Source organism: Pseudomonas sp. LPB0260, from assembly GCF_013388395.1.
Genome location: NZ_CP058247.1, coordinates 967477 through 1081338 on the forward strand (window position 1 = coordinate 967477; position 113862 = coordinate 1081338).

Below are 113862 nucleotides of genomic sequence, written 5' to 3' on the forward strand. Positions count from 1 at the left end.
AGGCGCCCTGGGCCCACTGGCCGGTGCGGATGACGTTGACCACCTCGTTACCCAGGGCGGCGTCTTCGAGCATCATCAGATACACGTCGAACAGCGCGCGCTCTTCCGGGCGCAGCTGGCTGGCCATCTTGCTCGAGAGGTTGCGCATGTCCGCGCGCACCCCTTCCAGGGCGGTATTGAACAGCGCCAGTTCGGCGTCTATGTCATCGATGGCCTTGTCCGGCACCACCTCCAGGTCAGCCGGCGGCAGCACCACCACCGCGGTGCCGACCGCGGCGCCGGGCGACCCGGGCACGCCGATGAACTTGGCTTCCTGGATGCCCTTGCCCTGGCGACCCAGGCCGCGAATCGAGCCGGTCGCCTCGGCGTGGGCGATGACCCCGGCGAGCTGCGCGCTCATGGTCACCAGGAAGGCCTCTTCGCCCTCGTCGAACTGGCGACGCTCCTTCTGCTGGATCACCAGCACGCCCATCACCCGCCGGTGGTGGATGATCGGGGCGCCGAGGAAGGAGGCGAAACGCTCCTCGCCGGTCTCGGCGAAGTAGCGGTAGCGCGGATGGGCGGCGGCGTCCTCGAGGTTCAGCGGCTCCTCGCGGGTGCCGACCAGGCCGACCAGGCCCTCGCTGGGCGACATGCTGACCTTGCCGATGGAACGCTTGTTGAGGCCTTCGGTGGCCATCAGGACGAAGCGGTTGGTTTCCGGGTCGAGCAGGTAGACCGAGCAGACCTGGCTGCCCATGGCCTCCCTGACGCGCTGCACGATGATGCCCAACGCCGCCTTGAGGTCCTTGGCGGCATTAACTTCCTGGACGATCTTGCGCAGCGTATTGAGCATGGCTCGGCTCTAGTCAGTGTCAGTCCCGCGCCAACAGGCGCGGAGCGAGTTCCTTGAGGGCGCGACGGTAGACTTCGCGCTTGAATGTGACCACCTGGCCCAATGGATACCAGTAACTGACCCAGCGCCAGCCATCGAACTCCGGCTTGCCGGTCAGGTCCATGCGCACCTTGTTCTCGTCCGACTGCAGGCGCAGCAGGAACCATTTCTGTTTCTGGCCGATACACAGCGGCTGGCTGTGGGTGCGGACCAGACGTTGAGGCAGACGATACCGCAACCAGCCACGGGTGCAGGCGAGAATTTTCACATCCTCCTGCTCCAGGCCGACTTCCTCGTTCAATTCACGAAACAGCGCTTCTTCCGGCGACTCATGGTCGTTGATCCCGCCTTGCGGGAACTGCCAGGCGTCCTGGTTTATCCGACGCGCCCAGAGCACCTGGCCGACATCATTGGTCAAGATGATGCCGACATTAGGGCGAAAACCATCAGGGTCGATCACGGCGCACAACCTCGTAAACGCATGTTTCGGCATTGTTCCACAAAGCCCGCGGCAGCGGCAACGCGGCCGTCCGCTAAGTAGGAATGCCCCGGAAAAGCCGCTATTCTGGCGCCCCTCGGCTTCTGCAATAAAAGGTGATCCGCGTGCGCTTGGCCCTCTTCGACCTCGATAACACCCTGCTCGGCGGCGACAGCGACCACGCCTGGGGCGACTACCTGTGCGAGCGCGGCATCCTCGACGGCGTGGCCTACAAGGCGCGCAACGACGCCTTCTACGAGGATTACCTGGCCGGTCGCCTGGACATTCGCGACTACCTGAACTTCAGCCTGGAGATACTCGGGCGCAGCGAAATGGCCCAGCTCGAACAGTGGCACCGCGAGTTCATGCGCGACTGCATCGAACCGATCATCCTGGCCAAGGGCGAAGCCCTGCTGGAAGAGCACCGCGCCGCCGGCGACAAGCTGCTGATCATCACCGCCACCAACCGCTTCGTCACCGCGCCGATCGCCGCACGCCTGGGCGTCGACACCCTGCTGGCCACCGAATGCGAGATGGCCGACGGCCGCTACACCGGCCGCACCACCGACGTGCCCTGCTTCAAGGAGGGCAAGGTCACCCGCCTCAACCGCTGGCTCGCCGAAACCGGCCTGAGCCTGGACGACAGCTGCTTCTACAGCGACTCGATGAACGACCTGCCGCTGCTCGAGCGGGTGACCCGGCCGGTGGCGGTCGACCCCGATGCCAAGCTGCGCGCCGAAGCGCAGAGCCGCGGCTGGCCGATCATCTCGCTACGCTAGACGTCGCCCCGCGCCAACGAAAACGCCGCCCGGATGGGCGGCGTTCTGGTTTCTCCACGGCCCTCAGGCCGGCTTGGCGCCCATCAGCCCGAGGATCAGCAACAGCACCAGCAGGATCAGCCCGGCATAGCCGGCGGTGAAGCGCATCAACCGCGCAGGCGCCGGCGTCTCGCCCAGGGCCTGCCAGGCAGTCAGACGCCCGCTCAGCAACAGGCCGCCGATCACCAGCAAGGCGAACAGCAGGCTACTGGCCAGCAACCAGGTCTGCCCCAGCGGCCAGCCCGCCAGATCGACCAGCCACCAGCCGCTGACCGGCAGACTCAGGGCCAGCAGGCCGAGCAGCGGCAGGCTGATCGAGCGGGTGCGCGCCAGCTTGCGCTGCAGCACCTGGGCATCGCCGCCGCGCGCCGCCTTCCACAGCATCAGCACGTGGGCCAGCACACCCAGCAGCAGCAGGATGCCAGGCAGGCTGTGGGCCAGTTTCAGCAGTTGATAGTGTTCCATTCAGCCTTCCTGCCGGCGCACCGGCTCATCCGAGAAACAGCTTGTAGGCCGGATTGTCGCTCTCGTCCCAGTAGGGGTAGCCGATCTCGTCCAGCGCCGCCGGCACCAGGTGGCGCTCGGCCTGGGGCACCTGCAGGCCGGCGACCACCCGGCCGTCGGCCGCGCCGTGGTTGCGGTAGTGGAACATCGAGATGTTCCAGCGCCCACCGAGGCGCTGCAGGAAGTTGAACAGCGCCCCCGGCCGCTCGGGAAACTCGAAACGCAGCACCACCTCGTCGCTGACCCGCGCGGCATGGCCGCCGACCATGTGGCGGATGTGCAGCTTGGCCAGTTCGTTGTCGGTCAGGTCGACCACCGGGAAGCCCTGCTCGCGCAGGCTCGCCACCAGCGCCGCGCGCGGGTCGGTCTCCGGGTGGGTCTGCACGCCGACGAAGATGTGCGCCTCCCTGTCGGTGTGGTAGCGGTAGTTGAACTCGGTGATCTGGCGCTTGCCGATCGCCTCGCAGAAGGCCTTGAAGCTGCCCGGCTGCTCGGGAATGGTCACAGCAATGATCGCCTCGCGCTTCTCGCCCAACTCGGCGCGCTCGGCGACGTGCCGCAGGCGGTCGAAGTTGACGTTGGCCCCCGAATCGATGCCCACCAGCACCTGGTCGCGGCAGCCCTCGCGTTCGACATAGCGCTTGATCCCGGCCACGGCCAGGGCGCCGGCCGGCTCGGTGATCGAGCGGGTGTCGTCGTAGATGTCCTTGATCGCCGCGCAGATCTCGTCGGTGCTGACGGTGATCACCTCGTCGACGTGGTCCTTGCAGATGGCGAAGGTGTGCTCGCCGATCTGCGCCACCGCCACGCCGTCGGCGAACAGCCCGACCTGCGGCAGCACCACGCGCTCGCCGGCGGCCATGGCGGCCTGCAGGCAATTGGAGTCGTCCGGCTCGACGCCGATGATCCTGACCTCGGGGCGCAGGTATTTGACGTAGGCGGCGATGCCGGCGATCAGCCCGCCGCCGCCCACCGGGACGAAGATGGCATCCAGCTGGCCCGGGTGCTGGCGGAGGATCTCCATGGCCACCGTGCCCTGGCCGGCGATGGTGTGCGGATCGTCGTAGGGGTGGATATAGATGTAGCCCTTCTCCTCCACCAGCTTGAGCGAATAGGCCAGCGCCTCGGGGAAGCTGTCGCCGTGCAGCACCACCTTGCCGCCACGCGAGCGCACGCCGTTGACCTTGATTTCCGGGGTGGTCTTGGGCATCACGATGGTCGCCTTGACCCCCAGCACCTTGGCCGCCAGGGCTAGGCCCTGGGCGTGGTTGCCGGCCGAGGCGGTGACCACGCCGCGGGCCTGCTCCTCGGCCGACAGCTGGGCCAGCTTGTTGTAGGCGCCGCGAATCTTGAAGGAGAACACCGGCTGCAGGTCTTCGCGCTTGAGCAGAATCTGGTTGCCCAGACGCTCGGAGAGCTGGTTGGCGGCTTGCAGGGGGGTTTCCACCGCGACGTCGTAGACGCGCGAGGTGAGGATCTTCTTGACGTACTGTTCGAGCATGGCGATATCGCAGGCGGTTGCGCTAGGGGACCCCGGAGTCTACCCCAGGCCCGCGCCGAGCGACCATACGAATGGCGGGGTTTTGCCGGCGCAAACGGCTATAATTCGCGCCTCCCGACTTCAATCAGGCGCAGAAACCGCGATGACCCAGGATCAACTGAAACAGGCAGTCGCCCAGGCCGCCGTCGACTTCATCCTCCCCAAGCTCGACGCCAAGAGCGTCGTCGGGGTCGGCACCGGCTCCACCGCCAACTGCTTCATCGACGCCCTGGCCAAGCACCGGATGGAGTTCGATGGCGCCGTGGCCAGCTCGGAAGCCACCGCCGCGCGCCTCAAGGGCCACGGCATCCCGGTGTACGAGCTGAACGCGGTCAGCGACCTGGAGTTCTACGTCGACGGCGCAGACGAGAGCGACGAGCACCTCAACCTGATCAAGGGCGGCGGCGCCGCGCTGACCCGCGAGAAGATCGTCGCGGCGGTGGCCAAGACCTTCATCTGCATCGCCGACGCCAGCAAGCTGGTACCGGTGCTCGGCGCCTTCCCACTGCCGGTGGAGGTGATCCCCATGGCGCGCAGCCACGTCGCCCGCCAACTGGTCAAGCTGGGTGGCGACCCGGTGTACCGCGAAGGGGTGGTGACCGACAACGGCAACCAGATCCTCGACGTGCACAACCTGTCGATCGTCAACCCGAGCGAGCTGGAAGCGCAGATCAACAACATCGTCGGCGTGGTCACCAATGGCCTGTTCGCCGCGCGCCCGGCCGACCTGCTGTTGCTGGGCACTGCCGAAGGGGTCAAGCGCCTCACCCGCTGAACGCTGTCGCCGAGCGCTGACTGAGCGGCGGGCTAGGTTTTCGCCCCACGCTTGAACACGTACAGCAGGTTCGGCTCGCCGACTATGTAGATATTGCCGTCCGCGTCCATGGTCACGCCTTCGGCCTGCTCGATACCCTCGAGCAAGCCGTTGCGCCCGCCGGTCAGGCTGATGAAGCTGACCGGCTCGCCGCCCTCATCCAGCTCCAGCAACAACCGCGATTCGTCGGAGAGCACCAGGGAGTGGCCGGTGCGCGCGTCGTGGGTCAGGGAGGAAATGTCGCGCACGAAGAGGTTGCCCATCGGCAGGGGCTGCAGGGTGCCGGACACGCCGTCCTCGCCGGGAAACGGCAAGCTGAACAGGCCCAGCGGACCGCGCTCCTTGCCGAGCAGCACGCGCTGCTGGCGCGCGTCCCAGGCGATACCCTCGAAGCCCTTGTTGCCGGCGTCGGCGAAACCCAGGTCGAAGGCCGGGTAATCGCGCGCATCGATGCTCTGCGCATCATCGGCCAGATGGAAGCTGGTCAGGGTGCGGCGGCGCTCGTCGATGATCGCCAGGCGCCCGTCCGCCACCAGCTCCACGCCCTCCGGATCGGCGAAGCCCTCGAGACGGATGCGCCGCAACACCTCGCCATCCAGCGACAGCTCGACCAGCTGCGGATGCTTGCCGGTGACGGTGAACAGGGTGTCGCGGCCCGGGTGATAGGTCAGCCCGGAGGTCTCGTCGTCCTCCAGGCCGGCCAGCGGCTTGCCGCGCAGGACCGCCCGGTAGTCGGGCAACCAGATGCTCGCCTGGCGCTCGACCAGGCTGAAGCCCTGCTCCTTGATCCAGAAATAGCCGCGTTTGTGCCATTGCAGGTAGTCGAGCGCCAGCGCCAGCAGCAGGAGCAGCGACAACAGCGCCAGCCGACGCGGGCGCAGCAGGGGGGACGGCAATACAGGCATCGGGCACTGCTCGGGAAAAGAACTCCCGTCAGACTAACGTCCCGGCATTAAGGTTCGATTGCCGCGACGAAAGGCGCCCGGGGGCGCCCCGATAGGGCCAGGCGCCTTACAGCGCGCGACTGTTGAAGCGCGAGTGGCCGACCAGTTCCAGCACCAGTTCGTCACCCTTGTGCAAGGGACCGACACCGACCGGCGTGCCGGTGAGGATGACATCCCCCGGCTGCAGGCTGAAGTGACCGCAGATGTGCTGGATCAGCGGCAGAATGGGGTTGAGCATGTCGCGGCTGTTGCCGTCCTGGCGGACCTCGCCATTGATGCTCAGACGGATGCCGATGTCCTCCAGCGCCTCGATGGCATCACCCGGCACGAACGGCGCCAGCACGCAGGCGCCATCGAAGGACTTGGCGATTTCCCAGGGATAGCCCTTTTCCTTCAGCTGGGCCTGCACTTCGCGCAGGGTCAGGTCCAGGCCCGGGGCAAAACCGGAAATCGCGTCGCGCACCTCTTCCGCATCGGGGCAACGCGACAGCGGCTTGCCGATCAGTACGGCGATCTCCGCCTCGTAATGCACCGCGCCACGGTCCTCGGGAATGCTGAAGCCGTCATCCAGCGGCACCACGCAGCTGCCGGGTTTGATGAACAACAGCGGCTCGGTCGGCACCGGGTTGTTCAGTTCCCGCGCATGCTCGGCGTAGTTGCGGCCGATGCACACCACCTTGCCCATGGGAAAGTGGATATGGGTGCCGTCGACATACTGGTGCTGGTAGCTCATGGGGACTCCTTGCGGCTAATGGTGGAAAACGCTGCGCGGTTTTCCACCCTACAAAGCTGGGTCTGTTCAATGCTCGATCACCCATGCTGGCCTGGCCGACATGGGCTGTCACTGCTACCAAAGGCGCAGGCGCGCCGGTCAGAGCGGGAAGATCTTGCCCGGGTTCATGATGCCGTTCGGGTCGAACACCGCCTTGATCGCCTTCATGTAGCCGATCTCCGCCGCGGAGCGGCTGTAGCCCAGGTAGTCGCGCTTGGTCATGCCGACGCCGTGTTCGGCACTGATCGAGCCGTTGTACTTCTGCACCACCTCGAACACCCACTTGTTCACCGTCGCGCACTTGGCGAAGAACTCGTCCTTGCTCAGCGCGTCCGGCTTGAGGATGTTCAGGTGCAGGTTGCCGTCGCCGATATGGCCGTACCAGAGCACCTCGAAGTCCGGGTAGTTGCTGTTGACCAGGTTGTCGATGTCGGCGAGGAAGGCCGGCACCTTCGACACGGTGACCGAGATGTCGTTCTTGTACGGAGTGAAGTGCGAGATGGTCTCGGAGATGTATTCGCGCAGCTTCCACAGGTTCTGCAGCTGCTGGTCGCTCTGGCTCATCACCCCGTCGAGCACCCAGCCCTGCTCGACGCAGTGCTCGAAGGTGGCCAGGGCCGCCTCGGCCACCTGCTCGGTGGTCGCCTCGAACTCCAGCAGGGCATAGAAAGGCGTGCGGGTCTCGAAGGGGGCCGGCACGTCGCCGCGGTCGAGGATCTTGTCCAGGCAGCGGTCGGAGAAGAACTCGAAGGCGGTCAGGTCGAGCTTGCCCTGGAAGGCATGCAGCACCGGCATGATCGAGTCGAAGTCGGGGGTGCCGAGGACCATCGCGGTGAGGTTCTGCGGCGCACGGTCCAGGCGCATGGTGGCCTCGACGACGAAACCGAGGGTGCCCTCGGCGCCGATGAACAGCTGGCGCAGGTCGTAGCCGGTGGCGTTCTTGATCAGGTCCTTGTTCAGCTCCAGCAGCTCGCCGGTGCCGGTAACGACCTTCAGGCCGGCCACCCAGTTACGGGTCATGCCGTAGCGAATCACCTTGATACCGCCGGCATTGGTGCCGATATTGCCGCCAATCTGGCTGGAACCTGCGGACGCGAAGTCCACCGGGTAGTACAGCCCCTTGTCTTCGGCGAAGTCCTGCAGCTGCTGGGTGATCACCCCCGGCTGGCAGACCACGGTGCGGTCGAATTCGTTGAACTCGACAATCTGGTTCATGTAGTCGAAGGCCACCACCACCTCGCCGCTGGCCGCCACTGCGGCGGCGGACAGCCCGGTGCGACCGCCGGACGGCACCAGGGCGACCTTGTGCTGGTTGGCCCAGCGCACGATGGCCTGGACCTGCTCGACGCTCTTGGGGAAGACGATGGCAGCGGGATTGGGCGCGAAGTGCTTGGTCCAGTCCTTGCCGTAGGTGGCGAGTGAATCGGCATCGGTGAGCACCTTGCCGGGCTCGACCAGGGTCTTAAGTTCTTCGATCAGGGCAGCTGTGGTCATCAAGTGAACTCTCAAACGATTCATGGTCGCCCTGAGAACCATTCAGGTCGCAACCAAGCATGGAAAAAGGAGATCATGCTAGCATACGCACCCCGCGAATCGCGCCCCCCAGGCCCTTGCGCGGGCGCGATCAGCAACGCCGCTGACGCTTCCCTGACACTATTTGTGGGACAACAGGTACTCCGATGAGCAAGACCTCTCTCGACAAGAGCAAGATCAAGTTCCTTCTCCTCGAAGGCGTCCACCAGAATGCCGTGGACACCTTGAAGGCCGCCGGCTACACCAACATCGAGTACCTCAAGGGCGCCCTGTCAGGCGACGAGCTGAAAGAGAAGATCGCCGAAGCCCACTTCATCGGCATCCGCTCGCGCACCCAGCTGACCGCCGAAGTGTTCGACTGCGCCAAGAAGCTGGTGGCCGTCGGCTGCTTCTGCATCGGCACCAACCAGGTCGACCTGGACGCCGCCCGCGAGCGCGGCATCGCGGTGTTCAACGCCCCCTACTCGAACACCCGCTCGGTGGCCGAACTGGTCCTGGCGCAGGCCATCCTGCTGCTGCGCGGCATCCCCGAGAAGAACGCCTCCTGCCACCGCGGCGGCTGGATCAAGAGCGCGGCCAACTCCTTCGAGATCCGCGGCAAGAAGCTCGGCATCATCGGCTACGGTTCGATCGGCACCCAGCTCTCGGTGCTGGCCGAGGCCATGGGCATGCAGGTGTTCTTCTACGACGTGGTGACCAAGCTGCCACTGGGCAACGCCACGCAGATCGGCAACCTCTACGAACTGCTGGGCATGTGCGACATCGTCTCGCTGCACGTGCCGGAACTGGCCTCCACCCAGTGGATGATCGGCGAGAAGGAAATCCGCGCCATGAAGAAGGGCGGCATCCTGATCAACGCCGCCCGTGGCACCGTGGTCGAGCTGGACAAGCTGGCCGAGGCGATCAAGGACGAGCACCTGATCGGCGCGGCCATCGACGTCTTCCCGGTCGAGCCCAAGTCCAACGACGAGGAGTTCGAGAGCCCGCTGCGCGGCCTGGACCGGGTGATCCTGACCCCGCACATCGGCGGCTCCACCGCCGAGGCACAGGCCAACATCGGCCTGGAAGTGGCGGAGAAGCTGGTCAAGTACAGCGACAACGGCACCTCGGTGTCCTCGGTCAACTTCCCCGAGGTGGCCCTGCCGTCGCACCCGGGCAAGCACCGCCTGCTGCACATCCACGCCAACGTGCCGGGCGTCATGAGCGAGATCAACAAGGTGTTCGCCGACAACGGCATCAACATCTCCGGTCAGTTCCTGCAGACCAATGACAAGGTCGGCTACGTGGTGATCGACGTCGACGCCGAGTACTCCGACCTGGCCCTGGAAAAGCTCCAGCACGTGCACGGCACCATCCGCAGCCGCGTGCTGTTCTAGCCCGCCGGGCAACGAAGAAGGGAGGCCATAGGCCTCCCTTTTTTCATTCCGCCGCGAATCCCGCCTCAACGCTTTCCAGCGCGCGCAGCGCCGCCTCGGCTTCGGCCAGCTCCTCCTCGCTGAACACCTGCACCCCGGCCCGGCGCAACAGCGCCGCCGTGACCCCTTCGCCGGCGACCTTGCGGCCGCTGAAGCTGCCGTCGTAGTTCTCGCGGTTGCCGCAGGACGGGCTGCGTGCCTTGAGCACCGCCAGGCGGATCTGCTGGCGCTCGACCAGTGCCAGCGCCTGCTGCGCGCCGGCGAGGAAGGCGGCACTGAAGTCCTCGCCGTCCACACTGCGCACCGGCAGCAGGCCGTCGAGCACCTGGGCGCCCTGGCCACCGGGGATTTCCGCCGGCGGCCGCGGCGTCGGCAAGCCACCGGCCACCTCGGGGCACAGGCCCACCACGCGCCCCTCGGCCTGCCAGCGCTCGAGCAGCCCGATGGGGCCGTGGGCGCCGCCGTCGTAGCGCACCGGATGGCCGAGCAGGCAACGGCTGACCAGAACCTTCTGCATATTCTCTCCTCTGCCGCGCCTCGGCGCAGCGCTCATGGCTGCAATGGGTCGGCGCCGCGACGGCGGAACCAGCCGGTCAGCGACAGCCGCTCGCGGGTGGTCGGCAGCACCTCATGGAGCATCTCCGCCGATAGAAATGCCACCAGGCTGCCGGCCTGGGGGGCGATATCGCGCGTCGAGCCGTCGGCCAGATACAGGCGCAAGGCGCCGCCATGCTCGGGCTGCCAGTCCGGGTTGAGGTAGAGCACCACCGACACCGCACGGCGGTCGTCGTCGCGAAAGCGGTCCAGGTGCTTCTGGTAGAAGGCGCCCGGCGGGTACAGCGCGAAGTGGCTCTCGTAGTCCTCGAGGCCGAGGAAGAGCCCGCGGTTGAGCGTCAGGCGCAACTCGTCGAGCAGCGCCAGGTAGCGATCGCAGGCCGCCGACTGGCCGGGGTCCAGCCACTCGATGCGGTCGCCGCGAATGCCTTCGCGGACCTCCTGGGCCTTGCCGACGCCGGCGGGGGTCAAGGCGCCCCGGGCCGCGCGCCTGCGGCACTCTTCGGCCAACTCGAGGGTCAGAGCATTAGGCGCGAACAGCGGCTGCAACGACCAGCCCTGTTCGGCTAGGTCGTCGACGATGTTCGATAGGGGCAGGTCTTGGGCGTCGGTCGGCATGCCGGCGATTCTACAGCGTGGCAAGGCCGCGCGCCTCGACAAGCTTCGACTGGCCATTGAAAATAGCCGCCCGCTACACAGGAGTCTGTATGCGCGCCCTTTGCGTTGTCTTGTTGTTGATCTTCAGCCTGCCCAGCCTGGCCGACGTGCACCTGCAGCTGTACCAGGCCGCCGGCTGGCCGCAGCAGCGCGCGCACTTCAACGACGCCCTGCGCGCCGCCCAGGAACGCTACCGCCGCAGCCTGCCGCCGGCGGTCTACCAGGCCCTGGTGGAGAACAGCAACCGTCGCTTCGACCCGCGGGCCATTGACCAGCGCGCGCAATACAGCCTGCGCCAGCAGCTGACCGATCCGGCGCCGGCCCTGCAGTTCTTCCAGTCGCCGCTGGGTCGCAAGATAGTCGCCGCCGAACTGCTCGCCACCAGCCGCGAGCAGCTGGCGCTGCACGTCGACGGCCTGCCGCGCAGCGAGGCCAGCGCCACCCGGCGCCTGCTGATCCGCCACCTGGCCCAGGCCCTGCCGGCCGAAGAGGCGGGCGCCGAGATCAGCCTGGCCCTGGCCGGCGTCGCCGCCGACAGCCTCAGCCAGATGCTGCCCGGCCTGCTCGGCGGCGGTGCGGCCCAGACCCTGCTCGATACCCAGCGTCAGCACCTGATCGAGCAGATTGGTGCCGACCTCGACAACACCCTGCTGCACGTCTACCGCGAGCTGTCCGATCCGGAGCTGGAGGAGTTCGTCAGTTTCGCCCAGTCTCCTGCGGGCCAGGCCTACTACCGCGCCGCCCTGACGGCGATCCGCTCCGGCCTGGCCGTGGGCCAGAGCAGCGCCGAGCTGGAGCCGGCGCCCCAGGGCATCTGAGCCTCAGGCCAGGCGCTCGCGGAGAAAGTCGAAATAGCGCTGGCGCAGCGCCGGCACCTCATTGGCCAGGTGATGGCGCGCCTCGGGCAGGCGCAGAATCTGCGGCGTGGCGAACTTGTCCTGCAGCACCTCGAGGTTGTGCTGCCAGTCCACCGTCATGTCCGCCTCGCCCTGGATGATCAGCGGGCTGTGGGCGCTGCGCGGCGCCGCCTCGATGCGCGGCACCCAGTCGCGCAGGGCGGCGAACCAGGCCGTCGGCAGGTTGCGCGGCTGCAGGGGGTCACGGTTCTGCACGAAGTCGATGAACGCGGGATCGCTGGAGTTCTCGCTGAAGCGCCGGGGTATCGCCTTGACGAAGGGGCTGAGCAGGCGATAGCTGAGCTGCGACCAGGTCCAGGCCCGCGGCCGCACCAGCGGCGCCAGGAGGATGCTCTGGCCGATCTCCGGCCGTGGCGCGCCGTTGAGCAGGTAGTCCAGCAGGATCGCGCCACCGGTGCTCTGCCCGCACAGGTGCCAGGGCTGCGGCAGGTCCAGCAGCGCCGCCTCCTCGAGCAAGCCGTGCAACACCTGCTGGTACTCGGCGAAGTCATCGATGCTGGCCCGGGCGCCGCTGGACAGGCCGTGCCCCGGCAGGTCGCAGGCGAGCACCGCGAAGTTCATCTGCAGCGCCCAGTCGACCACGTGACGGTACAGCCCCATATGGTCGTAGTAGCCGTGCACCAGCAGCAGGGTCGCCTGCGGCTCGGGGGGCGCCCAGAGGTGCGCAGCGATCTGGTAGCCGGCGACGGAGAAGCCGCCCAGACGACAGTCCAGACGCGCGTGGCGCTGCGCCAGATCGATGCCATAGAAGCTCCGATAGGCCTGCACCGCCGGCAACTCCAGCGTCGCCGCGGCCAGGGGGCGCAGCAAGGGACGCAGGTGCTCGGGATCGAAACGCTCTGGCATAAGGCTTTCCGTGGACTGGGTGGGACATTGCGCAGGGCGCCATTGTGCCGCAGGCGCGCTCAGATGTTCAGCTGCAACGCGCGACATGGCAAGCTAGGCGCCCCTTCCGCGACCGCCATGCCATGTCCCGCCCCAGCCGCAAGACCCTGCTCGCCTGCCTGCTCACGCTGCTGCTGGTCGCCGCCCTGGCGCTGGCCCTTCGCTGGTTCGAGGAACGCTACCTGCGCCCCTTCGACGAGCGCGCGGCGCTGTTCTCCGGCGCCGAACTGCGCCTGCCGGACAGCCTGGCCGGCCCCGGGCCGATTCGCCTGGTGCACTTCTGGGACCCCGCCTGCCCCTGCAATGTCGGCAATCAGCAGCACCTGAGCGAACTGATCGCCGAGTTCGCCCCGCGCGGCGTGGCCTTCTACGCGGTGCAGAAGCCCGGCAGCCAGGGCCGCCTGACGGCCGGCCCGGGCGACCTGCAGGCACTGACGACCCTGCCCGGCGCCGCAGGGATACCCGCCAGCCCGGCCGTGGCCATCTGGGACACCCACGGCCAGCTGGCCTATTTCGGCCCCTACAGCGAAGGCCTCACCTGCAACTCGAGCAACAGCTTCATCGAACCGATCCTCGAAGCCCTGGCGGCAGGCCGGACGGTCGACGCCAGCAACACCCTGGCGCTGGGTTGCTTCTGCGACTGGGCGGAAACCGCCGCGCCGTGATCGCGGCAGAACAGCCGCCACCCGCCTAAAATCCACAGCACAAAAAAGGGGCCACCTGAGTGACCCCTTTTCAATGCGCCCAACCCGGCTCGATCAGACCACCGCAGGCTGCTGCGACGGGTCGCGGCGGCTGTCCGGACCGCGCTGCTGGCTGGCGCCGGTGGTTTCGTCCATGGCCTGCTGGATGGCGCGCTTGCGCCGCTCCTCGGCCCGGCGGGTGAGGAACCAGACCAGGAAGGTGACCAGCGACACCGCCAGCAGGATCAGGCTGGCCACGGCGTTGATCTCCGGCTTCACGCCCAGGCGCACGGCGGAGAAGATCTCCATCGGCAGGGTGGTGGAGCCGGGACCGGAGACGAAGCTGGCCAGCACCAGGTCGTCCAGCGACAGGGCGAAGGACATCATGCCGCCGGCCGCCAGGGACGGCGCGATCATCGGGATGGTGATCAGGAAGAACACCTTCCACGGCCGCGCCCCCAGGTCCATGGCCGCCTCCTCGATGGACAGGTCCAGCTCGCGCAGGCGCGAGGACACCACCACCGAGACGTAGGCGGTGCAGAAGGTGGTGTGGGCGATCCAGATGGTCAGCAGGCCGCGCTCGGCCGGCCAGCCGATCAGCTGGGCCATGGCCACGAACAGCAGCAGCAGCGACAGACCGGTGATCACCTCGGGCATCACCAGCGGCGCGGTGACCAGGCCACCGAACATGGTGCGCCCCTTGAAGCGGGTCACCCGGGTCAGCACGAAGGCCGCCAGGGTGCCCAGCGCCACCGCGGCGATCGCCGTGTACAGGGCGATCTCCAGGGAACGCAGCACCGCGCTCATCAGCTGGGTGTTGTCGAGCAGGCCGACGTACCACTTCACCGACCAGCCGCCCCACACCGTGACCAGGCGCGAACCGTTGAACGAGTAGATCACCAGAATGACCATCGGCAGGTAGATGAACACCAGCCCGGCCCACAGCATCAGGGTGGAGAAACTTACGCGCTTCATGCCCTGCCCTCCATTTCCTTCGCCTGGTTACGGTTGAACAGGATGATCGGGATGATCAGGATCAGCAGCATCACCACCGCCAGGGCGGAGGCCACCGGCCAGTCGCGGTTGTTGAAGAACTCCTGCCACAGCACCTTGCCGATCATCAGGGTCTCCGGGCCGCCGAGCAGCTCGGGGATGACGAACTCGCCGACCACCGGGATGAACACCAGCATGCAGCCGGCGATGATGCCGTTCTTCGACAGCGGCACGGTGATCTTCCAGAAGCTGTTGAAGTTGCTCGAACCCAGGTCGGCCGCCGCTTCCAGCAGGCTCTGGTCGTGCTTGACCAGGTTGGCGTAGAGCGGCAGGACCATGAACGGCAGGTAGGAGTAGACGATGCCGATGTACACCGCGACGTTGGTGTTGAGGATGCGCAGCGGCTCGTCGACCAGGCCCAGGCTCAGCAGCAGGCTGTTGAGCAGGCCGTTGCTGCTGAGGATGCCCATCCAGGCGTAGACGCGGATCAGGATCGCCGTCCAGGTCGGCATCATGATCAGCAGCAGGAACACCGTCTGCATCTCCCTCGGCGCGCGGGCGATGGCATAGGCCATCGGGTAGCCGATCAGCAGGCACAGCAGGGTGCTGATCAGGGCGATCTTCAGCGAGCCTAGGTAGGCCGACACGTACAGGTCGTCCTCGCTGAGAAAGATGTAGTTGCCCAGGTTGATCACCAGCGACAGCTGGTTGTCGGCCCAGGTGTAGATATCGGTATAGGGCGGGATGGCCAGTTCGGCTTCGGCAAAGCTGATCTTCAGCACGATGATGAAGGGCAGCAGGAAGAACATGAACAGCCAGACGAACGGCACACCGATGACGAAGTGGCGGCCCTTGGGCAGCCGGCGGCTAATGCTTCGGGAAATGTTCATGAGCGCAGCGCCACCCCGCTGTCGTCCTCCCACCAGACGAAGACCTCGTCGTCCCAGGTCGGCCGCGCATTACGCCGTTCGGCGTTGGCGACGAAGGACTGGACGATCTTGCCGCTCGGCAGCTCGACGTGGAACACCGAATGACCGCCCAGGTAGGCGATGTCGTGCACCTTGCCGCGCGACCAGTTGTGCTCGCCGCTCGGCTGCTCGGTGGTGACCAGCAGCTTCTCCGGGCGGATCGCGTAGGTGATGCTCTTGTCCTGCACCGAGGTGCTGACGCCGTGGCCGACGAAGATGTTGCGCTCCAGGTCCGGGCTGTCGATCAGCGCGTGGCCTTCCATGTCCTCGACCACCTGGCCGTCGAACAGGTTGACGTTGCCAATGAACTCGCAGACCAGGCGACTGGTCGGGGTCTCATAGATGTCCACCGGGCTGCCGATCTGGGCGATCCAGCCCAGGTGCATGATGGCGATGCGCTGGGCCATGGTCATGGCCTCTTCCTGGTCGTGGGTGACCATCACGCAGGTCACGCCGACCCGCTCGATGATCTCCACCAGCTCCAGCTGCATCTGCGAGCGCAGCTTCTTGTCCAGCGCGCCCATGGGTTCGTCGAGCAGCAGCAGCTTGGGCCGCTTGGCCAGGGAACGGGCCAGGGCCACGCGCTGGCGCTGGCCGCCGGAGAGCTGGTGCGGCTTGCGCTTGGCGTACTGGGTCATCTGCACCAGCTTGAGCATTTCCTCGACCCGGGCGTCGATCTCGGCCTTGGGAATGCGGTCCTGCTTGAGGCCGAAGGCGATGTTCTCGGCCACGCTCATGTGCGGAAACAGGGCGTAGGACTGGAACATCATGTTGATCGGCCGCTCGTAGGGCGGCATGTCGGTGATGTCCTCGCCATCGAGGAAGATGCGCCCGTCGGTGGGCCGCTCGAAGCCGGCGAGCATGCGCAGCAGGGTCGACTTGCCCGAACCGGAGCCGCCGAGCAGGGCGAAGATCTCGCCCTTGTGGATGGTCAGCGAGACGTCGTCGACGGCGACCGTCTCGTCGAACTTCTTGGTGACCCGCTCGATCTTGACCAGCACCTCTTTGGGCTCTTGATCGCCCTCGAGGATCTTCTTGTAGGCACTCGAAGCAACTGCCATTACCAAAACTCCCGGAAAATAGCGCCCAACCCCTGCGGCCGGACGAGCGAATTTACTGGCCTGACTTGACCCTGTTCCAGCTGCGGGTCATCAGCCTTTGCACCTTGCTCGGCAACTCCGCCGAGATAAACAACCTGTCCAAAACCGCTTGCGGCGGGTACACCCGCTCGTCGTCACGCACCGCTGGATCCATCAGCTCGGAGGCCTTGGGATTGGGGTTGGCGTAGCCGACGTAGTCGCTGACCCCGGCGATCACCGCCGGCTCCAGCAGGAAATTGATAAAGGCGTGGGCCTCCCTGACGTTGCCGGCGTCGGCGGGGATGGCCAGCATGTCGAACCACAGGTTCGCCCCCTCCTGGGGGATCGCGTAGCGGATCTCCACGCCCTGGCCGGCCTCTTCGGCACGGGCGGCCGCCTGCAGCATGTCGCCGGAGTAGCCGGCGGCCACGCAGATGTTGCCGTTGGCCAGGTCGCCGATGTACTTGGAGGAGTGGAAATAGGTGACGTAGGGGCGCACCTCGAGCAGCTTGGCCTCGGCCTTGGCGTAGTCCTCGGCACGGCTGCTGTTGGGGTCCAGCCCCAGGTAGTTGAGCACCGCCGGGATCATCTCGTCGGCCGAGTCGAGGAAGCTCACCCCGCAACTGGCCAGCTTCCGCATGTTCTGCGGCTCGAACAGCACCGCCCAGGAGTCGATGCGCTCGACGCCGAGGGCCGCCTTGACCTTCTCGGCGTTGTAGCCGATGCCGTTGGTGCCCCACAGGTAGGGCACGGCGTACTGGTTGCCCGGATCGTTCTTCTGCAGCTGTTTGAGCAGCGCAGGATCGAGGTTGTCCCAGTTGGGCAGCAGACTGCGGTCGAGCTTCTGGAAGGCGCCGGCCTTGATCTGCTTGCCGAGGAAATGGTTGGAAGGCACCACCAGGTCATAGCCGGAACGGCCGGCCAGCAGCTTGCCTTCGAGGGTTTCGTTGGAGTCGAAGACGTCGTAGACCGGCTTGATCCCGCTGGCCCGCTCGAAGTCGGCGAGCGTGGTTTCGCCGATGTAGTCGCTCCAGTTGTAGATGTGCAGGGTCCCGGCCGCCTGAGCCAGGCTCGCCGCGACGAGGCCCAGGGCGCTGACGAGCAGAGCCTTGGCGAAGCAGATGCGCATGCGTGTGTCCTCTTTCTTCATCGGCCCGCCCGCGAAAAGGCCGGCACTTTATCGGAAAAGACCGTTGCTGTTGAGCCACCTAACGCTAGGCGATGGCGATGACCCGGCGACGCCAGGCAACAGACAGCCGGGCGCCGTAAAACGCACCGCCGACAGCCCCGGCAAGCAGGCCGGGCAGAAGAGTGGGATCACGCATACAAGCTTCCTTTTTTGTTGTTAGCGCTTCTGGCGGGTCGCCCCGCCAGAAGCCGGTTGGCTTGGTGTCGCTTAGCGGCCGGACTTGACCTTGGTCCAGCTGCGGGTCATGGCACGCTGCACCTTCGGGCTCAGCTCGGTGAAGGTGTAGAGCTTCTTCGAGGCTTCCTCGGTCGGGTAGATGCCCGGGTTGTTGCGGATTTCCTCGGAGACCAGCGGCGTGGCGGCGGCGTTGCCGTTCGGGTAGGCCACGTAGTCGGAGATCGGCGCGATCACTTCCGGGGTGAGGATGTAGTTGAGGAAGGTGTAGGCCGCCTCGGTGTTCTTGGCGTCGGCCGGGATGGCCATCATGTCGAAGAAGGTGGCGGCGCCTTCCTTGGGAATGGCGTAGGCGACCGGTACGTTGTTCTTCGCTTCCTCGGCGCGGGCCTGGGCCTGGAACACGTCGCCGGACCAGCCGACCGCGACGCAGATGTTGCCGTTGGCCAGGTCGGAGATGTACTTGGAGGAGTGGAAGTAGGTGACATGCGGACGCACCTGCAGCAACAGCTCCTCGGCCGCCTTCACGTCCGCCGGGCTCTGGGCGATCGGGTTCTTGCCCAGGTAGTGCAGCGCCGCGGCATAGATCTCTTCAGGCGCATCGAGCATGGCGACGCCGCAGGACTTGAGCTTCTCCATGTTCTCCGGCTTGAACACCGCGCCCCAGGAATCGATCTTGTCCACGCCCAGGGCGGCCTTGACCTTCTCCGGGTTGTAGCCGATGCCGGTGGTGCCCCACAGGTAGGGGAAGGCGTACTGGTTGCCCGGGTCGGCGGCTTCCAGGGCCTTCATCAGGTCGGCGTTGAGGTTCTTCCAGTTCGGCAGCTTGGACTTGTCCAGCGGCTGGAACACCCCGGCCTTGATCTGCTTGGCGAGGAACTGGTTGGACGGCACCACCACGTCGTAGCCCGAACCGCCGGAGAGCAGCTTGGCTTCCAGGGTCTCGTTGCTGTCGAAGACGTCGTAGACCACCTTGATGCCGGTTTCCTTCTGGAAGTTGTCCAGGGTGTCCTCGGCGATGTAGTCCGACCAGTTGTAGACGTGCAGCACTTTGTCCTCGGCCTGAGCGGCACCGGCTACGGCGCCGGCCAGGGACAGCGCGAGAAGGGTTTTGCCGAATTTGTTCATGCGTACAGCTCCTGTTGTCGTAGAAGTATTCCGGTGGGCGGCGCAGCCTCACTGCGACACCTACCGGTGAGCCTGGCCAACGCGCGGACGCAGTCTGGCAAGGTCATGGCACTTTTTACAACTTTCAGGCCTAAGGGTCCGAAAGCGCTTACGTCACTCACTTCAGTTAAGTACTGCCTTGGCCGTCAGGTCGAGGCACAGACGGGCCTTGTCCACCAGCTCGTCGATCTCCGCCTTGCTGATCACCAGCGGCGGCGAAATGATCATGGTGTCGCCCACGGCGCGCATGACCAGGCCGTTGTCGAAGCAGTGACCGCGGCAGATCATGCCCACGCCCACCTCGCCCGGGAAGCGCGCGCGGGTCGCCTTGTCCTGCACCAGCTCGATGGCACCGAGCAGGCCGACGCCGCGCACCTCGCCCACCAGCGGGTGGTCGGCCAGTTCACGCAGGCGTTTCTGCAAATAGGGTGCCGTCTCTTCCCTGACCCGCTCGACGATTTTCTCCTCGCGCAGGATGCGGATGTTCGCCAGGGCCACGGCGGCCCCCACCGGATGCCCGGAGTAGGTGAAGCCGTGGTTGAAATCGCCGCCCTGGTTGAGCACTTCGACGATCTCGTCGCGCACGATCAGGCCGCCCATCGGCACGTAGCCGGAGGTCAGGCCCTTGGCGATGGTCATCATGTCCGGTGCATTGCCGTAGTAGTCACTGCCGAACCACTCGCCGGTGCGGCCGAAGCCACAGATGACCTCGTCGGCGACGAACAGGATGTCGTACTTGGCGAGGATCTCGCGGACCTTCGGCCAGTAGCTGTCCGGCGGCACAATCACCCCGCCGGCGCCCTGGATCGGCTCGGCGATGAAGGCGGCGACGTTGTCTTCGCCGACTTCGAGAATCTTCTTCTCCAGCTGCTCGGCGGCCCAGACGCCGAACTCGTCGGGGCTCATGTCGCCGCCTTCGCCGAACCAGTAGGGCTGCGGGATGTGCACGATGCCGGGAATCGGCAGGTCGCCCTGCTCATGCATGTACTTCATGCCGCCGAGGCTGGCGCCGGCCACGGTGGAGCCGTGGTAACCGTTCTCCCGGGCGATGATCACCTTCTTGTTCGGCCGGCCCTTGATCGCCCAGTAGTGGCGGACCATGCGCAGCATGGTGTCGTTGCCTTCGGAACCGGAACCGGTGAAGAACACATGGTTCATCCCCGCCGGGGCGATCTCGGCGATGGTCTTGGCCAGCTCCAGCACCGGCGGGTGGGCGGTCATGAAGAAGGTGTTGTAGAACGGCAGCTCGCGCATCTGCGCCGCGGCCGCCTCGACCAGCTCTTCGCGACCGTAGCCCAGCGCTACGCACCACAGGCCGGCCATGCCGTCGAGGATCTTGTTGCCCTCGCTGTCCCACAGGTACACGCCTTCGGCCTTGGTGATGATGCGCGGGCCGACCTCCGCCAGCTGCTTGAAGTCGCTGAACGGCGCCAGGTGATGCTCGCGGCTCATGGCCTGCCATTCGCGGGTTTTCGGGTTGCTCACGGGTTTGCTCATACACACCTCAAATTCATGCATTGATCGGGGGCCGGATGCATCCGAGGCCGGCCCCCACTCACTCAGACCGACAGCAGCAGGAACTCGCGCTCCCAGGAGCTGATCACCCGCTTGAAGTTCTCGTGTTCGGCGCGCTTGACCGCGACGTAGCCGCTGACGAACTTGCTGCCCAGGTACTGTTCCACGGTCTTGCAGGTCTCCATGCGCTCCAGCGCCGCCTCCAGGGTCAGCGGCAGGCGCAGGTTGCGCCGCTCGTAGCCACGCCCGACCACCGGGGCGCTCGGCTCGATGCCCTCGACCATGCCGATGTAGCCGCACAGCAGGCTGGCGGCCAGGGCCAGGTAGGGGTTGGCGTCGGCGCCGGGCAGGCGGTTCTCCACGCGCCGGTTCTGCGGGCTGGAGTCCGGCACGCGCAGGCCCACCGTGCGGTTCTCCTCGCCCCACTCGACGTTCACCGGCGCCGAGGTATCGGGCAGGAAGCGGCGGAACGAATTGACGTTCGGCGCGAACAGCGGCAGCAGCTCGGGGATGAACTTCTGCAGGCCGCCGATGTGATGGAGGAACAGCTCGCTCATCGAGCCGTCTTCGTTGGAGAAGACGTTGCGCCCGGTTTCCCGGTCGACAATGCTCTGGTGCAGGTGCATGGCGCTGCCCGGCTCGTCGGTGATCGGCTTGGCCATGAAGGTGGCCGCCACGTCATGCTTGAGCGCCGCCTCGCGCATCGTGCGCTTGAACACCAGGATCTGGTCGGCCAGGGCCAGGGCGTCGCCGTGACGGAAGTTGATCTCCATCTGCGCCGGACCTTCCTCGTGGATCAGGGTGTCGAGGTCCAGGCCCTGCAGTTCGCACCAGTCGTACATGTCCTCGAACAGCGGGTCGAATTCGTTGGCGGCGTCGATGGAGAACGACTGCCGGCCGGTTTCCGGGCGGCCGGAACGGCCCAGCGGCGCCTGCAGCGGGAAGTCCGGGTCCTCGCAGCGCTTGGTCAGGTAGAACTCCATTTCCGGCGCGACGATCGGCCGCCAGCCCTTGTCGGCATAGAGTTTGAGCACCTTCTTCAGCAGGTTGCGCGGCGACAGCTCGATCGGGTTGCCCTGCTTGTCATAGGTGTCGTGGATCACCTGGGCGGTCGGCTCGATGGCCCAGGGCACCAGGAATACCGCGTTCTCGTCCGGGCGGCAGACCATGTCGATGTCGGCCGGGTCGAGCAGCTCGTAATAGACCTCGTCCTCGACGTAGTCGCCGGTGACGGTCTGCAGCAGCACACTCTCGGGGAGGCGCATGCCCTTCTCGTCGAGGAACTTGTTGGTCGGCGAGATCTTGCCACGGGCAATGCCGGTAAGATCGCTGACCAGGCATTCAACTTCGGTGATTTTGCGTTCTTTCAGCCAGCTCGAAAGCTGGTCCAATTTGGTGCTCATAGAGACCTCAGGGTTGGAAAGAGCCGAATCCTTTATAGCCGGCTCAGCGTTGCCCCGCCCTCTTCCTGCAAGCCTCACCAAAGGCCTGGAAGATGGCGAGATAATTCGGGTTGGATACTACCTGCCACTCGGGGTGCCATTGCACCCCGAGGGCGAAGCTCGGCGCCCCCTCGACGGAGAAGGCTTCGATCAACCCGTCGGGCGCCAGGGCCTCTACGCGAAGGCCAGGCGCCAGACGCTCAACGCCCTGGCCATGAATGGAATTGACTTCTATCTCCGCCGGCAAGCCGAGGCCGGCGAGCACCCCGCCCGGCTGCACCTGCAGGGCATGGCTCGGCGCATACTGCACCTCGAGCGGCTGCTCCTGCGGCTCGCGGTGGTCGAGCATGCCGGCGACCTCGTGCACCTTCTGGTGCAGGCTGCCGCCGAAGGCCACGTTCATTTCCTGGAAACCGCGGCAGATGCCCAGCACGGGGATGCCGGCATCGACCGCCTGGCGGATCAACGGCAAGGTGGTCTGGTCCCGCGCCGGATCGTGCTGGGTGCCGGCGCTGCTCGGCGGGCCACTATAATGCTGGGGCTCGACGTTCGACGGCGAGCCGGTGAACAGCAGGCCGTGCAGATTATCGAGCAGGCTCGGCTGGTCGATCAGTTCGCCCAGAGCCGGAATGATCAGTGGCAGACCACCGGCTCCGACAACCACGGCACGAACGTATTTATCGCCGGTTATATGGTAGGAATGCAGACCGATCTGCTTGGTGCAGGCGGTAACACCGATCAACGGCAGGCGCGACATGGGACACCCGTCTTATTGCTGTTATGGGTTTCAGCGGAGCTTAGCGTTGTTCATTTTTTTACACAATAGCCATGTAAAAAATCGAACACACCCGACTGAGCAGCGCGCCAGGCCTGGTCGCGCACGAAGCAGGACTGCCCTGAAACGCCCTATAAATGGCCACGAAGCTCTTTTTCGGGGCACCATTTGCCTCTCTTGACAGGCATTGACGTTTAGGATTGACTCACTGTCGTGCAGTCGCATGATTGATATTTTTAACAAAAAAGGTGTTGCATCATGTCGGTACCCCCGCGTGCCGTTCAGCTTAATGAAGCGAACGCGTTCCTTAAGGAACATCCTGAGGTCCAGTTCGTCGACCTTCTCATTGCAGATATGAATGGCGTGGTGCGCGGCAAGCGCATCGAACGCGCCAGCCTCCACAAGGTGTATGAAAAAGGCATCAACCTGCCGGCTTCGCTGTTCGCCCTGGATATCAACGGTTCGACGGTGGAAAGCACCGGCCTGGGCCTGGATATCGGCGACGCCGACCGTATCTGCTTCCCCATCCCCAACACCCTGTGCAACGAGCCCTGGCAGAAGCGCCCCACCGCGCAACTGCTGATGACCATGCACGAACTGGACGGCACGCCCTTCTTCGCCGATCCACGGGAGGTGTTGCGCCAGGTGGTGCAGAAGTTCGACGAACTAGGCCTGACCATCTGCGCCGCCTTCGAACTGGAGTTCTACCTGATCGACCAGGAGAACGTGAACGGCCGTCCGCAGCCGCCACGCTCGCCGATCTCCGGCAAGCGCCCGCATTCCACCCAGGTCTACCTGATCGACGACCTCGACGAATACGTCGACTGCCTGCAGGACATGCTCGAGGCCGCCAAGGAGCAAGCCCTGCCGGCCGACGCCATCGTCAAGGAAAGTGCCCCGGCGCAGTTCGAGGTCAACCTGCATCACACCAACGATGCGCTCAAGGCCTGCGACTATGCGCTGCTGCTCAAGCGCCTGATCAAGAACATCGCCTACGACCACGAGATGGACTCGACCTTCATGGCCAAGCCCTACCCGGGCCAGGCCGGCAATGGTCTGCACGTGCACATCTCGCTGCTCGACAAGAAGACCGGACAGAACATCTTCACCTCCGAGGACCCGCTGCAGAGCGACGTGCTGCGCCACGCCATCGGCGGCATCCTCGACACCATGCCGGCGTCGATGGCCTTCCTCTGCCCGAACGTCAACTCCTACCGCCGCTTCGGCGCGCAGTTCTACGTACCGAACGCGCCGAGCTGGGGCCTGGACAACCGCACCGTGGCGGTGCGCGTGCCGACCGGCAGTGCCGACGCGGTGCGCATCGAGCACCGGGTCGCCGGCGCCGATGCCAACCCCTACCTGATGATGGCGGCGATCCTCGCCGGCATTCACCACGGCATGACCAACAAGATCGAGCCGGGCGAGCCGATCGAGGGCAACTCCTACGAGCAGCTGGAACAGAGCCTGCCGAACAACCTGCGCGATGCCTTGCGCGAGCTGGACGACAGCGAAGTGCTCAACCAGTACATCAGCCCCGAGTACATCGACATCTTCGTCGCGTGCAAGGAAGCCGAGCTGGAGGAGTTCGAGACCACCATCTCCGACCTCGAGTACAACTGGTACCTGCACACCGTGTAAGCAACACCCCCGACGCCGGCCCCGAGCCGGCGTCGTTCTATTCAGCCGGCCCCGGGCAGCATTGCCCAGGCCTGCGCCTGCTGCACTCGACGGCCGCGCCGGATGGCGCGCACGCCCATGCCGACAGGGAGACACCCCATGCCCCGCTTGCTCGCTTCGCTGCTGCTCAGCCTGACGCCCCTGCTGGCCAGCGCCGAGGACGTCATCCGCGTGTACAACTGGAACGACTACATCGCCCCCCAGGTACTGGAGCGGTTCAGCGCCGACACCGGCATCCGCGTCGAGTACCGCACCTTCAGCACCGCCGGGGAAATGCACGCGGCGATCCGCGGCAACGAGGCCATCGACCTCATCGTGCCCTCGCACAACGACCTGCCGCGGCTGATCGACGAGGGCCTGCTGCAGCCCCTGGACTTCCAGCGCCTGGCCAATCGCCGCCACCTGGACAAGGAACTGCTGAGCAAGCTGGCCGCGGTCGACCCCGGCAATCGCCATGCCGTGCCCTACCTGTGGGGCGCGGTCGGCCTGGCGATCAACACGCCGCAGGCCGAAGCGGCGTTCGGCGGCCCGCTGCCGGACAGCTGGAGCCTGCTGTTCGACGCCGCGCAGAGCGCGCGCCTGGCGAGCTGCGGCATCAGCGTGCTGGACGCCCCCGACGAGACCCTGTCGCTGCTGCTCAACTACCAGGGCCGCAGCCTGACCCGCAGCGCCCCGAGCCGCATCGAGCGCGCCGCCGACGTGCTCGCGGGCCTGCGTCCCAACCTGCGCTACGTCGACAGCGAACGCTATATCGACGACCTCAACCAGGGCCGCCTGTGCGTCGCCATGGCCTGGGTCGGCGACGCCCTGGCCGCCGCCGATGCCGGCCAGCCGGTGCGCTTCCTGGTGCCCGCCGAGGGCTCGGTGCTGTTCATCGACAACCTGGTGATTCCGCGCAGCGCCCGCCGCGCCGATCTGGCCCACCGCTTCATCGATTACCTGATGCGCCCGCAGGTCGCCGCACTGATCACCGAGGAAGTGCTCTACCCCAATGGCAATGCCGACGCCCAGGCGCATCTCGACGAGCACCTGCGCGACCACCCCGGCCTCTATCCCGATCGCGCCACCAAGCGCCGCCTGTATGCCCTGGACGCCATGCCGGAGAAGCACGCGCAGGTTCGCGACCGGGTCTGGCGCCAGTTCCGCGGCGGCGACTGACGCGCAGGCGGGCGCCCGCTCGGCTTGCGCGGGCAGCGACGGCTGACGTCCAATAGGCCGTCCCTTGCCGAGATCTCCGCCATGTCGCGTCCCAGTACCGCCCGCAAGCCCCGCGCCAGCAGCCAGGCACGCATCGCCGTGATCCTCGCCGCCGCCCGCGAACTGCTCGCCGAGCAGGGCGTGGCCAGCCTGTCGATCTACAGCGTGGCCGAGCGCGCGGCCATCCCGCCGTCCTCGGTGTACCACTTCTTCGCCAGCGTGCCGGCCCTGCTGGAAGCCCTGACCGCGGACATCCACGCCGCCTTCCGCGCCAGCCTGCAGCAGCCGGTGGCGCACGCCGAGCTGCGTGACTGGCGCGACCTGTCGCGCACCGTCGAGCTGCGCATGCTGGCGATCTACGCCGGCGACGCCGCCGCCCGCCAGCTGATCCTCGCCCAGCACGGCCTGGCCGAGGTGACCCAGGCCGACCGCCAGCACGACATCGAACTGGGCCAGCTGATGCAGGCGCTGTTCGCCCGGCATTTCCTCCTGCCGCCGTTGCCGACGGATATCGACGTGTTCGCCCTGGCCATGGAGCTGGGCGACCGGGTCTACGCCCGCTCGGTGCAACTGCATGGCCATATCAGCCCGCGCCTGGCCGAAGAGGGCATGCGCGTGTTCGACGCCTACCTGGGCCTGTACCTGCCGCCCTGCCTGCCGAAACGGGACGCTCCGCTCTCGGCCGGGTGACGCCCGCAGCCTGCCCGCCCCGGGTTTTCAGGCGCTGGCGGGGCAGCCCTTCGCCGCAACAAACGGATAACTATCGGTGTTTTAATCGATAATTATCATTCTTAAGAAAAAAATAGCTTCTAAAGCCGATTTTTATCGACTATAAAGTCAGCAGCCGCTCGGCCGTCACAGACTCGCCGAGCCGCCACCGCATTCGGCCGTCTGCTCGCCTGTAACGGCCACCGCCTACTGCTCTGAAGAGGTGTTCCATGTCCCGCATCGTCACCGTCGCCGCCACCCAGATGGCCTGTTCCTGGGATCGCGCCGCCAATATCGCCAACGCCGAGAAGCTGGTGCGCCAGGCCGCCGCCCAAGGCGCGCAGATCATCCTGATCCAGGAACTGTTCGAGACCCCGTACTTCTGCCAGAAGCCCAACCCGGACTACCTGCAGCTGGCCACCACGGTCGAGGCCAACGCGGCCATCGCGCACTTCCAGCAGGTCGCCAAGGAGCTGCAGGTGGTGCTGCCGATCAGCTTCTTCGAGCTGGCCGGGAGGGCGCGCTACAACAGCATCGCGATCATCGACGCCGACGGCGAGAACCTCGGCATCTATCGCAAGAGCCATATCCCGGACGGCCCCGGCTACCACGAGAAGTACTACTTCAACCCGGGCGACACCGGCTTCAAGGTGTGGAACACCCGCTACGCCAAGATCGGCGTGGGCATCTGCTGGGACCAGTGGTTCCCCGAATGCGCGCGCAGCATGGCCCTGCTCGGCGCCGAGATCCTCTTCTATCCGACCGCCATCGGCAGCGAGCCCCACGACCCGAGCATCAGCTCCCGCGACCACTGGCAGCGCGTGCAGCAGGGCCACGCCGGCGCCAACCTGATGCCGCTGGTGGCCAGCAACCGCATCGGCCGCGAGGACCAGGACGGCTACCACATCACCTTCTACGGCAGCTCCTTTATCGCCGACCAGTTCGGGCAGAAGGTCGAGGAACTGAACGAGACCGAGGAAGGCGTGCTGGTGCACCGGTTCGACCTCGACCAGCTGGAGCACATCCGCAGCGCCTGGGGCAGCTTCCGCGATCGCCGGCCGAACCTCTACGCGCCGATCAAGACCCTCGACGGCGTGCTGGAGTCCTGATCGCGCCTCGTCAAACGAACGTCCCGGCTGTCGCAGCGACGCCGGGACAGGTAGGCTTCCGTAACGCACTACCAGGCCGAATCTGAAAAAGGTAAACGCGATGACCACCCTAAACAGCACCCCACGCGCCGACGGTTTCCGCATGCCGGCCGAGTGGGAACCCCATAGCCAGACCTGGATGGTCTGGCCGCAGCGGCCGGACAACTGGCGTCTGGGCGGCAAGCCGGCCCAGGCCGCCTTCAGCGCGGTGGCCAAGGCCATCGCCGAATTCGAACCGGTGACCGTCTGCGTCAGCGCCGAGCAGTACGAGAACGCCCGCGCGCGCCTGGATCACCCGGCCATCCGCCTGGTCGAGATCAGCACCGACGACGCCTGGGTGCGCGACACCGGGCCGACCTTCGTCAGCAATGCCCTGGGCGAAGTGCGCGGTGTCGACTGGGCCTTCAATGCCTGGGGCGGCTTCGATGGCGGCCTGTACTTCCCCTGGCAGCGCGACGACCAGGTGGCCCGCAAGATCCTCGAGATCGAGCGCTGCGCGCGCTATCGCACCGATGGCTTCGTCCTCGAAGGCGGCTCGATCCATGTCGACGGCGAAGGCACCCTGATCACCACCGAGGAATGCCTGCTCAACCGCAACCGCAACCCGCAGCTGGGCCGCGCGGAGATCGAGCAGATGTTGCGCGACCACCTGGCCGTCGACACGGTGATCTGGCTGCCGGACGGCCTGTTCAACGACGAGACCGACGGCCACGTCGACAACTTCTGCTGCTACGTGCGCCCGGGCGAGGTGCTGCTGGCCTGGACCGACGACCCGCAGGATCCCAACTACGCCCGCTGCCAGGCGGCCATGCAGGTGCTGGCCGCTGCCCGCGATGCCCGGGGCCGCCAGCTGATCGTGCACAAGATGCCGATCCCCGGGCCGCTGCATGCCAGCGAAGAGGAGTGCGCCGGGGTCGACCTGGTCGCCGGCAGTCAGGAACGCAGCCCCGAGGTGCGCCTGGCCGGTTCCTACGTCAACTTCCTGATCGTCAACGGCGGCATCATCGCGCCAAGCTTCGACGACCCGCTGGACGAGCAGGCCCGCACTATCCTCCAGGCGCTGTTCCCCGAGCACCGGGTGGTGATGGTGCCGGGCCGGGAAATCCTCCTCGGCGGCGGCAATATCCACTGCATCACCCAGCAGCAGCCCGCGCCGCAACGGCGTTGAGCCCGGGCCAGGCCGGGCGGCGCCACGCCGCCCGCGCTAGGCCGTCTGTTGCAGGGCGCGGTGGGTGCTGTCCGGGTCCAGGGCGCAGAGCGCGTGGTACTGGCTGACGAACACCTGGCCGCCGAACTGCTGGAGAAAGGCCGAGCGCTGCAGCTGGTCCATCACCGGCCCCTTCACTTCCGACAGGTGCAGCTGCACCCCGGCGCTGCGCAGGCGCTCGGCGATGGCTTCCAGGCTCTCCAGGGCGCTGGCGTCGATCAGGTTGACCCCCGAACACATCAGCACCAGATGCCGCACCAGGGGCCGCGCGGCGATCAGCTCGCCGACGCGCTCCTCCAGAAAGCGCGCATTGGGGAAGTACAGGCTTTCGTCGACCCGCAGCGACAACACGCTGGGGCTCTGCACCACGCTGTAGCGCAGGACGTTGCGAAAGTGCTCGCTGCCCGGCAGCTGGCCGACCACCGCCAGGTGCGGGCGACTGGTGCGCCAGAGGAACAGCAGCAGCGACAGGCCGACGCCGAGCAGGATGCCCACCTCGACGCCGAACAGCAGCACGCCGCCGAGGGTGGCCGCCTGGGCCGCGCCGTCCTGGCGCGAATAGCGCCAGGTGTGACGCAGCGCGCCGAGGTCGACCAGGCCGAGCACCGCGACGATGATCGCCGCCGCCAGCACCGCCTGGGGCAGGTCGTGCAGCCAGGGCGTCAGCAGCAGCGCGCTGAGGGCGATACCCACGGCAGTCAGGGCGCCGGCCATGGGCGTCTGCGCGCCCGCCTCGAAATTGACCACCGAACGGGCGAAGCCACCGGTCACCGGCATGCCGGCGCTGACCGCGGCCGCCAGGTTGGCCGCGCCGAGGCCGAGCAGTTCGCGGTCCGGGGCGATGCGCTGGCGGCGCTTGGCCGCCAGGGTCTGCGCCACCGAGACCGACTCGACGAAGCCGATCAGGCTGATCAGCGCCGCCGCCGGCAACAGCTGGCGCATCAACGCCAGGTCCAGCGGCGGCAGGGTCAGCGGCGGCAGCCCCTGGGGAATCACCCCGACTACCGCGACGCCGGCCTGCTCCAGCTGCAGGGCGCCGACCACCAGCACCGACACCACGATGGCCAATACCGGTCCAGTCTTGGCCAGGTTCGCCGCCAGCGCCGGACTGACGCCAAGACCCACCAGCAGCGCCTTCATGCGGGCCCGCGCCCACCAGAGAAACAGCAGGCTGCTGGCGCCGATCAGCAGGGTCGGCAGGTGCGTCGCCGGCAACCCCTCGAGCAGCGCCGGCAGCAGCTCGGGCAGGGCCTGGCCCGCCGCCTGGATGCCGAGAATATGCTTGAGCTGGCCCAGCGCGATGAGCAGGCCCGAGGCGCTGATAAAGCCGGAAATCACCGGATGGCTGAGGAAGTTGGCGAGAAAACCCAGGCGCAGCAGCGCCATGCCGAACAACAGCAGCGCCGACAACAGGGCCAGCAGCATGGCCGCGCCCAGGTACTCGGCGCTCCCCGGCGCGAACAGTGGCGCGAGCGCCGCGGCGGTCATCAGCGACACCACCGCCACCGGGCCGACCGCCAGGCTGCGGCTGGAGCCGAACAGCGCGTAGGCCAGCAGCGGCAGGATGCTGGCGTAGAGCCCGGTCTGCGGCGGCAGGCCGGCCAGCATGGCGTAGGCCAGGCTCTGCGGGATCAGCATCAGGGTGACGATCAGCGCGGCCAGGCCATCCTGGCCGGCCACTCGGCGGTCGTAGCCGCGCAACCAGTCCGGACGCCAGCTCATCGGAACAGGTTCAACGGGATTTTCAGGTAACGGGTGCCGTTGCCCTCGGCCGGCGGCAGTTCCCCGCCGCGCATGTTCACCTGCACCGCCGGCAGCATCAGCCTGGGCATGCTCAGCTCGGCGTCGCGGGCGCGGCGCATGGCCACGAAGGCGTCCTCGTCGATGCCCTCGCGTACATGTACGTTGTGCGCACGCTGCTCGGCCACGCTGGTCTGGTACTGGTACTCGTCGCGGCCCGGCGCCTTGTAGTCGTGACAGAGGAACAGGCGGGTGTCGTCCGGCAGGGCGAACAGCCTGTGGATCGAGCGATACAGGCTGCGCGCATCGCCGCCGGGAAAGTCGCAGCGGGCGGTGCCGTAGTCGGGCATGAACAGGGTGTCGCCGACGAAGGCGGCATCGCCGATCAGGTAGGTCATGCACGCCGGGGTGTGACCCGGGGTGTGCAGCGCCCGCGCCTCGAGGGTGCCGACGCCGAAGCACTCGCCATCCTCGAGCAGGTGGTCGAACTGGCGGCCATCGGCGACGAACTCGTCGCTGGCGTTGAACAGCTTGGCGAAGGTCGCCTGCACCGCGGTGATGCCCGCGCCTATGGCCAGCTGCCCGCCCAGCTCGGCCTTGAGGTAGGCCGCCGCGCTCAGGTGGTCGGCATGCACATGGGTTTCCAGCAGCCAGTCGACCTGCAGGCCCTGCTCGCGCACATGCTCGACCAAGCGCCGGGCGCCGTCCGCGGAGGTGCGCCCGGCGGCGGCGTCGTAGTCCAGCACCGCATCGATGATGGCGCAACGCTTGCTGGCCGGGTCACTGACCACGTAGCTGTAGGTCGAGGTGGCCGGATCGAAGAAGGCGGCTATTTCGGGTGACATGGGGACTCCTCCGTGGGCCGCCAGCATAGCCGGGCGCACCCGATAATGCAGCGCCGGCTCAGGCGCCGCCGCGGCGCTGCAGGACAGCGAACAGGGCCATGCCAACGAGCATGGCCACGACGAACAGCGCCATCTGCCCGTAGCCCGCCGCCAGGCCCACCAGCGCCGGTCCCGGGCAGATGCCGGCGATGCCCCAGCCGACGCCGAACAGCAGGCTGCCCGCGATCAGCCGGCGGTCCAGCTGACGCGCGGTCGGCAGGCGCAGCGGCGCACCGAGCAGCGACTCGCGGCGCAGCTTGGCCCAGGCGAAAGCGGGATAGCCGACGGCGATGGCGCCGGCCATGACCAGTGCCAGGGACGGGTCCCAGGCGCCGGCCAGGTCGAGGAAGCCCAGCACCTTGGCCGGGTTGGCCATGCCCGACAGCAGCAGGCCGAGGCCGAACAGCAGGCCGGCCAGCAGCGCAGTCAACTTGCCCATGCTCAAACCTCCAGCAGATGACGCAGGACATACACCGTGGCGAAGCCACTGGCCATGAAGGCCAGGGTCGCCGCCAGCGAGCGCGGCGACAGCCGCGACAGGCCGCACACGCCGTGGCCACTGGTACAGCCGGATGCGTAGCGGGTGCCGAGGCCGACCAGCAGGCCGGCAAGCGGCAGCGCCAGACCGTCGCTGGGGAACTCCAGCACCGGCAGCGGCGCGAACAGGCCCCAGAGCAGCGGCGCCAGCAGCAGCCCGGCGAGGAACAGCAGCTTCTCCGTGCGCCCCTCGCCGCCCTCCAGGGCGCTGCCCAGCAGGCCGCTGATCCCGGCGATGCGGCCATTGAGCAGCATGAACAGGCTGGCCGCCGCGCCGATCAGCGCGCCGCCGGCCAGGGCCGACCAGGGCGTGAAGTGCAGCCAATCGAGGCTCATGTCGGCTGCTCCGCGCAGAACAGGCGGTACAGGGTGTCGATCACCGCCAGGGCCGCCGGACTGCTGATCCGGTAGTGGATCTGCTTGCCGTCCCGGCGGGTCTCCACCAGGCCCTCGCGGCGCAGCACCGCCAGCTGCTGCGACAGGGTCGGCTGCTGGATGCCGAGCTGGGCCTCCAGTTCACCGACGCTGCGCTCGCCCTGGGCAAGCTGGCAGAGCAGCAGCAGGCGGTCGGGATTGGCCAGAGCCTTGAGCAACTGGCCGGCCGCATCGGCGTTGGCCCGCAGTCGCTGGGTATCCAGGGGCACGTCGGGGGTGGTCATGGGACGGCACTCACTTAAGCCATTAACAATATATCTTTCAATATAGTGTACTGCGGAGCAAGCCCGCTTCCCGGTCCGACGGGCGGCTCCTGCCGGATCAACGAAAAAGCCCGCCAGTTGGCGGGCTTTTTCCCTGTAGCGCGCGGGGTCAGGCGCGCGGCAGGCCTTGCGCTTAGAGCAGTGGCAGGGTGTAGCTGACGATCAGGCGGTTCTCGTCGATGTCGTTGGCGAAGTTCGAACGCACCGCCGCGTTGCGCCAGCGCACGCCGAGGTTCTTCAGCGCGCCTTCCTGGAACACGTACATCAACTCGGTATCGCGCTCCCACTCCTTGCCCTCGGAACGGCCGGCGCCCAGTTCGACGTTGTCGCCGGTCAGGTAGCGGGTCATGAAGGTCAGGCCGGGAATGCCGATGGAGGCGAAGTTGAAGTCGTAACGGGCCTGCCAGGAGCGCTCGTCCTTGTTGGCGAAGTCGCTGATCTGCACGTAGTTCACCAGGTACGGGTCGGTACCGTTGACGTAGGCATAACCGGTGTCGCCGCTCATCTTCTGGTAGCCCAGGCCGAAGCTGTGGCCTTCCAGGCTGTAGGTGACCATGGCATTCAGCGCCTTGTTGTCGACGTTGCTGCGCGAACCATCGTCGGTGGAGCGGGTGTAGCGCAGGTCGGTCTTCAGGCTCTGCTTGTCGGCGATCGGCAGCACGTGCACCAGGTTGAAGGTGTTCTGCTTGTACAGATCCTCCAGCTGGGAGTGATAGTACGCCGCGGTCAGGTCCTGGCTGAGCTTGTAGCTGCCACCGAGGAACTGGAAGGAATCAGTGGTGGTGCCACCGCTGGTGGTGATGCCGCGCCGGCCGCCGCTGGTGATGGCGATGTCCTCGAAGTCACCGGAGTTGCGATGGTTGACTTCGCGCAGGTAGCCGCCATCGAGGGTCAGGCCATTGATTTCCTGGGAGAGCAGATGGCCACCCTGGAACACCTGCGGGGTCAGGCGGCTGTCGCTGGAGGCGATGGCCATGTTCTTGAACTGCATGCTGCCGACGCGCAGGGTGCTCTTGGAGGCCTAGACCTTGGCGGCGACGGCCAGGTCGGAGGAATAGTCCTGGGAACCGCCCGAGCGGTCCGGAACCAGCAGGCCACTGCCCGCCGTGCCATCACCGGAGTCGAGCTTGAAGCCGAGCATGCCGATGGCGTCGAGGCCGAAGCCCACGGTGCCTTCGGTATAGCCGGAGTCCATACGCAGGATGAAGCCTTGCGCCCATTCTTCCTGCTTGGCCTGGCTGGGAGTCGGACGGGCATCCTGACGGAAGTCACGGTTGAAGTAGAAGTTGCGCGCTTCCAGGCTGGCCTTGCTGTCCTTGATGAACTCGGCCTGGGCCAGGGGGCTCAGGGACAGGGTGCCGGCAGCGATGGCCAGAGCCAGGGAGGTCTTTGTCATTGTGATTTGCTCCAGTGTTGTAAGGGTGGCACATCGGTCCGGACACCAGCCTCGCTGACGAAGCGGCGGTCACGCACCGAAATCGGGGGCACTCTCCCTGCTGCCGCGGCAAGCCAGGCGCCGAGCACGGCGGGGAGCGCCCGTAATCAGGGGTTCGGAGTAGGCGGCAACGGCCCGGCGATACGCGGCAAGGGAATCGATCGCGGTGTACCCGGCGAATCGGCAAGGCGGCAGGACGGGGCAATGAGCAGGACCGGCATGGAGGACCTCGACAGCTTTCTTGAAGTTCTTGTTATGTCCCTCGAGAATATTGGTCATACCAATTCCAATATCGTCGAAATATCGTAGATGGCCGACGTTTACCCCGTCAATCGAGGAGAAGGCGACATTCGACGAAAGGATAAGGGTCGTCGAGACGCGCACTGGCCGTGGGATGGCTAAGGCAGCAACCGTGCCAAGCGCCTCGATCCGACTGGCGATGGCTCTGGGGCGCGGCTTTTTCGCGAGGACGAATCGCCAGGGTGCGGTTTGCCCCCCCGCAATAGGCGAGATTCCGCCGAGCGCCCGCACGGCGTTGGCGATAAGTCGCCAACGCCGTCGACGCAGCCAGCTGGGGTATTCAGGCGAAGACGATCTGGTTCTTGCCCTGGCGCTTGGCCACATACATGGCCGCGTCGGCGCGGGCGAACAGCGCATCCAGGCTCAGGTCGGTCGGGGCCAGGCTGGTCAGGCCCTGGCTGACGGTGATGCCGAAGGTCTTGCCCTGGTGGCTGAAGCCCAGGCGCTTGACCTCGCGCTGCAGGCGCTCGGCGATCTGCTTGGCCAGGGCCGGCTCGCAACCGGGAAACAGCGCGGCGAACTCTTCCCCGCCGATGCGTCCGAACAGGTCGCCACGCCGCAGGACGGTGGCGCCGCACTGGGCCAGGCGCTGCAGCACCTGATCGCCGACCTGGTGGCCGTAGCTGTCGTTGATCTGCTTGAAGTCGTCGATATCCAGCAGCAGGAACGCCAGCGGCGTGCCGAACTGGCGGGCGTGCTCGAATTCGCGCAGGGCGCAGTCGAAGAAGTGCCGGCGGTTGCTGCTCTGGGTCAGTACATCGGTGGTGGCCAGGCGCTGCAGCTCGCCCTCCAGCTGCTTCTTCTCGGTGATGTCCTCGGCGATGCCGACGATGATGTGCGGATCACCGGCCTCGCTCTGGCGACCGATAAAGCACTTGTCGCTAAGCCAGCGCAGCTGCCCGTCGCCGCGGATGATGCGGTATTCGCGGGTCTCCACGGCCCCGGTCTCGAGGACCTTGGCCAGGCTCTCGGCGGCGTAGTCGAGGTCATCCGGGTAGATGCTGTTGCGCCACTCCTGGTAATCGGCCAGCAGCAGCGCGGCCGAGCGACCGAATACACGCTCATAGGCCGGACTGACGTAGATCATCCGATGGTTGTACCAATCCAAAGCCCAGAGCACGGCGTTGAGGCTGCCCACCAGGGTGCTGAACAGGCGCTCGCGCTCTCGCAGCCGGGTGACCTCGCCGCGGCAGTGCAACAGCGCCAGCGTCAATTCTTCCAGCTCGCTCGGGACAGGACCCTGCTCGTCCATAGAGGCGCCACTCTGATAAATGCATGGGCGACACCTTCAGCATAGAGCCTCGCCGCGGCGGCCAACGAAAAAGCCCGCCAAATGGCGGGCTTCTAGGTGGCTACGCCGACTCCGGTCAGCGCGCGGCGGCCGGGCGCAGCGAGTAGCTCTGCAGCTGTTCGGCGAAATCGCGCAGCGACTGGATGCCACTGGCCTCGGCCTCGTGCACCCACTGCTTGATCGCCTCGAGCATCTCGTGGCCGTTGGAGCTGGTCCGGGCCCAGATCTGCTGCAGCGCCAGGCGTTTCTCGTAGATCACCTTGAGCGCCTGGCTGTGCGCCAGCATGGCGTCGATATGCAGCTGCTGCTTGTCCTGCAGCAGGCTCGGCTCGCGGGCCAGCAGGCGCTTGGCGCGGCGGAACTGGTGCCGCACCGAGGCGTCGGCCTTGAGCAGCTCCTGCTTGACCAGTGGCGCGATCACCAGCTTGCGGTACTGCGCCATGATCTGGAAGCGGTTGTTGAGGATCGCCATGGCGGTGTCCATGTCCAGCTGACGCTTGCCCTCGATCCGGTGGGCGATCGGCGCCACCCGCTGCACCTTGGCCAGGCCCAGCAGGCTGAACAGCTTGATCCAGGCCCAGCCCATGTCGAACTCCCACTTGCGCACCGACAGCTTGGCCGAGTTCGGGTAGGTGTGGTGATTGTTGTGCAGCTCCTCGCCGCCGATCAGGATGCCCCAGGGCAGCAGGTTGGTCGCCGCGTCGCGGCACTCGAAGTTGCGGTAGCCGACGGCATGGCCGAGGCCGTTGATCACCCCGGCGGCCCAGACCGGAATCCACATCATCTGGATCGCCCAGACGGTCATGCCGAGCACGCCGAACAGGGCCAGGTCGATGATCGCCATCAGGGTCACGCCGCCGATCGGGTAGCGCGAATAGACATTGCGTTCGACCCAGTCATCCGGGCAGTTCTTGCCGTAGATGCGCAGGGTTTCCTGGTTTTTCGCCTCCTCCTGATACAGCTCGGCGCCCTTGCGCAGCACCGTGCTCAGGCCCTTGACCACCGGGCTGTGGGGATCATCGACGGTTTCGCACTTGGCGTGGTGCTTGCGATGGATGGCCGTCCATTCGCGGGTGTTCTGCCCGGTGGTCAGCCACAGCCAGAAGCGGAAGAAGTGCTTCAGTGCCGGATGCAGCTCCAGGGCGCGGTGCGCCGAGTAGCGATGCAGATAGACGGTGACGCTGACGATGGTCACGTGGGTCATCAGCAGGGTGACCGCGATCAGTTGCCAGACCGACAGGTCGAGAATTCCGTTGTACCACATAGGGTCGAGTGCCTCTCAAAAGGGTGACGCAGCCTGCCCTCAAGCAGCAGGCCGTGCCCCATTATCCCCGCCTCAGGGCAGAAAACCAGTTGGTCTTTTGGATACGAATGCCACGACCCTGTCGATACCTATACTGCTGTGCACGCAAACGGAGTTGAACGTGCCGCCGCAACACCAGCCTATCCTGCTGCTGACACCGCCTCCGGCCCATGGCCGGGAGACCGCACTGCGGATCTGTCCAGGCGACGGACGGTGGCCGGGGCTGCCAGCAAACGCCACCAAGGAGCTGTCATGCGCGTGATGATTCTCGAAGACGACCCCTGGATCGCAGACCTGCTCAAGCAGATCGTGCTCAGTCTGCGCCCGGCCGCCCAGGTCAAGTGCCTGGACAGCGTGGCGGCCGCACTGCAGGACTGGCAACAGCACGCCGCCGACCTGGTGATCGCCGACTGGAACCTGCCCGACGACTCGGGCACCCAGCTGCTGGAACAGGTACACCGCGACAACGACCAGGTCCCCCTGGTGATGGTCACCGGCCGCGCCGATCGCGACAGCGTGCTGGCGGTCAAGGCGATCGGGGTCAGCGCCTTCATCAGCAAGCCGTTCCAGGTGCCCAAGGTGCTCGAATGCCTGCAGCAACTGCTGCCGGCGGACGAGGCCGAGGCGTGCGTCGCGCCCCTGGCCGGCGACACGTTCGTCGATCACCTGGCCACGCTGCCGGCCAGTGCCCTCGACCTGCCGCTGCAGGCCGGCACGCTCGACGGCCTGCAGCAGACGGGGGAAGAGGCGCCGAGCCTGCAACTGCTCAACGAGCGCTGGCAGCACGACCCGGCGCTGACCGCGCGCCTGATCGCCGCGGCCAACAGCAGCCAATACAATCACGCCAACCAGGCCTGCCTGAGCCTGGCCGAGGCGCTGCACCGCCTCGGCCCGGCCACCAGCCTGAATCTCGGCCTGGGCCTCGGCCTGCGCCCGGCGGCGGAGCTCGAGGACGCCGAACTGAAGCTGCAGGCCATTGCCTATGTCGAGCAGATCGAACGCCTCGCTGAGCGGGTGTCCCGGCTGGCCGAGCAGTGTCACCTCGATCCCACGCCGCTGCACAGCGCCGCGGTGCTGCAGCGCATGGGCGAACTGTGCGTGCTGCACCAGGCCCAGCTGTGGAAGAATGCCGACCGGGCCCTGGACAGCGAGCAACTGCAGCAGGCACTGGACCAGTCCAGCAACGTGCTGGCCTATCGTCTGAAAGCCCACTGGCGCCTGCCCACCCCCCTGCGCGAGCTGATCGGCGCCTGCTATGGTCTGGCCAGCAATAACGTCAAACGAGAAACCATTGTCATGCGCCTGGCCGTCTGCGAGCTGCTCCCCGAACCCGATCACCAAGACCTGGCGCGCCTGCGCCGCCTGGCCGGACTGACCTGAGCGTGACGGCCGCCGGTCTCCCCAGGAAACTGTCCATGATCGCTGCCGCCAGGGCCCGGGCGCTCTACTGGATAGTCGGCCTCGGCAGCCTGATCCTCGCCCTGCTGTTCAGCACCCTCAGCTGGCAGGCGCTGCAGGAGCACGACGCCCTGTGGCGACTGCAGATGGCCCGGCAGGGCGAACTGCAGCGCCTGGCCCAACTGAGCACCCAGGACAAGCTGCGGGAACAGGCGACGATGCTGGCCGACGCCATTGCCGCCGACGCCTGGCTGGTCGAGCTGGTACGCCAGGCCCACAGCCTGTCGGGCCAGGACGCCGACGGCGCAAGCCTCGGCCATATCCGCAATCAGCTGTACACGCGCCTGGCGCCACGCTGGCGCAGCCTGCAGACCGGCCACCCGTTCCGTCTCTCCGTCCACCTGGCGCCCGAGGCCGACGTGCTGCTGCGGGTCCATGCGCCAACCAGGTTCGGCGAGCGCCAGGCTACCGAGCGGCCGATGCTGCGCGACGCCCTGAGCGATGGGCGCAGCCGCTCCGGCCTGGTCCTGTTGCCCGACCAGCCCGGCATGGCCGCGGTCGCGCCACTGCGGGCCGAGAGCCCGGGCGGGGAAACCACGGTCGGGGCCATCGAGGTGGGCTTCGGCATACTCGACGACCTGCAGCGCCTGGATCACGAACTGCAGGCCGGCGTGGCGCTGCTGGTCCGTCGCCGCCTGCTCGATGCGCCGGACAGCGGCGAGCAGCTGCGTGGCCTGCCGCGACGCTCCAGCGGCTGGCACCTGCTGGACGCCTCGCGCCCCGAGGTGCGGCGCTGGCAACAGCAGCAGCAACTGCCGGACCCGACGGCGGGCAACGCCCTCAAGCTGGTCGACGACCAGGGCCAGACCTACCTGCTCAACCAGATCGTCCTGCCCGCCTACCAGCACCGGCAGCAGTCCGCCGTGCCCAACCTGGCCATGGCCCTGGTCTGGCGCGATGTCAGCGAGCAGTTCGCCGTGCACCAGCAGAACAAGCGCTGGCTGGTCGGCAAATGGCTGCTGGCCTGGCTGGGCGCCGAGGCCCTGCTGCTGGCGCTGCTGCTGGCCACCCGCAACAGCACCCAGGCGCTGATGCGCAGCCACCAGCACGCCCTGCAACAGCGGCACCATGAGAGCGAGCAGTCGCGCCAGCTGCTGACCATCATCACCCAGGCCCAGGCCGGCTATATCGACGCCCAGAACCAGCACCAGGTGTTCGACGCCCTGCTGCAGCGCATCCTCGAACTGAGCGCCAGCCAATTCGGCTTCATCGGCGAGGTGCTGGACGACGAGGCCGGCGCGCCCTACCTGCGCAGCTACGCCATCTGTGGCCTCGCCGAGCAGACGGATCAGCCGACCGGTGGCCTGGAGATTCGCGACCGCCACAGCCTGTTCGGCCGCGTCCTGAGCGATGCGCAACCGCTGATCGTCGACGAGAGCGGCGCCGCTGCCCCACCGAGCGGCCTGCCACTGGTCCATCCGCCCGTGCGCACCGGTGCCGGCCTGCCGATCTTCAGTCGCGGCCAGATGGTCGGCCTGCTCGGCCTGGCCAACCGCGCCGGCGGCTACCCGCACGAGCTGATCGAACAGCTGCATCCGCTGCTCGCCACCCTCGGCCAACTGGTCGAGGCGCTGCGCCGCGACGGCCAGCGCCGACTCGAGCAGCGCCGCCTGCAGCGTCAGCAGGCGGCCCTGCGCGCGCTGAACGAAATTGCCGCCTTGCCGAAGGTCAGCAGCCAGGAGCAATTGCGCCAGGCCCTGCAACTGGGGGCGCGCTTCTACCAGTTGCCGCTGGCGATCATCAGCCAGATAGAGGGCGAGGACTATCGCGTGCTGGTCCAGGTCTCGCCGGCCGACAGCCTGCGCGACGGCCAGTGCTTCGCGCTCGGTGACACCTACTGCAGCATCGCCCTGGACAGCGACGAGGTGCTGGCCATCGAGCATATGGCCCAGTCGCCCCACGCCAGCCATCCCTGCTACCGGCAGTTCGCCCTGGAGTGCTATATCGGCCTGCCGGTCTGGGTCGGCGGCCGGCGCTTCGGCACCCTGAACTTCTCCGCCGCCGAGCCCCGCGAGCAGCCGTTCGACGAGGCCGATCACGAATTCCTGCGCCTGTTCGCCCGCTGGGTCGGCACCACCCTGGAGCGTCAGCAGCAGGAACAGGCGCAGCAGACCCTGCTCGAACGCCTCGACGAGTCCCAGCAGATCGCCCGCCTGGGCCACTGGGAATTCGACCTGGGCAGCGGCGAGCTGCGCTGGTCCGGCGTGATCTTCGACATCTTCGGCCGCGACCCGCAGCACTTCAGCCCCAGCCTCGCGGCCTTCTACCAGTGCGTGCACCCCGAGGACCGCGCGCAGGTGCAGGCCAGCCAGCGCGCCGCCGAGGCCGGTGGCGTGCACGACGTGGTGCACCGCATCATCCGCCCGGACGGCGAGATCCGCTGGGTCCACGAACTGGGCCGCCTGCAACCGAACCAGCAGGGTCAGCTGCTGCGCCTGGTCGGCACGGTGCAGGACATCAGCGACAGCAAGCAGCGCGACCTGGAGATGCATCAGGCGCGCAGCTTCCTCCAGGCGCTGCTGGACTCGGCCACCGGCGTCTCGATCATCGCCACCGACCCGCACGGCCTGATCACCCTGTTCAACTCCGGCGCCGAGACCCTGCTCGGCTACCGGGCCGCGGAAATGGTCGGGCGCTGCAGCCCGGCGGTGTTCCATCGGGCCGACGAAGTACGCCAGCGCGGCGAGCAACTCAGCCAGGCCGCCGGGCAGCCCATCGAGGGCTTCGAGGTGTTCGTGCACAACCCGCGCAAGGGCACGGCCGAAACGCGCCAGTGGACCTACCTCCGCAAGGACGGCCAGAGCCGCACGGTCAACCTCACCGTCAGCGCCATCCCCGACGGGGCTGGCGGTGTCGCCGGCTTCCTCGGCATCGCCAGCGACATCAGCGAACTGCTGCAGGCCACCCGCGCCCTGCAGAAGAGCGAAAGCCGCTTCCGCGGCCTGGTCAGCAGCCTGCCCGGGGTGGTCTACCGCTGCCACAACGACGCCGACTGGACCATGCGCTACATGAGCGAGGACATCTTCGCCCTGTGCGGCTACCCGGCCGGCGACTTCGTCGACAACCACAGGCGCAGCTACGCCAGCGTCATTCACCCGGACGATCTGCCGGCCACCTACCGCGCCACCGAGGCGCTGGCGCGCCGCGAGGCCTTCGAGCTGACCTACCGCCTGCGCCATGCCGACGGCCACAGCGTCTGGGTGCGCGAGAAGGGCCGCGGCGAATACGACAGCCAGGGCGAGCTGCTGTGGATCTCCGGGTTCATCTGGGACATCAGCGAACGCAAGGCGGTCGAGGACCAGTTGCAGGTCAGCCAGCAACGCTTCAGCAGCGCCTTCAGCACCGCGCCCCAGGGCATGGCCCTGGTATCGCCGCAGGGCCAGTGGCTGGAGGTCAACGACGAGCTGTGCCGGATGCTCGGCTACAGCCGCGAGGAACTGCTGCGCGGCGATTTCCAGCAGATCACCCACCCCGACGACCTGGCGCTCGACCTGCAGAACGTCGAGGACCTGCTGGCCGGGCGCATCAACGCCTACCAGATGGAGAAGCGCTACCTGAACAAGCGCGGCGCCACGGTCTGGGCGCTGCTCAGCGTCTCGCTGGTGCGCGATACCCGCGGTCGGCCGCTGCACTTCGTCTCCCAGGTGCAGGACTTCAGCGAACGAATCGCCGCCGAACGGGCGCTGCGCGAGCGCGAGGACTACCTGCGCACCCTGCTGGAGAACGTCCTCGACGCCATTGTCACCATCGACCAGCACGGCCGCATCGAGACCTTCAACCGCGCCGCCGAGCAGCTGTTCGGCTACAGCCTGGCGCAGGTCGCCGGGTGCAACGTCAAGCTGCTGATGCCCGCCGCCGAGGCGGCGGCCCACGATGGCTATCTGGCGCGTTATCGGTCCAGCGGCGAGGCGCGCCTGATCGGCAGTGTGCGCGAGTTGACCGGGCGGCGCAGCAACGGCGAGCAGTTCGCCATCGAGCTGGCCGTCTCGCAGATCAGCCACCAGGGCGAGCAGCGCTTCATCGCGGTGATCCGCGACATCAGCGAGCGCAAACGCATCGAGCAACTGAAGGACGACTTCGTCTCCACCGTCAGCCATGAGCTGCGCACCCCGCTGACCGCCATCGCCGGCTCCCTGGGGCTGATCAACGGTGGCGCCCTCGGCGAGGTGCCGGCCGCGATGCGCCAGATGCTGACGATCGCCCAGAGCAACAGCCAGCGGCTCGGCGAGCTGATCAACGACCTGCTCGACATGGAAAAGCTGGCGGCCGGCAAGATGCACCTGGAGCTGCGCGAACAACCGCTGATGCCGCTGCTCGAGCAGGCCCTGGAGCACAACCAGCCCTACGCCCGGCAATTCAACGTGGCGCTGCAGTTGCGCGAACGGGCCGACGACGCCCGGGTCGTGGTCGACGGCCAGCGCCTGTTGCAGGTACTGGCCAACCTGCTGTCCAATGCGGCGAAGTTTTCCCCGCCCGGCCAGGCCGTGACACTGAGCGTGCAGGCGCGCGCCGGGCGACTGCGAATCAGCGTGCGCGACCAGGGCCCCGGCGTACCGGAAGCCTTCCGCGAGCAGATGTTCGCCAAGTTCTCCCAGGCCGACGCCAGCGACACGCGCAACAAGGGCGGCACCGGACTCGGTCTGGCCATCAGCAAGGAAATCATCGAACGAATGGGCGGCAGCATCGGCTTCGACTCGGGCGAAGGCCGCGGCGCCACCTTCTGGTTCGAACTGCCCGAGGCGTCCCCAGCATGAATGCATTGACCCGCCAGCAGGCCCGTTCGCGGCGCCGCCGCAACAGGAACTGGGCGATCAGCCTGGCCCTGCTGCTGGTGCTCGGGCTGGGCGTCGAACTGCTGTTGCGGCAATACGCCCTGCGCCAGTTCGACGCCCACCAGCAGCGCCTCACCGCCCGCGCCGGCGAGGTACGCGCGGTGCTGCTGAGCGAACTCAACGCCACCCTGCACCTGGCCACCGGCCTGGCCTCCTATATCGGCGCCCGCCAAGGCGAGGTGCAGCCGCCGGAGCTGCAACCCTGGCTCGACGGCCTGCTGCGCCGCGGTCGCCATATCCGCAACATCGGCCTGGCGCCGGGCAACCGCATCGTCTTCGTCTATCCCCTGGCCGGCAACGAAGCCGCCCTCGGCCTGTACTACCCCGACCTGCCCAAGCAGTGGTCGGCGGTGCAGCGCATCATCGCCAGCCGCGAGCCGGGCCTGGATGGCCCGCTGCCGCTGGTCCAGGGCGGCAGCGGGCTGATCTACCGGGTACCGGTGTTCCTCGGCGACGGCAGCTACTGGGGGCTGGTCAGCACGGTGATCGACTTCGACCGCCTGTATGCCGAGGTCGAGCGGGCGGCCCGCCAGCTCGACCTGGTCATTCGCCTCAGGCACCGCGATGCCGCCGACGGCGAACTGATCAAGGGCAGCGCCGTCCCCGACGGGGCCGCCAACGTCGAACTGACGGTGCGCCTGGCCGGGACGCACTGGCGGCTCGGCGCCAGCGACGGCCATGCCGAGGCGCCGCAGCTCGGCTGGCTGCGCCTGATCGGCTGGAGCCTGGCCCTGGCGATCAGCGCCCTGATCGCCCTGACCCTGCACGGCCAGCATCGCCAGGCCAGCCTGCTGCTGGCGCTCAATCACAGCCAGCGGCAGTTTCGCCAGGCCTTCGAGATGGCCCCCCAGGGCCTCGCCCTGCTCGACCCCCAGGGTCGCCTGCTGACGGTCAACCCGACCTTCTGCCGGCTGCTGGGGCGCGGCGCCGAGGACCTGCTCGACCAGCCCCTGGCGCGCTTCGCCGACCCGCAACTGGGTGCCGGCCTGGACGCCGTGCTCGGCGCCGCCGATGAGCAGACGGTACGCAGCTGGCAGGGATGCCTGTTCGACGCCCATGGCGAGTCCGTCGATGTCGAGCTCAGTGTCGCCGTCCTCGGCCACGGCTCGTCTGGCGCCGCCGGCTGGATCCTGCACGTCCAGGACATCCGCGAGAGCAAGCGCCTGCAGCGCCTGCAGAACGAGTTCGTCGCCACCGTCAGCCATGAATTGCGCACGCCGCTGACCGCCATCAGCGGGCCCCTGGAGCTGATCGACTCCGGCGCCCTCGGCGAAGTCCCCGAGCACCTGCAGCAGATGCTGCAGATCGCCCGGCACAACAGCCGGCGCCTGGGCCTGCTGATCAACGACCTGCTGGACATCGGCAAGCTGGAGGCCGAGCGCATGCCCATCGCCTGCGAGGAGCTGGCACTGCAGCCATTGATCGAGCAGGCGCTGCAGTGCAATCAGGCCTATGCCGCCGAACACGGCGTGCGCCTGCACCAGGTGGGGGTCTGCACGGAGCGGGTCAGGGTCGACGGCCAGCGCCTGCAACAGGTGCTGAGCAACCTGCTGGCCAACGCCGCGAAATTCTCGCCCGCAGAGCAGGAGGTCGAGGTCAGCTGCGAGCGCCGCGGCGCCTGGGTGCGGATCAGCGTGCGCGATCACGGCCCCGGCGTCGCCCCGGCCTTCCATGGGCGCATCTTCCAGAAATTCGCCCAGGCCGATGCCTCCGACAGCCGCCAGCGCGGCGGCACCGGCCTGGGGCTGGCGATCAGCAAGGAGCTGATCGAACGCATGGGCGGACGCATCGGCTTCGACTCGGCCGAGGGCCTGGGTGCTACCTTCTGGATTGAATTGCCACTGGCCGAGGCCGCCGCACAGGAGCAGTCCGCATGAGACGCGAGTCACCGGTCCCCGGCAACGCCCCCGAGCCCCTAGACGAAGCCGCGCGCCTCGCCGAGCTCGAGCGCTATGCGCTGCTCGACAGCCCCGTCGAGGAGGCCTTCGACGACCTCACCCAGCTCGCCGCGCAGCTGTGCGACGTGCCCATCGCACTGATCTCGCTGGTCGACGCGCAGCGCCAGTGGTTCAAGAGCCGGGTCGGCCTGGACGCCTGCGAGACGCCCCGCGACTTCGCCTTCTGCGCCCATGCCATTCTCGCCCCTCAGCTGATGGAGGTGCCCGACGCCCTGGCGGACCCACGCTTTCGCGACAACCCGCTGGTCACCGGGCCGCCGCATATCCGCTTCTATGCCGGCATGCCGCTGAACAGTCGGACCGGACACAAGCTCGGCACCCTGTGCGTGATCGACCGCCGCCCCAGGCAACTGAGCATGCCGCAGCGCGAGGGCCTGCAACGCCTGGCGCGCCAGGTCGAGCGTCTCTTCGAGCTGCGCCTGAGCGCGCGCCAGCACGCCGAGCAGGCGGCGCTGCAACGCGCCATCCTCGACAGCGCCGGCAGCGCGATGATCGCCACCTGCCCGGCAGGCCGCGTCACCCGCATCAATCCGGCCGCCGAACACCTGCTCGGCTATGACCGCCAGGCCCTGCTCGGACGGCCACTGACCGAGGCGCTGCTCGATCCGCAGGAACTGGCCAGCCGCGCCGAGGCCCGCACGCAGGAGCTGGGCCACGCCTGCGCGGCCGACTTCTCGCTGCTCAGCGCCCAGGCACGGGGCGACCGGCCGCCGCGCGAATGGACCTACCTGCGCCGCGACGGCAGCCGCCTGCCGGTGCTGCTGACGGTCTCGGCGGTCCTCGACGACGGCGGCGCGCTGCTCGGCTATATCACCATCGCCCAGGACCTGAGCCAACGCGTGCAGGCCCAGCAGCGCCTGCAGCAGATCGCCGCGCAACTGCCCGGCATGGTCTTCCAGGCACACCTGCCGCTCCAGGGCACGCTGCGCTTCCCCTATGCCAGCGAGGGCATCGCCGACATCTACGGGCTGAGCCCCGCCGATGTCCTCGAGCAGACCAAGGCGCTATACGACCTGATCCACGAGGACGACCGCGCCCGGCTCAGCGCCGCCATCCTCGACTCGGCGAGAAACCTCGGCCAGTGGCACCAGGAGTACCGCGTGCGCCATCCGCGCAAGGGCCTGATCTGGGTCGAGGGCAAGGCCACCCCGCAGCGCCAGGCCGACGGCTCGGTGGTCTGGCATGGGGTGATCAGCGATGTCACGGCACGCAAGCGCCAGGAAGCCGAGCTGGAGCAGCAGCAGGAGATGAACCGGCGCCTGCTCGAGGCCCTCGCCGAGGGGGTGGTGGCCTGCGACGCCGAGGGTGAACTGACCCTGTTCAACGACACCGCACGGCAATGGCACGGCACCGATATCAGCCGCCTGCCGCCTGAGCAGTGGAGCCGGCACTACGACCTGTTCGAGGCCGACGGCCTGACCCCGCTGCTGGGCGACAACGTGCCGCTGCTGCGCGCCCTGCGCGGCGAGCGGGTGCGCGAGGCGCAGATCAGCATCGTCGCCAAGGGCCAGGCCCCGCGCCTGGTCAGCACCAACGCCGACCCGCTGTACGCCCCGGACGGCCGCCAGCTGGGCGCCGTCGCGGTGATGCACGACATCACCGAGCACAAGCGCATCGAGCGCCTGCAGCGCGAGTTCGTCTCCGCGGTCAGCCACGAGCTGCGCACCCCGCTGACCTCGATCGCCGGCTCCCTCGGCCTGATCCAGGGCGGCGCCCTCGGCGCACTGCCGGCGAAGATGCAGCAGATGCTGGAGATCGCCCACCACAACAGCCTGCGCCTGAGCCACCTGATCAACGACCTGCTGGACATGGACAAGCTGGTCGCCGGCAAGATGACCCTCGACCTGCAGCTGCTCGACCTGTCCGCCCTGCTCGGCGAAAGCCTGGCGAGCAACCAGGCCTTCGCCGACCAGCACGGGGTGGTCCTGGCGGCGGCGGACTGCGCGGCGCTGCAGGTGCGTGTCGACGCCATGCGCCTGCAACAGGTGCTGACCAACCTGCTCTCCAATGCCGTCAAGTTCTCCCCGCGCGGTGCCAGCGTGCGCCTGAGCGCCGCCCAGCACGGCCCACAGGTGCGCATCAGCGTGCAGGACCGTGGCCCCGGGATACCGGCCGAATTCCACACCCGCATATTCCAGAAGTTTTCCCAGGCCGATGCCGCCGACAGCCGGCAGAAGGGCGGCACCGGACTGGGCCTGGCGATCAGCAAGGAACTGATCGAACGCATGGGCGGACGTATCGGCTTCGACTCGCTCGAGGGCCAGGGCACGACCTTCTGGTTCGAACTGCCGCTGCCCGCCGCCGGCTCCGGACTGCCCAGCGCCGCGGACGACGGGCGCGGGGCGCCGCTGCCCGAGGGTCAGGCCGCCAGCGCCCCGCCGCTGCCGGGCCCGCCCGTCCGATCGCGCATCCTCCACGTCGAGGACGACGCCGATCTGCGCCAGGTGGTCGCCGAGCAGGCCCGCGAGCTGGCCGAGTTCGTCGCCGCCGGCAGCCTCGCCGAGGCCCGCCAGCGCCTCGGCGAAGGGCCCTACGATCTGGTCCTGCTGGACCTCGGCCTGCCCGATGGCGAAGGCCTGGAACTGCTCGAGGAGCTGCATCGACGACACCCCGGCCTGCCGGTCGTGGTACTTTCGGCCCAGGAACTGCCCACCGACTAGCTCGGGCGGGTCGCGGCGACCCTAGCCAAGTCGCGCAGCAATGGGCAACACTTCCTGCAACTGCTCGGCCGCCTGCTGCCCGCCAAGGAGAATCGGCATGCCTGAACTGACCCGCATCCTGCATGTGGAAGACGACCCCTCGATCCAGGCCGTGGCCAAGGTCGCCCTGGAAGCCGTGGGCGGGTTCAAGGTGCTCAGCTGCTCGTCCGGCCAGGAGGCGCTGGACCAGATCCAGGGCTTCGCCCCGGACTTCATCCTGCTGGACGTGATGATGCCCGGCATGGACGGCCCACAGACCCTGGAGAAGCTGCGCCTGCTGGTGGACATCGGCCTGGTCCCGGTGGCCTTCATGACCGCCAAGGTGCAGCCGGCGGAGATCCAGCACTACCGCAGCCTGGGCGCCCGCGACGTGATCATCAAACCCTTCGACCCAATGCAACTGGCCGCCCAGGTGCGGCAGATCTGGAACCAGGCCCATGGTTGATCAACCACAACCGAGCAGCGCGCTGCAGCGCCACCTGCAACAGCTCGGCGAGCAGTTCGCCGAGCGCCTCAAGGAAGAACTGCCGCTGCTGGACGAACAGGCCCAGCTGCTGCTGCGCGCCTGCACCCCGGCCGACCAGCGCCGGCACCTGAACAGCCTGCGCAACCAGCTGCACCGCCTGGCCGGGTCGGCCGGCACCTTCGGTTTCGCCAGCCTCGGCGAGCGCGCCCGCCAACTGGAACAGCAGGCCGAGCGGTGGCTGGCCACCCTGCAGCAGGAACAGCAGGAGCTGCAGGGCTTCATCGACGAACTGCAACGGCTCGCCCGCCAGCAGCACCAGGCCGAAGCACCGGCGCACCAGCTGGACAGGACGCTGCGAGGCGGCAGGTCCGATCTCGAGCCCTACTGCATCTATATCCTCGAGGACGATTCCAGCGTCGGCGAGAACATGCGCCTGACCCTGGAGAATTTCGGCTACGACGCCGAGCACTTCGACCGCCCCGAGGCGCTCGACGCCGCCATCGGCCGGCGCCTGCCCGACGCCCTGATCGTCGACGTCAACCTGCGCGACGCGGAGCAGAGCGGTCTCGACTACGCCGCCGCCCTGCAGCAACGCCTCGAAGCGCCGCTGCCGCTGCTGGTGATCAGCACCCAGGACGACTTCGCCACCCACCTGCGAGCCGTGCGCGTCGGCGCCCTGGGCTTCTTCACCAAGCCGGTGGACATCCCGCAGCTGGAGAACCGCCTGGAGCGCTGCTTCGCCAAGCAACAGGGCGAACCCTACCGGGTGCTGATCATCGACGACGACCAGGAGCTGGCCGCCCGCTACAGCCTGGTGCTGCGCAACGCCAACATGCTGGTGGAAGTCAGCCAGGAGCCGGCGGACATCTTCCGGCGCATGGAGACGTTCAACCCGGAGGTGGTGCTGCTCGACGTCAACATGCCGGGCTGCACCGGCCCCGAGCTGGCGCAGATCATCCGCTTCAACGACGACTGGCTGCGGGTGCCGATCATCTACCTGTCGGCGGAAACCGATATCGCCCGGCAGATGAGCGCGCTGACCATGGCCGGCGACGACTTCGTGACCAAGCCGTTGTCCGACCATGCGCTGATTTCCACGGTGTTCACCCGCGCCCAGCGCGCCCGCCTGCTGAGCAATGCCCTGGCCCGCGACAGCCTGACCGGCCTGCTCAAGCACGCCGACATCAAGGAACAGGTCGCCCTCGAGCTGGAGCGCGCACTGCGCAACGGCAGCCGCGCCAGCGTGGTGATGCTGGACATCGACCACTTCAAGAAGGTCAACGACAACCACGGCCACGCCGCCGGCGACAGCGTCATCCGCGCCCTGGCCAACCTGCTGCGCCAGCGCCTGCGGCGCATCGACAGCCTCGGCCGCTATGGCGGCGAGGAGTTCCTCGCGGTGCTGCCCGATTGCCAGCCGGAGCAGGCCCGGCGGATTGTCGACGAGATTCGCGAGCGCTTCGCCGAGCTGCGCTTCATTGCCGACGGCGACGAGTTCTCCGTGACCCTCAGCGCCGGCATCGCCTGCACCGACGTCAACAGCAGCCCCGGCGAGCTGCTCGAGCGCGCCGACCGGGCGCTCTACGCGGCCAAGCACGGCGGCCGCAACCAGGTCCGTCTGGCCGACTGAAGTCGACGACGGCTTGGCTACGTGAATTAACGCGCGTATATTTTCATGAAATTTTATTTAGATAATTTCATGAGCGCGCCGTGTTCAAGCAATCCGCCCAGCATGTAGCCAGCTACTACGCCGCCACCTCTGCCGCTGCCATTCCCTTGCGCCCGACCCTGGAAGGCCGCCAGGACTGCGAGGTGCTGATCATCGGCGGCGGCTTCAGTGGCCTGCACAGCGCCCTGCGCCTGGCCCTGGCCGGCAAGCGGGTGTGCCTGCTGGAAGCCAGCCGGTTGGCCTGGGCGGCCTCCGGGCGCAACGGTGGCCAGGCCCTGCTCGGCTGGTCCTGCGACATGCAGCCGCTGGAGAAGGCCCTGGGCCTGGAGCGGGCCCGCCGGCTGTGGGACAGCATGCGCTGGGCCGCCGCCGAACTGCGCGCGCTGCCGCAGCGCCATGGCTTCGACATCGACTATCGCCAGGGCAGCCTGTGGGCCGCGGTGCAGCAGCGCCGCGTCAGCCAGCTGGAACAGGCGCGGATCGAGGCCGAGGAGAAATGGGGCTACCACGCTCTGCGCCTGATTGCGCGGGAGGAGCTGAGCGAGTGGATCGGCAGCCCGCGCTACCGGGCCGCGCTCTGCGACCCCGAGGGGGCGCATCTCAACCCGCTGAAACTGGCCCAGGGCCTGGCCGCCGCCATCGAACAGGCTGGCGGGCGCCTCTTCGAGCAGAGCCGGGTGCTCGACTACCGCGAAACCGCCTCCGGCTATGTGGCGCGCACCGCCAGCGGCGAGGTGCGCGGCGACGTGCTGGTGCTGGCCTGCAACGCCTATATCGACCGCCTCGACCCGGCCCTGGCCAGCCGCCTGCTGCCGGTCGGCTCCTACCAGGTGGCCACCGCACCGCTGGACCCCGAGCTGGCCCGCTCGCTGCTGCCACGCAACAGTTGCGTGATCGACAACCAGTTCGTCCCCGACTACTTCCGCCTGACCCCGGACCGCCGCCTGCTGTTCGGCGGCGGCTGCACCTACCTGGGTGGCATCCCCAAGGACATCCCCGCGGCGACCCGGCCCTACCTGGAGCGGGTCTTTCCGCAACTGCGCGGCGTGCAGTTGGACTACGCCTGGGGCGGACATATCGACGTGAGCATGAAGCGCACCCCGGATATCGGCCGCCAGGGCCAGCGCTACTGGCTGCAGGGTTTCTCCGGCCACGGCGTGCTGCCGACCCTGGCCGGCGCCCGGGCGGTAACCGATGCCATCCTCGGCGACACCGAGCTGCTGGCGCTGTACCAGGGCCTGGACAACCCGCGCTTCCCCGGCGGGGCCTGGCTCGCGGCGCCGCTGGAGGCCGCCGGCAAGGCCTGGTACCGGCTGCGCGACCTGATCTGAGACAGAGGACCCCATCATGGACATGCAAGAAGAAGTCGAAGGCCTGGCGATCCTGATTCGCGACCTGCGCAAGCACAAGAACCTGACCCTCGGTGAACTGGCCGAGCGCATCGGTCGCTCGGTGGGCTTCCTCTCCCAGGTCGAGCGCGGCCTGTCGCGCCCCACCGTGGCCGACCTGACCGCGATCAGCGAGACCCTGGGGGTGCCGACCACCTACTTCTACAGCCTGAGCAAGCCGCGCGCGCTGCCCTGGGTGACCCGTCCCGGCGAGCGCCGCACCCTGTACTACGGCGGCGGCATCACCGACGTGCTGCTGTCGCCGAACATGTCGGCCGGCTTCTCGATGCTCGACAGCTACCTGGAGCCCGGCGCCAGCAGCGGCGAGGGCCACCTCAACGACAGCGACGAGCAGGGCGGCTTCGTCCTCGAGGGCGAGCTGACGATCTGGCTGGCGGACGCCGAACAGCCGGTGACCCTGGGCCCCAACGATGCCTTCCAGCTGCCGCCGCATACCCAATGCCGCTACGCCAACCTCACCGACCAACCGACCCGGGTGCTCTGGGTGTTTCGCTGACCCAGGCCCGCAGGACAACCCAGCATGACCACCACGACCTTTCCCGACCTGCTCAGCGAAGTGCGCGCCTTCCGCGCCCAGCACCCCAGCGTGCGCTACGTCGACCTGATCTGCCTGGACATACCCGGGCACTTCTACGGCAAGCGCTACCCCATCGACATGCTCGAGAAGGTCGCCGCCGGCAGCCCGCTGAAGCTGCCGCAGAACTGCGTGCTGCTCGGCGCCCAGGGCGGCCTGCACCCGATCGGCGACTACTGCTTCAACGACGGCGACCCGGATGCCCCGCGCCGGCTGATCCCCGGCACCCTCAAGCCGGTGCGCTGGGAAAGCCAGCCCATGGGCCAGATGCTGATCAGCTCCGACGGCACCGCGGCGCCCATCGAGTTCGAGCCGCGCGAGGTGCTGGCGCGGGTGCTGGGACGCCTGGCGGCGCGCGGCATCCGCCCGGTGGTGGCCTTCGAGCTGGAGTTCTACCTGTTCGACCGCGCCCTCAAGGACGGCCTGCCGCAGTTCCCCCGCGACCTGCAGACCGGCGACGCCGACGACCAGCCGAACATGCATATCGAGCGCCTGTCACGCTTCTCCGCCGTGCTCGACGAGATGGTGCTGGCGGCCAATGAGCAGGGCGTCGACGCCAACGTGATCACCGCCGAGCTCGGCCCCGGCCAGTTCGAGATCAACTTCGGCCACTGCGACGACGGCCTGCGCGCCGCCGACTGGGCCGCGCTGTTCTGCCGCAGCAGCCGCGGCGTGGCGCTGAAACATGGCTACCGGGCCAGCTTCATGAGCAAGCCCTACCTGGACGCGCCGGGCAGCGGCATGCACGTGCACGTCAGCCTCTACGACCAACACGGCAACAACCTGCTGGCCGCCGAGCAGCAGCGCCCGCTGCGCCACGCGGTGGCCGGCTGCCTGGAGCTGCTGCCGCACTGCATGCCGATCTTCGCCGCCAACCACAACGCCTTCCGCCGCTACGGCGCCATGGTCAACGCCGCCAGCCGCGCCAGCTGGGGCTTCGAGGACCGCGATGCGTGCATCCGCATCCCCGAGTCGGACGGGGGCAACCTGCGCCTCGAGCACCGCCTGGCCGGCGCTGACGCCAACCCCTACCTGGTCCTGGCGGCGATCCTCGTCGGCATGGAGCACGGCCTGGACGCCGCCCGCGAACCCATCGCCCCGCTCAACCAGGACCGCGCCAGCGGCATCGACTTCCCCCAGGACATGCTCGGCGCGGTGGCGGCCATGCAGGATCACCCGGTGGTCAAGCAGGGCCTGGGCAGCGAGTTCGTCATGGTCTACTGCGAGAACAAACGCCACGACCACCTGGAGTTCATGCACCACCTGAATGCGCGGGAATACCGCTGGTTTCTCTGAGCCGGCGGCGCGGCCGGCAGGTTGCTCAGCCCAGGGCCAGCTGCAGCAGCAGGCCGGCCACCGCGCAGGCGCCGAGCACCTCCATCACCCCGCGCTTGTAGCGCAGCAGCGCCACGGCCGCGGCCAGGGCGATCAGCGCCGAAACCCAGTCGAAGTGGCCGGCGAAGCCCTGGGGCCAGAGCACGTGGTAGGCGAAGAACAGCGCCAGGTTGAGGATCACCCCGACCACCGCGGCGGTGATCCCGGTCAGCGGCGCGGTGAAGCGCAGCTGGCCATGGGTCGACTCCACCAGCGGGCCGCCGGCGAGGATGAACAGGAACGACGGCAGGAAGGTGAACCAGGTGACCAGGCAGGCCGCCACGGCGCCGCTGACGAAGGCCGAGTCGCCGGCCAGCATCGGCTGCAGGTAGGCGCCGACGAAGGCGACGAAAGCCACCACCATGATCAGCGGCCCCGGCGTGGTCTCGCCCAGGGCCAGGCCGTCGATCATCTGCGCCGGGCTCAGCCAGCCGTAGTGGCCGATGGCGCCCTGGTAGACGTAGGGCAGCACCGCGTAGGCGCCGCCGAAGGTCAGCAGCGCGGCCTTGGTGAAGAACCAGGCCATCTGCGTCAGGGTGCCCTGCCAGCCGTACAGCGCGTACAGCAGGGCCATCGGCAACAGCCACAGGGCGCCGCCCACCGCGAGGATCAGCAGCAGGCGCGAGGCGCGGAAGCGCGCGTGCGCCGGCGTCGGCGTGTCGTCGTCGATCAGCGCCGGGCCGTAGGACTTGTTCGCCGCGCCATGGCCGCCGCCGACGCTGAACTGGTCCGGAAACAGGCGCCCGCCCAGGTAGCCGAGCAGCGCGGCGCCGAGCACGATCAACGGAAACGGCAGGTTCAAGGCGAAGATGGCGACGAAGGCCGCCGCGGCGATGGCCCACAGCCAGTTGTTCTTCAGCGCCCGCGAACCGATGCGCTGGGCCGCCTGCACCACGATGGCGGTGACCGCCGGCTTGATCCCGTAGAAGATGCCGGCCACCAGCGCCACGTCGCCGAACGCCAGGTAGACCCAGGACAGGCCGATCAGCAGCAGCAGCGAGGGCAGCACGAACAGCGCCCCGGCGATCAGCCCGCCCCAGGTCCGGTGCATCAGCCAGCCGAGGTAGGTGGCCAGCTGCTGCGCCTCCGGCCCCGGCAGCAACATGCAGTAGTTCAGCGCATGCAGGAAACGCCGCTCGGAGATCCAGCGGCGCCGCTCCACCAGCTCCTGGTGCATGATGGAAATCTGCCCGGCCGGGCCGCCGAAACTGATCAGGCCCAGCTTCAACCAGAACAGCAGGGCCTGCAGCAGGCTGACCGGTGGCGGGGTATGGTGTTCGAGGTGCGGCGCGGCCATGTCCAGTACATCCACTGTGGCGGGAGGGCGCGCGCACTATAACCTGCGCCACGCGATGGGGTTAAATAGGCACATTCACGCCGCCCACCCCGCCCCCCCGGTGCCTCCGCATGCCCCTGACGCCCGAGCAACTGCAGCAGATCAGCGCCCTGACCCTGGCCCACTACCAGGAAAACGCCGAGGGCTTTCGCGAGGGCACCCGCGACCACGACGTCAGCCAGAACATCGCCGCCCTGCTGCAGCACATCCAGGCGCCGGCGCCCTGGCGCCTCCTCGATTTCGGCTGCGGCCCGGGGCGCGACCTGCGTACCTTCAAGGCCCTCGGCCATGAGCCGGTCGGCCTCGACGGCTGTCCGCGCTTCGTCGAGATGGCCAGGGCCGACAGCGGCTGCGAGGTATGGCTGCAGGACTTCCTGGCCCTCGAGCTGCCGCCGGCGAGCTTCGACGGCATCTTCGCCAATGCCGTGCTGTTCCACATTCCCAGCCAGGAGCTGCCCCGCGTGCTGCGCCAGCTGCACGCCACGCTCAAAGCCGGTGGCGTGCTGTTCAGCTCCAACCCGCGCGGCGACAACCAGGAGGGCTTCAACGGCGACCGCTACGGCGCCTACTACGACCTGGCCAACTGGCGTGCGCTGCTCGAGGCCGCCGGCTTCGCCGAGTTGCAGCACTACTATCGCCCCGCCGGCCTGCCGCGGGCCCAGCAACCCTGGCTGGCCAGCGTCTGGCGCCGCGCCTGATGGCGGCGCAGGCAGCGCTTGACTCGATGGTCAGCTATTTCCAAGATGCGCCCAGCACAATCGACGCCTCGACCATCGCCCCTGATGCCCGAGCCAGCCGCCTGACACCGTCCCCGCCGCGCGAATTGCCGGGGCTCACGAGGAAACAGCCCATGCCTCATCGCCTGTTGCGCACCCTGCTCGGCCTGGCAGCCGCAGCCCTGACCGGCAGCGCCCTGGCCGCCGAGGTGCAGGTGGCCGTGGCCGCCAACTTCACCGCGCCGATGCAGGCCATCGCCCGGCAGTTCGAGCAGGACAGCGGCCACCGGGTGCTCGCCGCCTACGGCGCCACCGGCCAGCTCTACGCGCAGATCGGCAACGGCGCGCCCTTCGAGCTGCTGCTGGCCGCCGACCAGTCGACCCCGGCGCGACTGGAGCAGGACGGCCTGGCCGTGCCCGGCTCGCGCTTCACCTACGCCACCGGCGCCCTGGTGCTGTGGTCGGCGCAGGCCGGCTACGTCGATGACCAGGGTCAGGTGCTCAGGGACGGCCAGTTCCGCCACCTGGCCCTGGCCAACCCGAAAGCCGCGCCCTACGGCCTGGCCGCCTATCAGGTGCTGGAGCAGCTCGGCCTGCGCCGGGCCGTGGCCGGCAAGCTGGTCGAGGGGCAGAGCATCAGCCAGGCCCTGCAGTTCGTCGCCACCGGCAACGCCGAGCTGGGCTTCGTCGCCCTGTCCCAGGTTTACCAGGACGGCGAGATCGCCGAGGGCTCGGCCTGGCTGGTGCCCGCCACGCTGTACCAGCCGCTGCACCAGGATGCCGTGCTGCTGCGACCAGGCGCCGACAACCCGGCCGCCCAGGCCCTGCTCGACTATCTGAAGAGTCCGGCGGCGGCCGCTATCATTCGCCGCTACGGTTACCAGCTCTGAGCCCGGAGCCCTCGATGCCCCTGAGCCAAGCCGACCTCGACGCCATCCTCCTGACCCTGCAGCTGGCGTCGCTGACCACGGTGCTGTTGCTGCTGCTCGGCACGCCCATGGCCTGGTGGCTGGCGCGCACCGGCTCCTGGCTGAAGCGCCCGGTCGGCGCCATCGTCGCCCTGCCGCTGGTGCTGCCGCCGACGGTGATCGGCTTCTACCTGCTGGTGAGCATGGGCCCCCACGGTTTTCTCGGCCAGCTGACCCAGGGCCTCGGCCTCGGCACCCTGACCTTCAGCTTCAGCGGCCTGGTGATCGGCTCGGTGATCTACTCGCTGCCCTTCGTCGTGCAACCGCTGCAGAACGCCTTCGAGGCCATCGGCCGCGCCCCCCTGGAAGCCGCGGCGACCCTGCGCGCCGGGCCCTGGGACGCCTTCTTCAGCGTGGTCCTGCCCCTCGCCCGGCCGGGCTTCGTCACCGCCGCCATTCTCGGCTTCGCCCACACCGTCGGCGAGTTCGGCGTGGTGCTCATGATCGGCGGCAATATCCCCGGCAAGACCCAGGTGGCCTCGGTGCAGATCTACAACCATGTCGAGGCCCTGGAGTACGCCCAGGCCCATTGGCTGGCCGGCGGCATGCTGGCCTTCTCCTTCGTCGTGCTGCTGGCGCTCTACTCCAGCGGCCATGCCCGGCGGGCCTGGCGATGAGCGGCGGCCAGGCCGGCGCGCCCGCCGATGACGGCGAGCGGCTGATCGAGGCGCGCTTTCGCGTCGATCACGGCGACTTTTCCCTGGACCTCGACCTGCGCCTGCCGGGACGCGGCATCAGCGCCCTGTTCGGCCCCTCCGGCTCGGGCAAGACCAGCTGCCTGCGCTGCTTCGCCGGCCTGGAGCGGCCCGCCGAGGGCTACCTGCGGGTCAACGGCGAGCTGTGGCAGGACAGCGCCCGCGGGCACTTTCTCGCCCCGCACCGACGGGCCCTGGGCTATGTGTTCCAGGACGCCAACCTGTTCCCCCACCTGTCGGTGCGCGGCAACCTGGAGTTCGGCCTCAAGCGCATTGCCACCGCGCAGCGACGGGTGCAGCTGGAGCAGGCCGCCGAACTGCTCGGCATCGCCGCGCTGCTCGAGCGCATGCCGGCGCGCCTGTCCGGCGGCGAGCGCCAGCGCGTCGGCATCGCCCGCGCCCTGCTGACCAGCCCACGCCTGCTGCTGATGGACGAGCCGCTGGCCTCCCTGGACCACAAGCGCAAGCAGGAGGTGCTGCCCTACCTGGAGCGCCTGCACCAGGAGCTGCAGATCCCGATCCTCTACGTCAGCCATGCGCCGGACGAGGTGGCACGCCTGGCCGATCACCTGGTGGTGCTGGAGCAGGGGCGGGTGCTGGCCAGCGGGCCGCTGAAGCAGACCCTGCTGCGCCGCGACCTGCCATTCATTCTGGAAGACGATGCCGAAGCCGTGGTCGATGGCCGGGTCTGCGCCTACGACCCGGCCTACCGGCTGCTGAGTCTTGAGCTCGGCGGCGGCGAGGCGCGCCTGCAGCTGACCCACGCGCCGCTGCCCAATGGCAAGGCGGTGCGGGTCAAGGTCAAGGCGCGGGACGTCAGCCTGAGCCTGCAGCGGGCCGAGGGCAGCAGCCTGCTCAACCTGTTGCCGGCGCGGGTCGAGCACTGGCAGGTGCCGGGCGACCCCGGGCAAATGCTGGTCACGCTGCGGGTCGGCGATGAACGGCTGATCGCCCGCATCACCCGCTACTCCTTCGACAAGCTGGGCATTCACGAGCAGCAGGCGCTGTGGCTGCAGATCAAGTCGGTATCGCTGCTGGCCTCCGACTGAGGCGCTGGCTCAGGCGCGCAGACGGGCCTGGCGGGCGATCAGCCCCTGCAGGCGGTAGAGGTACTCGAAGCCCTGCTCCCAGCGGTGGTGCCCGGAGGCCACGTTGATATGCCCGGCACCGGCCAGGATCAGCGCCTCGCTGCCCCAGTCGGCGGCCAGTTCCAGGGCCCGCGCGGCGCTGGCGGCGGCGTCACTGTCCGAGCCGACCAGCAGGCTGGCGAAGGGCAGGGGCCGGCGGGCGATGGGCGCGAAGTTGCGCAGGGCCGCCGGGCAGTTATCGCGCTCGACATCCGCCGGCGCCACCAGCAGGGCGCCACGCACCCGCCGCAACAACGCCTCCGGCGCCTGCGCCGCCCAGTGCGCCACGGTGATGCAACCGAGGCTGTGGGCGATCAGCAGGGTCGGCCGCGGGTCGGCGGCGATGCTGCGCTGCAACTCGGCGACCCAGGCATCCCGACGCGGCGTCAGCCAGTCGCCCTGCTCCACCCGGGCGCTACCCGCCAGGCTGCGCTGCCAGTGGCTTTGCCAATGCTCGGTGGGCGAGCCCTGCCAGCCCGGCACTATCAGGTAACGCATGTTTGGGTTGTGCATAAGGCCTCCGACGGCGTGCTGCGGCGGGCAGTGTAGGCGCGACCAGAACAGGACAAAAAAGAATAAAAAATTATTTATTTATGCAATTCCGCTTATTCCGTAGCGCGTTGCGTGGCGCAATCTAATATATCTAAAAAACATATATATGTTCTTAAATATTATTTTTAGGAATAACGAATCCTGCCTAGCATCCGCTCCACGTTCAGCCCAACGGCTGGCCCGCAACCCACCGCAACCTGAGCACTGCCGCCGAGGAGGCACCCGATGAAGCCGCACAGCAGCTACCGATGTCGTCAGCGAATGTGGCGCTGAACGCCCCGCCCCATCCCCCTGCATCGACATCACTTTCTTGCTCAGGAGCTGCACCATGTCCATTCGCCGTTTCGCCCTGGCCGCCCTCGCCAGCGCCCTGATCGCCGGCCCAGCCGCCGCCAGCCAGACCCTGCTCAACGTGTCCTACGACCCGACCCGCGAGCTCTACACCGAGTACAACCAGGCATTCAACCGTCACTGGCAGGCCCTGGGCCATGAGGCGGTGCAGGTTCAGCAGTCCCACGGCGGCTCGGGCAAACAGGCCCGCGCGGTGATCGACGGCCTGCGTGCCGACGTGGTGACCCTGGCCCTGGCCGGCGACATCGACGAGCTCCATCGCCTCGGCAAGCTGCTGCCCGAGGACTGGCAGAGCCGCCTGCCCCAGGCCAGCACGCCCTACACCTCGACCATCGTGTTCCTGGTGCGCAAGGGCAACCCCAAGGGCATCCAGGACTGGGACGACCTGGTCAAGCCGGGTGTGGAGGTGATCACCCCCAACCCCAAGACCAGTGGCGGTGCGCGCTGGAACTTCCTCGCCGCCTGGGCCTTCGCCCAGCGTCACTATGGCAGCGAGGTGCAGGCCCAGGACTTCGTCGAGAAGCTCTACAGGAACGTGCCGGTGCTCGACAGCGGTGCCCGCGCCTCGACCATCACCTTCGTCAACAACCAGATCGGCGACGTGCTGCTGGCCTGGGAGAACGAGGCGCACCTGGCGCTGCGCGAGCAAGGCGGCGAGCAGTTCGAGATCGTCGCGCCGTCGCTGTCGATCCTCGCCGAGCCGCCGGTAGCGGTGGTCGACAAGAACGTCGAGCGCAAGGGCAGTCGCGCGATCGCCGAGGCGTACCTAGGCTACCTGTACAGCGCCGAAGGCCAGCGCATCGCCGCGAAGCACTTCTACCGCCCGCGTGACCCGGCGGTGGCCGCCGAGTTCGCCAAGCAGTTCGCCGACCTCGAGCTGGTCACGGTCGAGGGCGAGTTCGGCGGCTGGAAGCGCGCGCAGCCGAAGTTCTTCAACGACGGCGGGGTGTTCGACCAGATCTACCAGGTGCAGTGAACTCACTGAGCAACCCGAGGCTGGGTGCAGGCGCGTAGCGCCTATACCCACCGCAACAGAGCGGTGCGCGCGGCGCACCCTACCCTGACTCACCTGAAGGCATTCGCCATGCACCGCCGCACTTCCCCCGTGATTCCCGGCTTCGGCCTGACCCTGGGCTACACCCTGGTGTACCTCAGCCTGCTGGTGCTGATTCCCCTGGCCGCGCTGTTCCTGCATGCCGCCAAGCTCAGCTGGGGCGAGTTCTGGGCCATAGTCACCGCCCCCCGGGTGCTGGCCGCGCTCAAACTCAGTTTCGCCACCGCCCTGGGCGCCGCCCTGCTCAACGGCGTCATCGGCGCCCTGCTGGCCTGGGTGCTGGTGCGCTACCGCTTCGCCGGACGCAAGGTGATCGAGGCGATGATCGACCTGCCCTTCGCCCTGCCCACCGCGGTAGCCGGCATCGCCCTGACCGCGCTGTACGCGCCGAACGGGCCGATCGGCCAGTGGGCCGCCCAGCTGGGCTTGAAGATCGCCTACAGCCCGCTGGGCATCACCCTGGCGCTGACCTTCGTCACCCTGCCGTTCGTGGTGCGCACCCTGCAGCCGGTGCTGGCCGACATCCCCCGCGAGGTCGAGGAAGCCGCCGCCTGCCTCGGCGCCCGGCCGCTGCAGGTGCTGCGCCACGTGCTGCTGCCGGCCCTGCTGCCGGCCTGGCTGACCGGCTTCTCCCTGGCCCTGGCCCGCGGCGTCGGCGAGTACGGCTCGGTGATCTTCATCGCCGGCAACATGCCGATGAAGACCGAGATCCTGCCGCTGCTGATCATGGTCAAGCTCGACCAGTACGACTACACCGGCGCCACCGCCATCGGCGTGCTGATGCTGCTGGTCTCCTTCATCCTGCTGCTGGCGATCAATCTGCTGCAGCGTCGTCTGGCCCGCGCCTGAGGAAGCCAAGATGTCCACTGCCACCCTGATCATCGCGCCGGCCAGTGCCGCGCGCCGCGACCCGGCCTGGGGCCGCCGCCTGCTGATCGGCGCCGCCTGGCTGGTGTTCGCCCTGTTCCTCCTGCTGCCGCTGCTGGTGGTGCTGAGCGAGGCGCTCAAGCAGGGCCTGGGGCCCTTCTTCAGCGCGGTGCTGGAGCCCGACGCCCTGGCCGCCCTGCGCCTGACCCTGCTCGCCGTGGGCATCGCCGTGCCGCTCAACCTGGTGTTCGGCGTGGCCGCGGCCTGGTGCGTGAGCAAATACCAGTTCCGCGGCAAGAGCCTGCTGGTGACCCTGATCGACCTGCCGTTCTCGGTGTCGCCGGTGCTCGCCGGGCTGATCTACGTGCTGCTGTTCGGCGCCCACGGCTGGTTCGGCGAATGGCTGGCCGAGCGCGACATCCAGATCATCTTCGCCCTGCCCGGCATCGTCCTGGCCACCCTGTTCGTCACCGTGCCCTTCGTCGCCCGCGAGCTGATCCCGCTGATGCAGGAGCAGGGCACCCAGGAGGAGGAGGCGGCGCGCCTGCTCGGCGCCAGCGGCTGGCAGATGTTCTGGTACGTGACCCTGCCGAACATCCGCTGGGGCCTGATCTACGGCGTGGTGCTCTGTACCGCCCGGGCCATGGGCGAGTTCGGCGCGGTGTCGGTGGTCTCCGGGCATATCCGCGGCTACACCAACACCCTGCCGCTGCACGTCGAGATTCTCTACAACGAATACAACCACGTCGCCGCCTTCAGCGTCGCCAGCCTGCTGCTGCTGCTGGCCCTGCTGATCCTGCTGCTCAAGCAGTGGAGCGAGTCGCGCCTAGAGCGCCAGCACAGCCGTAACGGTGAGGAATAACGTCATGAGCATCGAAGTCAGCCACGTCAACAAGCGCTTCGGCGCCTTCCAGGCCCTCAGCGACATCAACCTGGACATCCGCAGCGGCGAACTGGTGGCCTTGCTAGGCCCCTCCGGCTGCGGCAAGACCAGCCTGCTGCGCATCATCGCCGGCCTGGAGACCCCGGACAGTGGCCGCATCGCCTTCCACGGCGAGGACGTCGGCGCCCGCGATGTGCGCGAGCGCAACGTCGGCTTCGTCTTCCAGCACTACGCCCTGTTCCGCCACATGACGGTGTTCGACAACGTCGCCTTCGGCCTGCGCATGAAGCCGAAGAAGCAGCGCCCGAGCGAGGCCCAGATCGCCAAGCGGGTCCACGAGCTGCTCGAGCTGGTGCAGCTGGACTGGCTGGCCGAGCGTTACCCCGAGCAGCTGTCCGGCGGCCAGCGCCAGCGCATCGCCCTGGCCCGCGCCCTGGCTGTGGAGCCCAAGGTGCTGCTGCTCGACGAGCCGTTCGGCGCCCTCGACGCCAAGGTGCGCAAGGAACTGCGGCGCTGGCTGGCGCGTCTGCACGAGCAGGTGCACCTGACCAGCGTGTTCGTCACCCACGACCAGGAAGAGGCGATGGAGGTGGCCGACCGCATCGTGGTGATGAACAAGGGCGTGGTCGAGCAGATCGGCACCCCGGCCGAGGTCTACCAGCAGCCGGCCAGCGACTTCGTCTACCACTTCCTCGGCGACGCCAACCGCCTGCAGCTCTCCGGCGACCGGCAACTGCTGTTCCGCCCCCACGAGATCTCGCTGTCGCACTTGGCCGAGGCCGGTCACCTGGCCGCCGAGGTGCGCGATATCCGCCCGCTCGGCGCCATCACCCGGGTGACCCTGCGCGTCGCCAGCCAGGCCGAGCCGATCGAGGCGGAAGTGGCCAAGGACCACGCCTGCCTGCAGCGGCTGGTGCGGGGCGCCACCCTGTATTTCCAGCCGCGCATCGCCCAGGCGTCGGCCCTCGGCTGAGGCCGCCGGGCCGCGACGCCAACCACGCACCAGGCCAATGGCCGGGCCAACCGGAAGGGGGCCTGGCCATTGGCCTGGCGGCATTTTTCCGACGAAATCACTCTTTAGGGGCATGTCAGGCAGCGGCACTCGCAGTACTCTTCCGTGCGGCGCGTCACGACGCGCAACCTTTTCCGCACTGCTCACAAAAAAAATAAGGAGCACCCCGGATGCGTACTCAGTCGTTTTTTCGACAGCTATTGATATGGACGCTCGGCGTCCTCGCCACTCTCCCGCCCCTGGCCTACGCCGAGGCCGCCAGCGCTCAGGTGCAAGTGCAGGTGTACGCCAGCCGCGCCACCAGCAGCCTGATGCTGTTACGCGGCGAAGGCTTCCAGAAGAGCCACCGGCAGCGCCTGGAGAACGATATCCAGACCCTCGCCGCCGCGGTGCACAGCCTGCCGCAGTCCAGCGACGTGCTGCGCGCCAGCCATCTCGAGCTGGTGGTCCAGCTGCGCCGCGGGGTGTCCTTCGGCCCCGGCGAGGAGAACATGCCCTGGGGCTACCCCAAGGAGCTGAGCAAGGCCCTGCGTGACTTCCTGCATGCCGCCCGGCAGCTGCCGTCCAGCGGCGAAAGCGAGTTGTCGGCGAAGATCGAATACCTCGCCGTGCAGTACCTCAGCCGCTCCTACATGGGCAGCTTCGAGATCGCCCGCGAACAACCGGGCACCTACCTGGGCCAGGACGAACGCCTGCTGATCCCGGCGGTCGACCAGGAGCTGGCGGCGCTGGGCGCGCAGGGCAGCAAGTTCAAGGTGCGCTGGGAATACCTCAAGGCCGCCCTGAGCGACATGAACAGCCAGAGCAACACCCTGGAAAGCGTCTCGGGCCGGCCCTTCGCGCCGATCACCGTGGATCGCCACAGCCGCGCCCTGAGCCAGCAGTGGATGGCGACGAACCCCTGAGCCAGCTCACCGGCGCCGGATCAGGCGCCGGCCTTGGGCGCGCGGATGCGGGTCGGTCCGGCCCGCTCGACCACCGCCCGTTCCACCTCCCGGCGCAGGCCGAGCAGGAAGGCCGCCTCGGCCGCGACGAACAGCGGGCCGATCGCCAGGCCCATGAGGTCGTCGACGAAGGCCGGCTTGCGCCCCTCGTAGTAGTGACCGACGAACTGGATCACCCAGCCGATGACGAACAGCGCCAGGCCGCCGCCCAGCCACAGACCGGTGGCCTGCGCCGCCAGGATCGCGCCGAGCCACAGGCATAGCCCCAGCAATGCGGCCATCAGCAGGCCGAAGCGCAGGTCCAGGCGCAGGTAGAACAGCCCGGCGACCAGCACCGCCAGGGTCGCCGGCGACAGCCACAGGCCCAGCACTTCGAACCCCGGGCGCGACAGCAGCACCGCCACCGCCAGGACGATCAGCGGCACGCCGATGAAGTGGCTGGCGATGTTGCGGCGGTCACGGTGGTAGGCGGCGTATTGCGCCAGGTGCTCGACTAGGCTTTTCATGCGGGTGATCCTCGGGCTGCACAGATGCGCCCATCATGCGCCCGGCGCACCGCGCCACTCTGTCGGCTAGCCGACAAACCCCCGGAGACCGCCGATGATCGAGAGCTACCGCGCCGCCCTGCTGGCCGGTCACTGGTTCAGCGCCTTGCCCGCGGCCCTGCAGGACGCCCTGCTGGCCGACGCCCAGGTGCAGCGGCTGGCGGCCGGGCAGCCGCTGTTCCGCCGCGGCGATCCGCCCAGCGGCCTGTACGCCCTGGTCGAGGGCGCCCTGCGCATCGGCGCGGTCAACGCCAACGGCAAGGAGGCGCTGCTGAGCCTGATCGAGCCGCCGTCCTGGTTCGGCGAGGTGTCGCTGTTCGACGGCCAGCCGCGCACCCACGACGCCTTCGCCGAATGCCCCTGCACCCTGCTGCTGGTGCCCCAGGCGCGACTGCTGGCCCTGCTCCAGCGCCAGCCGCAGCACTGGCGCGATTTCGCCCTGCTGATGAGCCAGAAGCTGCGCCTGACCTTTACCGCCCTGGAGGAGATGAGCCTGCTGCCGGCGGCGCCGCGCCTGGCCCGACGCCTGCTGCTGATCGCCGAGAACTACGGCGAAGGCGAGCCGCGGCGGGTGCTGCACCTGGCCCAGGAGCAGCTGGCGCTGATGCTCGCGCTGTCGCGCCAGACCACCAACCAGCTGCTCAAGGAGCTGGAAGCCCAGGGCATCGTGCGCCTGAACTATGGCGAGATCGAGCTGCTCGACCTGCCGCGCCTGCGCCGGGCCGCCCGCTGACGCAGCGCCGCGAGGGTGTATCCTCGACCCCGCTACCTCGACCTTCCCGCCAGCCAGAGCCCGATGCGCCGATGTCCGCCACCGCCAATCCACCGCTGCCCCCCGTCCTCGCCGGCCCCCTGCTGCGGCGCCTGCAGCCCGAGCGCCTGGTGCTCTGGCTGGTCGGCTCGCGGGCCTTGTCGCTGCGCCTGCAGCTGAGCTACGGCGAACAGGGCCAGGCGCCCGAGCAGCGCGACCATGTCCTCGACGACAGCCAATGCCGGGTGCTGCAGGTCGGCGAGCACGCCTTCGTCCACCTGATCGACCTGCAGCTGGACAGCCCGCTGCCCTGCGACGTGCGGATCGACTACGACCTGCTGATCGCCAGCGCCGACGGCCCCGCCCAGGGCATCGCCGAGTGGGCGCCGCACCTGCTGTACGAGGGGGCCGCGCGGCCGAACTTCGTCCTGCGCGCACGCCTCGACCAGCTGCTCCACGGCTCCTGCCGCAAGCCGCACCACCCCGCCGCCGACGGCCTGCTGTGCGCCGACCGCCTGCTGGCCCAGGCCCACGAACCCGAGCAGCGCCCGGCGCTGCTGCTGATGAGCGGCGACCAGGTGTACGCCGACGACGTCAGCGGCCCCATGCTGCGGGCGATCCACCAGTTGATCGAGCGCCTCGGCCTGTTCGGCGAACGCCTCGAGGGCGCCCTGGTCGAGGACAGCGACGCGCTCTATGCCCACGAGGTCGGCTACTACCAGCGCGCCGAGCTGCTGCCGGCGCTGGAGCACAACGACAGCCTGCGCGAACGCTTCTTCGGCGGGGTGAAGAAGCCGATCTTCACCACCAGCAGCGCCGACAACCACCTGGTCACCCTGGCCGAGATGCTCGCCATGTACCTGCTGGTCTGGTCGCCGACGCCCTGGACCCTGCTCGGCAGCCACCGGCCGCAACTGGACGCCGAACGGGCGCGGCGCTACGAGAGCGAACGCCAGCACGTCGAGGACTTCCGCGACGGCCTCGACCGGGTGGCCCGCGCCCTGGCCCATCTGCCGAGCCTGATGATCTTCGACGACCACGACGTCACCGACGACTGGAACCTGTCGGCGCAGTGGGAGGAGACGGCCTACGGCCACGCCTTCTCCAAGCGCATCATCGGCAACGCCCTGATCGCCTACCTGCTGTGCCAGGGCTGGGGCAACGACCCGCAGCCGTTCGCCGAGGTGCTGCAACGGATCGAGGCGATGAGCGCCGCCCGCGACGGGCGCAACCACATCGACAGCGGCGCCCAGGACGCCCTGATCGACAGCCTGCTGCGCTTTCACCACTGGCACTACGTGCTGCCGAGCGAGCCGGCGCTGCTGGTGCTCGACACCCGCACCCGGCGCTGGCGCAGCGAGCGCAGGCGCAAGCGGCCGTCCGGGCTGATGGACTGGGAGGCGCTGTGCGAACTGCAGCAGGCGCTGCTCGACCACCGGGCCGCGATCATCGTCTCGCCGGCGCCGATCTTCGGGGTCAAGCTGATCGAGGCGGTGCAGCGGCTGTTCACCTGGATCGGCCACCCGCTGATGGTCGATGCGGAGAACTGGATGGCCCATCGCGGCGCCGCCCAGGTGATCCTCAACATCTTCCGCCACTCGCGCACCCCGGGCTGCTACGTGGTGCTGTCCGGCGACGTGCACTACTCCTTCGTCTACCAGGTGCTGATCCGCCATCGCAAAAGCGCCCCGCATATCTGGCAGATCACCAGCAGCGGCCTGAAGAACGAATTCCCGCCGCGCCTGCTCGACTGGTTCGACCGCCTCAACCGCTGGCTCTACTCGCCACGCTCGCCGCTCAACTGGCTGACCAAGCGCCGGCGCATGCGGGTGGTGCCGCGCATCCCCAGCCGCAGCAAGGCCGGCGAACGCCTGTGGAACGGCGCCGGCCTCGGCCAGGTGTTCTTCGACGAGCAAGGGCAGCCGAAGGAAATCATCCAGCTCAACGCCGACGGCTCGGCGCCGGTCAGCTTCGTCGAGGACCGCGACGCCGCACGCCACGCGGCGCAGCAGGCACAGGCCGGCGGCGCGCTGACGATTGGTGACAAGTCAGCGCGCTAGGCCACCGGTTTATAGGTGCGAAGCTGCACGCCTCTAAAGGGGTGAATTGCCCCTGATTTCGTAGACACCGCCATGCATTTGCTCGAAGGGCTGATGTTGGCTGTTAAAGCTGACGCAGGCGACAGGCTGCTTTTGGCCGATAGTCGCCATTCGCTTCCAAGCGACTACCGTCCTAGCCGGAGCAAACCATGATCAACTAGAGGGGGAGCGGAGTGATCTACTTATGATCAGCTCAGAGACATCGAGCCGCTAGACAACTCACGCAACCCGTTTTATTTGCATGCCCTTATTAACCAACACGGCTTAAACCCATGAATCGCCGCAAGAAAATCAAACAGCTACTCGAGGCGCACGCCAAAAAGGCCAATGCCAAAAAGGCACCCAAGAAAAAATCCACGTACATAAGCAAAGCCGATCGGTTAAAACTGGCCGCTGAAGCCAGCCCGGATTCAAGCATCACTCCTGAGAGTTCGTAGGATGGGTTAAGCACAGCGATACCCATGCTGCCGCCGGCTCAGCACTTTGGTTTGTCTGGGTATCTGATGGGTAGCGTTTCACTCAACCCATCCTATTTATGTGCTGAAACCGGCCCAGTCTAAACGATCCCTTCTCCGCGCCAGCACCATGTAGCGCGCTACCCGCGACTCAGCGCAGCTTCTCCAGCAGCTGGTAGTACCACATGCCGACCGCCAGCATCGGGTTGCCCAGCTGCTCGCCCAGCGGCACCTTGATCTGCGGGCAGGCGGCGAAGGTGTCGAAGCGCGCCAGGCTGCCGGTCAGCGCCTCGGCCATGATCTCGCCCATGATGTGGCTGGTGGCGATGCCGTGGCCGGAGTAGCCCTGGCAGTACCAGACGTGGTCCGAGAGCTTGCCGAGCTGGGGGATGCGGTTGATCACGATGCCCATGGCGCAGCTCCACTGGAAGTCGATCGGCACGCCCTTGAGCTGCGGGAAGGTGCGCTCGATGCCCGGGCGCAGCTCGGCGGCGATGTCCCGCGAGTCGCGCCCCGAGTAGTTGGCGCCGCCGCCGAACAGCAGGCGGCCGTCGGCGGTCAGGCGGTGGTAGTCGAGGACGAAGCGGCAGTCGTAGACCGCCAGGTCCTGGGGGTTGATCGCCTTGGCCAGCTCGCCCAGCGGCGCGGTGGTGACGATGCCGCCCATGGCCGGGAAGATCATGCCCTTGAGCTTCTGCGGCTCCAGCTTGTGGTAGACGTCGCCGGCCAGCAGCACCTGCTGGGCATCGATCCGCCCCTCGGCGGTGATCACCGCCGGCTTGGCGCCGTGGACGATCTGCAGCACCTCGGAATGTTCGAAGATCAGTGCACCGAGGCCCTCGGCCGCCCGGGCCTCGCCGAGGCACAGGTTGAGCGGATGCAGGTGCATGTTGCGGGTGTTCTTGAGCGCTCCGCAGTACAGCTCGCTGCCCAGGTGCTCACGGACCCCGGCGCCATCGAGCAGGCTGACCTCCGCGCCCATGCCGCGGCGCACGGCCTCTTCACAGGCGGCCTCGAGCTCGGCCATGTGGCTGGGCTTCATCGCCGCGTGCAGGTGGCCGTGCTTGAGGTCGCAGGCGATGCCGTACTTGGCCACGCGCTGCTGGATGATCTGGTGGCCGCGCCAGCGCAGCTGCCAGATGAAATCGTCCACCTCCGCGCCCAGGGTCTTGCCCATCTGCTTGCGCATGGCGGCGTCGCCCGAGAGGCTGCCGGTGACCTGGCCGCCGCTGCGCCCGGTGGCGCCCCAGCCGATCTTCCGGGCCTCGACCAGGGCCACCTTGAGGCCGCGTTCGGCCAGCTCCACGGCGCTGGCCACGCCGGTGAAGCCACCGCCGATGATCACCACATCGACGCTGTGGTGGCCCTGCAGGGTCGGGTAGTGGGTTTCCTGGTTGAGGGTGGCGCTGTAGTAGGACGGGCAGCGCTCGGCGGCCGGCAGTGCGGCCTGGGTGACAGCATTCATGAAGTAATCCTCGTTACCGTAGGGTGCGCCGTGCGCACCGCAGGTCTTAGGGCGCGCGGAGACGCCTGGCCCCTGCGCACACAGATATATCGGTGCGCACAGGCTGGGCGCCCCCGCGCACCCGACGCATCGAAACCGGGTTCAGGCCTGGGTCAGGTACCAGCGCCAGTCCTGTTCGCCGACCTCGGCCATGAACTGGCGGTACTCGGTGCGCTTGACCGCCAGGTAGACCTTGAGGAAGTCCTCGCCCAGGGCCTCGCGGGCCCAGGCGGAGCCTTCCAAGGCCTGGATCGAGGTCAGCCAGTCGGTCGGCAGCAGCGTCTTGGCCTGGGCATAGCCATTGCCCTCGATGGGCGCGCCCGGGTCGAGGTTCTCGCGGATGCCGCGGTGGATGGCGGCGAGGATCGCCGCCGCGGCCAGGTAGGGGTTGGCATCGGCGCCGCAGATGCGGTGCTCGATATGCCGGCTGGCGGCCGGCCCGCCCGGCACGCGCAGGCTGACGGTGCGGTTGTCGACGCCCCAGGTCGGCGCCAGCGGCGCGTAGCTGTTGGCCTGGAAGCGCCGGTAGGAGTTGGCGTTGGGGCAGAACAGCAGCAGGGAGTCGAGCAGGCTGGCGAGCATGCCGCCCAGGGCCTGCTTGAGCAGGCTGCCGGCCGGGCCGTCGAAGTCATCGGGGCGGCCGGCCAGCAGGTTGTTCCCGGCCGCGTCGGCCAGGCTGACATGCATGTGCATGCCGGTGCCGGCCAGGTGGTCGAAGGGCTTGGCCATGAAGCAGGCCTGCATCCCGTGGCTGTTGGCCACGCCCTTGACCAAGCGCTTGTAGCGCACGGCCTGGTCCATGGCCGCCAGCGCCTCGCCATGCTCCAGGGTGATCTCCACCTGGCCCGGGGCGTACTCGGAGATCGCCGTGCGTGCCGGAATGCCCAGGGCCTTGCAGGCGGCGTAGAGGTCCTTGAGGAAGGGTTCGAGCTGCTCCAGCTCACGCAGGCCGTAGACCTGGGTGCTGCGCGGCCGGCCACCATCGGCGTCCCGCGCCGGCTGCGGCCGGCCCTCGGCGTCGCGGCGCTGGTCGAGCAGGTAGAACTCCAGCTCGCAGGCCATCACCGGGTGAAAGCCGTCGGCCTTGAGTTGCTCGATCACCCGCACCAGGACGTGCCGGGGATCGGCGACGGTGGCCGGCAGGCCCTGCTGCGGGTGCATGCTGACCTGCAGCGCGGCGGTGGGGATGCGTCGCCAGGGCAGGCGCACCAGGCTACCGGGCAGCGGGTAGGCGCGGCAGTCGATGTCGCCGACCTCCCAGACCAGCCCGGAGTCCTCGACGTCGTCGCCATTGATGCTCAGGCCGAGGATGGTGCTGGGCAGCGGCCGGCCGCTCTGGTACACGGCGAGCAGCTCGTCGCGGTGCAACAGCTTGCCGCGCGGCACGCCGTTGGCGTCGAGGATGAACAGCTCGAACAGCTCGATATCGGGGTTGTGCGCCAGGAAATCCTGGGCGTCCTGCACGGATGCGAATGACATGGGACTCTCGTTAGCGCCGGCATGGCGCACTGTGCCCGCGAAGCTGCGGCGCGAACGCGGCAGCAGGCGGCAGGTCACTGATGGAAAGGGCCGCAACGAGTTGCGGCCGTCCTATTCAGATATAGCCGAGAGGGGCGTCCGGCGGGCGCGCGTGGCGGCAATGCCACAGCGCCCAGAAGGCGAGGATTTCAGGCAGGCGGGAGTTGCGCCCGTCGACGCCGAGCGCACCGCCGACCCGGCGGACCGGGCAGGTGGGGGACAGGGCGCAACGACGGGCTGGCGAATTCATGGCCAGCAGGCTCGCACGGCGCTCGGGGGCGATTAAATGCGATTGTTCGCACGCTCGGTTGCGCCCGCACTAAACAATGCCGCGCCCCCGGCCCTCGCCCCCTGGTCGTCCAGGCTCAGCCGGAAATGCTGTGGCGGCGGATAAAGCCCCGGTCCAGGTAATCCTTCCAGCGGCCGAACAGCTGGCCGCCGGCACTCCACTGCTGCCAGCCCATCAGGGCGCCGCCATCGCCGGTGGCGAGCAGCGCCAGGCTGTGGCGCTGCGGCTGGTAGCGGCGCAGCGCCTGGCCACGCAGCACGGCGCCGAGGTTGGCCGCCAGCACCGGCCCCTGGCGCACCGCGTAGACCCCGCTCTTGCGCGCCCCGGGCAGGCTGGCGCAGTCGCCGACGGCGAACGTCCAGGGGTGGGAGTGGCTCTGCAGGGTCGCGCCGATCTGCACGAAGCCGCCCTCGTCGCAGGCCAGGCCGCTGCCGGCCAACCAGGGCAGGGCCCGGGCGCCGCTGGCCAGGAGCAGGCGACTGCCGCGCCAGACCGGCTCGGCGCCGCTGAGCAGGCGCTCGCCGTCGATCTGCTCGATCGGGCAGTGCTCGCGCACCCGCACCCGGCGCTGGCGCAGGTGTCCCCAGGCGCGCATATGCAGGCCGGGGTTGTGGCCATCGAGCAACTGGCCGGCGCAGAACAGCGACAGCTCGGGCACCTGGCCGGCCAGGGCCAGGGCCAGCTCGACCCCGGCGGCGCCGCCACCGAGGATCGCCAGCGGCTGCGGCTCGGCCTGCCAGGCCCGCCAGCCGTGGAGAAAGGTGGCGAAGGGTTTCACCGCCAGGACCTGCATGGCGGCGCCGCGCTGCGGCGGGGCGGCCACCTCGGCACCGACGTTCAGCGACAGCCAGCGGGTCGCCAGGCGCCGGCCATCGTCGAGCCGAACCTGGCGCTGCTGCGGGTCCAGACCCGCGGCCTGGGCGACGATCAGCTCGACCTTGGCCGCGCGGCACAGCGGGTCCAGCTCGATGCGGCAGTCCTCCGGGCTGAAGCGCTGCGCCAGCAGCCCCGGCAGCATGCCCGAGTACCAGGCCTGCGGGCCGGCGCTGAGCAGGGCGATACGCCCGGGCGGCCGCTCGACCAGGGCCCAGCGACGCAGCACGCCGAGGTGGGCGTGGCCGGCGCCGAGCAGGATCAGGTCATAGTGGTTCATCGCGCTATCGGCTCTTCAAGGCTGGCCAGGCGCAGAGGATGGCGGCAGCGGGCGCCGTCGCGCAAGGCTCATTCAAGGCGCGGCGGGCTGCAGGCGCGGATCGGCGAAGTAGCTCTGCGCGCGCTCGCCGGTGTTGTCGCTGTCGGCGGCGAACACCACCCCGAGGATGCGTGACGGCGCGCTGCCGAAGGCGGCGATGGCATCGGCGCGCAGGTCGCGGCGCTCGCTCAGCCACTGCCCGAGCGGCGCGTCCGGACCACGCAGCACGCGCATCTCGACCTGCTCGGTGTAGGCGCTGCGGGCATGGCTGCCGGGCGCCTGGCGGTTGTCCCAGACGTAGCTGAGGGTCGCCGCCGGCAGGCTGGGGTCGTAGAAGGTGCGCGCCAGGCGCAGCTTCTGCCGGGTCAGGAACGGCAGGCTGGCCAGCGGGTAGTCGAGCAGCACATAGACCCGCGCGGCATAGTCGTCACCCTCGCGGGTGGCGAAGCGCGCCTGCTCCAGGCGCCGCTCGCTGCGCCACTGCCAGCTCAGCTGCCAGGGCCGGTCGCCGGGCAGATCGAGCGGGTGCAGCAGGCCGCCGGCCGCGGCATCGGCGTCGATGTGCAGCACCAGGCGACCGTCCCGCTCGACCAGGCTGCGGGTCGGCGCCTGCAGCTTGGGGATATCGGCGACACGCCAGGGCGGCGACCACTCGGCCGCCGGCGGTCCGGCCGTCCAGGGCGTGAGGACGTTGTCTGGCGCCGCCTGAGTGAGTGGCGCGACCAGCAGCAGAACACTTAGCAGCCGGCGCATCAGTTGCGTCTCCAGGTATGGAAACGCTCGACCCAGCGCAGCAGCGCCTGGGGCGCATGGGCGCGCTTCCACTCGCCGGCCGCGTACTTGTTGGCCTCGGCCAGGGTCGGGTAGCTGTGGATGGTGCCGAGGATCTTGTTCAGGCCGAGCTCGTGCTTCATCGCCAGCACGTACTCGGCCAACAGTTCGCCGGCCTGCTCGCCGACGATGCTGACGCCGAGGATGCGGTCCTTGCCCGGCTCGGTGAGCACCTTGACGAAGCCGTGGGCGGCCTCGTCGGCGATGGCCCGGTCGAGGTCGTCGATACCGTAGCGGGTCACCTCGTAGGCCACCCCCTGCTGCTGCGCCTCGCCCTCGGAGAGGCCGACCCGCGCCACTTCCGGCGCGGTGAAGGTGCAATAGGGGATCACCCGGTAGTCCGCCTTGAAGCGCTTGAAGGGGGCGAACAGCGCGTTGACCGCGGCGTACCAGGCCTGGTGCGCGGCGACATGGGTGAACTGGTAGGGGCCGGTGACATCGCCCACCGCATAGATATTGGGGAAGCGCGTGGCCAGGTACTCGTCGGTCTCCAGGGTGCCGTTGTCGCGCACCACCAGGCCCAGCTCCTCGACCCCGTAGCCGCTGACGTTGGCCACCCGGCCGAGGGCCAGCAGCAGGCAGTCGAAGGCGATGGTCACCTGCTCGCCGGTGTCGAGGCGGCGGGCCACCATGCGCTGCTCGCCGTCGACCAGCTCGAAGCGCTCGGCCTGGTGCTGCAGGCGCACGTCGACGCCATCGGCCTGCAGGCTGGCCAGCAGCGCCGCGCTGGCGTCGCTGTCCTCGCGTGGCAGCAGGCGTTCGGCCATCTCCACCTGGATCACCTGGCTGCCGAGGCGCTGGAAGGCCTGAGCCAGCTCGCAGCCGATCGGCCCGCCGCCCAGCACCAGCAGCCAGCGCGGCCGCTCGCGCAGGGTCCAGATGGTGTCCGAGGTGAACGCCTGCACCTGCTCCAGGCCGGGAATCCTCGGCACCAGCGGGCGCGCCCCGGCGGCGATGATCAGGTTGCGACTGCTCAGGGTCTCGCCGCCCACCTCCACCGTCCAGGGCGAGGTGATGCGCGCCTCGCCCTCGATCACCTCGACGCCCAGGCCGGTGTAGCGCTCGACCGAGTCATGCGGGGCGATGTCGCCGATGACCCGCTGCACGCGCTGCATCACCGCGGCGAAATCCACCTCGCCGCTCACCCCGCGCAGGCCCAGGGCCTCGCCCTTCTTCAACTCGTGGGCCAGCTTGGCCGAACGCAGCAGCGCCTTGGACGGCACGCAGCCGGTGTTCAGGCAGTCGCCGCCCATCTGGTGCTTCTCCACCAGGCTGACCCTGGCCTTTACCGCGGCGGCGATATAGGCGCTGACCAGGCCACCGGCGCCGGCGCCGATCACCAGCAGGTTGCGCTGGAACCGCTTGGGCTTCTTCCAGCCGGCGTAGACCCGGCGCGCCTTGATCAGCTCCAGCAGCTTGCGCGCCAGCAGCGGGAACAGGCCGAGCAGGACGAAGGCGCCGAGCAGCCCGGGCGAGAGGATGCCGCCCAGGGTCTCGAGCTGGCCCAGTTCGCGGCCGGCGTTCACGTAGACCAGGGTGCCCGGCAGCATGCCGACCTGGCTGACCCACCAGAAGGTGCGCAGCGGCAGGCGGGTCAGGCCCATGGCCAGGTTGATCAGGAAGAACGGGAAGATCGGCACCAGGCGCAGGGCGAACAGGTAGAAGGCGCCCTCGCGCTCGATGCCGGCGTCGATGCTGGCCAGGCGCCGGCCGAAGCGCCCCTGCACCCAGTCGCGCAGCACGAAGCGGCTGCTGAGCATGGCCAGGCTGGCCCCCAGGGTGGAGGCGAACGACACCAGCACGAAACCTTCCAGCAGGCCGAACAGGGCACCGGCCAGCAGGGTCATCAGCGCCGCGCCGGGCAGCGACAGGGCGGTGACCGCGACATAGCCGAGGAAGAACAGCCCGGCGGCCTGCCAGGGACTGGCCGCGACCTGGGCATTCAGCGCCGCCTGCTGGGCCTTGAGCACCTCCAGGCTGAGGTACTGGCCGAGGTCGAAGACGAAGAACGCGGCGATCAGGGCGCCGATCAGCGCCACCAGCAGCAGTTTGCGAAGGTTCATCCGATGTGGGTCTCCGGTGCACAGCCACTGTGCGAGTTGAGGGTGAAGCCGCCCAGCAGGGCCGCCGCGGGCGGCTCCAGGCCGACGCCGAGCAGCCGCGCACGATAGGACAGGGCAGCCGGGCTGCCCGCCGGCCACTGGCGGTCGAAGTCGGCGACAAAGGCATCATGGGCGTAATCCAGGGCCAGCGCCTCAATAAACAGACCATCGCGCTCGCAGCGATACAGCGCATGCGGATGCGGGCGGGTGGCGATGCGGCTGAGCAGGCCGTAACGACCGTCGGCGAAGTTCGGCAGGCCGGCGGCGCCGTTGTTGATCAGCGCGCCGTTGGCCAGGTCGAGGGCGACGGCGGCGCAGGTGTGACTGGTGGCCAGCACCTGCACGCCGCTGGCGGCGAACCAGGCATCCAGCTGCTGCCGGCGCGCCGGCGCGCTGAGTGATTCGCGCGAGCAGCCCCAGCCGGCCAGGGAGCGCTCGTCGCCATGGCTGATGGCCACCCGCCGGCCGCCGACACTGACCAGGGCACTGACCGGCCTCTCCGCCAGGCACGCGGCCATCCCCGGCAGCCCCCGCACCGTTTCGTTCAGCTCGGCCTGAATGGCGTTGGAGCGCGCCACCACGGCGTCATCCACGCTCATCGGGTAGGCGCAGCCGCAGCCGGCGCCGCTGTCGGCGCCTCGACCCAGCTCGGTCTCGACGTTGCCGCGCAGGGCCAGGTGGCCGGCCAGGCCCTGTTCCACGGCCTGGAAGATGGCCGGATCGCGGTCGAACCAGTGGGCATCACCGTTGAACACGGCGCGCGCCGCCGGCTCGGCGGCCAGCAGGCGTTGCGCGGCGGCCAGGGCCTGGCGGTTGCCATACAGGCCGCCGAGCACATAGAGCGTGTCGCAGTCGAACAGCGGCGCGCCGGCGAAGGCCTCGCGCGGCAGGCGGTAGTCCAACGGGCAGTCGCGACCGGCGCGCATCAGGCTTCAGCCCCCAGCCAATGAGCGGTAGGGTGCGCCGTGCGCACCCATTCCGCAGGCAGATGCCTGGTGCGCACGGCGTACCCCACGACGCCAAGCAGCATCAGGCAGTCCTCCGTAACCAGCCGGGCAGCAGGTAGCCCAGCACGCACAACCCCAATCCATACAGGTTGGTGCCCAGCAGCAGGGCGTACTTGCCCTCGCCGATGGCCCAGGCCTGGGGAATCCAGCCGAGGGTCAGGGCCAGGCCGAGGCCGAGGCCACACCAGAAGCTCAGGTGGAAACCCAGGCGAGTCGGCCGCACCAGGCCGTGGAGGATGAACACCGGGGCCAGGCCGATGACCATGGTGCCGCTGATGGTGGTGGCCTTGAGAATGTCGGTGCCGGCGATCATCGGCAGGTTGCCGAGCAGGGCGAACAGCACCATCACCGCCATGCCCACACCGATGGCCTTCTGCCCCAGGTCGCGGCCGGCCAGCAGCGGCAGCTCGCGCCCGGCCAGCTTGGCCAGGCTGGAGAAGGTCGAGTCCAGGGTCGAGCCGGCGGCCGAGACCATTACCACGGTCATCACCAGCAACGCGCCGATGCCCATGCTCTTGGCCAGGGCCGCCGGCACGTTGTCGCTGGCGGCCAGGCCACTCAGCTGGGCGTGTACGCCGATCAGGCTGAAGGCGAGGATGGCGAAGAAGCCCAGCACCCCGGCGACGATGAAGGAGCGGCGCATGGTCTGCTCCTCGCTGATGAAGCCGCGGTCGGTCAGCACCGGGTCGTGGAAGCCATAGCTGAAGATCTGCAGGCCGGCCACCAGCAGCAGGTCGACCCCGGCGTCCAGGGCCCAGTGGCTGGTGCTGGCCAGCTCGGCTGGCGAGTGCTGCGGCAGCACCAGGCCCAGCACCCAGACCAGGGCGACGACGAAGATCGCCGCCTGCGCCGCATCGGTGAGGATCGAGCTGCGCAGGCCGCCGCGCAGGCTGTAGGCCAGGGTCACGGCGGTGAACAGCAGGGCGGCGCCGATGAACTCGGCGCTGCCGGAGTCGCCGTAGTAGCCGCCGACCACCGCGGTGTTGCTCCACACCTCGTTGAACAGGCGGATAAGGATGGCCGCGGAGAAGGCCAGGGCCGCGCCGCGGCCATAGTGGCTGCTGAGAAAGCCGACCAGGCTGGTGGCGGCGAAGCGCCGGCGCAGGCGGTAGATGACCAGGCCGGTGAGCGGGATCGACAGCCAGTAGGTGGCGTAGGCCAGGCCGCCGACCAGGCCGTAGCTGGCCCCCAGGTTGGCGGCGTTGGTCACCGACTTGGCGAAGATCCAGCTGATGAAGATGCTCGAGGTCAACAGCCAGGGCGCCGCGCTGCGGCCCTGGCTGTCCTCGCCGTTGAAGAAGCCGCCGAGGGTCACCGCCCGGGGCGACAACGCCACCATCAGCACCCCGTAAGCCAGCAGAAAGCCCCAGAAAAACAGCCCGATCACGCCGCTTCCATCCATACGTCAGTCCTTATCAGTTGAGGGCGCCAGCAGCCCCGTAGCGTGCGCCATGCGCACCAAGCGCGAACAGCTCCGTAGGGTGCGCCGTGCGCACCAGCGTCCGCTGCATGCTCTGGTGGTGCGCACGGCGCACCCTACCGGCGCTAGTCATTGAGGGCGCCGCCGCAGCTTGAGCCCTGGCCGGCGGTGCAGGCGAAACAGTGGTCGCGGGTGACGATCGGGTTGCCATCCAGTTCGCGGCCAAGCAGGTCGCGCAGGTGGGCGCGCTCGCGTCCGATCAGCTGGCCCTGCAACTGCAGCGGCAGTTCGAGCATCTGGTTGAAGTCGCAGTCGTACAGGTAGCCCTGCCAGTCGACGCTGACCAGGCTGCGGCACATCAGCGTGTCGAGGTTCTCGGGACGGTAGCTGTCGCGCAACAGTTGCATGTAGTCGTTGAACTGGCCCTTGCTGACCAGGGTGCTGCCGAAACGGGCGATCGGCTGGTTGGTGATGCACAGCAGATGGTTGAAGACGATGCCGAAGTCTTCGCGCAGGTGGCGTTTGTAGTCGGCCTCCAGCGCCGCCTGGGGTGGCGGCAGGCGCGGACCCTGGGGGTTGTACACCAGATTGAGGAGCAGCTCGCTGCCGTCCTGGCCGTAGCCCAGGGCGTTGAGCTTCTTCAGGCCTTCGATGCTGGCGTCGAACACGCCATCGCCGCGCTGCTTGTCGACGTTGTCGCGCGAGTAGCAGGGCAAGGAGGCCGTGACCTCCACACCCTGCTCGGCGAGGAACCCGGCCAGGTCTTCGTAGCCTGGCTCGCTGAGGATGGTCAGGTTGCAGCGGTCGATCACCCGCAGGCCCTCGCGCCGGGCATGGGTGACGATCTCGCGAAAACGCGGGTGCATTTCCGGCGCCCCGCCGGTGAGGTCCAGGGTATGCACCGGGTGGGCGTCGATGACCTGGTGCAGCAGCGCCAGGCTCTCGTCGGTCATGGCCTCGGTGCGGGTCGGCCCGGCATTGACGTGGCAGTGCAGGCAACGCTGGTTGCAGCGATAGGTCAGGTTGATCTGCAGGGCTTCCAGGTGGCCACGACGGATCGCCGGGAAGGCCAGCTGGTCGAGCAGGGGGAGCATGGCGCGCACGGTTAACTCCTTGGCAAATACCGACTATAGAGGAGGCTCCGGCGCTTTTGTTACAGACCCGTCCCGGGCTGCGGGCTTTTGTTTTACAAATTCTGCACCCCTGGAGGGGCTCGTCCGACTCCGAAGACCGGGCAAAAAAAGACCCGCCTTAGCGGGTCTTCTTGCATCACCGGCCTCAGGCCAGTTCGTCGAAGCACTCCTTGATGATCGCCAGGCCCTTGTCCAGCTGGGCATCCGGCGCGGTGACCGGCACCAGCACCCGGAGCACGTTGCCGTAGGTGCCGCAGGACAGCAGGATCAGCCCCTTGTCCCGCGCCTTGGCGACGATCTGCCCGGTCAGCGCGGCATTGGGCTTGTGCAGGTCGCCGTCCTCGAACAGCTCCACGGCGATCATCGAGCCCAGGGCGCGCACGTCGCCGATGGCCTTGTGCTTGGCCTGGATCTCCTTCAGGCCGCTGACCAGGCGCTCGCCGACCGCCTTGGAGCGCTCCAGCAGCTTCTCCTCGTCGAACACCTGCATCACCGCCAGGGCCGCGGCGCAGGCGATCGGGCTGCCGGCATAGGTGCCGCCCAGGCCACCCGGGGCGATGGCGTCCATGTACTCGGCCTTGCCGCACACGCCGGCCAGGGGGAAGCCGCCGGCGATGGACTTGGCGAAGGTGGTCAGGTCGGCGGCCACGCCCATCTGCTCCATGGCGAAGAAGGTGCCGGTGCGCCCGGCTCCGGTCTGCACCTCGTCGGCGATCAGCAAGATGCCGTGCTGGTCGCACAGCGCACGCAGGCGCTGCATGAAGTCCTTGGGCGCGACGTAGAAGCCGCCCTCGCCCTGCACCGGCTCGACGATGATCGCGGCGATGTCGCGGGGTTCGGCGTCGTTCTTGAAGATGCGCTCGATGCTGGCCATGGCGTCGTCGCTGCTGACCCCATGCAGCGCACAGGGGTACTGGGCGCGATACACGCCGCCGGGCATCAGGCCCATGCCGGCCGAATAGGGCGCGACCTTGCCGGTCAGGCTCAGGGTCATCATGGTGCGGCCGTGGTAGCCGCCGGTGAAGGCGATCACCCCGGCGCGGCCGGTAGCGGCGCGGGCGATCTTCACCGCGTTCTCCACCGCCTCGGAGCCGGTGGTGACCAGCAGGGTCTTCTTGGCGAAGTCGCCCGGCACGCGCGCGGCGACCTGCTCGCAGACCTCGACATAGGGTTCGTAGGCCAGCACCTGGAAGCAGGTGTGGCTGAGCTTGGTCAGCTGCTCCTGCACCGCGGCGATGATCTTGGGGTGCAGGTGGCCGGTGTTGAGCACGGCGATGCCGCCGGCGAAGTCGATGAACTCGCGGCCCTCGACGTCGGTGACCGTGGCGTTCTCCGCGCGGTCGGCGAAGATCGGGTGGATCTGCCCCACGCCACGCGGAACGGCGGCGGTGCGGCGCTGCATCAGGGATTCATTGGTCTTGCTCATGACTTCCTCGGGGTAGGGTGCGCAAGGCGCACCGGAAAGTTATGCGTAGGGTGCGCCGTGCGCACCGAAAATTTAGCCAAGGTGCGCGCGGCGCACCCTACGAAAGGACGATCAGATACCCAGGCACAGGTATTTGATTTCCAGGTAATCCTCGATGCCGTACTTAGAGCCCTCGCGGCCCAGGCCGGAGGCCTTGACCCCACCGAACGGCGCCACCTCGTTGGAGATCAGCCCGGTGTTGATGCCGACCATGCCGTACTCCAGGGCCTCGGCCACGCGGAACACCCGGCCCAGGTCGCGTGCATAGAAGTAGGAGGCCAGGCCGAACTCGGTGTCGTTGGACATGGCGATCACCTCGGCCTCGTCCTTGAAGCGGAACAGCGGCGCCAGCGGACCGAAGGTCTCCTCCCTGGCCACCGCGGCGTCGCGCGGCACGTCGGTGAGGATGGTCGGCTCGAAGAAGCTGCCGCCCAGGCTGTGCGGCTTGCCGCCGGTGAGCAGCTTGGCGCCCTTGCCCACGGCGTCGGCAATGTGTTCCTGGACCTTGGCCACGGCCTTGTCGTCGATCAGCGGGCCGGTGGTGACGCCCTCCTCCAGGCCGTTGCCGATCTGCAGCTTGGCCACCGCGGCGGCCAGCTTTTCGGCAAAGGCATCGTAGACCGCATCCTGCACGTAGATACGGTTGGCGCAGACGCAGGTCTGGCCGTTGTTGCGGTACTTGGAGATCAGCGCGCCTTCCACCGCCTTGTCCAGGTCGGCGTCGTCGAACACGATAAAGGGCGCGTTGCCGCCCAGCTCCAGCGACACCTTCTTGATGTCCTGGGCACACTCGGCCATCAGCTGGCGGCCGATCTCGGTGGAGCCGGTAAAGCTCAGCTTGCGCACGATCGGGTTGCTGGTCAGCTCGCCGCCGACTTCGCCGGCGCTGCCGGTGACCACGCTGAGCACGCCCTTGGGAATGCCGGCGCGCTCGGCCAGGGCCACCAGGGCCAGGGCGGAGAAGGGGGTCTGCGAGGCCGGCTTGATCACCATGGTGCAGCCGGCGGCCAGGGCCGGGCCGGCCTTGCGGGTGATCATCGCCGCCGGGAAGTTCCACGGGGTGATGGCGGCGGTAACGCCGATCGGCTGCTTGAGCACGATCAGGCGCTTGTCCGACTGGTGGCCGGGAATCACGTCGCCGTAGACGCGCTTGGCTTCCTCGGCGAACCACTCGATAAAGGAGGCGGCATAGGCGATCTCGCCCTTGGCCTCGGCCAGCGGCTTGCCCTGCTCCAGGGTCATCAGGCGGCCGAGGTCGTCCTGGTTCTCCATCAGCAGCTCGAACCAGCGACGCAGCTTGGTCGCCCGCTCCTTGGCGGTCAGCGCACGCCAGGCCGGCAGCGCACGGTCGGCGGCCTCGATGGCGCGGCGGGTCTCGGCGGCGCCCATCTTCGGCACGCTGCCGAGGATCTCGCCGGTGGCGGGATTGTTGACCTTGATGGTCTGGCCGCTGTCCGCGTCGAGCCATTGGCCATCGATATAGGCCTGCTGACGGAACAGCTGGGTGTCTTTCAGTTGCATGGCAGTCTCCTTCAAGTCCCGACACCCAGGCGTCGGACGGTCGTTACTGGAGTCACGGGGCGGTGCCCGTCGAAAAGTCTAGCCCTCGCGATGGCGCGAGCTGGCGGCCCTGACGGGCCCATGCAGAGTTCGAACGGCTGGCGGCGCACAGAGTTCCGCACAGTTTCAATCTCTGCGTTTGAAATCTCAAACGAATCCTAGGGTCGGCTGGGGTAAAGGGCAATAGGCTGTTCGAAAAAATTAACGACGCATAGCGCCAGCTGGCAAGTACCGGTCGGTCCAGGGCAGGCTCGGGGCACTCGTGCAGAATCGCGAACATCGCGCCAGCATGGACGCCTGCCGGCTAGATGCGTATGATTGCGCCCGCATTGCATCCGTAGCTCAGCTGGATAGAGTACTGCCCTCCGAAGGCAGGGGTCGTGGGTTCGAATCCCGCCGGGTGCGCCATCTCAAACAAAAAGGCCCAGGTGAAAACCTGGGCCTTTTTGTTTTTCGTCTTCAGGACGCGCCAGCACGCTGCTGGCGGACGACTCCAGCGCCTCAGACCGGCTCACGCCTCGACCCGCCAACGGTTGGGTAGGCCAGCCAGGCCATGCCGAGCAGTATCAGAACGGCGCCGCCACAGGCCATGCCGGAGGGGGCCTCCTGGAACCATATGGCCTGCAGCAGCAGGGCAAACAGGCTGGCCATGTAGCTGTAGGCGATTACCGTGGCAGGCGGCAGGTGGTAGATGGCGCGGTGCAGCAGCCAGAAGGTCACCAGGGTGGCGCTGACGGCCAGATAGACCACCCAGCCGAGGTCAGCCGCCGTCATCCATTGCAGGCTCTGCCAGCGCTGTCCCGGCAGGCTCAGCAACGCCAGCAGCACGCCGCCGGCGAGCATGTTGCCGCAGGCCAGCGAGGCGGCGCTGCGCTGCGCGCCCAGCCAGGGTTTGCAGCGCAGGGTCAGCGGCGCGTAGAGCGCCAGCGCCAGGCAGCCGATCCCGTACAGTCCGTAGGCGTAGGCATCGAACCGGGCTTGGTCGAGGGCCAGCAGCGCCAGAGCGCCGCAGGCGGCGGTCAGGTTCGGCCAGAGTCGTTGCAGCACCGGCGTGCCCAGCAGCAGGCGTTCGCACCCGAGCGTGAGCAACGGTATGGTGACGAACAGCATGGCGATGTCCAACGCCCCGGTATGCTTGAGCGCTTCGAACATGCTGGCGAAATGTATCGCCAGCAGTCCGCCGAGCAACGTGTGAGCGGCCACGGCCGGCCGGCCTATCGCACTGCGTCGCCGCCACAGCAGGGGCAGGAACAGCAGGCCGGACAGCAGCAGGCGCAGGGCGATCAGTGGCAGCGCATCCAGGGTCGGGCCAAGTTCGGCGACGGCGAAGAATGACAGCGCCACCAGCAACGCCCAGAGCAGCATGCACAGATGGGCATTCAGCACGGCCTGCGCTCCCGGCAGATCGTCGTACGGGTCAGAACCGGGCCAAGCGGCCCGCTGACGGTGTGTCCTTGTTTCATATGCAGATCCTGTCGGTAACTGATTCCAGTCAGTAAGCGTGAGTGCCACCCGAAAAGCGCTGGGCAGGCGGAAGCCGATCACGGCGCAAAGGCGCAGCAATACCTTCGTTGTAAGTTGGCGCGGGGCTTCAGGCTCGCCAGGCGAAGTTGTCGCGAGCCAACGACTCAAGTCAGCGCGGCGCTATCGGCCACCAGGGACTTCAGCACCAGCGCCTGGAAGTGCTCTATCAGCCACTCGATTGAGGACGCCCCCTCGGCGGGGGGACAATCTGGCGCCCCCTCGAGCATGGCGATCAGCGCATGTACCACGGCGACCACATTGCCAATGGCGAACAGCCTCCGGCGCATGCCCTCGCGGATCATCTCGCCGAGCAAGTCGTGGTAACGGCGGCGCACTCCCTGGATATGGCGCTGCTGAGCAGAACTCAGGCTACGAAACTCGAACCGGGTCAGGGCCGCGCCCAAGTGGTTGGCTAGCAGGAAGCGGATGTAGGCGTCAATGTAGCTGCGCACCGCTTGCCGTGGATCATGGCCGTGGCACTGCTGCTTGCGCAGCACGTACAGCAGCGCCTCCTCGTAGTCCTCGATCAGCTCGTAAAGCAGGCCTTGCTTGCTGTCGAAATGGTTGTAGAGCGAGCCGGCCTGCACGCCGATCGCGCTGGCCAGCCTGCGTACGCTGACGCCGTTGAAGCCCTGCGTCACGAACAGCTCAAGCGCGACCACGCGCACCTGGTCACTGGCCGGCGCCAGCGAAGAAGCCGGCGCGCAGCTGGCGCGGGCGGACGAGACTCGAACGGACTGTTGCATTGGCTTTTACTCAGCAGGCTAATGCCGACCAGTCGGACTGGCCGGCGACACGACAGACAACGATCTTTTTCGCGACACATCAGAGCGCTTTCGCGGACAGCGCGCCGGTGCAGTCATCGCCCCATGGTGTTCGACCCTGAGCGCTCAGGACCGACATCGATGCCTACCTGGCCTCGCCCGGCTCCGCAGGCACCTGCTCGACATACCAATCGGCGATCTGCGTCCCGGTCATGAAGCAGACCCTGGGGGAGCTTTGCAGCAGGTCGAGCATCCGCTCGAAATAGGCGAAGCGGTGGGGCACGCCCATCAGGTGCGGATGCAGCCCCAATGCCAGCACCCGCGGCTGCGCTTGCGCTTCGCGCTCGAACAACGCGAGGGTCGTGGCGAGGCGCTCGAAGAACTCCGCCGAGGCGTGCTTTTCCACCGCGTAGATGACCGAATCATTCAGCTCCAGGTTGTAAGGCACCGAGAGCAGCGGGCCCTGGCGCGTCGACATCCAGTTGGGCAGATCGTCCAGCACCCAGTCGAAGACGTGATCGATCCCGGCCTGTTTCAACAACTCCGGCGTCTCGCTGGTCTCGCGCAACCCCGGACTCAACCAGCCCCGCGGGCGGGTTCCGGTAAACGCCTGGATCTTGTCCAGCGCCCCGGCGATGACCTGCGCCTCGTTCTGCTCGTCCTGCATCCCGCGCTGGTGCATGCCATGGCCGATGAACTCCCAGCCGGCGTCGAGCAGGGCCTCCGCTGCCTGCGGATAGGCGTCGATGACACTGGCGTTGAAGCTGGTCGAGGCCGGGATCCCACGGCTGCGCAGGGCCTCGATCATCCGTGGCAGGCCGCAGCGCATGCCATATTCGACCCAGGAGAAATTCGGAATATCGGGCACCGACTGGCGCCCGTGGGGCGGGGTGAGCAGGGTCCGCGGCATGGCCTGGTCGAAGCACCAATGCTCAACGTTGACCACGACATGGACCATGATGGAACCCGAGGCCGGGGCGCGCAGCGCTGGCCGCTCGGCAGGCATTGCATAGGGAATTCTTGGATTTGCCACGAACTTAGCTCTCTAGAATGCGAGACGGTGAGGGTCTCGGTTAACGGCAAGGGCGCGCTCAGCGCCCTTCGAATCTTGGCTCGCGGCGTTCGGCAAAGGCCCGCCGCCCTTCAGCGTAGTCCTCGCTGCGAAAGCACTGCTCCACCTGCCGGGCAACGGCCTGCGCGACAGCCGCCGGCACCTCGATATGCGCCGCACTGCGAATCGCCAGTTTCGCCGCGCGCAGCGACAAGGGCGCATTGGCCGCGACCCGGCCGATCAGCGCCTCGACCGCGTCATCGAAGGTCTCGGTGCCCAACACCCGATGCACCAGACCGCGCTGGGCGGCCTCTGCGCCGCTGTACTCGCTGGCAGAGAAGAACAGCTCGGTCGCCTGCGCCGCACCGAGAATGCTCACCGCGCGCTGCATGCCACGCAGGGCATAGCCGAGTCCCAGTCGCGCCGCCGGCATGCGGAACCGCGCGCTTGCCGCCGCGTAACGCAGGTCGCACGACAGCGCCAGGCCGATACCGCCGCCGAAGCAGTAGCCCTCGATCACCGCGACGACCGGGTGCACGCAGTCCTGCAGGGCGCTCTGCGCGCGATCGACGGCCTCGTCGTAGGCCTTCACCGCCTCGTCGCTGGAGCGCAGCGTGGCGAATTCGCGGATGTCCGCGCCGGAGACGAAGGCCCTGCCGCCCTCGCCGCGCAGGACGATCAGGTTGATATCGCCGCGCCCGTTCAGCTCGCTGACGATATCGCCCAGCTGGCGCCACATCGCCAAGGACATGGCGTTGTGGCGCTGCGGGTTGCAGATGGCAATGCGTGCAATCCTGCCGTCGAGGTTCAGTTTGATCGTGCCCGCTTCCATCTACACCACCCCCTGCTCGCGCAGTTCGAGCTGGCGCTCACGGCCGTAGCCGAGGGCGCTGAGAATCTCGTCGGTGTGTTCACCCCAGCCCGGCGCCGCCGAGGCGATGGCGCTTTCCGTACGCGCCAGACGCACCGGCTGGGTCACCACCCGGCGCGCCATCCCGGTTTCCGCGATCACCTCTTGCACCACACCCAGGTGCTGCACCTGCGGGTCCTCGAACATCTCGGGCACCGAATACACCGGGCCGGTCGGCACGCCCGCCTGGTTGAGCAGGTCGACCCAATAGGCCACCGAGTGACTGGAGAAGACCTTCTGCAACTGGGCATTGAGCTTGGCGCGGTTCTTCACCCGCAGCTTTTCATCGGCGTAGTCCGGGTCCTCCAGCCAGCCCGGCTGGCACAGCGCGGCGCACAGCCGTTGCCAGCTGCCTTCCCCCGAGGCGCCGAGGTTGAACGAACCATCCGAGGCCTCGAACAGGCCCATCGGGCTGCTGGTCGGGTGATCGTTGCCGGCCTGCCGGGGAATGTCGCCTTCGTTCAGGAAGCGGGCGGCCTGGAAGTCCATCATGGCGATCATGGTGTGCAGCAGCGAGGTGTGGACCCACTGCCCCTCCCCGGAGACCTCCCGCTCGAGCAGCGCGATGAAGATGCCCAGCGCCGAGTAGAGGCCCGCGGCGGAATCGGCCACGGCCAGGCCGGCGCGAACCGGCCCCTGCTCGGGAAATCCGGTCACCGACATCAGCCCGCCCATGCCCTGGACGATCTGGTCGAAGCCCGGCCGGCGCGCATAGGGACCGCTCTGGCCGAAGCCGGAAATGCTCGCCAGGATGATCCGCGGGTTGATCGCACGCAGCGACTCGTAGTCGACGCCGAGGCGGGCCTTCACATCCGGGCGCCAGTTCTCCACCACCACATCCGCGTCCTTCACCAGGCTGCGGAAAATCTCCAGGCCTTCCGGCTTCTTCAGGTTCAGGGTCAGCGAACGCTTGTTGCGATTGAGATTCTGGAAGTCGCCGCCGAGCCGATCGGCGGCAAACATGCCTTCGTTCGGGTCGACCCCCTTGGGCGGCTCGATACGGATCACATCGGCGCCGAAGTCCGCCAGCATGCGCACGCAGGTCGGGCCTGCCCTGACTCGCGAAAGATCGAGAACACGAAACCGGGCGAGGGCGTTGGAAGCACTGATCTTGGCCATGATTACCTCTTGGTACTTATCCGAGTGGAACTGCCGTCCGGGGTCAGGGGCAGGGGGGCGAAGCCCTCTGCGCCGAACAGGTCGCGCTCGACCCGGTAGGCAAACGAAAGCAGGGTTGTCTCGCTGAAGGGGCGACCAATTGCCTGCACAGAAACCGGCCGGCCGAGTGCATCGGTGCCGACGGGAAAGACGACGGAGGGGAAGCCGAGGTAGTTGACGAAGGGCATCAAGCGGTACAAAGAGCCCAGGGCACGACCGTTGAAGCGTGGCGACCGGGTATGCACCTCATCCCAGTTGGGCACCCCCTCTGGCAGCGCCGGCATCAGCAGGATGTCGGCCGCCTCGAAATACTCGGCCACCAGGCGCTTGGCCCACTGCGCGCGGCGCGCCAGCGCTTCGGCGTACCAGACCGCCGGCAGGGCGATGCCGGGCAACGCCACCGCACGCACCATGGGGCCGAGCGCCGTTGGCGACTGCCGCAGCCGTGGCAGGTGCACCTGGGCGGCCTCGACATGCAGCAGCGTCTCGGCGTAGCCGGTCAGTTCCTTGAGCCAGGGCGCGGCGCGCGGGGTGATCTGCCACGCACGGGGTAAATTCCGTGTGAAGTCGAGGAGTACCGCCAGCACGTCCTCGCGCACCGGCGCGGCGTCGAAGCAGTAGCGCAGGCGCGGCGCAGGGCTGGCGAGCAATGCCGTCTCCAGCTGCTGCGGACTCTCCAGCGCCGCCCGTAGCGTGCGCAGCCCGCGCGTCGCGGTGACGGCCAACAGGTGCGCGGCATCGGCGGCCGAGCGGGCAATCACCCCGACCGTGTCCAGGCTGGGCGCCAGGGGAAACACGCCGCTGCTCGGGATCAGGCCGCGAGTGGGTTTGAGCCCCAGTACCCCGCAGGTCGCGGCGGGAATCCGCACCGAGCCGGCCGTATCCGTCCCCAGCGAGGCGTAGCAGAGCCCGGCCGCCACGGCCACCGCAGAGCCGCTGGACGAACCGCCGACCACGGCCGCCGCGTCGAGCGGGTTGACCGGCTCATCGCCCTGCTCGCTCTGCCCGGTGGCGCCGCAGGCATACTCGGCCATGCACAGCGAGGCCAACTCGCTGGCGCCGGCGGCATCCAGCCGGGTCAAGGCCGGGGCGCTCAAGGCACGCCGGCTCACCGGCGGCGGTAGCCGATGGCCACAGCTGGCCGGCCGGTCGAGGCGGTGGAAGATGTCCTTGTGCGCCAGGCCGACGCCGTCCAGCGGACGGCGGACGGCCGCAGACTGCCTCGGGCGAGATGATTCGGCGCCGGGCAACTCATGGATGGCCGTGACGCAGCGATACTTCGAGGCGTTCGCGCGCAGGTGCGCCACCTGCGCGTCGAGGGCCTCTTGCACGCTGAGCCGTCCGGCGGCGAGGGCCTTGCGCAGACCACTCAGGGTCGCCGGCAATAGCGCGCTCATGAGCGCCCCTGCGGCGAACCGGCAACGCCGCCCAAGCGCCCGCCCGAATCCTCCTCGGCGCCCGGGAACACCCGCGCCAGCCTGGCGCTGACCTTGCTCACCATCACCAGTTCCTCACTGGACAGCGGCACATTCAAGGTGGCGAATGCAGCTTCGAGGGAGTAGCCCGGAGCACGTGCCACGGGCGCCCGCAACGCCGCCGGCGCGGTGATTCCGGTGGCCTCCTGAATCAGTTCGAGGCCAACCCTCACCTCCCGTGACAGGCTGCTGGCATGCTTGCCGATCAGCGCCAGCAGCTCTTCGGACAACGGCACGTCCAGTGCCACGGGCGACGGCTCGCCGGCGGGAAGCGCCGGGGACTGTACAGCCACTGGGAGAACAGGTGCGACGGCTTTCATTTTTCCCTCCGGACGAAGGCCAGGACCAGCAAGGTGGCGATCACCTGAAGCGTTGCCACCACGTACAGGCCGGCCGAAAAGCTGCCGGTGGCGGTCTTCAGGGACCCCATGAGATAGGGCGCGGCGAACCCGGCCAGGTTGCCGACGGAGTTCACCAGGGCGATCCCGCCGGCGGCGGCGGTGCCGGTCAGGAACGCGGCCGGCAGCGACCAGAACACCGGAAACGCCGCGAGAATGCCGATGGCCGAGAGCGACAGGGCGCAGAGCGCGATCAGCGGGCTGCCGAGGAACAGGCCGGTGAGCGCTAGTCCCGCACCGGCGAGCAGGGTCGCGAACGCGCAGTGCAGGCGGCGCTCACCGCTCCGGTCGGAGTGGAAACCGCTCCAGAGCATGGCGCCGGTACCGAGGATGAAGGGGATCGACGACAGCAGGCCGATCTGCAACTTACTGTCGACCCCGAACTCCTTGATGATCGACGGCGACCAGAACGCGATGGTGGCGTTGCCGCTGACGATGCAGAAGTAGATGGCGGCGCACAGCCACACCCGTGGGTTGGTGAAGGCCGCTCGTAGCGACGCATGCTTGTGCCCCGCCTGATTTTCCTGCTCGAGGGCGGCGGCCACCGCGCGCTTCTGCGCCGCGCTCAGCCATGTGGCGTTCGCCGGCTTCTCCGGCAGATAGAACAGCGCGGCGATGCCGGCAAGCACCGAGGGCACGCCCTCGATCAGGAACAGCCACTGCCAGCTGGCGTAGGGCCCCACGCCCTCCATGCCGCTCATGATCAGTCCGGCCAGCGGGCCGCCGATCACCCCGGCCACGGCGAAGGAGGTCATGAACAGGCCATTGATCGAGGCCCGCCGGCGCGCCGGGAACCAGTAGGTGAGGTAGAGGATCACGCCGGGGAAGAAGCCGGCCTCGAACACGCCCAACAGGAAGCGCGCCAGGTAGAACTGCCCAGGCGTGGTCACAAACATCATGGCCATGGAGGTCAGCCCCCAGAGGATCGCGATGCGGGCCAGGGTCCGGCGCGCCCCGATCTTCTCCAGGAGCAGGTTGCTGGGCACCTCGAAGAGGAAATAACCAATGAAGAAGATGCCCGCGCCGAGACCGTAGACGGCTTCGCTGAACTGCAGGTCGTCGAGCATCTGTAGCTTGGCGAAGCCGACGTTCACCCGGTCGATCCAGGCCAGGAGAAACAGCAGCCCCAGGAATGGAACGAGCCGCAGCGCGATCTTGCGATAGGTCGCCTCCATCGAAACGGCGGGTTCACCGGCGCTCGAGGACGGGCCTGAGCCCGTGGTAGTCGCCATGGTCATGGCTGCCTCCTGTGGCGGGATGCATCGGAACATGAACCCGGGACTGCGCCCGACGGCCATGGCCAAGGCTGGATTCCGTTTATAAATATATTTATAAACTGTTTTTTTACATTTACCAGCGTTTTTTTTACCGCAGCGGACGAATGATCGGTAGACCGCGTCTCCAGAGCATGGATCCGCGAGCACGCGGGCGCACGCCGGTGGCGGGCACGGCAGCGGCGTTGATGGGGAGAAGGACGGACAGCGCGAGCGGGGATTTCCAGGCCAGCGGCCGAGCAGGCGCTCGGTGGCGCGCCGCGGACAGTCAGCGCACCCGGGATAAGGCGGAGGGATCAGGCGGGGGGCGTCGTCGTCCCGCCATCGAGGCAGAAAACCGCATGGCGCCGGCGGCGAATGGCCGGCCGCGCAGGGGACTCAGATCAAGGGGCTGTGCCGCACCGGCACGCCGCCATCAGGCCAGCAGCTCCTGGGGCAGGGTTGCCACGAAAGAGGCGAACCCCTGCACGCCCAGCCCCGGACTCAGGTGGCGCACCATCGCCGTATAGGCGGCCGCGCCATCATGGTTCAGGATCGCCTTGACCACGTCCATGTGCTGCGCCCACGAGGCCTGCAGGTGGCCGATAGCGCCGAAGGCATGCTGCCGATAGGCCCCGGTTCGCGCGCGGATCTGGAAGATATGCTCGCGCAGGAACGGATTGCGCGAGCCGCGGTAGATGCGCTCGTGGAACTCCTTATTGGCCGCCTTCCAGGCCTCGAGATCGTTGGCCTCGACGACCGGGATGGCGGCGTCCAGCACCTGCGCGAGCTGGTTGCGCTCATCCTCGGTCATGCGCTCGCAGGCCAGCCGGGCGCACAGCCCTTCCATCTCCGCGAGCAGCTCCCAGAGGGACAGCAACTGCTGCAGGTTCATCTTGGTGACGATCATGCCGCCACGCGGCTGGCTGGTGAGCAGTCCTTGCGCCTGCAACTGCAGCATGGCCTCGCGCAGTGGCGTGCGCGAGATCTGGTACTTGCGCATGAATTCGGCCTCGTCGATGGCCGTGCCCGGCGGCAGGTCGCCGCTGCGAATGCCATCTTCGATCGCTAGCCTGATGCGTTCAGCTGCCTTCACTGGTGCCTCTCTCCTGGACTCGTGGCGGATATTGGATATCTGAGCGAGTCATAAATATACCAATACCGCCACTCGTGCAGCCAGTCAGGCCGGCGCCGTGCTCAGGTCGAGAATGCGCCGGACATCCGCAAGGTTTTCCAGGTCGTCGAGGGTGGCCAGCAGTTCGGCGCGCTGGGCCGCGCCGATGACCGCCGGCGCCGAACGCAGGCAGGCGTCGAACTTTTCCACCTGGCGCTCACGCACCAGCGGGCGCTGCGGATGGCCGAGGACCGCCGGCAGTTCGATGCGCAGTGTGCGGCCATCCTTGAGGATCACCTCGACCGACTGCGGCCCCAGGGCATTCTCGTCGCGCATGCCGTTGTCCAGCACCTCGACCCGCTGGGCCAGGGCCAGCCGCTCGGGATCGACCAGCTGGTCGGCATCGAAGTCCTCGATGCCCACGCTGCCGGTGAGCAAGGCGGTGGCGACGCAGTAACCCAGGCACAGCTTGGCGTAGCCCACGTTCATCCCTCGCACCGCGGGTCGCCCGACCAGGCGCACCACCAGCGGCGGCACCAGCACCCGTACTTTCTCGACGTCCGCCGCATTGAACCTGTCCTGGGCAAGCAGGGTCATGACCCCGTCGATGCCGCCGTGACAGGCGCGGCCGGTCGGAAAGGGCTTGTGGCTCATGCGCGCGATCTGGAAGTCGCGGCCAATGCTGTCGCTGACCCTGGCCCAGTCGGGCTGGCCATCGAACAGGGCGAAGTAGCCGTACTGCCCTTCAAGAATATCCTTGGGGCCGACGAAGCCGGCTCGGGCGAAATCGAATGCCGTGACCGCCGCGCGGGCATTCAGCCCGACCTGCAAGGCCACGGTCGGTGTCCCCTCGATATGCGCCTGCATGGTCCCGGACAGGTGGCTGTACATGATGCCCAGGGCGTTATGCAAAGTCGCCCGGTCGAAGCCGGCGAGCTTGCTCAAGGCCGCAGTGGCGCCCAGGGCCCCGCACATCGCCGGCCGGAAGAAGCGCATCGGCGCGCCCTGGGCCATGCCGATGAAGGCCGCCACATCCACCCCGAGCACCAGGGCGAGGATCAGCTCCTTGCCGGTCGCGCCGCCCTTGCGCTCGGCCTCGGCGAGCAAGGCCGGCAGGATCGACGCCAGTGTGTGCACCACGGCGCGGTCGTGGACGCAGTCGAACTCCTGATTGTGAATCTGGTAGGCGTTGAGCATCACGGCCGACGGCACCGGCAGGCGCTCCCCGGAGCCGAGCACCCTGGCATCGGCCGCGCCGCCCCAGCCGAGGGCCACCTGCTTGACCATGGGGTTGCAGGGATGCCGGGAGCCGGAAATGCCCACAGCGATGCTGTCCAGGATGAACACCTTGGCGGCCGCGATGGCCGCCGCTGGCAGGTCGTCATAGCTGGTCTCACTCACATGGTCCAGCAACTGGGTAATAGCACTCATTGGTCGCCTCGAAACTCTCTTTCCAATAGGGGTCTACAGGACTACCTACATTTACATAGCCACTCTGTACACCAGAAAACACGGGGGCGCGCGGCCCAGTCCTCAGTACGGGTTGCTGCCCGCCCGCTGGAGCAGCCTGCGGGCGCGCCCGATCACCGGCGCATCGACCATCTGTCCATCCACCACGAAGACCCCCGCGCCGCCGCTGCCGGCCTCCAGCACGCGGCGCGCCCAGGCCAGCTCTTCGGCGCCGGGCATCAGCGCCTGATGAACGACGGCGACCTGACTGGGATGGATGCACAGCAGGCCGCCGAAGCCCATGTCGCGGGCATCTCGGCTGGCCCGGTCGAGCCCCGTCTGGTCCTCGATCGCCGGGAACACGCTGTCCAGCGGGGCGGCCAGGTTGGCCGTGCGCGACTGCAGCAGGATGGCATAGCGCGCCTGGTCGAGAATCCGCTCGGCGGCGCCGGTGCCGCTGGCCAGGCCGAGGTCGAGCCCCAGGTCCAGGGCACCGAACGACAGGCGCTCGACACCTGGCGCCTGGGCGATCTGCGCCAACTGCAGCAGGCCCTCGCCGCTCTCGATGATCGGCCACACCGGTTTGCCGCTGGCCGCGGCCTGGGCGACCTGCGCGGCACTCTCCACCTTGGGCAGCAGCACGCCGATCACCCCGGGCTGGCGCTTGCACAGGGCGAGGTCCGCCGCCTGCTCGGGATGACCCGGGGCGTTGATGCGCACCAGCAGACGGGCATTCGGGTTGCACGTCAGAAAGGCCTCGAGATTGGCCCGCGCCTCGGCCTTCAGGCTTTCCTGCACGGCATCCTCGAGGTCGGCGATGACCACGTCGGCACCGCTGGCCAGCGCCTTGGGGATGCGCTCCGGACGCGTGGCGGGAACGAACAGGGCGGAACGAATCATCGGTTTAGGGGTATCCATGGCGTCATCTCATCAGCACAACAATGGGTTCGGTGAGGGGTGGCGAATCGCCGGGCACGCAACGGAGGACACTGCTGCGGTCAAGCGCAGGCTGCGGCCGGCCGCAGCGCCGCGGTCGTCCGGCCACGACCGCGGGAGTTAGATGGCCGAGTGGGCGGTCCCTGCGCATGGCGGCGGCGTGGCACCGTCGGACAGGCTATGCAGGGAACACCCCGGCCACTCGACCAAACGCGTGGACCGCGACCCAGCCAGGTAGCCGCCGCTGCGGCGGGCTGTCCGGGTCGTGGCAACAACAAGTCCTGACGGCTCGGGGCCGGCCAACCGCCCGACGCCTGCGCCAGCGAAGCGCGCACTCAGATCAGCAGGGCAACGTCCGGGGCCTCGCGCAGCGCCCAGGCGCGGGCGATCAGCTCGCCGGCCCGGTCGGCGCTGACGGCGCCGGAGAACGCGACCAGGCGGCGGAACTTGTCCTCCAGTTCCTGGCGACTGAGGCTGTTGCCCGGGTCGCCCTTGGCAGCGTCTATGGCGCCGCGCAGCTGACGGCCGTCGAGCGTGACGACATCGACCCGGCCCAGCCAGCGCTTCGGGTAGGCGCCGTCCACCTCGGCATCCAGCTGCATGCGCACCTTGCCGCTGAACGCCACGACCCGCGGGTCGCGGTAGGCATGCTGGGCGAACGCCTCGACCCCGGCCTGGCCGTGCACGGCGACCAGTCCCAGCACCGCGCCCATGGAGAACTTGGCCTGGTAGGCGTTCTGCGGCGCCGGCCATTTGAGCAGGTCGATAGCCCCCTGGTGGACGCGGGCGGTAACCGCGGCGATCTGCTCATGGCTCAGCCCCTCGCGCTGCATCAGGCTCAGCAGGGCGTCGGCCGCCGGATGGGTGTGCCGGCAGGACGCGTGGAACTTGAACGAGGTCTCGCTCAGCGCCCAGCGGCTGCCCAGACCATCGGTCAGGCGGCGCGGGTCGGCGTCGGTGGACATGGCCACGGCCATGCCCTGCTCGCCTTCGAGGATGTTCTGCGCGGCGGTCAGGCCCTCCGCGGTCAGGTAGGCGGCGAGCAGGCCATCGGCGGCGGCCTTGGCGATGTGCAGCTGCTTGGAATCCGCGGCGTCACGCAGGAACTGCCAGAGGCCGGCGGCCTGGGTGCCGGCACTGCCGAGCAGGTGGATGAACTGTTCGCGGTTGAAGCCCAGCAGCTTGCCGACCGCCACCGCGGCGGCCAGGGTGCCCACCGTGGCGGTGGTGTTGTAGATGCGGTAGTGGGAGCGACCGAGGAACTCGCCGATGCGGATGCCCGCCTCATAGCCGGCGACCACGGCCAGGATCAGTTCGCGCCCCGACCTGCCGAGGTCCTGCGCCGCGGCGACCGCGGCGGGAAACACCACCGCCCCGGCATGCAGCACCGCGCCGTTGTGCACATCGTCCTGCTCCAGCATGTGCGAACTGGCGCCGTTGACCAGAGCCGCGAAGTAGGCCGAACTGCGCTCGCCGTTGGCCAGGATCTGGCTGCGCCCGGTGGTGGGCCCGATCTGCCGGGCGTAACGCTCGAACAGCGGAATCGGGTGCATGCCCTGGCTGGCCAGCGCGCACCCGAGCCAGTCGAGGAACAGCGCCTCGCTGCGCTCGATCACCGCCTCCGGCAGGTCGTCGTAGCTCAGTGCCGAGAGGAACGCCGCCAGGGTCTGGGTACTGTTGCTCATGGCCGGCGCCTCAGAACGAACGCGGCAGCTCGAGCAGGTGCTCGGCCACGTAGGACAGGATGAGGTTGGTGGAGATCGGCGCGACCTGGTACAGGCGGGTCTCGCGGAACTTGCGCTCGACATCGTATTCGCAGGCGAAACCGAAGCCGCCGTGGGTCTGCAGGCAGGCATTGGCCGCCTCCCAGGACGCCTTGGCCGCCAGGTACTTGGCCATGTTGGCGCTGGCCCCGGCGTTCAGCCCGGCGTCGTATTCCTCGCAGGCGCGCCAGCGCATCAGGTCGGCCGCCTCGATCTCGATATGCGCCTCGGCAATCGGGAACTGCACCCCCTGGTTCTGGCCGATGGGCCGACCGAACACCACCCGGTCGCGGGCGTACTGGCTGGCCTTGTCGATGAACCAGCGGCCATCGCCGATGCACTCGGCGGCGATCAGCGTGCGCTCGGCATTGAGGCCGTCGAGGATGTAGCGGAAGCCCTTGCCCTCCTCGCCGATCAGGCTGTCGGCCGGCAGCTCCAGGTTGTCGAAGAACAGCTCGTTGGTCTCGTGGTTGACCATGTTGGCGATCGGCTGCACGGTCATGCCGTTGCCGATGGCCTCGCGCAGGTCGACCAGGAAGATCGACATGCCCTCGGACTTGCGCTGCACCTCGGCCAGCGGCGTGGTGCGCGCCAGCAGGATCATCAGGTCGGAATGCTGGATGCGCGAGATCCACACCTTCTGCCCGTTGATCACGTACTTGTCGCCACGCCTGACCGCGGTGGTCTTGATCTTGGTGGTGTCGGTGCCGGTGGTCGGCTCGGTCACGCCCATGGACTGCAGGCGCAGCTCGCCGGCGGCGATCTTCGGCAGGTAGTAGCGCTTCTGCTCTTCGCTGCCGTGACGCAGCAGGGTGAACATGTTGTACATCTGCCCGTGCACGGTGCCGGAGTTGCCGCCGCAGCGGTTGACCTCCTCGAGGATCACCGAGGCTTCCGCCAGGCCCAGGCCCGAACCGCCGTACTCGACCGGAATCATCGCCGCCAGCCAGCCGGCGCGGGTCAGCGCCTCGACGAAGGCTTCCGGAAAGCCCTTTTCTTCATCGACCTGGCGCCAGTAGGCCGCATCGAATTCGGCACACAGGGCGCGCACGCCCTCGCGGATGGCATTGAGTTCTTCGTTCTGGTTGGGGTTCATCACTTGGCTCTCAGGTCGGTGCAGGAGCGGCTCCTGCCTGCGATGGATGGGGCGAGGGCAGCGCACTCGCCTGCTGGAAATCAGTCGAAATGCACCTCGCCGCGGTGGGCCAGACCGCCTTGGTCACCGGCCCACAACTCGGCACTGTTGGCGCCGACCCTGCGGCCACCAACCGTGAACGGCTGCGGCGCAATCAGCGGGCGCACGCCGCGAAAGGCGAAGCGCCGCAGGCGCGCCTCGGGGTTGGCGCGACAGAAGGCGCGCAGATTCAGGGTGGCGATCAGCGGTCCCTGCACCACCATGCCCGGGTAGCCCTCGGCCTCGGTGACATAGGGCCAGTCGTAGTGGATGCGGTGGGCGTTGAAGGTCACCGCGGAGTAGCGGAACAACAGGGTCGGGCTGGGCGTCACGCGTTCCTGCCAGTCGCCGCCCAGCAGCGCCTCACCGCTGCCGAGCTTGGGCGGCGTCGGTTCGCGGTAGACGATGTCCTGCTCCTCGCGAATCGCCAGGTGGCCGTCCTGCAGGTAGTCGTGGCGCAGGGTGACAAACAGCAGGGCGCCGGTGCGACCGCGCTTCTCCTCGATATGGGTGATGGTCGACACCTTCCTGGCCTCGAGGCCGACCCTGAGCGGGGCGATGAACTCGAGGCGGCCACCGGCCCACATGCGGTTGCGGTTGTCCGCCGGCGGCAGGAACCCCCCGCGGGCCGGATGACCGTCCTCGCCGAGGCCGTCCTCGTCGGCCGGCTCCTGGAAAAATGCCCAGTGCCACAGCGGCGGCAACGGTTCTCCGTAGGCAGGCGTCGGCTCGCTCAGGGTCGCGGCGATGCGCCTGACCAGGTTGAGACTGAGCTGATCGCGGGACTCTTCGGTACGGCCGATCCAGGCGGAGAAAGCGGGGTCACTCATGGCGTTGGGTTCCGATCACATGCTGATGTGCAGGCTGTCGTGCGCACCGCGCCGATCAGGCCGATGCCCTTAACTTGGCAACATTTTTGTGGGGCCTCGGCGAACCAGTCCAACTAATAAATGCGTACGCAGGGGATAGAAAAATCCTGTGGCCCCCGCGCCAAGCCGCGTCGCCATGGGCCTGGAGCAGCAGGCCCAGCGACGCGCGGGACAGGCTCAGGGCATCGCTGGCGGCCCAGGCGGTGGGCCAGCGTCGGCCAGGCGAGGCATGGGAAAAGGCGCGGGTGACGGGCCTGGTTTCGATCAGGCTGCACGGGGGAATGAGGCGCTGTCCAGGACTTCAGCCCGCCAGCGGCGACGCCGCCAGGTACGGGAGGCACCGGCCTTGCGCCGGTGTCAGAGGGGAACGCGCCAGGCGCGTCTTGGGCAGGCCAGGACTCAGGTGGTCTCCTGATCCGGGTCGGGCACCAGGATGGAAATCATCCCTTCGCCCATCTGCGCTCCGTATTCGCAGAGCGCCTCACAGGCGAGCGCGACCATGTCCTCGTTCAGCTCGAGGCCCGGCCCGGTGTGCCAGGTCGCCACCAGCCCAAGCGGCGGCGGCAGCGGCAAGCCGTCGAGGGTCGCCAGCACGCCGCGGCGCAGATCCTCGCAGACCACCGCACCGGGCAGCAGGCCGACGCCGAAGCCGGTGCGAATCAGGTGGGTGATGGCCGCCACGGAACTCACGCAACTGATCCGCGGCGCGCTGACGTTCGCCGCGTGCAGCAGGCTGAGCGTATCGAGGTGCGGCCGGGAGTTCTTCGAGAAGGTGATGATGCGCTCCTTGCTCAGCTCGGCGATCGACGCATAGCCGCGGTGATACAGCGAGTCGGCCGGCACGATCCAGTGCACGGGAAAGTTCGCCAGTTCCAGGTTGCGCACGCTGTCGCTGCGAACCATGTCGATCTGGAAGCTGACATCCAGGTAGCCCTTCTGCAGCTGGTCGTTGAGGTTGCGCGTGGTGTCGACCGTCAGCTCGATCTCCAGCGCCGGGTAGCGCTCCATGACCTTGGCGATAAACGAACTCAGCCAGCTATTGATGACCACATCGATGGCGCCGATGCGGATGCTGCGCTGCACGTTGCCGCTGTCGCCTATCGACTGCTTGAGCTCCTGCGTGGTGTTGATCATGTGCTCGGCGTATTCGAGCACCTTCTGCCCGGCGGGCGTCAGCGATACGCCCTTGGAGTCCCGCAGAAACAGCCGGGTGCCCAGCTCGTCTTCCAGCGCGGCGATTCGACTGGAAACCGACGCCTGGGTGGTGAACATCTTTTCTGCGGTCAGGCGAAAGCTCTTCAGACGAGCCACCCACACCAGGGTCTCGAGAAATTTCAGGTTCACAGCCGTATCGAACCTCTCAGTGATTCAGGCCAGTCGAAAATGCAGGGCTAGCCGATCATACACCGGGGAAGTAGGCAGACCTACGCGCCTTTGCCGAGGCACGGGCCATAGCGTTTTCTTATCGGGGGGTGCTGTTTTTTATCGTTAGACGATGACGCCATCCCCTTCCAAGAATGCGCGAGGGAACGGGCAAGCCCACAAAAACAACAGGCATAGAAAATGCGCCTTGCCAAACAGTGGTGAACCACCGCCGCGCGTTTTTGCTTCCAGGAGTACCCCGCATGACACCTCGCAATCGCATGGCTGCACTGCTGATCCTCAGCAGCGGCCTTCCCGGGCTGGCCAACGCCGACTTCATCAGCGACAGCAAAGGCAGCCTCGAGCTGCGCAATTTCTATTTCAATCGCGATTTCCGCCAGGACAACTCCCGCGACAAGGCCGAGGAATGGGCGCAAGGCTTCATCCTGCGCATGGAGTCCGGCTATACCGAAGGCACGGTCGGTTTCGGCATCGATGCCATCGGCATGCTCGGGCTGAAGCTCGACTCCGGCGACGGCACCGCCGGCAGCGGACTGCTACCGGCCGACCGCTCGGGTGGTTCCCAGGACGAGTACTCGAAGCTCGGCCTGACCGGCAAGATCAAGTACTCCAACAGCACGCTGAAGCTGGGCGACCTGCATGTCCGCAACCCGGTGGTCCAGGCCTCCGATGCGCGACTGCTGCCAGGCCTGTTCCAGGGCGGCCTGCTGAATGTCCAGGAAGTCGAGAACCTGTCCCTGCAGGGTGGCCAGCTAAACCGTATCAAGGCGCTCAACTCCAGCGACTACACGGAGATGAGCGTACGGCGGATTGGCGGCAGCAGTGACTCCTTCACCTTCGCCGGCGCGGATTACAAGCTGACCCCCGAACTCACCGCCAGCCTCCACTACGGGCAACTGGAAGACATCTATTCGCAGTACGTCGCCGGCCTGACCTACCTGCGTCCCCTGGGCGACGGCCAATCCTTCAAGGCCGACCTGCGTTACGCCAAGAGCCAGGACGACGGCAATTTCCGCGACCTCGACAACCGGGCCTTCGGCGCCATGTTCACCTACACCCTGGGCGGCCACTCCTTCGGTGCCGGCTACCAGCGCATGAACGGTGACGACCCCTACCCGTCCATCGCCGGCACCGATGCCTATCTCGTCAACTCCGTGCAGATCAGCGACTTCGGCAACACCAACGAGCGCTCCTGGCAGGCACGCTATGACTACAACTTCGCCGCGATCGGCATCCCCGGCCTGACGTTCATGAGCCGCTACCTGTCCGGTGACAATATCCGTGTCGGCACGAGCAACAGCGGCAAGGAGTGGGAGCGCAACACCGACATCGGCTATGTGATTCAGGACGGCCCGCTGAAGAACCTCGGTATCAAGCTGCGCAACTCGACCCTGCGCACCACCTTTGGCGATGACCTCAACGAAGCCCGTTTGATCATGAGCTACACCCTGCCGCTCTGGTAAGGCACGCCACGGCCGGCGGCGACTGCGCCGTCGGTCCTTTCAATCATTCCGCCGACAGCCAATGGAACTGAAGATTCGGCGCTCGCCCTGCCCTAAAGCCCGCCGACTCTTCAGCCCCAGGCGTCCGTACTCGTGCGGTGAGGAGTCAGCATGCACCTCTCTCTTTCCTGGAAACATAAGTTCCACATCCTGATCGCGATCGCCCTGGCGAGCCTGGCCCTGATGGCCGCCTCGTCGTTCTGGGCCAGCCAGCGGCTGAACGACTCGTTTCACGCGCGCGAAGCCGCCACCAGCTACGCCAGTGACTCGTTCACCCTGATGAACGCCTGGCTCAAGCAGGGCGCCATGCGCAAGGCGCTGAGCGCCGACAATGCCGACGACTTTCAGCAGCGCCTGGCCGGCCTCGAGCAACTCGCCGAGCAACTCCTGGCTCAGGCCCAGGGGCTGGATCAGCCGGCCCTGACCGAGAGTGCCCAGGAGGTGCAGGCGCTGATGCACAAGGAAGCCGATCTGCAGCGCACCTGGCTGGCGCTGCGCCAACAGCTGGGCCTGAACCCCACCGAAGGCGTGCGCCAGGAACTGTCGGCCAGCGGCGAAGCGCTGGAGGACGTCAGCATCGGCCTGATCCAGCCGTTCATCGCCGCGGCCCTGAGCGGCCAACGCAACTACCTGGCGACCGCGGACCTCACGTACGCGCGCAGGACCGAGGCGGCCATTGCCGACATGCAGGCCAAGATCCAGGAGTTGAACTGGCAGGAGAACCAGATCGGTCAGGCGGTCACCAAGTACGCCGAGACATTCGCCCAGGCCCATGGCCTGATCCAGCAGATTCGCGGCTTCGACGCGCAACTCGAGCAGCTGGGGCAGCAGATCGAGCAGCATGCCGATGAACAGATCACCCTGCTGGAGGAAGGCCTCCTCACCAGCACGGCAAGACAGGCGCAGGAAGCGCGCAGCTCCTCGAGCCTGATGATGGGCATCACCTTCGCCGGCGTAGCGCTGTTCCTGCTGATCACCCTGAGCCAGGCCTCGCGAACGCTGCTGAGCCAGCTCGGCACGGTCACCCAGCTGCTTACCCGGGTCGCCTCCGGCGACCTCACCGGTAGCATGCCGGTAGGCCGCAACTCGAAGGATGAATTCAACCAGCTGGGCGAGGCGACCAACCGGATGATCCGCGGCATTGGGCAGATCGTCGGCCATGTCGTCGACACCAACCAGCAACTGGGTCAGTTGCACAGCTACCTGAACGACGCCATGCGCCACCTCGGCGAGAACAGTACCCAGGTGGAGATGCAGACCGAGCAGACCGCCTCGGCGTCCCAGCAGATCTCGGCAACCATCAACGAAATGGCGCAGCGCACCTCAGACGTCGGCACCGCCACCCAGTCGGCCTACGACTCGGCACGCAAGGGCACCGCGATCATTGGCGCCAGCGTCGAGCGCATGGGCCGCCTGTCGAAGCTGATCCAGGCAACCCACACGCAGGTCGAACAGCTCAATCGCGCCAGTGGCAAGGTGGCGGGGATCATCGATGTCATCAACAGCCTGGCCGACCAGACCAACCTGCTCGCGCTGAATGCGGCGATCGAGGCGGCCCGCGCCGGCGAAGCCGGTCGTGGCTTCTCGGTGGTGGCCGACGAGGTGCGCACGCTCGCCCAGAAAACCGTTTCGGCCACCACCGATATCGCGCGCATCGTCGGCGACTTCAAACAGCAGACGCGCAGCATGGACGAGCTGATGACCGACGGCCTGGCCCTGGCGGCGGAAAGCGAACAGCACGCCGGCCAGGTGGCCGAGGCCATACAAGATATCTCCTGCTCGATGGAACAGCTCACCGCGGAAATGAACCAGGTGGTGGTCGCCATCGAGGAGATCTCCTGCACCACCGAGGACATCGCCGACAAGATGGAGGAAATCAACCTGCACGTGGGCGGGACCAAGGATCTGCGCCTGACACTGGACCAGCACACCCAAGGCCTGTCGGCACAGGTCGAGGCCTTGAGCCGCAGTGCGCGGCAATTTCGCATCGCCTGAGTCCAGCGGGCGCGCAGGTCACCGCCCCTGGGGGCCTCGACTGTCGGCGCAGTGCCAGGCGCAGACAGAAGCGGGGCAATCGGCAGCGCTTCGCTGTGCGCTGCAAGCCCGCTCGATGCCGCCCCCCCGCTGTCAGCGCCTGAACCGGCTCGAGCCACTGGCTCAGGCGCCCAGCAGCAGCGCCCCGGGACCGATGGGGCGCATCTCGTTGTCCTCGCTCTCGGCCGCCAGGTTGGCCCGGATCAGCCTGGCGATCTGGGCGGCCGCCAGCGGTCGGCTGAAGAGATAGCCCTGGCCGTAGTCACAGCCATGGGCGCGCAGGAACACCAGCTGCTCCGGCGTTTCTATGCCCTCGGCCAGCACCTCGAGACCCAGGCTCCGGCCCAGGCTGATGACACTGCGGGCAATGGCCGCGGAGCGCGGCTTGCTGAGCGCATCCTGGACGAAACTGCGATCGAGCTTGAGCTTGCTAACCGGGAAGCGCTGCAGGTAGATCAGCGAGCAATAGCCCGTGCCGAAGTCGTCGACCGCCAGGCCCACACCCAGTTCGCGCAATGCCTGGGTCGCGGCAATCGCCAGGTCGACGTTGCGCATCAGCTGGGTTTCGGTCAGCTCCAGCTCCAGCAGCTCGGCCGGAAAGCCTGAGGCCTCCAGCGTCGCGCCGACCCGCTGGGCGAGCTCTGCTTGCTGGAACTGCAGCGCGGACAGGTTCACCGCCATCTTCAGCAGCGGCAGGCCCTGCTGGTGCCAGGCGATGGCCTGGGCACAGGCCGCCTGAATCACCCACTCGCCGATCGGCAGGATCAGGCCGTTCTCCTCGGCCAAGGGAATGAACTCGTCGGGGCCCAGCAGGCCACGGCTCGGGTGCTGCCAGCGCAGCAGGGCCTCGACGCCGAAGATCTGCCCCGTGGCGAGGCGAACCAGGGGCTGGTAATGCAGCACCAGCTGCCCGCGCTCGAGGGCAAAGTGCAGGTCGCGGTTCAACTCCAGCCGCGCCACACTGCCGACGTTCATCTCTGCCTGGTAGGCGTGGATGCTGTTGCGCCCGTTCGCCTTGGAGCTGTACATGGCGACATCGGCATTGAGCAGCAGCAGCTCCGCTTCCTCGCCATGCTCGGGATACAGGCTGACGCCGATACTGCCGGTGACCAGCAGCTCCTGCCCGGCCAGCAGGAAAGGCGTGCGCAATTGCCCGGCGACCCGGTTGGCGACGGCGTCGAGCACCGTGTTGTCGTCGCCGATGTTCTCGATCAACAGGACGAACTCGTCGCCGCTTATGCGCGCCACGGTATCGCCTTCGCGCACACAGGCGCCGAGGCGCTCGGCCACCGTCTTCAGCAGTTCGTCGCCGGCAGCATGACCGAGGCTGTCGTTCACCGCCTTGAAGCGGTCCAGGTCGAGGAACATCACCGCGAAGCGCCCGCCGGCGCGACGGCTGCGGCGGATAGCCTGGCCAAGCCGTTCCTGCAGCAACGCCCGGTTGGGCAGCGCCGTCAGGGGATCGTGGGCGGCCTGATGGGCGAGCTTGTGCGACTCCGCCTCGAGGGTCTTGGCCAGGGCCCTCGACTGTCGCAGCTGCAGGAAGAACAGCAGCAGCAGGGTCACGCCACTGACCGCCGGCGCGGCGATCACCCAGTCGCTCCGGGTGTGGGCAAGGTGCTTGAGAATCTGATCGTTGCGCACTTGCGCGTTCATCATGAACTGCTTGGTCAGGTCCAGGAACCTGACCCGCGGCGTGCGCAGCAACGACTGGATGTGGGCATAGGCGGGGTCATACCGGTCGGGCCTGAGGTTGGCGATCAGCGGCTCGATCGAATCGAGCATGATCGCGAGACTGTCGACCGCCGCGCGCACCTCGGCAGACTCCGCCAGCTCGCGGTTGGCCTCGCCGTGATAGAACACCGGCAGGCGGCTGACCAGCAGCTCGTAGTCCAGCTGCACGCTCTCCAGGCCGACGTCATAGACCGGATCATTCATCGCGTAGTGGCGCAGGCTGCGCATCAGCCGCTCGACGTCCTCATAGGTCTTGAACAGGGTGTGGGTATGGTGGGCGATGCGCAAACCGGCGAGGTTGTTGGCCTGGCCCAGGTCGCGATAGGAGAAGTACAGCGACGTCATGAAGACCACCAAGGCCAGCGCCAGACGCCACATCCCGCTTTGCTGCCACCAGTGCCTGAGCATGGGGCGCCGCCCGCCGGCCACTATTCGACGACCAGCTGGCGCAGCTGCCAGACCATCTTCTGGTCGGTTTCCAGGCCTGTCAGCTCGGGGTGGTCATCCTGGGGGAAGATGATCCACAGCGGCCCCTTGTCGCGGATGGCCATGTACTCGCCATTGCGCTTGTAGGCGATGATCACCGGATAGTCGGTCAGGTCCTTCACGCTCATGCGGATTTCGTAGTCGTTGAGCGCGAGCGCCCGCACGCTCGCACCCGGCTGCTCGACTGCCGCCAGCAGCAGACTGGCGCGCACCCCGGTGAAGCGTTGCAGACCGTCGGTCCAGGAGGTGTGGGTCAACAGGTTCGTGCTGTCCATGGCCTCGAGCGCGGCCAGGTCGTAGTCGACCGAAGTCCCGCCGGAGTCGGTGACCGTCAGCACAATGTGGTCCTGGCCGGCTGAGGCCTGGGTGACGACAACGAGAAGCGGGATCAGGAGAACGCGCAGGGCATTGCTAAGGGTCATCTTCTAGCTCCACGTTAATGGCTCGCGGGCCTGTGGGGGAGAGTCTGAAGTCGTCCGGGGTACCGGTCGCCGCGCGAACACCGCAGGCAAGACAGCCGGCGCTCGGTGAAGCATGGAGCCAGCCGGCGACGGCGACGGCCGCCCCTGCACAGGCTCGACAAGGGACATGGCTCAGATCGGAGAAGAACGGCTGCCTCCACAAGGGCTAACCCGTTCAGTCCGTGCCCGGCCGAGCAGCGACCCGCGGGCCACCGCTCGGCAGGCTAGGGGCGCTAGTTGGCAAAGACCGAAGGCATCCACAGGGCCAGGCCCGGGAATGCGGCGAGCAGGGCGACCATCAGGAAGAGCGCGACGACGAAGGGCATGCCGCCGAGAAATACCGCCTGCATCGAGCCGCTCTTGCGCAGGCTTTGCACGACGAACAGATTGAGCCCGACCGGCGGGGTGATCAGGGCGGTCTCGACCAGGACGATGATCACCACGCCCAGCCAGATCGGGTCGAAGCCCAGGGCGATCATGATGGGGGCGACGATGGGAATGGTGGTGATCATCATCGACAGGGTTTCCATGAAGCAGCCCAGCACCACATAGAAGATCACCACCACCAACAGCATCAGCATGGGTGACAGGTTGAGCCCGACAATGCTCTCGGTGATCGCGTTGGTCAGCCCGGTCGCCGACATGACGAAGTTGAGAAACGCCGCGCCGATGACGATGATCATGATCATCGCACTGGCGCGCATGGTGCCCTCCACCACCTCGCGCAGCATCTTGACGCTCAGGGTACGAAAGCAGGCGGCCAGTACCAGGGCGCCGACCACGCCCAGGGCGGCGGCCTCGGTTGGCGTGGCGATGCCGGCGTAGATCGACCCCACCACCAGCAGGAAGATACCGAGCGGCGGCGCCAGATCGACCAGCTTGCTCAGGCGCTCCGACCAGCTCGCCTGGATCCGTTGCCCGCCCCATTTCGGCTTGACCAGGCAGCACAGGATGATCATCAGCATGAACATGGCGGCCATCAACAGGCCCGGCACTATCCCCGCCAGATACAGCTTGGGCACCGAGGTGTTGGTCAGCACGCCATAGATCACCAGGTTGATGGACGGCGGAATCAGAATGCCCAGGGTGCCGCCGGCGGCGATGCTGCCGAGAAACAGCGGCTCGTTGTAGCCATAGCGCTTGATCTGCGGCAGCGCCACCGTGCCCACGGTGGCGGCCGTCGCCACGCTGGAACCGGACGTGGCGGAGAACAGCGTCGAGGCGCCGATATTGGCGTGCATCAGGCCACCTGGCAGCCAGGACAGCCACAGGCTCATGGCGCTGTACATGCGCTCGGCAAAGCCGGCCCGCAGCAGGATTTCGCCGAGCATGATGAACAGCGGAATGGCCACCAGCAGGAATTCGGTGCTGGAACTCCAGGTCAGCTCGCCGATGGCCCGAGTGAGCGGCAGCATGGAGTAGAGGGGGTCGAGAATCAGGCCCAGCACGCCCAGGGCGGCGGCAATCGGAATGCTCAGACCGATCAGTGTGAGCAGGATAATCAGTGCGACAGAAATCATACGGTTACTCCCCGAACATTACGCTCGCCCATGGCAACTTCAGTCGCCGCCTCTTCCTTCGCCGACTTGACTCCGCACAACTGTTTGACGGCTTCGACATCGCCGCAGATCAGGGCAATGGAAGCGCGCAGCAGCATCAAGGCGAGCACGATCGAGAACCAGGCCAGGCCGATCAGCCAGAGCCCTTGTGGCAGCCACAAAGGCGTCGCCAACGGGGTATTCGCCGCGGAGTTCTGCACCCAGGAACTCATGACGACGTCGTAGGCGTAATAGGTGAGGTGCACGGAAAATACGCCGAGCGCGACCAGCGCCAGCCAGTCCACCAGTGCGCTGATACGGATCGGCAGATATTGATAGAGCACGTCCACGCGAACGTTGGCACGCTCCAATGCGGTAAACGCCAGGGCCCAGCTGCTGCTGATGGCGAACGCATAGCCTGACAGTTCGTCGGCGCCACCGACGGTAATGCTGAACAGCCGGCGCAGACTGACATCGTAGGCAATCAGCAATACGCTGGCGATCGTCAAGCCGCCGCCGACCCAAACAGCGGCGCGCGACAGCAGGGCTGCCTTCGATATCAGGAACGAGATAAAGGCTAAATTACGGGAGAGCATGGCAGTATCCGAGGGCTGAACGCCCCGTATTTAGTTGGGCGAGGCTTCCCTGGGGAAACCTCGCGGCACGGCTTTACTGGGACTTACTTGTTGGCAGCGAGATTCAGCGTCTTGCCCACTGTGGCATTGAAGTCGGCCACACACTGGTCAGAGCAGCGCGCCGCCCACTTGCTCAATACGCCTTCGCGGATATTCAGCAGCAACTGACGATCCGCCTCGCTCGGCTGTACCAGGGTCATGGTGCCCTTGTCCGGATACGGGCAGCTCGCGGCGCCGGTATTGCAGGCGTAGCCTTCCTGGGTCTGACGTGCGGCGGCACTCCAGATGTTGTCGACCAAGTTGCTGATGCGGCCTTCCAGGAAGGTTTGAACCTTCGGATCGAGCTTGTCCCAGGCCTTCTGGTTGACCGCGTGGATCTGCTGGTTCCAGTTGATCGGCAGGGCGTACAGGTGGGTGGACACTTCGTACCACTTCGCCGAGTAGCCGGACAGCGACCCGGTGATGGCGCAATCGACAAGGTTGTTCTGCAGGGCCGGCACCACTTCGCCAAAGGACATGGTCACGCTGGTGCCCCCCAGTGCCTCGATGAAGTCCGCCTGAGTACGGCTGCTGGTGCGCACCCGCTTGCCCTTGATATCGGCCAGCCCCTGGATATCGGCATTGCAGAACAGCACCTGACCCGGGTAGGTCGAGATGCCCAGCAACTTGATGCCGGAATCGCCGCTGTAGTGCTTGGCGTAGACGGGCGAGAAGGCATCCGTCACGGCGCGAGCGGTATCGGCATCCGGCGACAAGCCAGCCAGGTCGATGGCCTCGTTGATCGGGTTGTCACTGGCGAAGTAGGCGAGCGTGGCAGTACCGAACTCGATCACACCTTGCGACATCAGGCGCATCATCTCCGGCCCTTTCAGGCCCATCTCGTTGTAGCCCTTGATGTCGGCGCTGATCTGGCCATTGGAGACGGCTGGAATTTCATTGCTCCAGAACGGCTTTTCGAAGTCGGCGTAAGCGGTGAGATTGCTCACGCCGCCGACCACCTGCAACTTGGTTTTGGGAAGGTCCTCTGCACTTGCAGAACCGATGATCATTGTACTGACGAGTGCAGCAATTATTGTTTTCATATTCAGTCCTATCCGGTGAGTAGGGGTCAGGCCAGCGCAGCGAGTCCCACCTCCCTCGAAGCGCCCATCTGGTTAGCTCTGGCGGTAATCAAACCTTCTCGATAACAACGGCATGCTCCGAGTCGTGATCCGGATAAACCCTCTGCAGCGCCTGGCGACTGCTTCGAGCATCCGCAGGTTCAGGCGTGCAGCGGCATCGCTGTCTGGAAAAAGCCCTGGGCAGATATCGTCCGGACTCTGTTCCGGCTGGCCCGGGCCAATGGGTCGACCTGGGACGACAGTTGCCGCTATCGCTGCCCGGAAGCGCCCGTGCAGCCGGCTTTTGTGCATTCTTGTGCCGAGGACTTGGCGCGTCCAACTAATAAAAACAAACGCGGGAGATAGGAAAATCCTGTTCCTGGCGAAGGCTCGCCGGCATTCGCGCGCCGGGTTCCAGAGGCGCAAACGGTGCTTCGCCGGGAGCGCCACAAAGCAAAAGGCCCAGGTAAAAACCTGGGCCTTGGCGCGTTCAGCGGCAGGTTGAGGGACGCGCCCTAGGCATCCGCGGCGTGACGAGGCAACCCGATGGAGATCAGCGCCGCCAGCAGCACGAAGGCCGAGGAGACCCACAGACAGGCCGGCAGGCCATGGGCCTGGTAGACCCAGCCGGAGAGCAGGGTGCCGAGCAGGCGGCCGAGGGCGTTGGACATGTAGTAGAAGCCGACGTCCAGCGACACCCCGTCCTCCCGCGCGTAGGAGACGATCAGGTAGCTGTGCAGCGAGGAGTTGACCGCGAACAGCGCGCCGAACAGCAGCAGGCCGCCGATCAGCACCGTCTGCGCCGGCCAGTCGCCGCCCAGGCCCAGGGCGATGGCAGCCGGCAGCCCGGCCAGGGCCAGGGCCCAGGCGCAGGCGGCGCGCCCATCCGGAACCTGCCCGCGGCGCTTGCCGGTGAGGGCCGGGGCCAGCGACTGGATCAGCCCATAGCCGATGATCCACAGGGCGAGAAAGCCGCCGACCTGCCAGAAGTCCCAGCCGAAGGTGGTCGCCAGGTACACCGGCAGGGCCACCACGAACCACACGTCGCGGGCGCCGAAGAGGAACAGCCGGGCCGCCGAGAGGCTGTTGATCGCCCGGCTCTTGGACAGCAGCTCGCGGAACTTCGGCTTGGCGCGCGCCTTGCCCAGGTCGCGGTGCAGGCTGAGCACGCTGCCCAGCCAGATCAGCGCCAGGGCACCAGCCATCAGCAGCAACGCGCCGCGAAAGCCGAGCAGCGCCAGCAAGGCGCCGCCGAGGAAGAAGCCGACGCCCTTGAGCGCGTTCTTCGACCCGGTGAGCAGCGCCACCCAGCGATACAGCCGGCCCTGTTCGCCATCGGCCACCAGCAATTTGATCGAGCTCTTGGCGCTCATCTTGTTGAGGTCCTTGGCGATCCCGGACAGGGCCTGGGCGGCCATCACCCAGGCGATGCCCAGCCAGGCTGTCGGCACCGTCAGCATGAGCAGGGCCAGCACCTGCAGGGCCAGGCCGATATGCATGGTGCGGTTCAGGCCCAGGCGCGCGCCGAGGTAGCCGCCGAGCAGGTTGGTGACCACGCCGAACAGCTCGTAGCCGAGGAACAGGGCGGCGATCTGCAACGGCGAATAGCCCAGGCTGTGGAAGTGCAGCACCACCAGCATGCGCAGGGCGCCGTCGGTGAGGGTGAAGGCCCAGTAGTTGGCGGTCACCAGCAGGTACTGGCGGACCTCGGGGGCCAGGCGGGACAAGGCGTGCATGGGTGAACCCCGGAAACGGATGAAGGGTGGAAATACCCGCGCAGCGACCAGGCGCGCGGATCGGGGCGGGAAAGGCCGCAGGCCCTTCCCGCCCCTGGGCTCAGCCGGCCAGACCGACCAGGCGCGCCAGTTCGGCGGTGCGGTTGGCGTAGCCCCATTCGTTGTCGTACCAGGCGTACAGCTTCACCTGGGTGCCGTTGACCACCAGGGTCGACAGCGCGTCGATGATCGAGGAGCGCGGATCGCTGCGGTAGTCGATGGACACCAGCGGCCGCTCCTCGTAGCCGAGGATGCCCTTGAGCGGGCCGGCGGCGGCGGCGGCGAGCAGGCCGTTGACCTCCTCCACGGTGGTGGCGCGCTCGACCTCGAACACGCAGTCGGTCAGCGAGGCGTTGGCCAGGGGCACGCGCACGGCATGGCCGTTGAGCTTGCCGCGCAGCTCCGGGAAGATCTCGGCGATGGCGGTGGCCGAACCGGTGCTGGTGGGGATCAGGCTCATGCCGCAGGCGCGGGCGCGACGCAGGTCCTTGTGCGGCTGGTCGAGGATGCTCTGGGTGTTGGTCAGGTCGTGGATGGTGGTGATCGAGCCGTGACGGATGCCCAGGTGCTGGTGGATCACCTTGATCACCGGCGCCAGGCAGTTGGTGGTGCAGGAGGCGGCGGTAACGATGCGGTGCTGCGCCGGGTCGAACAGGTCCTGGTTGACCCCCATGACCACGTTCAGCGCGCCGGCCTCCTTGACCGGGGCGCTGACCACCACGCGCTTGACCCCCTGGTCCAGGTAGGCCTGCAGCACGGCGACCGTCTTCATCTTGCCGCTGGCTTCGATCACCAGATCGCAGTCCGACCAGTCGGTGTCGGCGATGGCCTTGTTGGCGGTGACGCGGATGCGCTTGCCGCCGATCAGGATGCTGTCCCCGTCGGCCCCGGCCTCGTGCTGCCAGCGGCCATGCACCGAGTCGAAATTCAGCAGGTGGGCGTGGGTCGCCGGGTCGCCGGCCGGATCGTTGATCCGCACGAACTCCAGCTCCGGCCAGTCCCAGGCGGCGCGCAGGGCGAGGCGGCCGATGCGGCCGAAACCATTGATGCCTACTTTGATGCTCATGTGATGCTCCGGTGTGGATTGCAGTCGATTCGCTTGCCCGGCGGGGCGCCGCTCAGCAACAGGCCGCCGCCCGCTGCGGGCGCTCGCCCATGGTCTCGAGACGCTGGGCAGCGGGGCTGAGCCAGGGCCGATTGGCCTCCAGCGTGGTGCGCAGCAGCGCCTGCACCCAGTCTGGCAGCTCGGGATGCAGCCGATAGTAGACCCACTGCCCCTGACGCCGATCGGCCAGCAGGCCGGCGCTGCGCAACTGCGCCAGGTGACGGGAAATCTTCGGCTGGCTCTCGCCCAGGGCGCAGGTCAGCTCGCACACGCACAGCTCGCCCTCGCCCAGGATCAGCAGCATCAGGCGCGCACGGGTGTCATCGGCAAGGGATTTGAACAGGGCGGTCGGGGTCGGCTGGTCGGCCATGGCAGGGCTCGCAGGGGCGCCCGCCGAGGTCGGACGCCGAATATATATGGGTAACCGAATATATGAGTTCGCGCATATGCTGTAAAGCCTGCATCGCACCCGCTGCGCAGCGGCGCCGGTGGGCGTCCGCCTCAGATCACCCCGGCCGCGCGCAAGGCCTCGATCTGCTCCGCCGTCAGCCCCAGGTGCCGTTGCAGCACCTGCTCGGTGTGTTCGCCGAGCAGCGGCGGGGCGTTGCGGTACTCCACTGGCGTGGCCGACAGGCGCAGCGGGCTGGCCACCAGCGGCGTGCTGCTGCCCAGGCCATTGGGCAGCTCGATCTTCAGGCCGCGGGCCTGCACCTGGGGGTCGGCGAAGACCTGGGCCAGGTCGTTGATCGGTCCGCAGGGCACGCCGGCCTCCTCCAGCAGGGCGATCCATTCGGCGGTGCTCTTGAACACCGTGGCCTGGCGCAGCAGCGGGATCAACTCGGCGCGGTGGGCGACGCGGGCCTTGTTGGTGGAAAAAAGCGGGTCGTCGGCCAAAGCCGGAAGGCCGGCGACCGCGCAAAGCTTGCGAAACTGGCCGTCGTTGCCCACGGCGATGATGAAGTTGCCGTCGGCCGAGGGAAAATCCTGATAGGGCACGATGTTCGGGTGGGCGTTGCCCAGGCGCTGGGGCGCGACCCCGGTGTTCAGGTAGTTCATCGCCTGGTTGGCCAGGCAGGCCACCTGCACGTCGAGCAGGGCCACGTCGATATGCTGGCCGATGCCCGACTGCTCGCGCTGGTTCAGCGCGGCCAGCACGCCGACCGTCGCATACAGGCCGGTGAGGATATCGGTGAGGGCCACGCCGACCTTGACCGGGCCAGCGCCTTCCTCGCCTTCGGGGCGGCCGGTCAGGCTCATCAGGCCGCCGAGGCCCTGGATCATGAAGTCGTAGCCGGCGCGCTTGGCGTAGGGCCCGGTCTGGCCGAAGCCGGTGATCGAGCAGTAGATCAGGCGCGGGTTGAGCGCCTTCAGCGAGGCATAGTCGAGGCCATAGGCGGCCAGGCCGCCGACCTTGAAGTTCTCCAGCAGCACGTCGCAGTTCTGCACCAGTTCGCGCACGAGGCGCTGGCCCTCGGCCTGGGTGAAGTCCAGGGTCAGCGACTGCTTGTTGCGGTTGGCGCCCTGGAAGTAGGCCGCCTCGCGCGAGTCGTTGCCCTCGCCATCCTTGACGAAGGGCGGGCCCCAATGGCGGGTGTCGTCACCGCTGCCGGGGCGCTCGACCTTGATCACCTCGGCGCCGAGGTCGGCGAGAATCTGCCCGGCCCAGGGCCCGGCGAGCACACGGGACAGGTCGAGCACGCGGATATGGGACAGGGCGCCGGGCATGGAAACTCCGTAGGGTGCGCCACGCGCACCGACAACAAACAGGACGTGGGTTGGGTTAGCCGCCAGGCGAGCTAACCCTTAGGGCGATCTGATAGCGGCTGTGCGCAGCGCCGTCAAAGCGGGGTGCGCACGGCGCACCCTAGCTTCAGAAGAACGCCTGGATGCCGGTCTGCGCGCGACCGAGGATCAGCGCGTGGACGTCGTGGGTGCCCTCATAGGTATTCACCACCTCCAGGTTGACCAGGTGGCGGGCCACGCCGAACTCGTCGCTGATGCCGTTGCCACCGAGCATGTCGCGGGCCATGCGGGCGATGTCCAGGGACTTGCCGCAGCTGTTGCGCTTCATGATCGAGGTGATTTCCACCGCCGCCGTGCCTTCGTCCTTCATCCGCCCCAGGCGCAGGCAGCCCTGCAGGGCCAGGGTGATTTCGGTCTGCATGTCGGCCAGCTTCTTCTGGATCAGCTGGTTGGCGGCCAGCGGGCGGCCGAACTGCTGGCGGTCCAGGCAGTACTGGCGGGCGGTGTGCCAGCAGAACTCGGCGGCGCCCAGGGCGCCCCAGCTGATGCCGTAGCGGGCGGAGTTGAGGCAGGTGAACGGGCCCTTGAGCCCGCGCACCTCGGGGAAGGCGTTCTCTTCCGGGCAGAACACGTTGTCCATGACGATCTCGCCGGTGATCGAGGCGCGCAGGCCTACCTTGCCGTGGATCACCGGCGCGGAGAGGCCCTGCCAGCCCTTCTCCAGGACGAAGCCGCGAATCTCGCCGGCGTCATCCTTGGCCCAGACCACAAATACATCCGCTATTGGCGAATTGGTGATCCACATCTTGCTGCCGGACAGGCGATAGCCGCCGTCGACCTTCTTCGCCCGGGTGACCATGGCGCCCGGGTCGGAGCCGTGGTTCGGCTCGGTCAGGC

The 113862-nt window shown here is 67.7% G+C and carries 97 protein-coding genes, 1 tRNA gene and 1 pseudogene (2 of these 99 cut by a window edge); 34 read left to right on the plus strand and 65 right to left on the minus strand.

What is annotated here, in order from left to right:
- Both ptsP and LPB260_RS04140 read right to left on the minus strand, forming a co-directional pair.
- On the minus strand, window positions 1-835 hold the 5' end (the start) of the coding sequence (gene ptsP / locus LPB260_RS04135) for a phosphoenolpyruvate--protein phosphotransferase (protein WP_208707373.1). The gene continues 1445 nt to the left of window position 1, outside the view; only the first 835 of its 2280 coding nucleotides appear in the window; it begins with the start codon at window positions 833-835; its stop codon lies beyond the left edge, outside the window.
- A gap of 19 nt (window positions 836-854) precedes the next feature.
- Complete coding sequence (locus tag LPB260_RS04140; protein ID WP_208707374.1) at window positions 855-1334, minus strand: RNA pyrophosphohydrolase; 480 nt, start codon at window positions 1332-1334, stop codon at window positions 855-857.
- 143 nt (window positions 1335-1477) lie between these two features.
- Between LPB260_RS04140 and LPB260_RS04145 the strand changes: the two genes are divergently transcribed.
- Window positions 1478-2131, plus strand: a complete 654-nt coding sequence (locus LPB260_RS04145; protein ID WP_208707375.1) for an HAD family phosphatase — start codon at window positions 1478-1480, stop codon at window positions 2129-2131.
- A gap of 63 nt (window positions 2132-2194) precedes the next feature.
- Here LPB260_RS04145 and LPB260_RS04150 read toward each other — a convergent pair whose 3' ends face one another.
- Both LPB260_RS04150 and ilvA read right to left on the minus strand, forming a co-directional pair.
- Window positions 2195-2635, minus strand: a complete 441-nt coding sequence (locus LPB260_RS04150) for a DUF2269 family protein (protein WP_208707376.1) — start codon at window positions 2633-2635, stop codon at window positions 2195-2197.
- Between the two features lie 25 nt (window positions 2636-2660).
- Complete coding sequence (gene ilvA / locus LPB260_RS04155; RefSeq protein WP_208707377.1) at window positions 2661-4175, minus strand: threonine ammonia-lyase, biosynthetic; 1515 nt, start codon at window positions 4173-4175, stop codon at window positions 2661-2663.
- 142 nt (window positions 4176-4317) lie between these two features.
- On the opposite strand from ilvA, the gene rpiA reads away from it, so the two are divergent.
- The gene (gene rpiA, locus LPB260_RS04160) at window positions 4318-4989 is read left to right on the plus strand and encodes a ribose-5-phosphate isomerase RpiA (RefSeq protein ID WP_208707378.1); all 672 of its coding nucleotides are present in this window, start codon (window positions 4318-4320) and stop codon (window positions 4987-4989) included.
- A 32-nt stretch (window positions 4990-5021) separates the two neighbouring features.
- On the opposite strand, the gene LPB260_RS04165 is transcribed toward rpiA, so the two are convergent.
- The 3 genes from LPB260_RS04165 to LPB260_RS04175 all read right to left on the minus strand — a co-directional run bounded on the left by LPB260_RS04165 (window position 5022) and on the right by LPB260_RS04175 (window position 8238).
- Entirely contained in the window at window positions 5022-5933 is a 912-nt protein-coding gene (locus LPB260_RS04165) for an SdiA-regulated domain-containing protein (RefSeq protein ID WP_208707379.1), read from the minus strand.
- Window positions 5934-6039: 106 nt separating this feature from the next.
- Complete coding sequence (locus LPB260_RS04170) at window positions 6040-6705, minus strand: fumarylacetoacetate hydrolase family protein (RefSeq protein WP_208707380.1); 666 nt, start codon at window positions 6703-6705, stop codon at window positions 6040-6042.
- Window positions 6706-6843: 138 nt separating this feature from the next.
- Entirely contained in the window at window positions 6844-8238 is a 1395-nt protein-coding gene (locus LPB260_RS04175; RefSeq protein ID WP_208707381.1) for an FAD-binding oxidoreductase, read from the minus strand.
- Window positions 8239-8423: 185 nt separating this feature from the next.
- On the opposite strand from LPB260_RS04175, the gene serA reads away from it, so the two are divergent.
- The gene (gene serA / locus LPB260_RS04180) at window positions 8424-9653 is read left to right on the plus strand and encodes a phosphoglycerate dehydrogenase (protein ID WP_208707382.1); all 1230 of its coding nucleotides are present in this window, start codon (window positions 8424-8426) and stop codon (window positions 9651-9653) included.
- Between the two features lie 43 nt (window positions 9654-9696).
- Here serA and LPB260_RS04185 read toward each other — a convergent pair whose 3' ends face one another.
- Window positions 9697-10209 (minus strand): DUF523 domain-containing protein, encoded by a 513-nt coding sequence (locus LPB260_RS04185; RefSeq protein WP_208707383.1) that lies wholly within the window; start codon window positions 10207-10209, stop codon window positions 9697-9699.
- A 32-nt stretch (window positions 10210-10241) separates the two neighbouring features.
- Window positions 10242-10865: a 2OG-Fe(II) oxygenase gene (locus LPB260_RS04190; protein WP_256625646.1), complete on the minus strand. Its 624-nt coding sequence runs from the start codon at window positions 10863-10865 to the stop codon at window positions 10242-10244.
- Between the two features lie 89 nt (window positions 10866-10954).
- Between LPB260_RS04190 and LPB260_RS04195 the strand changes: the two genes are divergently transcribed.
- The gene (locus LPB260_RS04195; RefSeq protein ID WP_208707385.1) at window positions 10955-11722 is read left to right on the plus strand and encodes a DUF2059 domain-containing protein; all 768 of its coding nucleotides are present in this window, start codon (window positions 10955-10957) and stop codon (window positions 11720-11722) included.
- 3 nt (window positions 11723-11725) lie between these two features.
- On the opposite strand, the gene LPB260_RS04200 is transcribed toward LPB260_RS04195, so the two are convergent.
- Window positions 11726-12667, minus strand: a complete 942-nt coding sequence (locus LPB260_RS04200) for an alpha/beta hydrolase (RefSeq protein ID WP_208707386.1) — start codon at window positions 12665-12667, stop codon at window positions 11726-11728.
- A gap of 122 nt (window positions 12668-12789) precedes the next feature.
- On the opposite strand from LPB260_RS04200, the gene LPB260_RS04205 reads away from it, so the two are divergent.
- The gene (locus tag LPB260_RS04205; protein ID WP_208707387.1) at window positions 12790-13371 is read left to right on the plus strand and encodes a DUF6436 domain-containing protein; all 582 of its coding nucleotides are present in this window, start codon (window positions 12790-12792) and stop codon (window positions 13369-13371) included.
- A 93-nt stretch (window positions 13372-13464) separates the two neighbouring features.
- On the opposite strand, the gene LPB260_RS04210 is transcribed toward LPB260_RS04205, so the two are convergent.
- The 8 genes from LPB260_RS04210 to LPB260_RS04245 form a co-directional block, all read right to left on the minus strand.
- On the minus strand, window positions 13465-14364 hold the full coding sequence (locus LPB260_RS04210; RefSeq protein ID WP_208707388.1) for an ABC transporter permease subunit: 900 nt from the start codon (window positions 14362-14364) through the stop codon (window positions 13465-13467).
- On the minus strand, window positions 14361-15242 hold the full coding sequence (locus LPB260_RS04215; RefSeq protein ID WP_208710041.1) for an ABC transporter permease subunit: 882 nt from the start codon (window positions 15240-15242) through the stop codon (window positions 14361-14363). Before LPB260_RS04215 ends, LPB260_RS04210 begins: the two co-directional genes overlap by 4 nt.
- A gap of 26 nt (window positions 15243-15268) precedes the next feature.
- Window positions 15269-16411: a polyamine ABC transporter ATP-binding protein gene (potA, locus tag LPB260_RS04220; protein WP_208707389.1), complete on the minus strand. Its 1143-nt coding sequence runs from the start codon at window positions 16409-16411 to the stop codon at window positions 15269-15271.
- Window positions 16412-16463: 52 nt separating this feature from the next.
- Entirely contained in the window at window positions 16464-17558 is a 1095-nt protein-coding gene (locus LPB260_RS04225; protein ID WP_208707390.1) for a polyamine ABC transporter substrate-binding protein, read from the minus strand.
- Window positions 17559-17825: 267 nt separating this feature from the next.
- The gene (locus LPB260_RS04230; RefSeq protein WP_208707391.1) at window positions 17826-18920 is read right to left on the minus strand and encodes a polyamine ABC transporter substrate-binding protein; all 1095 of its coding nucleotides are present in this window, start codon (window positions 18918-18920) and stop codon (window positions 17826-17828) included.
- A 162-nt stretch (window positions 18921-19082) separates the two neighbouring features.
- A complete protein-coding gene (locus LPB260_RS04235; protein WP_208707392.1) occupies window positions 19083-20456 on the minus strand; it encodes an aspartate aminotransferase family protein in 1374 nt (457 codons plus the stop codon).
- A gap of 62 nt (window positions 20457-20518) precedes the next feature.
- Window positions 20519-21877, minus strand: a complete 1359-nt coding sequence (locus tag LPB260_RS04240; RefSeq protein ID WP_208707393.1) for a glutamine synthetase family protein — start codon at window positions 21875-21877, stop codon at window positions 20519-20521.
- Window positions 21878-21920: 43 nt separating this feature from the next.
- Entirely contained in the window at window positions 21921-22673 is a 753-nt protein-coding gene (locus LPB260_RS04245; protein ID WP_208707394.1) for a gamma-glutamyl-gamma-aminobutyrate hydrolase family protein, read from the minus strand.
- Between the two features lie 276 nt (window positions 22674-22949).
- Here LPB260_RS04245 and LPB260_RS04250 point away from each other — a divergent pair, with 276 nt between their 5' ends.
- From LPB260_RS04250 to aguA, 5 genes are all read left to right on the plus strand, one after another.
- Window positions 22950-24329, plus strand: a complete 1380-nt coding sequence (locus LPB260_RS04250) for a glutamine synthetase family protein (protein ID WP_208707395.1) — start codon at window positions 22950-22952, stop codon at window positions 24327-24329.
- Window positions 24330-24467: 138 nt separating this feature from the next.
- On the plus strand, window positions 24468-25526 hold the full coding sequence (locus tag LPB260_RS04255; protein ID WP_208707396.1) for an extracellular solute-binding protein: 1059 nt from the start codon (window positions 24468-24470) through the stop codon (window positions 25524-25526).
- Window positions 25527-25607: 81 nt separating this feature from the next.
- The gene (locus LPB260_RS04260) at window positions 25608-26255 is read left to right on the plus strand and encodes a TetR/AcrR family transcriptional regulator (RefSeq protein ID WP_208707397.1); all 648 of its coding nucleotides are present in this window, start codon (window positions 25608-25610) and stop codon (window positions 26253-26255) included.
- Between the two features lie 248 nt (window positions 26256-26503).
- Entirely contained in the window at window positions 26504-27382 is an 879-nt protein-coding gene (gene aguB / locus LPB260_RS04265) for an N-carbamoylputrescine amidase (protein ID WP_208707398.1), read from the plus strand.
- A 100-nt stretch (window positions 27383-27482) separates the two neighbouring features.
- Complete coding sequence (gene aguA, locus LPB260_RS04270) at window positions 27483-28589, plus strand: agmatine deiminase (protein WP_208707399.1); 1107 nt, start codon at window positions 27483-27485, stop codon at window positions 28587-28589.
- Between the two features lie 36 nt (window positions 28590-28625).
- Here aguA and LPB260_RS04275 read toward each other — a convergent pair whose 3' ends face one another.
- The 8 genes and pseudogenes from LPB260_RS04275 to desA form a co-directional block, all read right to left on the minus strand.
- A complete protein-coding gene (locus LPB260_RS04275) occupies window positions 28626-30350 on the minus strand; it encodes a SulP family inorganic anion transporter (RefSeq protein ID WP_208707400.1) in 1725 nt (574 codons plus the stop codon).
- Window positions 30347-31213: an MBL fold metallo-hydrolase gene (locus LPB260_RS04280; RefSeq protein WP_208707401.1), complete on the minus strand. Its 867-nt coding sequence runs from the start codon at window positions 31211-31213 to the stop codon at window positions 30347-30349. The genes LPB260_RS04275 and LPB260_RS04280 overlap by 4 nt, the downstream gene beginning before the upstream one ends.
- A gap of 58 nt (window positions 31214-31271) precedes the next feature.
- Window positions 31272-31691: a DUF6691 family protein gene (locus LPB260_RS04285; protein ID WP_208707402.1), complete on the minus strand. Its 420-nt coding sequence runs from the start codon at window positions 31689-31691 to the stop codon at window positions 31272-31274.
- 2 nt (window positions 31692-31693) lie between these two features.
- Entirely contained in the window at window positions 31694-32125 is a 432-nt protein-coding gene (locus LPB260_RS04290) for a YeeE/YedE family protein (protein ID WP_208707403.1), read from the minus strand.
- Window positions 32122-32448 carry a helix-turn-helix transcriptional regulator gene (locus LPB260_RS04295; RefSeq protein ID WP_208707404.1) on the minus strand — a complete coding sequence of 109 codons (327 nt, stop codon included), beginning with the start codon at window positions 32446-32448 and terminating at the stop codon, window positions 32122-32124. Before LPB260_RS04295 ends, LPB260_RS04290 begins: the two co-directional genes overlap by 4 nt.
- A 172-nt stretch (window positions 32449-32620) precedes the next feature.
- Window positions 32621-33883: pseudogene (locus tag LPB260_RS04300) on the minus strand (OprD family porin).
- A gap of 619 nt (window positions 33884-34502) precedes the next feature.
- A complete protein-coding gene (locus LPB260_RS04305; RefSeq protein WP_208707405.1) occupies window positions 34503-35474 on the minus strand; it encodes a sensor domain-containing diguanylate cyclase in 972 nt (323 codons plus the stop codon).
- 115 nt (window positions 35475-35589) lie between these two features.
- On the minus strand, window positions 35590-36777 hold the full coding sequence (gene desA, locus LPB260_RS04310) for a delta-9 fatty acid desaturase DesA (protein WP_208707406.1): 1188 nt from the start codon (window positions 36775-36777) through the stop codon (window positions 35590-35592).
- A gap of 291 nt (window positions 36778-37068) precedes the next feature.
- Here desA and LPB260_RS04315 point away from each other — a divergent pair, with 291 nt between their 5' ends.
- The 9 genes from LPB260_RS04315 (at window position 37069) to LPB260_RS04355 (ending at window position 53177) form a co-directional block, all read left to right on the plus strand.
- Window positions 37069-38196: a response regulator gene (locus LPB260_RS04315; RefSeq protein ID WP_208707407.1), complete on the plus strand. Its 1128-nt coding sequence runs from the start codon at window positions 37069-37071 to the stop codon at window positions 38194-38196.
- 35 nt (window positions 38197-38231) lie between these two features.
- The gene (locus tag LPB260_RS29295) at window positions 38232-43028 is read left to right on the plus strand and encodes a PAS domain S-box protein (protein WP_208707408.1); all 4797 of its coding nucleotides are present in this window, start codon (window positions 38232-38234) and stop codon (window positions 43026-43028) included.
- Window positions 43025-44983, plus strand: a complete 1959-nt coding sequence (locus tag LPB260_RS04325) for an ATP-binding protein (protein ID WP_208707409.1) — start codon at window positions 43025-43027, stop codon at window positions 44981-44983. Before LPB260_RS29295 ends, LPB260_RS04325 begins: the two co-directional genes overlap by 4 nt.
- Window positions 44980-47724: a PAS domain S-box protein gene (locus LPB260_RS04330; protein ID WP_208707410.1), complete on the plus strand. Its 2745-nt coding sequence runs from the start codon at window positions 44980-44982 to the stop codon at window positions 47722-47724. The genes LPB260_RS04325 and LPB260_RS04330 overlap by 4 nt, the downstream gene beginning before the upstream one ends.
- A gap of 97 nt (window positions 47725-47821) precedes the next feature.
- Window positions 47822-48208 (plus strand): response regulator, encoded by a 387-nt coding sequence (locus LPB260_RS04335; RefSeq protein WP_208707411.1) that lies wholly within the window; start codon window positions 47822-47824, stop codon window positions 48206-48208.
- Complete coding sequence (locus tag LPB260_RS04340; protein WP_208707412.1) at window positions 48201-49859, plus strand: diguanylate cyclase; 1659 nt, start codon at window positions 48201-48203, stop codon at window positions 49857-49859. The genes LPB260_RS04335 and LPB260_RS04340 overlap by 8 nt, the downstream gene beginning before the upstream one ends.
- A gap of 80 nt (window positions 49860-49939) precedes the next feature.
- Entirely contained in the window at window positions 49940-51229 is a 1290-nt protein-coding gene (locus LPB260_RS04345) for an FAD-binding oxidoreductase (RefSeq protein WP_208707413.1), read from the plus strand.
- Window positions 51230-51245: 16 nt separating this feature from the next.
- On the plus strand, window positions 51246-51803 hold the full coding sequence (locus tag LPB260_RS04350) for a helix-turn-helix domain-containing protein (RefSeq protein WP_208707414.1): 558 nt from the start codon (window positions 51246-51248) through the stop codon (window positions 51801-51803).
- A gap of 24 nt (window positions 51804-51827) precedes the next feature.
- Window positions 51828-53177, plus strand: a complete 1350-nt coding sequence (locus tag LPB260_RS04355; protein ID WP_208707415.1) for a glutamine synthetase family protein — start codon at window positions 51828-51830, stop codon at window positions 53175-53177.
- Window positions 53178-53202: 25 nt separating this feature from the next.
- Here the strand turns inward: LPB260_RS04355 and chrA are convergent, their stop codons facing one another.
- Window positions 53203-54552: a chromate efflux transporter gene (chrA, locus tag LPB260_RS04360; protein ID WP_208707416.1), complete on the minus strand. Its 1350-nt coding sequence runs from the start codon at window positions 54550-54552 to the stop codon at window positions 53203-53205.
- Window positions 54553-54662: 110 nt separating this feature from the next.
- Here chrA and LPB260_RS04365 point away from each other — a divergent pair, with 110 nt between their 5' ends.
- From LPB260_RS04365 to modC, 4 genes are all read left to right on the plus strand, one after another.
- A complete protein-coding gene (locus tag LPB260_RS04365) occupies window positions 54663-55289 on the plus strand; it encodes a bifunctional 2-polyprenyl-6-hydroxyphenol methylase/3-demethylubiquinol 3-O-methyltransferase UbiG (RefSeq protein WP_208707417.1) in 627 nt (208 codons plus the stop codon).
- 152 nt (window positions 55290-55441) lie between these two features.
- A complete protein-coding gene (gene modA, locus LPB260_RS04370; protein WP_208707418.1) occupies window positions 55442-56197 on the plus strand; it encodes a molybdate ABC transporter substrate-binding protein in 756 nt (251 codons plus the stop codon).
- Between the two features lie 14 nt (window positions 56198-56211).
- On the plus strand, window positions 56212-56892 hold the full coding sequence (gene modB / locus LPB260_RS04375; protein WP_208707419.1) for a molybdate ABC transporter permease subunit: 681 nt from the start codon (window positions 56212-56214) through the stop codon (window positions 56890-56892).
- Window positions 56889-58019, plus strand: coding sequence for a molybdenum ABC transporter ATP-binding protein (modC, locus tag LPB260_RS04380; RefSeq protein ID WP_208707420.1), 1131 nt, complete (start codon window positions 56889-56891; stop codon window positions 58017-58019). The genes modB and modC overlap by 4 nt, the downstream gene beginning before the upstream one ends.
- Before the next feature lie 9 nt (window positions 58020-58028).
- Here modC and LPB260_RS04385 read toward each other — a convergent pair whose 3' ends face one another.
- Window positions 58029-58610: an alpha/beta hydrolase gene (locus LPB260_RS04385; protein WP_208707421.1), complete on the minus strand. Its 582-nt coding sequence runs from the start codon at window positions 58608-58610 to the stop codon at window positions 58029-58031.
- A 367-nt stretch (window positions 58611-58977) separates the two neighbouring features.
- Between LPB260_RS04385 and LPB260_RS04390 the strand changes: the two genes are divergently transcribed.
- The 5 genes from LPB260_RS04390 to LPB260_RS04410 all read left to right on the plus strand — a co-directional run bounded on the left by LPB260_RS04390 (window position 58978) and on the right by LPB260_RS04410 (window position 63721).
- Window positions 58978-59976, plus strand: coding sequence for a sulfate ABC transporter substrate-binding protein (locus LPB260_RS04390; RefSeq protein ID WP_208707422.1), 999 nt, complete (start codon window positions 58978-58980; stop codon window positions 59974-59976).
- Window positions 59977-60084: 108 nt separating this feature from the next.
- A complete protein-coding gene (gene cysT, locus LPB260_RS04395) occupies window positions 60085-60903 on the plus strand; it encodes a sulfate ABC transporter permease subunit CysT (RefSeq protein ID WP_208707423.1) in 819 nt (272 codons plus the stop codon).
- 10 nt (window positions 60904-60913) lie between these two features.
- Window positions 60914-61783, plus strand: a complete 870-nt coding sequence (cysW, locus tag LPB260_RS04400) for a sulfate ABC transporter permease subunit CysW (RefSeq protein WP_208707424.1) — start codon at window positions 60914-60916, stop codon at window positions 61781-61783.
- 4 nt (window positions 61784-61787) lie between these two features.
- Entirely contained in the window at window positions 61788-62777 is a 990-nt protein-coding gene (locus tag LPB260_RS04405; protein WP_208707425.1) for a sulfate/molybdate ABC transporter ATP-binding protein, read from the plus strand.
- A 209-nt stretch (window positions 62778-62986) separates the two neighbouring features.
- Window positions 62987-63721, plus strand: coding sequence for a hypothetical protein (locus LPB260_RS04410; RefSeq protein WP_208707426.1), 735 nt, complete (start codon window positions 62987-62989; stop codon window positions 63719-63721).
- A 20-nt stretch (window positions 63722-63741) separates the two neighbouring features.
- On the opposite strand, the gene LPB260_RS04415 is transcribed toward LPB260_RS04410, so the two are convergent.
- Complete coding sequence (locus tag LPB260_RS04415; RefSeq protein WP_208707427.1) at window positions 63742-64266, minus strand: DUF962 domain-containing protein; 525 nt, start codon at window positions 64264-64266, stop codon at window positions 63742-63744.
- A 94-nt stretch (window positions 64267-64360) separates the two neighbouring features.
- Here LPB260_RS04415 and LPB260_RS04420 point away from each other — a divergent pair, with 94 nt between their 5' ends.
- The 3 genes from LPB260_RS04420 (at window position 64361) to LPB260_RS04430 (ending at window position 67592) form a co-directional block, all read left to right on the plus strand.
- A complete protein-coding gene (locus tag LPB260_RS04420) occupies window positions 64361-65038 on the plus strand; it encodes a Crp/Fnr family transcriptional regulator (RefSeq protein WP_208707428.1) in 678 nt (225 codons plus the stop codon).
- A 71-nt stretch (window positions 65039-65109) separates the two neighbouring features.
- Complete coding sequence (locus LPB260_RS04425) at window positions 65110-67116, plus strand: alkaline phosphatase family protein (RefSeq protein ID WP_256625492.1); 2007 nt, start codon at window positions 65110-65112, stop codon at window positions 67114-67116.
- A 311-nt stretch (window positions 67117-67427) separates the two neighbouring features.
- Complete coding sequence (locus tag LPB260_RS04430) at window positions 67428-67592, plus strand: DUF2986 domain-containing protein (protein WP_208707429.1); 165 nt, start codon at window positions 67428-67430, stop codon at window positions 67590-67592.
- A gap of 169 nt (window positions 67593-67761) precedes the next feature.
- Here the strand turns inward: LPB260_RS04430 and LPB260_RS04435 are convergent, their stop codons facing one another.
- The 11 genes from LPB260_RS04435 to gabD form a co-directional block, all read right to left on the minus strand.
- The gene (locus LPB260_RS04435) at window positions 67762-69075 is read right to left on the minus strand and encodes an FAD-binding oxidoreductase (protein WP_208707430.1); all 1314 of its coding nucleotides are present in this window, start codon (window positions 69073-69075) and stop codon (window positions 67762-67764) included.
- A 141-nt stretch (window positions 69076-69216) separates the two neighbouring features.
- Window positions 69217-70593 (minus strand): glutamine synthetase family protein, encoded by a 1377-nt coding sequence (locus LPB260_RS04440; RefSeq protein WP_208707431.1) that lies wholly within the window; start codon window positions 70591-70593, stop codon window positions 69217-69219.
- A gap of 115 nt (window positions 70594-70708) precedes the next feature.
- Complete coding sequence (locus LPB260_RS04445; protein WP_208707432.1) at window positions 70709-70882, minus strand: hypothetical protein; 174 nt, start codon at window positions 70880-70882, stop codon at window positions 70709-70711.
- Window positions 70883-70997: 115 nt separating this feature from the next.
- Window positions 70998-72074, minus strand: coding sequence for an FAD-dependent oxidoreductase (locus tag LPB260_RS04450; protein ID WP_208707433.1), 1077 nt, complete (start codon window positions 72072-72074; stop codon window positions 70998-71000).
- Between the two features lie 72 nt (window positions 72075-72146).
- Window positions 72147-72866, minus strand: coding sequence for a DUF3047 domain-containing protein (locus tag LPB260_RS04455; protein ID WP_208707434.1), 720 nt, complete (start codon window positions 72864-72866; stop codon window positions 72147-72149).
- Window positions 72866-75007 (minus strand): FAD-dependent oxidoreductase, encoded by a 2142-nt coding sequence (locus tag LPB260_RS04460; RefSeq protein ID WP_208707435.1) that lies wholly within the window; start codon window positions 75005-75007, stop codon window positions 72866-72868. Before LPB260_RS04460 ends, LPB260_RS04455 begins: the two co-directional genes overlap by 1 nt.
- On the minus strand, window positions 75004-75972 hold the full coding sequence (locus LPB260_RS04465; protein ID WP_208707436.1) for a hypothetical protein: 969 nt from the start codon (window positions 75970-75972) through the stop codon (window positions 75004-75006). Before LPB260_RS04465 ends, LPB260_RS04460 begins: the two co-directional genes overlap by 4 nt.
- 103 nt (window positions 75973-76075) lie before the next feature.
- The gene (locus LPB260_RS04470) at window positions 76076-77455 is read right to left on the minus strand and encodes a sodium:solute symporter (protein ID WP_208707437.1); all 1380 of its coding nucleotides are present in this window, start codon (window positions 77453-77455) and stop codon (window positions 76076-76078) included.
- A gap of 143 nt (window positions 77456-77598) precedes the next feature.
- On the minus strand, window positions 77599-78567 hold the full coding sequence (gene arsS / locus LPB260_RS04475) for an arsenosugar biosynthesis radical SAM (seleno)protein ArsS (protein ID WP_218281537.1): 969 nt from the start codon (window positions 78565-78567) through the stop codon (window positions 77599-77601).
- 184 nt (window positions 78568-78751) lie between these two features.
- Window positions 78752-80032 (minus strand): 4-aminobutyrate--2-oxoglutarate transaminase, encoded by a 1281-nt coding sequence (gabT, locus tag LPB260_RS04480; protein ID WP_208707439.1) that lies wholly within the window; start codon window positions 80030-80032, stop codon window positions 78752-78754.
- A 111-nt stretch (window positions 80033-80143) separates the two neighbouring features.
- Window positions 80144-81592, minus strand: coding sequence for an NADP-dependent succinate-semialdehyde dehydrogenase (gene gabD / locus LPB260_RS04485; RefSeq protein ID WP_208707440.1), 1449 nt, complete (start codon window positions 81590-81592; stop codon window positions 80144-80146).
- Window positions 81593-81962: 370 nt separating this feature from the next.
- Here gabD and LPB260_RS04490 point away from each other — a divergent pair.
- Window positions 81963-82039 (plus strand) — tRNA-Arg (locus LPB260_RS04490).
- Between the two features lie 93 nt (window positions 82040-82132).
- Here the strand turns inward: LPB260_RS04490 and LPB260_RS04495 are convergent.
- From LPB260_RS04495 to LPB260_RS04565, 15 genes are all read right to left on the minus strand, one after another.
- On the minus strand, window positions 82133-83017 hold the full coding sequence (locus LPB260_RS04495; RefSeq protein ID WP_208707441.1) for a DMT family transporter: 885 nt from the start codon (window positions 83015-83017) through the stop codon (window positions 82133-82135).
- Window positions 83018-83259: 242 nt separating this feature from the next.
- Window positions 83260-83901 carry a TetR/AcrR family transcriptional regulator gene (locus LPB260_RS04500; protein ID WP_208707442.1) on the minus strand — a complete coding sequence of 214 codons (642 nt, stop codon included), beginning with the start codon at window positions 83899-83901 and terminating at the stop codon, window positions 83260-83262.
- Window positions 83902-84064: 163 nt separating this feature from the next.
- Window positions 84065-84952: a polysaccharide deacetylase family protein gene (locus LPB260_RS04505; protein WP_208707443.1), complete on the minus strand. Its 888-nt coding sequence runs from the start codon at window positions 84950-84952 to the stop codon at window positions 84065-84067.
- 58 nt (window positions 84953-85010) lie between these two features.
- A complete protein-coding gene (locus LPB260_RS04510; RefSeq protein WP_208707444.1) occupies window positions 85011-85802 on the minus strand; it encodes an enoyl-CoA hydratase in 792 nt (263 codons plus the stop codon).
- Window positions 85803-86999, minus strand: a complete 1197-nt coding sequence (locus LPB260_RS04515; RefSeq protein WP_208707445.1) for a CaiB/BaiF CoA-transferase family protein — start codon at window positions 86997-86999, stop codon at window positions 85803-85805. It lies immediately after the preceding gene.
- Window positions 87000-87001: 2 nt separating this feature from the next.
- Complete coding sequence (locus tag LPB260_RS04520) at window positions 87002-88435, minus strand: amidase (RefSeq protein WP_208707446.1); 1434 nt, start codon at window positions 88433-88435, stop codon at window positions 87002-87004.
- Window positions 88432-88833, minus strand: a complete 402-nt coding sequence (locus LPB260_RS04525) for a hypothetical protein (RefSeq protein ID WP_208707447.1) — start codon at window positions 88831-88833, stop codon at window positions 88432-88434. The genes LPB260_RS04520 and LPB260_RS04525 overlap by 4 nt, the downstream gene beginning before the upstream one ends.
- Window positions 88830-90086 (minus strand): MFS transporter, encoded by a 1257-nt coding sequence (locus LPB260_RS04530; RefSeq protein WP_208710044.1) that lies wholly within the window; start codon window positions 90084-90086, stop codon window positions 88830-88832. The genes LPB260_RS04525 and LPB260_RS04530 overlap by 4 nt, the downstream gene beginning before the upstream one ends.
- A gap of 514 nt (window positions 90087-90600) precedes the next feature.
- Window positions 90601-91260 carry a GntR family transcriptional regulator gene (locus LPB260_RS04535; RefSeq protein WP_208707448.1) on the minus strand — a complete coding sequence of 220 codons (660 nt, stop codon included), beginning with the start codon at window positions 91258-91260 and terminating at the stop codon, window positions 90601-90603.
- 84 nt (window positions 91261-91344) lie between these two features.
- Window positions 91345-92709, minus strand: coding sequence for an MmgE/PrpD family protein (locus LPB260_RS04540; protein ID WP_208707449.1), 1365 nt, complete (start codon window positions 92707-92709; stop codon window positions 91345-91347).
- Window positions 92710-92811: 102 nt separating this feature from the next.
- Window positions 92812-93645, minus strand: coding sequence for a CoA ester lyase (locus tag LPB260_RS04545; RefSeq protein ID WP_256625495.1), 834 nt, complete (start codon window positions 93643-93645; stop codon window positions 92812-92814).
- Window positions 93646-93998: 353 nt separating this feature from the next.
- Window positions 93999-95348 carry an MmgE/PrpD family protein gene (locus LPB260_RS04550; RefSeq protein ID WP_208707450.1) on the minus strand — a complete coding sequence of 450 codons (1350 nt, stop codon included), beginning with the start codon at window positions 95346-95348 and terminating at the stop codon, window positions 93999-94001.
- A gap of 10 nt (window positions 95349-95358) precedes the next feature.
- Complete coding sequence (locus LPB260_RS04555; RefSeq protein ID WP_208707451.1) at window positions 95359-96522, minus strand: acyl-CoA dehydrogenase family protein; 1164 nt, start codon at window positions 96520-96522, stop codon at window positions 95359-95361.
- Between the two features lie 80 nt (window positions 96523-96602).
- Entirely contained in the window at window positions 96603-97430 is an 828-nt protein-coding gene (locus LPB260_RS04560) for a MaoC family dehydratase N-terminal domain-containing protein (protein ID WP_208707452.1), read from the minus strand.
- A 438-nt stretch (window positions 97431-97868) separates the two neighbouring features.
- Window positions 97869-98813, minus strand: coding sequence for a LysR family transcriptional regulator (locus LPB260_RS04565; RefSeq protein ID WP_208707453.1), 945 nt, complete (start codon window positions 98811-98813; stop codon window positions 97869-97871).
- A 281-nt stretch (window positions 98814-99094) separates the two neighbouring features.
- Between LPB260_RS04565 and LPB260_RS04570 the strand changes: the two genes are divergently transcribed.
- Together LPB260_RS04570 and LPB260_RS04575 are read left to right on the plus strand one after the other, a co-directional pair.
- Complete coding sequence (locus tag LPB260_RS04570; RefSeq protein ID WP_208707454.1) at window positions 99095-100315, plus strand: OprD family porin; 1221 nt, start codon at window positions 99095-99097, stop codon at window positions 100313-100315.
- Window positions 100316-100465: 150 nt separating this feature from the next.
- A complete protein-coding gene (locus LPB260_RS04575) occupies window positions 100466-102349 on the plus strand; it encodes a methyl-accepting chemotaxis protein (protein ID WP_208707455.1) in 1884 nt (627 codons plus the stop codon).
- Window positions 102350-102511: 162 nt separating this feature from the next.
- On the opposite strand, the gene LPB260_RS04580 is transcribed toward LPB260_RS04575, so the two are convergent.
- From LPB260_RS04580 to LPB260_RS04625, 10 genes are all read right to left on the minus strand, one after another.
- Window positions 102512-104530 carry a bifunctional diguanylate cyclase/phosphodiesterase gene (locus tag LPB260_RS04580; RefSeq protein WP_208707456.1) on the minus strand — a complete coding sequence of 673 codons (2019 nt, stop codon included), beginning with the start codon at window positions 104528-104530 and terminating at the stop codon, window positions 102512-102514.
- Window positions 104531-104550: 20 nt separating this feature from the next.
- Window positions 104551-105030 carry an oxidoreductase gene (locus LPB260_RS04585; protein WP_208707457.1) on the minus strand — a complete coding sequence of 160 codons (480 nt, stop codon included), beginning with the start codon at window positions 105028-105030 and terminating at the stop codon, window positions 104551-104553.
- A gap of 272 nt (window positions 105031-105302) precedes the next feature.
- Window positions 105303-106589 (minus strand): TRAP transporter large permease, encoded by a 1287-nt coding sequence (locus LPB260_RS04590; RefSeq protein WP_208707458.1) that lies wholly within the window; start codon window positions 106587-106589, stop codon window positions 105303-105305.
- Window positions 106586-107203, minus strand: a complete 618-nt coding sequence (locus LPB260_RS04595) for a TRAP transporter small permease subunit (RefSeq protein WP_208707459.1) — start codon at window positions 107201-107203, stop codon at window positions 106586-106588. Before LPB260_RS04595 ends, LPB260_RS04590 begins: the two co-directional genes overlap by 4 nt.
- Before the next feature lie 83 nt (window positions 107204-107286).
- Window positions 107287-108228 (minus strand): TRAP transporter substrate-binding protein, encoded by a 942-nt coding sequence (locus LPB260_RS04600; RefSeq protein WP_218281504.1) that lies wholly within the window; start codon window positions 108226-108228, stop codon window positions 107287-107289.
- A 629-nt stretch (window positions 108229-108857) separates the two neighbouring features.
- Window positions 108858-110078 (minus strand): organoarsenical effux MFS transporter ArsJ, encoded by a 1221-nt coding sequence (arsJ, locus tag LPB260_RS04605; protein ID WP_208707461.1) that lies wholly within the window; start codon window positions 110076-110078, stop codon window positions 108858-108860.
- Window positions 110079-110178: 100 nt separating this feature from the next.
- The gene (locus tag LPB260_RS04610; protein ID WP_208707462.1) at window positions 110179-111183 is read right to left on the minus strand and encodes an ArsJ-associated glyceraldehyde-3-phosphate dehydrogenase; all 1005 of its coding nucleotides are present in this window, start codon (window positions 111181-111183) and stop codon (window positions 110179-110181) included.
- Window positions 111184-111235: 52 nt separating this feature from the next.
- Window positions 111236-111592 carry a metalloregulator ArsR/SmtB family transcription factor gene (locus LPB260_RS04615; RefSeq protein ID WP_208707463.1) on the minus strand — a complete coding sequence of 119 codons (357 nt, stop codon included), beginning with the start codon at window positions 111590-111592 and terminating at the stop codon, window positions 111236-111238.
- Between the two features lie 131 nt (window positions 111593-111723).
- Window positions 111724-112947 (minus strand): CaiB/BaiF CoA-transferase family protein, encoded by a 1224-nt coding sequence (locus LPB260_RS04620; protein ID WP_208707464.1) that lies wholly within the window; start codon window positions 112945-112947, stop codon window positions 111724-111726.
- A gap of 145 nt (window positions 112948-113092) precedes the next feature.
- Window positions 113093-113862 carry the 3' portion of an acyl-CoA dehydrogenase gene (locus tag LPB260_RS04625; protein ID WP_208707465.1) on the minus strand. Its footprint extends 409 nt past the window's final position, so the window shows 770 of its 1179 coding nt (coding positions 410-1179); the start codon falls outside the window, past its right edge — the gene reads right to left on this strand; its stop codon occupies window positions 113093-113095.

Excerpts from the sequence above, each read along its gene's own strand:
- LPB260_RS04150 (WP_208707376.1), bottom strand. The coding sequence starts at position 2,635 with ATGGAACACTATCAACTGCTGAAACTGGCCCACAGCCTGCCTGGCATC.
- ilvA (WP_208707377.1), bottom strand. The coding sequence starts at position 4,175 with ATGCTCGAACAGTACGTCAAGAAGATCCTCACCTCGCGCGTCTACGAC.
- rpiA (WP_208707378.1), top strand. The coding sequence starts at position 4,318 with ATGACCCAGGATCAACTGAAACAGGCAGTCGCCCAGGCCGCCGTCGAC.
- LPB260_RS04165 (WP_208707379.1), bottom strand. The coding sequence starts at position 5,933 with ATGCCTGTATTGCCGTCCCCCCTGCTGCGCCCGCGTCGGCTGGCGCTG.
- LPB260_RS04170 (WP_208707380.1), bottom strand. The coding sequence starts at position 6,705 with ATGAGCTACCAGCACCAGTATGTCGACGGCACCCATATCCACTTTCCC.
- LPB260_RS04175 (WP_208707381.1), bottom strand. The coding sequence starts at position 8,238 with ATGACCACAGCTGCCCTGATCGAAGAACTTAAGACCCTGGTCGAGCCC.
- serA (WP_208707382.1), top strand. The coding sequence starts at position 8,424 with ATGAGCAAGACCTCTCTCGACAAGAGCAAGATCAAGTTCCTTCTCCTC.
- LPB260_RS04185 (WP_208707383.1), bottom strand. The coding sequence starts at position 10,209 with ATGCAGAAGGTTCTGGTCAGCCGTTGCCTGCTCGGCCATCCGGTGCGC.
- LPB260_RS04190 (WP_256625646.1), bottom strand. The coding sequence starts at position 10,865 with ATGCCGACCGACGCCCAAGACCTGCCCCTATCGAACATCGTCGACGAC.
- LPB260_RS04195 (WP_208707385.1), top strand. The coding sequence starts at position 10,955 with ATGCGCGCCCTTTGCGTTGTCTTGTTGTTGATCTTCAGCCTGCCCAGC.
- LPB260_RS04200 (WP_208707386.1), bottom strand. The coding sequence starts at position 12,667 with ATGCCAGAGCGTTTCGATCCCGAGCACCTGCGTCCCTTGCTGCGCCCC.
- LPB260_RS04205 (WP_208707387.1), top strand. The coding sequence starts at position 12,790 with ATGTCCCGCCCCAGCCGCAAGACCCTGCTCGCCTGCCTGCTCACGCTG.
- LPB260_RS04210 (WP_208707388.1), bottom strand. The coding sequence starts at position 14,364 with ATGAAGCGCGTAAGTTTCTCCACCCTGATGCTGTGGGCCGGGCTGGTG.
- potA (WP_208707389.1), bottom strand. The coding sequence starts at position 16,411 with ATGGCAGTTGCTTCGAGTGCCTACAAGAAGATCCTCGAGGGCGATCAA.
- LPB260_RS04225 (WP_208707390.1), bottom strand. The coding sequence starts at position 17,558 with ATGCGCATCTGCTTCGCCAAGGCTCTGCTCGTCAGCGCCCTGGGCCTC.
- LPB260_RS04230 (WP_208707391.1), bottom strand. The coding sequence starts at position 18,920 with ATGAACAAATTCGGCAAAACCCTTCTCGCGCTGTCCCTGGCCGGCGCC.
- LPB260_RS04235 (WP_208707392.1), bottom strand. The coding sequence starts at position 20,456 with ATGAGCAAACCCGTGAGCAACCCGAAAACCCGCGAATGGCAGGCCATG.
- LPB260_RS04240 (WP_208707393.1), bottom strand. The coding sequence starts at position 21,877 with ATGAGCACCAAATTGGACCAGCTTTCGAGCTGGCTGAAAGAACGCAAA.
- LPB260_RS04245 (WP_208707394.1), bottom strand. The coding sequence starts at position 22,673 with ATGTCGCGCCTGCCGTTGATCGGTGTTACCGCCTGCACCAAGCAGATC.
- LPB260_RS04250 (WP_208707395.1), top strand. The coding sequence starts at position 22,950 with ATGTCGGTACCCCCGCGTGCCGTTCAGCTTAATGAAGCGAACGCGTTC.
- LPB260_RS04255 (WP_208707396.1), top strand. The coding sequence starts at position 24,468 with ATGCCCCGCTTGCTCGCTTCGCTGCTGCTCAGCCTGACGCCCCTGCTG.
- LPB260_RS04260 (WP_208707397.1), top strand. The coding sequence starts at position 25,608 with ATGTCGCGTCCCAGTACCGCCCGCAAGCCCCGCGCCAGCAGCCAGGCA.
- aguB (WP_208707398.1), top strand. The coding sequence starts at position 26,504 with ATGTCCCGCATCGTCACCGTCGCCGCCACCCAGATGGCCTGTTCCTGG.
- aguA (WP_208707399.1), top strand. The coding sequence starts at position 27,483 with ATGACCACCCTAAACAGCACCCCACGCGCCGACGGTTTCCGCATGCCG.
- LPB260_RS04275 (WP_208707400.1), bottom strand. The coding sequence starts at position 30,350 with ATGAGCTGGCGTCCGGACTGGTTGCGCGGCTACGACCGCCGAGTGGCC.
- LPB260_RS04280 (WP_208707401.1), bottom strand. The coding sequence starts at position 31,213 with ATGTCACCCGAAATAGCCGCCTTCTTCGATCCGGCCACCTCGACCTAC.
- LPB260_RS04285 (WP_208707402.1), bottom strand. The coding sequence starts at position 31,691 with ATGGGCAAGTTGACTGCGCTGCTGGCCGGCCTGCTGTTCGGCCTCGGC.
- LPB260_RS04290 (WP_208707403.1), bottom strand. The coding sequence starts at position 32,125 with ATGAGCCTCGATTGGCTGCACTTCACGCCCTGGTCGGCCCTGGCCGGC.
- LPB260_RS04295 (WP_208707404.1), bottom strand. The coding sequence starts at position 32,448 with ATGACCACCCCCGACGTGCCCCTGGATACCCAGCGACTGCGGGCCAAC.
- LPB260_RS04305 (WP_208707405.1), bottom strand. The coding sequence starts at position 35,474 with ATGGACGAGCAGGGTCCTGTCCCGAGCGAGCTGGAAGAATTGACGCTG.
- desA (WP_208707406.1), bottom strand. The coding sequence starts at position 36,777 with ATGTGGTACAACGGAATTCTCGACCTGTCGGTCTGGCAACTGATCGCG.
- LPB260_RS04315 (WP_208707407.1), top strand. The coding sequence starts at position 37,069 with ATGCGCGTGATGATTCTCGAAGACGACCCCTGGATCGCAGACCTGCTC.
- LPB260_RS29295 (WP_208707408.1), top strand. The coding sequence starts at position 38,232 with ATGATCGCTGCCGCCAGGGCCCGGGCGCTCTACTGGATAGTCGGCCTC.
- LPB260_RS04325 (WP_208707409.1), top strand. The coding sequence starts at position 43,025 with ATGAATGCATTGACCCGCCAGCAGGCCCGTTCGCGGCGCCGCCGCAAC.
- LPB260_RS04330 (WP_208707410.1), top strand. The coding sequence starts at position 44,980 with ATGAGACGCGAGTCACCGGTCCCCGGCAACGCCCCCGAGCCCCTAGAC.
- LPB260_RS04335 (WP_208707411.1), top strand. The coding sequence starts at position 47,822 with ATGCCTGAACTGACCCGCATCCTGCATGTGGAAGACGACCCCTCGATC.
- LPB260_RS04340 (WP_208707412.1), top strand. The coding sequence starts at position 48,201 with ATGGTTGATCAACCACAACCGAGCAGCGCGCTGCAGCGCCACCTGCAA.
- LPB260_RS04350 (WP_208707414.1), top strand. The coding sequence starts at position 51,246 with ATGGACATGCAAGAAGAAGTCGAAGGCCTGGCGATCCTGATTCGCGAC.
- LPB260_RS04355 (WP_208707415.1), top strand. The coding sequence starts at position 51,828 with ATGACCACCACGACCTTTCCCGACCTGCTCAGCGAAGTGCGCGCCTTC.
- chrA (WP_208707416.1), bottom strand. The coding sequence starts at position 54,552 with ATGGCCGCGCCGCACCTCGAACACCATACCCCGCCACCGGTCAGCCTG.
- LPB260_RS04365 (WP_208707417.1), top strand. The coding sequence starts at position 54,663 with ATGCCCCTGACGCCCGAGCAACTGCAGCAGATCAGCGCCCTGACCCTG.
- modA (WP_208707418.1), top strand. The coding sequence starts at position 55,442 with ATGCCTCATCGCCTGTTGCGCACCCTGCTCGGCCTGGCAGCCGCAGCC.
- modB (WP_208707419.1), top strand. The coding sequence starts at position 56,212 with ATGCCCCTGAGCCAAGCCGACCTCGACGCCATCCTCCTGACCCTGCAG.
- modC (WP_208707420.1), top strand. The coding sequence starts at position 56,889 with ATGAGCGGCGGCCAGGCCGGCGCGCCCGCCGATGACGGCGAGCGGCTG.
- LPB260_RS04385 (WP_208707421.1), bottom strand. The coding sequence starts at position 58,610 with ATGCACAACCCAAACATGCGTTACCTGATAGTGCCGGGCTGGCAGGGC.
- LPB260_RS04390 (WP_208707422.1), top strand. The coding sequence starts at position 58,978 with ATGTCCATTCGCCGTTTCGCCCTGGCCGCCCTCGCCAGCGCCCTGATC.
- cysT (WP_208707423.1), top strand. The coding sequence starts at position 60,085 with ATGCACCGCCGCACTTCCCCCGTGATTCCCGGCTTCGGCCTGACCCTG.
- cysW (WP_208707424.1), top strand. The coding sequence starts at position 60,914 with ATGTCCACTGCCACCCTGATCATCGCGCCGGCCAGTGCCGCGCGCCGC.
- LPB260_RS04405 (WP_208707425.1), top strand. The coding sequence starts at position 61,788 with ATGAGCATCGAAGTCAGCCACGTCAACAAGCGCTTCGGCGCCTTCCAG.
- LPB260_RS04410 (WP_208707426.1), top strand. The coding sequence starts at position 62,987 with ATGCGTACTCAGTCGTTTTTTCGACAGCTATTGATATGGACGCTCGGC.
- LPB260_RS04415 (WP_208707427.1), bottom strand. The coding sequence starts at position 64,266 with ATGAAAAGCCTAGTCGAGCACCTGGCGCAATACGCCGCCTACCACCGT.
- LPB260_RS04420 (WP_208707428.1), top strand. The coding sequence starts at position 64,361 with ATGATCGAGAGCTACCGCGCCGCCCTGCTGGCCGGTCACTGGTTCAGC.
- LPB260_RS04425 (WP_256625492.1), top strand. The coding sequence starts at position 65,110 with ATGTCCGCCACCGCCAATCCACCGCTGCCCCCCGTCCTCGCCGGCCCC.
- LPB260_RS04430 (WP_208707429.1), top strand. The coding sequence starts at position 67,428 with ATGAATCGCCGCAAGAAAATCAAACAGCTACTCGAGGCGCACGCCAAA.
- LPB260_RS04435 (WP_208707430.1), bottom strand. The coding sequence starts at position 69,075 with ATGAATGCTGTCACCCAGGCCGCACTGCCGGCCGCCGAGCGCTGCCCG.
- LPB260_RS04440 (WP_208707431.1), bottom strand. The coding sequence starts at position 70,593 with ATGTCATTCGCATCCGTGCAGGACGCCCAGGATTTCCTGGCGCACAAC.
- LPB260_RS04445 (WP_208707432.1), bottom strand. The coding sequence starts at position 70,882 with ATGAATTCGCCAGCCCGTCGTTGCGCCCTGTCCCCCACCTGCCCGGTC.
- LPB260_RS04450 (WP_208707433.1), bottom strand. The coding sequence starts at position 72,074 with ATGAACCACTATGACCTGATCCTGCTCGGCGCCGGCCACGCCCACCTC.
- LPB260_RS04455 (WP_208707434.1), bottom strand. The coding sequence starts at position 72,866 with ATGCGCCGGCTGCTAAGTGTTCTGCTGCTGGTCGCGCCACTCACTCAG.
- LPB260_RS04460 (WP_208707435.1), bottom strand. The coding sequence starts at position 75,007 with ATGAACCTTCGCAAACTGCTGCTGGTGGCGCTGATCGGCGCCCTGATC.
- LPB260_RS04465 (WP_208707436.1), bottom strand. The coding sequence starts at position 75,972 with ATGCGCGCCGGTCGCGACTGCCCGTTGGACTACCGCCTGCCGCGCGAG.
- LPB260_RS04470 (WP_208707437.1), bottom strand. The coding sequence starts at position 77,455 with ATGGATGGAAGCGGCGTGATCGGGCTGTTTTTCTGGGGCTTTCTGCTG.
- arsS (WP_218281537.1), bottom strand. The coding sequence starts at position 78,567 with ATGCTCCCCCTGCTCGACCAGCTGGCCTTCCCGGCGATCCGTCGTGGC.
- gabT (WP_208707439.1), bottom strand. The coding sequence starts at position 80,032 with ATGAGCAAGACCAATGAATCCCTGATGCAGCGCCGCACCGCCGCCGTT.
- gabD (WP_208707440.1), bottom strand. The coding sequence starts at position 81,592 with ATGCAACTGAAAGACACCCAGCTGTTCCGTCAGCAGGCCTATATCGAT.
- LPB260_RS04500 (WP_208707442.1), bottom strand. The coding sequence starts at position 83,901 with ATGCAACAGTCCGTTCGAGTCTCGTCCGCCCGCGCCAGCTGCGCGCCG.
- LPB260_RS04510 (WP_208707444.1), bottom strand. The coding sequence starts at position 85,802 with ATGGAAGCGGGCACGATCAAACTGAACCTCGACGGCAGGATTGCACGC.
- LPB260_RS04515 (WP_208707445.1), bottom strand. The coding sequence starts at position 86,999 with ATGGCCAAGATCAGTGCTTCCAACGCCCTCGCCCGGTTTCGTGTTCTC.
- LPB260_RS04520 (WP_208707446.1), bottom strand. The coding sequence starts at position 88,435 with ATGAGCGCGCTATTGCCGGCGACCCTGAGTGGTCTGCGCAAGGCCCTC.
- LPB260_RS04525 (WP_208707447.1), bottom strand. The coding sequence starts at position 88,833 with ATGAAAGCCGTCGCACCTGTTCTCCCAGTGGCTGTACAGTCCCCGGCG.
- LPB260_RS04530 (WP_208710044.1), bottom strand. The coding sequence starts at position 90,086 with ATGGAGGCGACCTATCGCAAGATCGCGCTGCGGCTCGTTCCATTCCTG.
- LPB260_RS04540 (WP_208707449.1), bottom strand. The coding sequence starts at position 92,709 with ATGAGTGCTATTACCCAGTTGCTGGACCATGTGAGTGAGACCAGCTAT.
- LPB260_RS04545 (WP_256625495.1), bottom strand. The coding sequence starts at position 93,645 with ATGGATACCCCTAAACCGATGATTCGTTCCGCCCTGTTCGTTCCCGCC.
- LPB260_RS04550 (WP_208707450.1), bottom strand. The coding sequence starts at position 95,348 with ATGAGCAACAGTACCCAGACCCTGGCGGCGTTCCTCTCGGCACTGAGC.
- LPB260_RS04555 (WP_208707451.1), bottom strand. The coding sequence starts at position 96,522 with ATGAACCCCAACCAGAACGAAGAACTCAATGCCATCCGCGAGGGCGTG.
- LPB260_RS04560 (WP_208707452.1), bottom strand. The coding sequence starts at position 97,430 with ATGAGTGACCCCGCTTTCTCCGCCTGGATCGGCCGTACCGAAGAGTCC.
- LPB260_RS04570 (WP_208707454.1), top strand. The coding sequence starts at position 99,095 with ATGACACCTCGCAATCGCATGGCTGCACTGCTGATCCTCAGCAGCGGC.
- LPB260_RS04575 (WP_208707455.1), top strand. The coding sequence starts at position 100,466 with ATGCACCTCTCTCTTTCCTGGAAACATAAGTTCCACATCCTGATCGCG.
- LPB260_RS04580 (WP_208707456.1), bottom strand. The coding sequence starts at position 104,530 with ATGCTCAGGCACTGGTGGCAGCAAAGCGGGATGTGGCGTCTGGCGCTG.
- LPB260_RS04585 (WP_208707457.1), bottom strand. The coding sequence starts at position 105,030 with ATGACCCTTAGCAATGCCCTGCGCGTTCTCCTGATCCCGCTTCTCGTT.
- LPB260_RS04590 (WP_208707458.1), bottom strand. The coding sequence starts at position 106,589 with ATGATTTCTGTCGCACTGATTATCCTGCTCACACTGATCGGTCTGAGC.
- LPB260_RS04595 (WP_208707459.1), bottom strand. The coding sequence starts at position 107,203 with ATGCTCTCCCGTAATTTAGCCTTTATCTCGTTCCTGATATCGAAGGCA.
- arsJ (WP_208707461.1), bottom strand. The coding sequence starts at position 110,078 with ATGCACGCCTTGTCCCGCCTGGCCCCCGAGGTCCGCCAGTACCTGCTG.
- LPB260_RS04610 (WP_208707462.1), bottom strand. The coding sequence starts at position 111,183 with ATGAGCATCAAAGTAGGCATCAATGGTTTCGGCCGCATCGGCCGCCTC.
- LPB260_RS04615 (WP_208707463.1), bottom strand. The coding sequence starts at position 111,592 with ATGGCCGACCAGCCGACCCCGACCGCCCTGTTCAAATCCCTTGCCGAT.
- LPB260_RS04620 (WP_208707464.1), bottom strand. The coding sequence starts at position 112,947 with ATGCCCGGCGCCCTGTCCCATATCCGCGTGCTCGACCTGTCCCGTGTG.